Here is a 115,343-nt window from a genome sequence, read left to right as displayed (position 1 = left end):
CAAGTGATTCTGCGTGCGGAGCAACGATTTCGAGGTTTTCCCGATACGCATTCCAAACCTCTTCTATAGATACATCAGCGAATCCGAACTGGAGTTGCGACCAAATCGCAAATCTGTTATTTCCTTCTTCCTCATAGTCAATACTGGAACCTTTGTTCATACCTTTATGATCGATTTTTTGTCCCTGTTTTCCAATGAACGGGAAATGAGGTTGCATGAAATGAACAATAAGTCTTTTATTAGGAAATCGATCATGTGCCTCAATGGCTGCTTCGACCACCGTCTCTGGACGTGCCGTTTTGAGATTTTCGTCCCATCCAGTGTTGTAAATATCAACGATATCATGAAACACCCCCTTACCGACAAGTCTGTCAGTGAATGGATTTGCAGATACATACACTGTATCGTGAAGTGTCCTCCCATGGAAGTTTTCTTCCATGAACTCCACACTCCCGCTACCACGTGATTGTACTCTCCTTGCAGAGACATCAAATGCTTTGGAATCACTAAACAAATCGTATCGGCATGCGTCAAGAATGATGAGATTGTCCCACTCCTGGTCCATTACATCGAGACCTCCACTACTCGCTGTTCGTTGGTAATACCACTGATTCAATCGCATTCCCCAACGGGCAAATTCACCTCGGAGTATGTTTGGAGATCTAAGGACACGAAGAAGATTGTTAATGTTGTATTTCTCGCTCACATTTTCAGTCGATACTGGTCCATTATAAATATTCCCCATATGTTTAATACACTAACAGCAAAATGAGATAATTAGTTAATGTTTCATCTGAACCTACAAAACAAATATCTGTATAAATAGTGTAGATTGGCTAAGCTACAATAAATAAAATAATATATGATATGGGATTTGAATGGTATCGTCTAAACGCCATCTATGAACTTTTTATAGTAGGAAAATAATAATACAACAACGATCCTAAACGGGGGTAAGTGTTGTGAAATTTGGCAATGGATTGGAATATGTGATCGGGAATTGGATTTTGAAAAGGAGAACCGAAGTTGTTCTGTTTTTACTAGTTCTATCACTATTGATACCACAACCCCAGAACGATAATAATATTTTATTACTGTCCACCCATGCTTCCATTGGGTTACTACTAGTCAGTTTCCTACCCGGATATCTCATATTGAAAATTTTGTCACACAAGTGTAGCGGAATGAAGATGGTAACTCTTAGCGTGGGAATGAGTTTAGTGTTTGATATAGGAATCGCTGTACTTGCGAATTACGCTCTACCAGCCATAGATATCGCTCACCCATTGAATCCAAAAAACCTCAAACTAGTGTTTGCAGGGAGTATTATAGCACTATATACCATCAACCGTATTTATAATAAAAACACCAACCAGGGATTCAGAAAGACATCAAATATGAAATTTGGAGAAGTGAGAGCAGGTCTACTATTCCTTCTTCTCCCAATATTCGCTTCTATAGCAGCCTATCTTCGTAATACAGGAGTGAAAGAACCGATGGTGATATTGCTACTTTTACTTTCCATCACCCCACTATTAATATCATCAGAAGCCGTCTCTAAACGAGTCGCACCTATTGCTATATATTGTGTCGCACTCGCCGTTCTCTACCATACAACGTTAATTACCGAACATTTGTGGGGCTGGGACATACACGTCGAATATTATTCCGCATTACTGATCCAAAATACTAGCCAATGGAGTCCAACAATGCAAACAGAAACTATACAACTCTTAATGATAACACTACTATCGACAACACTATCTAACCTATTAGGGATACCAATTGTTTCAATATTCAAGATAGTATACCCATTATTCTTTGCGCTTGTTCCAGTTTCCATATACTACATCTCCAGGCAGCAATTTGATTCCGAATACATTGCAACACTAGCACCATTCCTACTCATCTTTTATTATGGCTTTTTCAAAGTTATGCCGAGCAAACAAGCATTCGGAGAATTGTACCTGGTCTTGTTGTTACTAGTGCTTTTAGATTCTAACACCGACCACATCCATCGAAGAATCCTTGGAGTAATATTTTTGATTGGATTAGTCACCTCCCACTATACAGTGAGCTTGTTATCAATCCTATTCTTGTCAGCGACAATTATAGTATATAATATTTTGAGTTGGCTTAAGATGATTCCCAAAAGAGAACACAACGATCTCACGAACCCGATAATTTTGCTCATCCTTTCGATATTTTGGGTCGGCTGGTTCACTTATACGGCAAAAGGAGTGAACATAGTACGTGTAGTTCTAGCCGCTTATTTCGCCGTCATCCACTTAATTATGGAAAGCTCATCAGCACGAAGCGGAGCTGGTTATGCGTCACGAACAGTCAAATCGGTTTACTGGGCGATATATATGGTCTTATCAATCTGTGCTGTTGGATTCACAGGTATTGGCATACTAAGAACAGTATATGAGTTCTATCAAAAACGATCGCCAACTCAAGCCTATAGTTATGCGATTTTTTCATTGATCGTTTTCGCCTTCCTGTGTACGTCGGTCATCGCTCCTTTTTCTATAGGATTCGATCGTATTCTTAGTATTGCGTTTGTATTAGTGGCACCTTTCGCGGTGTATGGTTTCTATTCATTATACACACTATTGGTGGAAAATATACAACGTATTAGACAGGAAAACCAAAGCGTTATCCCAGAATTTCATTCAATATTTGCTCTATTCTTGTGTTTGTTACTATTGTTTAGCTCTGGAGCGGCCTTTATAATCGGGGGTGCGCAAGTACCACGTTATGGTATTGCACTCAGTGATGATGTTGACTGGCCAACATACCAAAATAACGAAGTAGCAGCAAAAAACTGGTTGGACACAAATCGTAATCCAGAATTACCGCTCGCGGTATATAATTGGAAAAAGCGTATTAATAGTCGAGACGGACTGCTAATAAGCGAGATCGAATACCGGCACGAAATAGAGCCAATTTATCCAAAATTCTCCGTAGTCCATAATAATTCATATTTTTATATGAGTGATCAACCCCTTTGGCATAAGGAAAAGAGTGGATTTGTTCGACCAAAGAAAACAGATTTCTATCATACAGTACGGGGGAATTTGACCAAGCTCTACAGTAGTGGGTCAACAAAGATATATTACGTTCGGAAAGGGAACTACTCGAGACGGAATCCCAGCGGTACGTAGCCTTAATGATATTTTCACAATAAATATAAACAGGTCCTAAGTTACATCAACCATCAATAATCTAAATTTGTATTTAAAGAATGTAAAATTATTGCTGTGAAGCAGGAGAATATTCCAGCTAATGAAAAAAATACAGAAGTGATCGCTAATCCTAATGGAAAAGTTCCGGTCGCTATATAGTTTGAGAATGTCCAGTACCCGAATCCGAGACCAGCAAACGCACTTACAAATCCTGGCAATCCAAGCGAGGTTATCGGTCGGTCGCGCTCAACCGTCTTCAGGATGTTGCTGACGAGAACGAGCCCGTGGGAGAGAGGGTTGTGACTGTTCGCATCCTCGACGTCGTAGCGAATCGTCGTACCGACTTCCTCAATTTCGTAATCGTGTTGGTGCGCGTGATAGAGGATGTCAGTACTCGCGTTCATATGGTCGCCGATGCTCGGATCGGTCGCCAGCGATTCGATTGCTCGTTCGTTATACGCCCGGAAACCACTCTGGGTATCTTGGACACGAGAGCGCTTTCGAACGACACCCATGCTGAGATTCGTAAGGCTGTTAACGACTGCGAGCCCGAACCGACGATAGAGCGGCATTTCTGTTTCCGAACCCTCGGCGAATCGACTGCCAATGACGATATCGACGTCCGACTCCTGTTGTGTCTCAACGAGTTTGGGGATATCCGACGCGTCGTGTTGTCCGTCACCATCGAGGATAACGAGATGGTCAACGCTGAGACGGTGGGCTTCGACAAACGTCGTCTTGAGAGCAGCGCCGTACCCGCTGTTTACCTCGTGTTCGACGACGGTTGCGCCCGCTTCTCTCGCCCGCTCTGCAGTGCGGTCATCGCTCCCGTCGTCAACGACGAGGACTTCATCCGCGTGACCGTTTGCGTCGGCAACGACCTGTGCAATGCTATCCGCTTCGTTGTACGCGGGAACCGCGGCGAGCGTCGAAATCGCGTCTTGGTACGTTTTCGCGTCCTCGGTGACTGCATCGACCAGGTATCCGCTTTCGGCGTGAAGCGAACGGCTTCGAGCGAAATCGATACGGCCACTTCCCGTGTGGACGACGATACCGGGGAACGAGAGCGCCTGAGCAGTGTTGGTAAGCTCTGTTCGTAGGTCGTCGAGATCCGGATTCTCGACGCTGGGAGTGACGACTTGTGCACCGAGCGTATCCGCAAATCGAACCGCCTCGATGTTCGGACTTTGCTGGTACGTCACCAGTACTCGATGACCGTTTTCGGTCGCACGGAGGATGCTCCTAGTGATGTCACCACTGTTGGTTTCGGTCGCGATGAGACCGATTACCGGCTTCGCCTTCGTTTCGTCCAGTGTGGGAGGATAATCGTCGTTTAACAGCTGTGAATCAGACATTGATAAATTACTCCAAATTCTCAGTTTTGGTGACGGAAGATTGTAGAACCGCGTAGCGCCCGGTTCATCCCACAAACATTCGGAACGGATTTGTTATTCACAGTCCGTATTAGTGGTGTGATACAGGAGATGTACTGACCCCGAATATGCCATGCAGTTTTTGAATCACCCATCATAAGAAAGACCATTATCGGCATGCATAAATTATTTTCTGATAACAAAACCGACCATATGAACTATTGAAGAAACAATAAATGTGATAGGTAAAATATAAGATTGTTTTGAATTAGACAGTAGATGGTGAGATATATAAAACGCAAAGTAAAATGATCCCCAAACGGTACATGGCAGTTTTCGAAGCCTCCGGAAAGGAGAAAAGTCCGACTCGAAACAGAATTTCGTGCTGGCTTTCCAAAGGTCCATCGCCATAGAGAATATCACCGACACGAGTCTCGACGTAGGTGATTTTCGAATCCGTCTCGCAGAAACCTGCCCCCACTAACATAATCCCACATCAGTATATTCGAAACAATCACCATTGGAGCTCGAATCAGGAGAATCGAACGGTGGACGACATCTTAAAACGAATCAACACGGATACTGATCGTCGGCAATCGGAATGGTAACGATAAGCGGATCATCCCCACTCACAGTATAGACGAGATTCCGACGCTGCGACACCGAAACGTACGAACGGCGATCTATCGTCTCGGGAGATGCCGGAAACAGCTGTGCGCCGACCGTCGTCCACGAGCGCTGTGCCACGACCGGGCAGTTCGGAACGGACCCGCCGTCGTGGAGCCAAACGTACACGCCGGTTTGGGATGGCGTCGAACGGCCGGGGTAGTATTTCGACGCGATTCGCGTCATGTGGCCGTCGCTCGTCCATTGGTCGGTGTGCGTCGCCGCGAACGTCGCCGTCTCGAACTCCGATTGGGTCACCAGCGGTTGTGCGGACGTTGCTCGCAAGCCGCTAAATGCGAGGGGCGCACTCACGACCGAACAGAGGAGAACGACCACGACGAGGGCGGCGCGAATCGAACGCGAGTCCCACCGTCGGGCCGAGAGAATCACACCAATGCCAGCCAACACGGCAAAGGGGATGTGGATGAAGGTCTGGGCGCGAATCGCGAGGTCCTGATACGGAACGGTCAGCCCACCGGTCAGCGCGAAGCCGATTATCGACAGCGTGCCGAGAAGCAAGGCGAAGACGGCCGAACCATCGAAACCAACATCGACAATCCGCGGAACCCCGCGGAACGCAACGAGACCGACGAGTGCAACGGGAAGCACATACACGAACAGTAGTTTCCCCGTCGTCGCCGTGCCGGGGAATATGGGCGTCACGGCGTTTGCGGTGATGAGACCGGCCCCACCCAGGAGCACCACCGACGGCAAATCCCGCTGGATTCGGGAACTTGCCGTCGAGAGCCACACCGTGAGCAGGACGAGGACGATGACCCACGCGACGAACAGGCCCGGAGCCGAGGAGATTCGGCTCAGTTCGTCGAGTTTGAACGTGGTGTAGTAGACGCTTACGTAGGTCCAGAATCCGACGACCGTCAACAGCATGACTAATCCACGCCTGTCCGCGGACGAGCGAAGCGAGAGCGCCAGCAGCGAAACGACGGCGAACCCACCGATGATGGTGCTGAGATTATGCGTGAGCGGAAGAAGGACGAGCACCAATCCCGTGACCGCCATCCACGAACGACGGTTCGTGCGGAGCGTACGTGCGAACGCGACGACACCCAGAATAACGAAGACGTGTCCCAACCCCTCGCTCGTCACCGCCGTCGACCGGCCGAGGAAGATACCGTTCGTCGCCAGAACGACGCCCGCCACGAATGACGCGATACGAACGTCGAACCGCGACCACCGGAGCCGGGAGCCGATCCGACGAGTGACGACGACGACGAAGAGACACGCCGTCGCGCCGATGCTCGCGGTAAGGAGTTGAGCGACGTACAGCGGTTCGATACCCGTCAACTGACTACAGATGGCGAGCAGCGCGGAAAACGTGTATTCGTCCGGGTTGAAGGACGCAATCGAGGCGGGGATGTGTCCGTTCCGGACCGTCTCGCGGGCGAGTCCGGCGAATTTGAACCCGTCCGTATTGAACGCCAACGGACTCCAGTACAGCGGGATCGTGCGCGTGGCGAGTGCCATGAGAACGACGGCCAGCGCGACGAGTCCCACCGAAGGGCGTCTTCTCATTGGACACCCCTCCCGTCCGACGAGCGTCCGCGCTCGGTCGTTGCAACGGAATCTTTCACCAATTTTGCGGGTTGTCGGCGCGAGAACTGCGCCGCGACGAGACCCGCGCTCAGGAGCATGACGGTGAGGCCACCGAGGACGCTTCCGACGACGACACCCGGAGTCAGCGTGGTCGAGATGCGAACCCCATAGACGACGAGGTAATTCAGGCGGTCGAGAACGAACAGCGTGCCCGTCCCGAACGCCAGCGCACCGCTCACGGCGACGACACCGATGCACAACGCGTCCCCGACGACGAGTCGGAGCACGCGTGTCGGCCACGCGCCCGTCGCTCGGTAGATACCGATAGCCCGTTGGCGGGCGTGGACTGCTTGCGCGAAGACGGCCGTCGTGCTCCCGACGGTCATGAGCCCCGCGAGGGAGACGAGGACGAGGAGGAGCAGTTGCAGGTTTCCGAACGCCGTGGTCAACGCCCGACCGATTCCAGTCCCACCCGCTCCGTTGCCACCACCCGCGTAGGCGGTAACGAGTCGGTCGTCCCCGGTGACGGTGTACGATGTGGAAGCGATGGGTTGCCCGCCAGAGACGAGCGACAGCGAGTGTGAGCCGGGCGTCTGTTGCCCGAGGCGGACCGTCTTAACCACGGTGTCGCTAGGAGCGACCGAAACGGTCCGCCGTACGTCCGCACCGCCGCCAGAGAGACGAAGGTCCCGATCGAGGGTCCGGTTCCACGGGTTGAAGAGTCGAAGGCGAGCGCGCGTCCGCGACAACAGACTCGGCGTGCTCGGCAGAACCTCAACACCGGCGACGAGCGTCCGCGACGCCGACCCTGACACTTGCACCGTGTGCGTAACGGTCCGGTTTCCGGCGATGACGCGGACGGTCGAGTTCCCGACGGTCCCGAACGGGATTCCAACGCTGCCGTTTCCGTCGGTTCGAACTATCGCGTCCAAGCCGTTCCTCGGAGTGGAGACGCGAACGGAGGCGTTCGTTACGGGTTCCCCGGCCATCGTCGAAACCCGGACGTGGGGCGTACTGTTCGGCGGTGCGGCCTCCGGAAGCCCGCGGATTCGAATTGCGTCGGGGGAGACGACGGTTATCGAGCGCGTCTCGTTGCCGACGCGGAGCGTCGCGGTCCCCGGCTCCGGTGTCGGCAAACGAACGGTCACCGCGCGCTGTGAACCCGCATCGAGACGGACGGGGACGGTTTTCGAGGCGTCCCCGAGCGTGGCCGTCACGTTGTGTGTCGCCGGTTCGTCCCCAAAGTTTCGGAGTCGAACCGTCACCGGCAGGCGGTGAGTCGATTCGATCCGCGGCGGTGCGGACACGTCGAGGAGTTCAACGGACGCGTCAGGACGGCCTTCGAGCCGTTTGGGCGTCCGAACGATGTGGACGGAGCCGTTTGGTCTCCCCGCTAGCTGTCGAGCGACGGGAAGCGACACGAGGAGCTGATCGTCGTACAGCCCGGGCGCGGTGTAGGTGCCGACGACATGAACCCGCGTAAGTGCGGTTTGGGTGCTACCACCCAGGGAGACAGTGTCTCCAACATCGATCCCTGCTGTCCGAGCCAAGTCAGCCCCGACGACGGCTTCGTTCGCGGACTGAGGCGGACTTCCACGTTCGAGCGTCGCGTTGGAAACCGATGCGAACGCCGAATAATTCGCGCCGCGGGCGACGACCGGTTGACCGTCATGGACAGTAAAGAGGAGGATTTCCGCGCTCGCAGCGATTCCTTTCGCCCGGAGCGCATCGGCATACCGTTGCGGAACGTTACTCGCCACCGGATGTATCGCACCGGGTTCCGTGAGCGTCGTTCCCTGTGCACTCATGAGCGGCGTCATGACGCCAGCAATTGACCCCATGAGAAGGATGACGGTGACGAACACGGTCAGCGTCGCCATGCTCGGGGCGAGCGCACGCCAGTCGAGCAGTTGCAACGTGAACAGCCGTCGAAACCGGGATTGCGTGGCCTTTCGCGTCTGGTCCCGTTCCAGTTCGCCGGTGACGCGCGCAGGCGGTGGGCTGACAGTCGGCCACACGGCAGCGGCCCCTGCGACGAGTGCGACGAGTAGCGTCCCGACGTACAGGGGAACTAACACCGTGAGAACCAATCGAGTGACGTGTACCGACAGCGACGTCGGGAGGCCGAGCGAGACGGCCGCGTTGACGGAGATATTCGGGAGAATGATGCCGAGGGCGTAGCCCACGCCGATGCCGATGGCGGTGAGCAGTCCGGCCCGCAGTGCGAACAACGAGAGGACGGTGCGCGGCCGACAACCGGTCGAGCGGAGGACGCGAATCGACTGCCGACGGTCGCGGACGGTCATCTTCATCACGCTGTAGATGGTCACGCCGACGAGCACCGTCCCCCCGACCGCGGTCAGCGTCAGGACGGCGAGGAGCTGGCGCGTGCCGGTGACGAAGAACGCCAGCGCGGAGCGGAGCGTGACCCCACGGGATGGGATTCCAGCACCGTCCGCCGCACCACTCCCGGAATTCTCGGGCGTGATGACGTACGCACCGGACGCACCGAGTTTCCTGACCGTGTCTGGCTGGGTGACGTACCAATCGGAGGGTATCAATTGCTGACCGGACGGCCGCGGCGTGACGGCTACGGTGAGGGTCTCTCGGTCACCCACGAGTCGTTGTTTGCCCTTCGTCGTCCTCGTACCGCTCGTTACGCCCGCCGGCGGTGGCGCAGGTATCGAGACGTCGGAATCAGTTTTGAACGCGGACGCCTGTTGGTTCGAGATACCGGCAACGTAGCGCGTTTCGCCGTTCGGCAGTTCCACCGTCGCCATCGGGACGACGAGCGCGCCCGCGCCTGCTTCCTCCTGTGCACGAGCGACGGAATCGTAGTGAACGGCGGTTCCGTCCGTGCCGTACTCTGCGGCAATGCTCGTCGTTTGCGTGCTCACGGCGGCGACGACGATGGTCGTCCCCGTCAAAAAGCCGACCGTCACCGCGATAACGAGGATGGCGAGTTTGTCGCGGCGAGACCACCGCGTCAACAGTGCGCGTCGATACCCCACGGAATCACCTCATGGCGACGGCGCGCCTCGTTTGGCGGGGGCGGTTTCGTTGCCCGCGGTTACGTTGACCCAGAGGTGCACTTCCCGATAGGCGTTGTTCGCGGTCGGGTTCTGGGGGACGCCGTCCTTGTACAGTAGATAGAGCACGCGAAGTCGCTCACCCGTCATCCCTGGCGTGATTTTGTGTGTTGTTTGCCACGTCTTATTCTGTCCGAGCGTGGTCCGGTATCGTTGCAGCGGTTGCTGGTCGTTAACCACGGTCGAGTTGTTCTCCATCGTCACGTTCTGTAACAACACGACGACGGAGTAGCGCTCGCGGTCGTGTTCGTGATTCTCGATACCGACGATGACGGGCTTGCTCTCACCTCGGGTGAAGTTTGCCGGGTAGTTGTCGGCGACCAATTTCCCGTCGTCGTTCTTCGTCAGCAGGTAGAACTCGCTGAACGATTCGCCCTGCTTTGGAACCGCAACGGCGTAGGTGACGCTCGCCGTGGCGAGAAGGATGCTCAGGACCAAGACGACGTTCAACACGGCATCGGCGCGCGTATCGGGTTCGAACAGTTCGCCCCGTGCACGGCCGAACCAACTCCGGTAGGGAACGGAAAACCGCTCTTCTGTGGGCAGTTGGTTGCGTCGAACCGCCCCAATAGCAGTCATGCACAACGTGAAGGCACTAAGGCTCAACAGAACGGGAACGAGTCGAATCCCCCACGGGGTGAAATTGAGTACCAATCCGATGAGCGGGACGATTGCGATGCTCGTCCCGAACGACAGCGCCACTCGTTCGAGACCGTCGATTCCGGTACCCGGGCGTGGCAGTCGGGAGTCTTCGGAATCGGGCGACGATTCATCCGCTATCGATTCTGCCGGTGTATCCTCCGGGAAGAGTGCCGCGATGAACGCGTATCCCGGTGGGAAGAGGACGAATACGAGACCGACTGCGGGACGGAGCGGTGTCGTATTGAGACCGGGTATCAACACGACGACGAGCGTGAGGAAGACAAAGAGACAGAGTGCAGCCAAATCCGCGGGAAGAGAGCGCACTTGCCGAGGGAGAAGAAGCGGGAGGTCGACGTCACGAGCCATTGGTTTCCCATTACTCCCTACCATAATAAAAAATCCCCGATGGGGTAGCGATTTCTCCCTTCTTGGCCTGAAAAACCAATCACCGGAGGAGACAGTGCTCTACTGGTCGAGTGCTCACCATGAATATATAGACATTGGTAGTAAAATTATAGTTTCGACGTATTTGTAAATGTAGATGTTCGTGAAAGTCTCACATCATTTTAAGAATTTTCAATATTATTATCCGTAAATTTTGAATAGTTCCTGTATCTGATAACCAGTAGAGCGCAAACAATCAACCAAATATTACAGGAAAATGAATTCTAAATGAACTATATCCGAGCACTCTTGACACGCTGGTCGCGGCGAGATCGGCTGGCAATACTCATCATCGCAATCACTGTTGCATTTCTCGTCGGCGCAACACTCCTGGTCTCGGCGGCGAGCACTCAATCGGCGGCTATTGCGGGTGGCGCGAGCAACTCGATGGTCGTACACCAGTATCCCTCGTCCGAAATCGCACAGCAGAACGCAACCGAGAACGACCTCGTCTTTCCTCTCACGACTATCCGGTATAACGGAGCGAACCACACGGTAGTGGGGGTGCCAGCAAACGCACCGTCCGAACTGTCTGCCCTCTCCGTATCGTGGCGACGTGCAACCATTCCAGCACCACCGGACACCGGCATTCGTGGAGCAGTCTCGACACCGACCCACCAGCGTGTACGGACCAATTCGGGAACCCGTGTCTCCGTTCAGGTCGTTCCCTACGTGACGGACGATTCCATCTTCCCGCATGCGTGGTTCGTCGCAAACCCATCCACGGTTCGGACGTACGGAGAAACCGGTGCACTCGTCGTACAGACAACTGCATCGAGCGGGCATGGCCAGCACCTCTCGCAAGCGGGAACGATAACACCGTCCCTGTCTGCGTATTTCCTCCGCGGAATGCGTGAAGTGCTTCGAGCACTCACCGCGGCGACGATCGCTGCGAGCGTTCTGATTCTTGTCGTCCTCTACAACGTCACGAAAATGTGCGTCCGAGACCGAATCCAATCCATCGCCGTTATTCGGTCAACCGGCGGGACAGCGCGGCGTCTCGTCGGCATCTTTTCGCTACGGTCCGGTGTATTGGCCTCACTCGGTTGCGGTTTGGGCTTCGGTATCGGCGTGGCCGCGATACAGGCGGTCGTACAAATTGCGATACACCTCGGGATGACCTTCTCGCTCGACCCGAGTATCACACCAGCGGTCCTGCGTATCGTACTGCCGATGTTGTGTTGTCTGGTCGGTACCGCGATGCTCGCAGGCGCGAGCGCTGCGTGGTCGACGGTGACACGACCACCATCACAGCTCAATCACGACAACAGACATCCGTCCGTCACACGAACGGAGCAGGAATCGTGGATGGGGGTGTGCGTCCTCCCTCGATTGCTTTCGTGGCGAGCAGTGATTCCGACGGCGACGACGTTGACCGTCTTCGCCCTCATCGTTCTTCTTTCGGGGTCGCTTGCCGGGGTGCTTGCGCCGCTCGCTACGGCTTCGACGGGAACCGTCACGGAACCAGGCGCACCGTACCCGATGGCGAGCCGCATCGATACCCAGTACGCAACGGCGTTGCGCGACCAGGGCATCGACGCGAGCCCGGAAATCATCGCGGTACAGGTCACCGACGGAAAACCCTACCTAGCGAGGGGGGCGAACTATTCCGCCTTTGCCGCGGTTTCGAACGCGAAGCTCGTCGACGGACATCCGCCACGCTCAGCAAGAGAGGCGGTCATCGGGCGCGACCTTTCTCGGACGGTAAATATCACGATCGGAGATACGGTCCTCGTTGGCGGCAGTACGTCGCCCGCGTTCACACAGGTGAGGGTCGTCGGCGTGTATCGTGCGCCCGGAATACAGGATGACCAACTCATCGTCCCGCTGGAAACCGCACATACCGTCTCGACGAAACCGGGAACGGTTCAATTCATTCGGACAGCGGGCGGCACACCACAGACCGAGAGAGGGCAATCGGGGACGTCCGAGACCGAAAAGATAGTCATCAGTAGCGTGGCTGCCCCACAGGCGGTGGGTGTCGACCAGCCACTCACAGTTACCGTCGGCGTTCAAAACATCGGCACGTCGGAACGGACTCGAACCATCTCGATGTCGCTCGGTGAACAGACACACCACGAATCGGTCACGCTTCAATCGGGTGAACGAACGACGGTTCGGATGAACGCGAGCGTTGCCCACCCGGGCAACTACTCCCTGACCGTCGGGGCACATTCACAGCCGATTACCGTCTATCGAAAACCCCCACTCGTCCTTCCGATTACTCCCAGCGAGGCACCACCGGGAGCGAACCTCGGCGTCAACGTTCGAACGATCACCGAGAAAAACGTCTCGAACGCGAAGGTTACTATCGGGAACATCACCGCAACGACGAACGACCGAGGACGGGCGATAGTAACGCTGCCGACGACGCCAGGGACGTATGAACTGACGGCACGCAAAGGAGCGCGGACGAAAACGACCCGCATTCTCATCTCGCCGGACGTCTCGCGACACTTGGTCGCGGACATCGACATTACACCGAACGAGGGCAACGTCGATACGAAACCCGAAGCCGCCATCCAAGTTGCCAATCCCTGGGGGAGAGACATGAATCGAAACGTCTCGCTCGTCACACCACTCGAGACGCAGAGCCGGATTGGAACGGTTCCCGCATACGGTGTGAAAAACGTCCCAGCGACGCTCAACGAAACCGATTCATCGAAGCAGTATCCGCCGGGTCGGTACATCGCGAAAGTCGTTTCCAACGGAACGGTACTCGCGACCGATACGTACGACGTAACGGGTAATGTGCGGGTACGGTCGGCGCTCGCGCAAAACACCGACTATTCGAGCGGGAGTGGACTCGGGCAAGCCGTGGAAGTCGTCTTCGGGAATTTCAAACTCCTCATCGCGGGGATGATGGTCCTCGCGGGACTCACCACCATCGGGAGCACGACGGCGACCTTCGCACAGGAGGTACACGCTCGTCGACGAGCCATCGGCATTCACCGCGCCACTGGTGCCACCAGATGGCAACTGCTGAAGGTACTGCTGTGGGATGTGGTTCGGGTATCGATACCCGCATCTCTCATCGCGATTCTCTGTGCCGTCGGCATCGTCTCTGCCATGTCCCTCGGAGGGATGCTGACGGTCTTCGGAATCCGATTGACGGTGATGACGGAACCGTTCTTGATTCTCGGAACCATCGTCGGAGCGTTCGTGCTCTCCTGTCTGAGTGTCTCGGTCGCGGTACTCCCGTTCCTCCTGACCGACCCCACCGCACTGCAAGCCGAGCGGCGTACGCGCTCCTTACCGAAGAAACCGACCTCACGCGGTCTATTATCGCGGACCTCGTCGATTTTCGTAGTGGGGATGGTCCTGGCGTCCGCATTCGGAATCGTTCAAGCAGACCGGACAATCGACAAGGGGAAAGACGGCAACGAGTAGGTTCGGAAAGCCGGTTTCGAAATCGAGAGATCGGCGAGTAACGACCGGCGGTTGTATCCGGTCGACGCGCGAAAACGACAGAGCAGCGACTTCGCGTGTCGCAGAAATATCGTGGGTGGTTACGTCCCTACCCACTCGTCCACTGCAGGGTCCGTTTTCCGCCGGAACCGGAGTATTCGAGAGACGCGGTCACGTCACCGCGCGTTGTTCCTTTCGGGACCTCGAAGATGAGGGTTCCCGACTTCGTTGAACCAGCCCCGACCGACCGGGTCGTATAGAGGCTGCGAACGGCACCGTTGGAATCGGTCGGGTCGTATCGTCGTCCTCCGACCGTCACGTAAATCGACATCCCGGACGGAACGCTCTTACGGGAATTCGTGGGATTTGCGACGGAAAAGTCCACGAAGAGGAACGTCTGGTCGGTCGTTTGCGTCGTCCCGCCGCTCTCGTACTCCGATTCGAATCGGAATTTTCGGACCGTCCCTTCGAGGCCGTTTCCGAACGTCGCCGTCTCGCCGAGCGTTAGATTCGCGTCCGTCTGCCCATCGGTCGTGCTCGTCGTAGTCGAATCGGACCGTTCGGTCGTGGTAGCCGTCTCGGTCCGTTCACTCGTGGTCGCTGTATCGGTATGTTCGGTCGTAGTGGCCGTCTCAGCGGCCTCGGTAGTGGTCGTTCCCTCCGTTGTCTGCGTCGTCTGTGACGTGGTGGCCGTTCCGGTACCGGAACTCGTCTCGCCCGGTGAGTTCCCCGACGAAGAACACCCAGCCACGCTGATCCCGATGCCGGTACTGACCGTAGCGATGAAGTCTCTGCGTTTCACACAAGGGGGACCACCTCTTTGTTAATTATTCTATGCTAGAGAAAGTTATAAAATTGAGCGTTCAAAAATAGCGTAATGATGGCGCGTTTCGGTGGAAAGAGGGCGAATAAAAAGTCGAGAATTGCTCAGATGACGGTCGACCGACCAAACTAGTCCGGGGAAAACCATTTTTTACTAACTGGTTGACTGTCGGTTGGGGGAACCAAAATGAAGCAAACCAGACGACAGGTACTCAGAGCCATCGGCGTGAGCAGCGTACCGATTTTCGGGGGGATTTCGAGCGCACAGGACACGACCACCAGCCAAAACGGGAACGCGAGCCGCGTTCGGGTCATCCACGCGATTCCGGACGCTCCGGAAGTGGACGTCTACGTCGACGGAAATCGCGTCCTACAGAACGTCGCGTTCAAGGACGTGAGCGACTATCTCGACCTCGACGCGGGGAAGCACACGATACAGGTCGCACCGGCGGGACAAGGCCGGGGGAGTGCGGTCATCGACGAACAGGTCACACTCGATGCGAACACCGATTACACGATCGCCGCCGGGGGGACGCTCGACAGTCCGCAGGCGTTCGTGTTCGTCGATGAGAACGAGGAACCGTCCGGGGACCAGGCGCGCTTGCGGGCGGTCCACCTCTCGCCCGACGCACCGGCCGTCGATATCGCGGCTGACGGCGACGTCCTCGTCGAAGGACTGGAGTTCGGCAACGCCAGCGATTACGTCGAGGTTCCCGCGGGGTCGTACACCATCGAAATCCGACCCGCGGGCACGAACGAGGCCGCCGCCACGTTCGACGTGACCCTCGAGGGCGGCACGGTGGTTTCGGCGTTCGCCGTCGGACTCCTACAGACGAACGACGAGGCGCAGGCCTTCGACCTCTTGCCGACGATAGACGCCCCGACCGAGATGATGACCACGACGACAACGACGATGTAGCGGTCAGACGACCTGCGAAACGACACCGCATTTGTTTTCTGGTAGTCTTCGATGAGAGTGACCACTTTCGACGCGGCGTCGAGCGGTCCGGCGGTCTCGTCTCAGGAGGGCGATAACGTTACAGCGCCTGCCCGTGTCGATGAAATAAGCCGATGCCCAAGGACCTCGAACGCGACCTCGGTTTAGTATCGACGACGACCATCAGCATCGGCGCGATGGTCGGGAGCGGCATCTTCGTGTTGCCCGGTCTCGCGGCGGCGAAGGCGGGACCGGCGGTCATACTGGCGTACTTCTTGGCCGGGGTCGTCGTCCTCCCCGCGGCGATATCGAAGGCGGAGATGGCCACCGCCATGCCCGAGGCGGGGGGGACCTACCTGTACATCGACCGGGCGATGGGACCGCTTCCCGGAACGATCGCCGGAATCGGGGCGTGGTTTTCGCTCGTATTCAAGAGCGCGTTCGCGCTGGTCGGCCTCGGCGCGTACCTCCTCTTGCTCGTGGAGATTCCGCCCGGCCTCCTCACGGTCGTGGGACTGGGAATCGCTCTCCTGCTCATCGGCGTGAACGTGGTGGGCGTCAAACAGACCGGGAGATTACAGGCGACCATCGTCAGCGTCGTGTTGCTCTCGCTCGTCGGCTTCGTCGCCGACGGGAGCACGTACGTCGATGGAGACCTCTACCACCCGTTTTTCTCCCACGGCGGCGGGGGTCTCCTCGCGGCGACGGGGTTCGTGTTCGTCTCCTACGCGGGCGTCACCAAAATCGCGAGCGTGGCCGAGGAGGTCGAAAACCCGGGCCGCACCATCCCGCGCGCAATCCTCGGCTCGGTCGTCCTGATGATGTTCCTCTACACGCTCACGGTGTTCGTCATCGTCGGCGTCACGCCGCCCGACTCGCTCCACCACAACCTGACGCCGATGGCCGCCGCCGCCGTCCAGTTCGCGGGCGAAACCGCTCGGCTCGCCGTCGCGGGCATCGCCGTCCTCGCGCTCACGAGCATGGCGAACGCGGGCATCCTCTCGTCGTCCCGATACCCGCTCGCCATGAGTCGAGATTCGCTCGCGCCCAAACGCTTCAGCCGAATCAACGGTCGGTTCAAGACGCCGGTCGCCGCCATCGCGTTCACCGGCGTCGTCCTGCTCGTCCTCATCGCGTTCGTCCCGGTCAACGAGTTGGCGAAACTGGCCAGCGCGTTCCAAATCGTCGTCTTCGGCCTCATCAACGTCGCCCTCGTCGCGTTTCGCGAGAGTTCGTTGGACTGGTACGACCCGGAATTCGTCGCACCGGGCTATCCGTGGGTGCAGTTGTTCGGCGTTGTCGGGACCGTCGTGTTGCTCACGCAGTTGGGACTGATTCCGCTGGCGGGTGCCGTCGGCATCTTCGTCGTCGGCGTCGGTTGGTACCGCCTCTACGGGCGGGACAAGACGGATCGCGAGGGGGCCGCCCTCGACGCGCTCCGACGGTCGATGGGCCAGCAGACGCTCGACAGAACCGAGCGGGCGGTCGCCGACAGTCACGAAAACGTCCTCGTCGTCGTCGGCGAGGACGCCGACCCGTCCCGGATGCGGGCGCTCGTTCGGATGGGCGCGTCCGTCGTCGCGAAGAACGACGGGACGCTTCGAGTCGCCAAGATAGAGGCGGTCCCCGAGCAGACGACGCTCTCGTCGATGGTCGAATCGTCGGAAGCCGATATCGGGTTCGAACAACGAGTCACCGAATCGCTGCCGTCGATGGAAACGTCGGTCGTCGTCGACGAACTCGTGACGCACAATCCGAGGCACGCGGTCGTCAACGTCGCCGACGAGATGGACGCGGACGCGGTGTTCGGAGAACTGGAACCCGACTACCTGCACGCGGAGTTGCTCGGCACCGGCATCGACTGGTACATGAACCACGCCCCCTGTGACGTCGGATTCCTCCGAAATCGCGGCCTCGGGGACATCTCGACCGTGACGGTGCTCGTCGAACCCGGCATCTTCAACGCGGCGAAGGTGTCCGTGGCGACGGAAATCGCTACCCACAGCGATGCGACCCTCCACTTCGTCACCGCAGTCGCGAACGACGCGTCACCCGAACTGGTCGAGGCCACGGAGGACTTCTACCGGGGGCTCGAAGACGTATCGAGCGTGCCAACGGAATGGGAGTTGATACGCACCGACGACCGCGTCGGGACGCTCGTCGATACCACATCCGACTCCGACCTCGTCGTCCTCGGGACGATTCCCCACTCGACCCTGTACACGCTGTTGTTCGGCCACTTCTCGACCGACATCAGCGACCGCATCGACGGCAGCGTCCTGTTGTTCCATCCGGACGAGTCGGAGGGACGGCCGTTCCTGCGAAAGGTCCTCGAACGGGTCGCCTTCGGGACGACGGAATCGTCGTCGTGACTGCATCCCCGAGGCCGTGAAATTCGCACCGTCGGCGGGACCGGAGGGGGGCCGCGACGCCCCCCAGTCGAACCCCACTCGAACGTTTTCCCGAACATATTTGCGGCGTTCCACACCGATGGGAACGACGATTGAGTTACATGAGAGGCCCTATCGAAGCCCCACTTGTATGAGGGTACAGCGCTCGACGCTCGGAAAACTGCTCGCAATCGTCTTCGTACTGAATCTCATCGTGATGGGTGCAGGTGCGTGGTATTCCTACGAACACGCCCCACCGATACCACAGAAGGTCGTCGGACCGGACGGGGAGACGGTCGTGACGAAGGCGCAAGTACAGGAAGGAAAACGGGTCTTCCAGTCGGACGGCCTGATGAACCACGGGTCGATTCTCGGCAACGGTGCCTATTTTGGGTCAGATTACACCGCGAACGCGTTGTCGTTGAAGACGAAGTACATGAAGGAGTACTACGCGAAGGAAAAGTACGATAAACCGGTCAGCGCGCTCTCGCCGGAACAACGAGCGGTCGTCAACGCGACGGTGACGACCGAACTCGAAGCGAGTCGGCCGAGCGACAGCGTGCAGTACTCGGCCGCGGAACTGTACGCCCACGAGCACGTTCGGCAACTGTACGTCGAGCGGTATCACGACGGCGACCTCGAACGCGGCGTTCCGAGCGGGATGATCGCCTCGGAGGAGGACGCACGGGACTTCGCCGACTTCGCGATGTGGACGGCGTGGATTTCCCACACCCAACGGCCGGGGAGCGACCACACGTACACGAACGACTGGCCGTACGAACCCGCCGCCGGAAACACGCCCCCGACGGCGTCGATGACGTGGAGCGTCATCGCGATGGTGCTGCTCGTCGCGGCGGCCGGAATCGGCGTCTGGCTCTACACATCCATCGACCTTCCCGAACCCGAGACGAAGGGAATCACGGTACCGTCGCCGAAGGACGTCGTGGTCTTCCCGAGTCAGAAGACGGCGGCGCGGTTCGTCCCCATCGCCGCCCTCCTGTTCGTCGCACAGGTGTTGCTCGGCGGGCTGTTGGCCCACTACTACATCGAGCGGGGCGGGTTCTTCGGCCTCGGAGCGCTGTTCGGGATTAATTTCGTCAAGCTGCTCCCGTTCGCCATCGCGAAGACGTGGCACATCGACCTCGCGATTCTGTGGATAGCGACCCTCTGGCTCGGCGCGGGGCTGTTCTTACCCCCGCTGCTGACCGGACAGGAGCGAGCGAATCAGAGCACGTACGTCAACGTGCTCCTCGGGGCGCTCCTCGTCGTCGCCGTCGGCGGACTGACCGGCATCTGGTTGGGTGCGAACGGCTACATCGACGGCGCGCTCTGGTGGCTCATCGGTAACGAAGGGCTGGAGTACCTCGAAGTGGGTCGCGTCTGGCAGTTCGGCTTGCTCGCCGGATTCGGGCTGTGGGCCGTCCTCGTCGCGCGCGGGTTCAAACCGCTCCTGAAGTCCGAAGAATCGTTCGGCCTCGCGCACATGATTCTGTACGCAGGCGGCTCCATCGCCCTGCTGTTCACGGCGGGGATGTTCTACACGCCGAAGACGAACATCGTCGTGACCGAGTTCTGGCGCTGGTGGGTCGTCCACATGTGGGTCGAAGGAGCGTTCGAGTTCTTCATCGTCGCCATCGTCGGCCTGACGCTCGTGTCGATGAACCTGTTGCGAAAGCGGTCGGCCGAGAAGGCCGTCATGTTCCAGGCGCTGTTCGTGATGGGAACCGGCGTCATCGGCGTCTCCCACCACTACTGGTGGATCGGGCAACCGGACGTGTGGGTGCCCTTCGGCTCCGTCTTCTCGACGCTCGAACTGCTCCCGCTCGTGTTCATCCTGTTCGAAGCCATCGGGGAGTACCGGACGCTCGCGCGGAGCGACGGGTCGTTCCCCTACACGCTCCCGTTCATGTTCATCATCGCCAGCGGCGTCTGGAACTTCGTCGGCGCGGGCGTGCTCGGGTTCTTCATCAACCTCCCGCTCGTCAACTACTACGAGCACGGGACGTACCTCACGGTTGGGCACGCCCACGCCGCCATGTTCGGCGCGTTCGGATTCCTCGCGCTGGGGATGGCGACCTACATGCTCCAGCTTACGACGAAACCCGACGCGTGGACGGAACGGCGACTTCGGTGGGCGTTCTGGCTCTGGAACATCGGCCTCGCGGTGATGGTGTTCGTCTCCGTCCTTCCCGTCGGCTTCCTCCAACTGGAAGCCGCGTTCTCCGGGAGCTACGACGCCGCTCGGAGCCTCGCGTTCTACAACAGCGACACGGTACAGCTCCTGTTCTGGGCGCGGTTGCCGGGCGACTCAATGCTCATCCTCGGCACGCTCGTGTTCGCCTACGACGTGCTCAAAAAGCAGTTCGTGCAGCGCGAGGTGACGACGCCGGTCCCGGAACCGGACGACCAACGCGTGCCGAGTCGGGTGTTCACGGACGACGACGACTGAACCGCCATCGGCGGGTCCCAATCGGACCCGGCATCGACCGTTCGGCGGTTACTCCGCCACCTCGTCGGTCACGTACCGTTTGATAATCGTCCCCTCGGCGCGGTGCAGCGTTTCGCTGGCGGTCGATTTTGCGACGTCGGTCAGCGCCGCGAGTTCGGTGAGCGTGCAGGTTCGCGGCGAGTCGTAGTAGCCACACTCGACGGCGGTTCGCACCAAACGCCGCTGTCGGTCGGTCAACAGACTCTCGGAGGAGGCCATCTCGCGGACGTACTCCACCTCGAACGGGACGCCGAACAGGTCCAGTTGCGTGGCGAGCGCGGAAAGTCGCTCGCGCGCGGCCGTCACCTCGAACGTCGCGTCGCCGTCGGTTATCGTGAGCGGGAGTTCGAGCGGAACCGCCGACTCCTGTACCGAGAGCAAGAGGAGGGGTTCGGTCGTCTCGAACTCGACGAGACACGTATCGTCGGACGCCCGCAACAGGTCCAAGTGGACGATACCGTCGTGGTCGTCCATCTCGCGGAGTATCGGCGGGAGGTCCGCGGCCGTGAGTTCGAGCAATCCGACGCCGACGTCGTCGGCGGGAAGGGCGGCCAGTACCCTGAATTTCGCATCCGGATACGTCGTCGAGACGTCGCCGATCCACGTCCCGGCGGGAAGCGTGAGCGTGAGTTTCGCGGTTGCCATCGATACCGTACGATGTCGTCGGGACCCCCAATAATCCACGACGAACATGTTCGGGGGACGGTTTTCCATCGACGGCATCTAACCTGTACCTATGGCAGACATCTCGCACGACGACGCGGAACCGGTCACGGAGCGGGTTCACGACAACTCGTGGTCGGTGAACCTCGAAAAACCCGAGCACGCCGAGGATACAGGGCTCGTCTGCTCGCAGGCCGTGGATGCCGTCGAGCACACGGCACAGGGGAACCACGTGAACGTGGTCACGCACGCGAATCACGGCCACCCCGAAACGTACCTCTTCGACGCACTGGACGACGAGTTCGGTTCGGATATCGAGTGTGAATACGTCGACCAGTGCGGGTGCGGCGGCCACGTGACCCGAGTGTACGTCGGTTGATTCACGATGGACGCGAACGACACCCGGAACGGGAATCCATCCGTCCCGTCCACCGAACTACTCGACCGAAACGAAGCGGATCCCGAGGCGGTTCGGCGAGCGATTCACCGCCGGGGGGCGGAACTCGAACGGCGGGAGGTCGCGCGAGCGGTCGAACGACTCGGCGGCGAGGACGGTCTCACGGCGGAACAGCGGGCGGTCATCGAGCGGATGGCGACCGCCATCGTGAACGGTATCGTGGCGACGCCCGATTCGGTGTTGCAAGACGCGTCGACGGACGACGACGCGGTGCGAACGGCGATCGAACTCTTCGACCCGGACGGCTAACGGAGTCCATCACCCGAAATCGCTATCGACGAACCGACACGGCAATTCACCGTCACTCGGCGAACGGCTAGCTTTTCCGACGGAGTAGCCTCGGACGAGGAGGTCCGAAACGTTCCATTAGTTGAAATCCCCTCGTTGAAAGCCACAGTCGGTGAGGGTTCACAGCGACGTGCGGGATATACAGCGCAGATGCAGCACGCTCACAACGTCAAACAGGAAAAAGAGTTGCTCAGTGCCGAGAGAACTGCTCTCGGAACGGCTGAGTCGATCTTGCTACAGTTCTCATCGCAAGAACATCAGTATAGTATGTGAATTCACCATCATTTCTTTATCGGAGGGTGTCGTACGAGAGCACGAGCGGGATGGGGACAGTGCCGTGAATACCGCGTGAGGGGAGAGACAAGCACCAACCATGAGCAACGAGACACACGACACGGCGACTGACGCAGAATCGAATTCTAACTCGCTGCAAACGACCCGCCGAACCGCACTTCGCGTGGCAAGCCTCGCCGGGTTGCTAGCGATGGGCAGCGGTAGTGCCAGCGCTCACCAAGACATGCCGAGCCGGACCACCGAACAGACCCAGCAACAGACGACGGACAATGCCAATGCAATCCCGGTGACGTGGTCGAACTACCCACGCGCCAACTGTCATGCTTCATTCCAGGCAACCGTCGACACAGGCGGATTCGGACGGCTCTATAATTTCAGAAATATAACTCCCGTCGGGCAGCAGTTGGACGTCGAAACAAATCGTGACACTATCTACTCACTCGGGGTGTTCGATCTGACCGAGCCAGTCACCATCACGCTCCCAGACACCGGAGATCGATATCAGTCGATGAACGTCCAGAACGAGTGCCAATATGTGAAACTGAGCGTCACCGAACCTGGCACGTACACGATCACACAAGATATGGTAGAGACGCGGTATGCTGGCGTCCTGATCCGCACGTTTGTTGACCCTAACGACCCGGACGATGTAAAGCAAGTTCGGCAACTTCAGGACGAGATCGGCGTCGAACAAGCGTCGGCTGGCTCGTTCGAGATTCCCAACTGGGACCCACAATCATTCAAACGACTCGACGACGCGCTCACGACGGTCTTTATCACGCTCGAGAACTTCTCGGGCGCGTATGGTGACGTCGGTCAGGTCGACCCGGTAAAATTTTTCGTCGCCAGTCCGTCGGGATGGTCCGGCCCCCCGCAGCCATCGGAGGCGCTCTTCCTCCAACGGATTCCCACCCAGAATGACGGTCAGACACCATACGAACTCACCGTCGACGAAAGCGTTCCCGTCGACGCGTTCTGGTCAGTCACCGTCTACAACCGTGACCTCTACCTCGAGGAGAACAAGTACGACGCGTATTCGGTCAACAATGTGACCGCAGAGCGAGCCGATGACGGTAGCGTGACAATTCATTTCGGTGGCGACCCCGACCAGCCGAACTTCATCTACACGCCGGAGGGTTGGCACTATATCGTCCGGCTCTACAAACCACGCGAGCCGATCATCGACGGAAGCTATCAGTTCCCCGAGGCCCAGCCGGTCGAGTGAGATAAACGCGCGGATGTCGGCGGGAACGCATCGACGACCCGTCGGCCACGAACGTCACTCCTGCCGTTTCCGCAACGGTTGAGTCGTCCGACTCGGTATGGACGGTAGTGAGACGCCGCCTGTTCGGAACGCTTTGCGGGCTCGTATTCCTGATGAACTTCGGGCGAACCGTCTTCGCACCGCTGCTCGAACCTCTGACGGTGGCCTTTTCGACCGATCAGGCGACCATCGGCGTGTTGATATCGCTGGTGTGGCTCGGCACCGCACTCCCGCGGATCCCGATGGGGTACGTCCTCACCCGCGTCCCGCGGTATCAGGCCGTTCTCGCGACGGGGTTCGTCCTCGCCGGGTCGTCGGGACTCATCGCGGTCGCGGATTCCATCGCCTCGCTTCGCGTCGGGACGTTTCTACTCGGCGTCGCCAGCGGCGCCTACTTCGTCGCCGCCGTGCCGCTAATCGCCGAACTATATCCGGATGCGGTCGGGCGAACCGTCGGCATCCACGGGGCGGCGTCGCAACTGGCGGCGGTCCTCGCCCCCACCATCGTCGTCGGAATCTTACTCGTCTCCTCGTGGCGGACGGTGTTCGTCCTGCTCGCGGCGGTCGCAGTCGTCTTCAGCATCGTGTTGGCGAGCATCGTTCGAGGGTCCCGAATCGCCGACGAGTCCGCCCCGGATCGCGCGTTTCTGTCCGCCGTGCGCTCCCACTGGCGACTCATCGCGGTCGGCCTCCTGATGGTCGGCGTCGCGGGATTCCTGTGGCAGGGCTTGTTCAACTTCTACGTCGTCTATCTGGACTCGTCGAAGGGGATATCCACGACGACGGCGAACTTTCTTCTCACCGTCGTGTTCGCGGCCGGACTGCCCGCGTTCTGGTTCGGCGGCCGGCTCGCCGACCGCCTCCCCATCGTCCCGTACATCCTCGGGATACTGACCGGGTTCGTGGTGTCGGTGGTCGCGCTCACCGCCGCCGGTGGCATCGTCGCGCTAACCGTCGTCTCGGTCGCCATCGGGTACTCGATACACAGCCTGTTTCCGGCCTTGGACACCTACTTCCTCAACTCGCTGTCGGACGAAAACCGCGGCGTCGTCTACGCGGCGTTCACCGGGATTTCTCTGCTGGTCGAGGCGAACGGCACCGCGACCGTCGGATTGCTCACCGAAGCGGGCTATCGATTCGACGTCGTGTTCATCGGCCTCGCCTCGCTCGTCGGTTGTGTCATCGTCGTCCTCGCAGGGTTGTACACGACGAACCGACTGCCGGGGAATTCGCCACGCGACCATCGCGCGTAGGGTCCTCGAATCGCCGCGCGTCGTTCGATAGTCTGCCAGAACCGCATTCAACGAGGGTTCTGCGGCCGTAATCTAAAGATAGTACGGGTGATACGCCATTGTATGCGAATCGCGCTCATCGCACACGACGAGAAGAAACCCGATTTGGTGGAGTTCGTCCGGAGAAACATCGACCAACTTTCGACCGTCGACTGCATCTCGACCGGAACGACCGGACAGCGAATCAACGAGAACACCAACCTCGAAGTCGAACCGAAAGCGTCCGGACCGCTCGGCGGAGATATGATGATCGGTGCCGCGGTAGCCACCGGAGACTGTCAGGCCGTGATATTCCTCCGCGACCCGTTGACCGCCCAACCGCACGAACCGGACATCAACGCGCTCCTACGGGTGTGTGACGTTCACGACGTGCCGCTGGCGACGAATCTCGCCAGCGCGAACGCCATCATCGACGAGCTAATAAAGCAAGCCTAACCGCCCGACGAAGGGGTCTAGCATCGAGACGTGACGAGCGTCAGAGAACGCCCTCGTCGAACAGTCGCTCGATATCCGCCTCCGTATAGCCGTATTCGGAAAGGATTTCTTCCGTGTGTTCGCCAAGGAGCGGCGGGTGCGCGCGAACCCGCGTCGGCGTCTTCGAGAGGTGCATCGGACTCCCCGCCATCTCGACGTCGCCCGCGGTCGGATGGGAAACCGACCACTGCATGTTTCGCGCCTTCACTTGCGCATCGTCGAAGACGTCTCGCATGTTCTTGACGTCGGTCGCCGGGACGCCGTGGTCGTCCATCGTCTCCAATATTTCTGCCGTCGTGAACTCCTCGAACGTCGGTTCGAGGAGCGCATCGAGTTCGTCGCGGTTCTCGACGCGCGAGGCGTTGTCACGGAATCGCTCGTCGTCGATGAGGTCCTCGCGGTCGATGGCGCGACAGAACTTCGGCCAGAGGTTGGGCGACGGAACCGCGATGACGACGTACCCGTCCGCAGTCGGGAACGCTTGATACGGGGCGAGCGTCGGGTGTTTGCTCCCCATTCGTCCGGGCGGGGTTCCCGTGGCGAAGTAGTTCGAGGCCATGTAACTCATCCACGCAACCTGACCGTCGAGGAGCGAGACATCGACCTTCTGTCCCGTACCGTCCCCGAGTTCGCGCTCGAGCACTGCGGCGAGGATGGCTTGGGTCGCGTACATCCCCGCACCGATGTCGGCGATGGCCACGCCCACGCGAACGGGCGGACCGTCCGCCTCGCCGGTGATGCTCATCAGTCCGCCCTCCGCTTGCATGATGAGGTCGTACGCGGGTCGGTCCCTGTCCGGCCCCCACTCGCCGTATCCAGAGAGGGCACAATAGACGAGGCCGGGGTTGTCCTCTCGGAGGGTCTGGTAACCGAGTCCCCACTTCTCCATCGTGCCGACGCGGAAGTTCGAGACGACGACGTCGGCTTCGCTCGCGAGGTCGCGGAAGACGGTTTGTCCCTCGTCGCTCGCGAGGTCGAGCGTCATCGAGCGCTTGTTGCGGTTCACGCTGAGGTAGTACGCGCTCTCGTTCGACTCTCCGTACGTCGGCGGGTGCCACTCGCGCGTCTGGTCGCCCGTCTCCGGTCGCTCGATTTTGATGACGTCCGCGCCGAGGTCGCCCAACTGCATCGTACAGAACGGACCGACGAGGACGCGGGACGCATCGAGAACGGTGAGTCCGTCGAGGGGACCGGTCTCCGTCTCCGGTTGGCGGGTTTCGCCGACCATCCGTTACGGCGCTCCCGCCCAATTCACTGGCAGTCTCCGCTCGACCCGTCGACCGGTGAGAATCGTTCGACCGTCCCTCCGCCGTTTCGTGGAGGGACGGCACCCGATTGGCGGGACGGAATCTTCGATCGTCATGGGACGCTGTTCGGAAAAATAATGCTAAATTGTTTCGGTGGAGGCGATTCGGAACGGGAGCGAATAGGAAGACGCATCGATCAATCGTCGATTCGTCTGGACTCCGCGTCCGCGGACAACCCGGTGATAGTTCGTATCGGTTGCCGGGCGTCTCGCCCTCGTTCGAGTCCCAGAGTGACGACTCGAACGACGACGTAGGGGCCGACGACCGAGATGGTTGGTATCACGGTGAACGCCGCGACCACCGCGCCGAGAACGGGAGCAACGGCCAGTATGAGCCCGTACATCCCGAGCAGGGTGAGCCCGAACAGAGACACGAGGGTCGTGTCTCTCGGCGCACGTCGGGCGGGCGGCGTCCGGTCGGCCGGACGAGATGGTCGTTCGTGTGGCAATCGTCTTGGTGCTTGTCTCATGGGTATGTACCTCTTGTTCGGTCGATATGCGTGCGATGCGGCGAGTGTCGTTGCGACAGCGATGCCGCTACGGAGCCATCGGAAGCGAACTCGGTAGCGACGCTCTCACGACTTACGCGGTGCGGCGATGGTCCCCCGTGACGTCGAGGGGTGACTGACCGCCCTTCGAAGCGTGTCCACCTTCGTAGCCACTGCTATCGGTCTGAACGTGGCTCGGCGGACGAGCGAAGCGAGAGACGGGAATCGCTACGTCGGTGAAGGAATCATGAACTGACAACCTCGCGTAGTACGTCACTCGTGTCACCGTAGTATAAAATCACAGTGAATGATGGTATCCATCCACACGGATGAAAGCGGCGTTACGGTAGCTGACGACACAGACGGTGATTCGTGTAGTGGGAGTTATCGACTCGATGGCCCCCTTCCAGCTAGCAGCGCGAACTAACGGACCGTCGGAACCGGCGACCGGTCCCACAGGGTCGCGTCAGTCCGACGAATCGTACAGCGGACCGTCGTTCGACGGCGGAGATATCTGGGTCAGATAGTAGATTCCGACGAGGAAACACCCCTGTCCAACGGAGAAGAGGAGCAGTAACTCGACGGGAACGTGATACCGGCCGAGCAGACGAACGACGACCAAAGTGACGAACACACCGCCGATGAGAAACCACGAGAGCATTTTCAAACCCTCTTCTAAGAAGAGGAGGTCAGCGAGACGAGCACCCCTCGTTCGGACGAGCGAGTCCTCCCAGCCTTCCTGATCAGTACCTTGAATGGACATCGACATCTTGCCAAAGGATAGCACACGATATCAATACCGGGGATTGTACAGTTGACAGTAACTCGGTACACCATCCCCAATGCGGATAAGTCGATGCTGACTCCGGTCGAGTGAATGTGTCGTCTGGACGTCTCCGCGCCACCTCATCGTATAGTATCTTTCGACGACGCGGGCAAAATCGTAATCGAATCGGGTACCCAGAACCCCACGTGAGCGTCCCCGACCGCACGTCGAGAAACGAATCGGAAAGAACCGACAGGGGGATTTCCCCACGTACGACGCTCGAAAGCGAGTCGAAACGAGGTACTCGCGGCCTCAATCGAGCGTGCCGAACGTCTCCACCAAGTCACCGTTCACGTATCGACGTTGCGTGAATCCGAGCGCGTTCGTGAGCATGGTATGGGACAGGAACGTAGCCGTGTACTCCAGCATGCCGAAGGGATGGGCAACGCGTTGGTACGCGGGCGGTAACATCCCACCGATGACGTGAATCCCGGACCCATCATCGCGGCGTATCGAGCCTGCAGTCACAAGCCGATCCTGACCGTCGGTGACCCCGGCGACGGTTCCGCCCGCATCCTCGAATGCCGTGGGAGCAACGCCGGTCGCGGGGGCGTTGGCGATGGGATACCCGAGCGGGGGGACGTTGTAGAATTCACGCTGGACGTTCCGCGTACCCATCAACAACGGATGGTCGTCGTTACGTCGGTCGAAATGCGGAATCTCACTCTCGAACGTGGTAACGTCCGCCGCCGTAATCCCCGTGGTCAAGTTGTTTTCGAGGAGTCCGAGGTGGGAGACGCCGGCGTCGGTGAGAACGAGGTTTCCGCCGTTCGAGACGAATCGGTCGAGTTCCCGGACGTAGGCGTCGTCATCGGCACCATCCGCGTGAGAGACGACGAGGTTTTCGACGGCGAGTCGGCTGCTCCGCCCGCGAAACAGCGCCCCGTCTTTGATGTCTTCGACGGTTAGCCCCGTCATCGCGTCAGTGATGTTACCGTTGCCGTGCCGTCCTCGGTTCCCGTTCTGTCCGTGGTGACCGCGCGTCTCTCCGCTTTTTCTCCCCCGTCCGTCGGCCATGTACGCCTCGTAATCGGGGAAGTAGGCGAGCGGGGAGACGCTGTAGCTCCGTTGTTCGTACCCGAAGACCGACTCGGGGTCGGGGGACGTCACTGTGTCCGCGGTACTGCTGACGACCGTCCGATCGACCGTCGCCGTCGCCTCCCGCTCGCCACCGAGCGTTTTCACCTCGACCGTCCACTCGCCGCTGGATGGCTCCGGAATCGACCATTCTGCCGTCCGTCGTGGACGGTCGCTAGCGGAGTCGTGCGAGCGCACGACCCGTCCGCTCGCATCGCGGAGTTTCGTGAGGATGGGACCGGTCGGCGAATCGACGGTTATCGAGAGGTCGTGCGTTCCGTCCGGAACGGAAACGCTCGATGCGGTCCACTGCTTGCCGACTCCGAGCTTTTCCCTGGCCGTCGTCGTATCGATATCCTCGAACGAAAGCGCACTCGACCGTCGCGTGAGCGAATCGGTCTCGACGTATGCGGTGGTCGCTTTGCCGGTTCGGATGTCGGCGGTCACGTCGTTCGCGGCGTGTTCGGTGACGGTTCGAATCACCTCTTGGAACCCGCGCGCTTGCAGGTCTACCAACCACGGTCGGAACACCATCCGGTCGAAGACGCGGTTATCCCACCCCATCTCGTGAGCCATCATCGTGACCCCGAGGCCGCCCTGGTCCTCCGGGTGGCTCATCCAACTGATGAGCGTCCCCGAGGTCGTATACTGAATCGTATCGAAGATGGTGCCGTATTCGTACCCCGATTCCGGAACGGGGGTGTCGTATTGGTCAACGTACTCCGGAGGGACACCGTAGCCGTCGATGAGATATTCCCTATTCAGGGCCTCGAACTGCTCACGGTGGGCGTCGAGGTCGCTCTCGATTTCGTCTCGGACCCGGATATTCGTCCGGCGATTGAGTTCGTAGATGTCGTGGAGTTCACCGTGGTCGTACTGGTCGTTGACGATGAGTCCCTCGATGAAGTTCGACGACCAGAACATCCCGTGGAGGTCCGACCCGTAATTGAGGTTGTCGTACCCTCGAAGCGCCTCGACGATATCGAGTGAGTCGGGCACGATTTCCTCGTACTCCTTCGGCGACGTCGGAACGTCGTCGTCGACGCCCGGCATATCGTCCTGCAAGTCCCTTCCGTTCGGCTCGGCGGGATAGTATGCCGGATTGATCCACCCGACCGTCGGATACCCGCGATTCGGGTCGACACCGGTTCCGGTCACTCGTTTGAAGGAGTTGTTCTCCGGTTCGGGGTCCCCTATCGGGTCGTCGTTGACGAGATACTCCTGTCGACGCGCAGAGAACCCATCGGGATTCGTGTACGCGAACAGGAGGACGACCTCGTCCAACATCGCCTCGACCGTCGGCTCGTCGCCATCGAGCAGTCGCTGGACGAACCGGGAACCGGCCTCCGCACCCGACCGTTCGTCACCGTGAATGCTCAACGAGAAGAACACCTTCTCCTTTTCCTGGAACGCTCCCTCGTCGTCGATATCGTTCGTCACCTCGACGACCCACAGCTCCTGGGGGTCGGACGCCGTCTCTTCGAAGAGGTTCTCGTGTCCCGGACTTTGCCCCCACGAGCGGACGCGAACTCGGTCGCCGTGCTCGGCTTCGAGGTGGTGGATTCCGTCCACCATCTGTTCGTAGTCGATGTGATCGACGCTGTCATCGACAGGTGGGAAGGCACCGTTCGCGTACTCGCCGAGTCGCCAGAACGGATTCGACCCCGGCGAGTATTTGAGGGTTTCGACGACGTCGAGTTCGGCCACGTCTCGCGCTTCCGTCGGCGTCAGTCGAAGCCACGCCGCGGTTGCCGGGTCCGTCGTCGTTCGGAAATAGTCGTCCGAATAGGGTTCGAGCGCGTCGAACGCCGGTCGGCGCAGTCCGACCAACGTCGGAATCTCGTACTCTTCATCGACGCGCCCGAGGACGAAATCGTAGAGTTCCGTCGGCGCCGACGACGTTGAATCGGCGGCGACACCCTTCGAGAGCGACACTGCACCGGCCGTTGCAGCGGACAGTCTGACGAACTGGCGTCGTGAAATCGGGATGTCTTTCGAGCGGTCCAATTCGGTCGAGTGGGTACGTTCGTCGTGCACTTGATAACACGGCACAGGAGTGCCACCCTATCGTACTTGCTTTCAGCACTAATAATTATTCAGTATTAGTATTTTATTTAAATATTTGCTGTCAATTTTGGTGGGGTTGAGCTTGTCTCCGTTACCGTTCGACACGGTACGGCATCGCTATCGTCGAAAGTGCGGCCGGAGGCGGTGGGAAGGCTACTCGGACTCGTCGTACACGGCACCGTTCCGTCGTCCGTCCGCCGCGCCGCGGTACTTCCCGGAATCGAGCACCCGAATCGCCTGCACGTTGCCGAGTTGGGTGGGCTCGTCGTTCAACGCGTGGCCGCGGGCACGGAGCTTCTTTTGCACTCCCTTCGGGAGGCCGTCTTCCCAGTAGACCGACGGGTCGACGTCGGCGTAGATACGCGGGGCGGCGATGGCCGATTGGAGGCTCATTCCGTACTCGACGACGTTCAGGAGTACTTGTGCGACGGTCGTGATAATCGTCTTCCCACCGGGTGAACCGACGGTCATGTACGGCTCGCCGTCACGGAAGACGATGGTCGGACTCGTGCTACTCAACGGGCGCTTGTTAGGCTGGACCTGATTCGGTCCACCGGGGACGGCATCGAAGTCGGTGAGTTCGTTGTTCAGCATGAATCCGTAGCCGGGCACCATCATCTTCGTGCCGAAGAACTGCTCGATGGTGCTGGTCCACGAGACCATGTTTCCGTCGCTGTCCGCGACCGTGAAGTGCGTCGTCTGTCCCTTGTCGGAGCGAAGGTTCGTCGCTCGGCGCTCGCCCGTCCCGGAATCCGCGAGCGGACTGACCCGATAGGGGCTCCCCGGTTGGAACGACCACGGGTCGCCGGGCGACCGTTCCGGTCCGGCCTCGTCGAACGAGATGCGTCGGCGGCGACGCTTCACGTACTCCTCGTCGAAGAGTCCCTGCCACGGTGCGTCGGCGAACAGTTTGTCGCCCATGTACGCACCGCGGTCAGCGTAGGCGAGGTGGAACGCCTCGATGAGCGCGTGGTAGCGCTCGAAGGAGCGCGAATCGTACTGCCCGAGGTCGAAGGGTTCGAGAAGTTTCAGGATATGGCCGATGGTGAGTCCGCCGGAACTCGGCAGGGACATCGTCCGAATCGTCACGTCCCCGAACTCCACGCGTTCGGGGTGGTCCATCGTCACGTTGTAGCCCGCGAGGTCGTTGACGGTCATACTGCCGCCGCTCTGCTGGACCGTCTCGGCGGTCGCTTCCGCGATGTCGCCCTTGTAGAACGCACCGATACCCCCGTCACGGATGAGGCGGAAGGTTTTGGCCAGGTCCGGTTGCACGAGCGGGTCGCCCTCCTGGAGCGGGTCGCCGTTCGGCGCGAACACCGAACGCGCCGCGTCGTTGAACTGCTCGACGTTGTTGGCGATGGATTCGGCCAACGGAGCGTCGACGGTCACGCGGGGACAGGCGTTCGACGCCAGCGCGATTGCAGGGTCGATGAGCTCCTGCATCGACTTCGAGCCGAATCGTTTGAGCGCCACGTCGCAGGCACGGAGCGTCCCCGGGACGCCGACCGCCTGGCCGCTTGTGTGTCGCTTTTCGAACGGAATCGGCTCGCCGTCGTCGTCGAGGAACATCTCGGGCGTCGCGCCGAGCGGTGCGCGCTCGCGGTTATCGACCGCGTACACGACGTCCTCGTCGGCCGAGTACACGAGCATGAACCCACCGCCGCCGATGCCGGAACTGTGCGGTTGAACCACGTTGAGCGCGAACTGCGTCGCAACGGCGGCATCGACCGCATTGCCCCCGTCTTCGAGGACGTCCGCACCGACCCGCGTCGCTTGCGGGTGGACGGTGGCGACCATCTGGTCGCCGGTCGCCGTCGCGACGGTTCCCGACCCTTGTTTCACGCTACTCGCGTCGCCCGAGGCCTGCCCCGCGCTCGCGGACACGACGCCCGCCCCGACGGTCGCCATCGAACCTTTCAGGAACGTTCGTCGCTTGGTCGTTCCGCCCTCTCCGTTCGGTTCCGTCTCGGAGCGTCCTCCCCTCACGTCGTTTTCTCCACTCATCCTTCCGATATATGGAGAGGAGAGGAATAAGTATATTTTATAGATATCGACAATAAGAATTGTAGTTCGTACATCTATTTTAAGTCAAAATGAGACGGCGGACAAAAGCCGAGTCGAAGACGCGTTTCGTGTCCCTTTCGGCACGTTCATTTCGGCCCACCGTTGCTCTTGTCCACTCCCTATCGCTTGCGATGAGATGACTCGCCGTCCACTCCTCGCATCGATGGTTCCCGACAGCAGGTGTTCGGACTCGTCCGAATCGAAATCGAATTGTGCAATATCGATTCGCCAGCTATAAATTTCGTATTATATCCATATAATTAGAATAGATATATGTATAGATACAACATTCATGAATATATGGGTAGAAATCTCACCCGCAGAGGGATACTCGCCGTGACTGCATCGACAGCGTTCCTCAGCCACGCCGGAACGGGGACGATGAGCGGAAATTCGTCGGGTCGGGACCACGAGGACGAGGAGGGAGCGACCCTCCATCGGTTCGCGACGAGCGCCACCGGCGCGGAGGTGACGGGACTCTACGTCACGGAGGAGGGGCAGTTCTTCTTCAACGTCCAGCACCCGAGCCGCGAAAACGACGACCCGTACAACGAGGGAACCATCGGAGCCGTCGTCGGAGTCGACATGAACGACCTTCCGCGGGACTTCCCGAGCGTTCAACCGTCCGAAAACGAGGAACAGGCGGGGAACGTGCGGTTGGCGCGCGGGAGCTACCAAGTCCTCGCACAGGGCGGCGACGAAACCGACAGCGGCGAGTCGCTCGGCATCCCGACCACGCCGGACGGAACGCCGGTCGGCGACCTCGACGGGTCGGAGTACTCGGAGTACGGGTACTGGCCCGATTTCAACGGGTTCGTTCCGGACGACGAGGCGAGCGACGAGGGCTACCTGTTCACCAACTTCGAGACGCAACCGGGGATGATAACCCGACTCCACCTCCGTCAGCGCGGGAAAAACGGTGGCTGGGAGGTCGTCGGTGCCGAAAACGTCGACGAACCGCTCCGCCGCGTCGAGGGGACGAACATCAACTGCTTCGGGAGCGTCACCCCCGAGGGGGTGCCGATGAGCGCGGAAGAGCAATACTCGCACCCGGCCACTCGGTTCTGGAACCGGCCGAAACCGGCCACCATCGACGACAGCCCCGGCATCTCCGAGGACGGAGTGCAGGGGAGCTTCGGACTCAACGGCGTCGAAAAACAGGCGTTGTATCTCGGCGGGACGCGGGACGGTGAGGAAGTCGAAGTACCCGAGAACGGAACGGCGACGCTCATCTCCGACACCTACGCCAACCCGTACCGCTACGGCCACATCGTCGCGATGGGGAATCCGACCGCGGACGACGTGACCGACGTGGAAGCCACGAAACTGACCACGTTCGGCCGCGCGGCGCACGAAGTCGCGGTGGTCATGCCCGACCAGCGAACCGCGTACACGAGTTCCGACGGCACCGGGAAGTGTTTCTACAAGTTCGTCGCCGACGAGGACGTGGCCGGACGGGGAGACGTCACGGAGTACGGGTCGAAGGGAACGCTGTACGTCGCCAAGGCGAACCAACGGGGTAAACTGAACGGCAATCCCGCCGAGGTCGGCTTCGAACTCGACTGGATACCGCTCGGACACGCCGACCTCGACGAAATCGAATCGTGGATAGCCGAGTACGACGGGGTGACACAGGCCGACTACCTCGCGATTCGAGAGGAGGTCGATGCGTTGGACGACGACGCGAGCCTCGCGGACATCGACGCCCACGTCGAGGAGAACGGGAACCCGTTCTACATCACGCCCGAGGAAGTCGACGCGTGGGCGGAACAGTACGAAGACGGCGGAATCGGCTGTATCGACGAGGAGCTTCGCCGCGTCCCGTTCCTCGAAACCCGGCGGGCGGCCGCGGCCGTCGGTGCGACCGACGAGTTCCGCAAGATGGAGGGCCTCAACATCCGCACCGGGGCCGTCCCGGGCGAGGACTTCCTCTACATGGCGATTTCGGAGACGAGTAAGACGATGAACGACGTGGAAGGAGACATCCAACTCGCCGGTGACGAGTGGGGTGCGGTCTACCGTCTGCCGCTGGAGGCCGATTACGACGTTTCGCGGATGGAACCCGCGGTCGTCGGCGGGCCGAACGCCAACATCTGCGGCGGCTGTCCGTACGACGCGCGACCGGATTCGAAGAGCAGCGTCTGTCCCGACTGCGGGTACAATCCGACCGAGGAGGACGAGAACGGGACCAGCGGCGGCGGCATGAAGAAGCTCGGGAAGGCCGCAACCGACCTCGTAACCGGTGACGACTTCGAGGAGGAGAACGTCATCTCCAACCCGGACAACCTCGTGGTCATGCGGGACAAACGAGTCATCATCGGCGAGGACACGAGCAACGAGGGACACGCGAACGACAACATGATCTGGATTTACACCCCCGAAGGCTGTTAGCTCCCCACCCCCGATGTCGGCGAACTCAGCACCCCATCACATCGGTGTGGTCGCGGCCGTTCGTTTCGCTTTCGAACCAGCGGAACGATTCCAAACAGACCACGTAGTTGTCCCCGGTTCTGGAATACCGAATCGCGTACGCGGTGGGATACCAGCCCGCCGTCGGAAACGCCGTCGGCATCGTGATGGGCCGTCGAATCTCGGTGCAGAGGTCGCGGAAGAACGACCGCGTGACCATCGGTTCGAAGAATATCAGTTCGCCGTCGAACGTGCCCCAGAGGAACGTCTGAGTGAACGGCTCGCCGTTGAACTCCGGTGCGGTCAGGTCCATCAAGTGGTTCCCCATCCCCGGTTCCACGGCACCGAGCGACTCGTAGTCGGGTGGTCGTTGACCGGACGGAAGGGGTTCCGTCCCTCGCTGCAGCGTCTCGCACGTGACCGCGGTGGACGCCCGCGGACAATCGCCGTTTTTGATTTCCGTTCGCTTTCCCCGCGGCATCAGATAGAAGTGGAAGTCGAAGTGGGGGACAGCGTAAACGTCCGGCGGCGGGTGGCCGGTCGGATTCCAGTTGAGCATAAACCAGCGGAACGGGATGGAAGCGGTCGTCTCCGGAAACCCGAGCACGGTTTCGTGCCCGCAACACGGCGCTTTGCCGTCCGGGATGTTCCACTTCCCGTCGGTCGGTGCGGTCGGTAATCCGTCCAGCGCGTCGGCGGTGAACCGGACGCCGACGGAGCAGGGTTTCCCGGAACCGGTGCTCGCAACGAACGTCCGAATCGTCCCGTTTCCGACGGCGGCGGGCGGTCCCCACGCGATTCGCTCCGACGGTGGACCCGCGTCCGTCGTCCCTCGCTCGGGGGGCGACGTCGAGGATGGCAACTGCTCGTCCGTGCCGGTCGCTTCCGTGCCGAGGGTGGCGTGCGCTCCGATAGCGCCGACTCCCAGCGCTTTCAAAAGGTTGCGACGATTCGGCTGCATTTGCCGTTCGTGTGACGGTCGGAGCCGACTTATTCTTGCCCCCACCCCGTCACCGAACCGTCCGTCGCTCGACGATATGGAAGACGCTTTGCAACGCGCGTTCCGACCCGTTCGGCCGTCAGACCACGCGAACCGGAACGTCGAGGGCGCCGAGGACGCGCTTCGTCGTCGAACCGATGAGCGGCTTGTCCGGGTCAGAACGCCCCCGTCTTCCCATCACTACCAGCTCGATGTCCTGGTCGCGGACGTACTCGACGATTTCGTCCTCCGGGATTCCGGATTTCACGACGGTAACGCAATCGACGCCGCTTTCGTCGGCTCGGTCTTTCACCGCGTCCACGAATCCCTGTCCCTTCTTTTCCAGTCGCTTTCGGGTTTCCTTGATGTCGCTCGGCGTGGCGACGAAATCCGCGTCTCCCATGTCCATCACGTACAGCGCGTGCACCGTCCCGCCGCTCTCGGTCACGAGTTCGACCGCTTGCTCCGTCGCGCTCTTCGCCGCTTTGCTCCCATCGGTCGGGACCAAAACGTCGTCGTACGATATCGCACCCGTTTCGTCCATGCGTACTCCCTCGACCCGATAGCTAATGAAACGATACCCCCGTTTCGAACGCCGTTGGCGGGGGTGAGAAGGAACCGCCGCTCGACGCGAACGCTACTCAACCTTCAAGAGGGTTGGCTAGTGAATATCCGACTGACAACGATGGACTCAGGAGACGAGGAGTGGTCGCCGTGATACCCGCGCAGTTCGCGGAGTTGTTCGGGGCGAATCCGGTCGTCAACGGACTCGTCGGGGGACTGATCATCGCGTTTTTCAACCTCCTCGGGGCGACGTTAGTGTTCGTCTGGCGGGACCCGTCCGAGCGGGCGATGGACGGCGCGCTCGGATTCGCCGCTGGCGTGATGCTCGCTGCAAGCTTCACGAGCCTCATCCTCCCCGGAATCGAAACGTACTCCAACGGCAATCCTATCCCCGTCTTGGTCGGGATGGCCGTGGGTGCCCTCTTTTTGGACCGGTCCGACGTGCTGGTACCGCACGCACACATCCTCCTCTCCGGCCAACGCCGTCCGGATGCCGCCAATCCGGACGCCGACTTGGGGGTGGACGACGAGCGACTCGCCGGTGTCGTCCTGTTCATCCTCGCCATCACGCTTCACAACATGCCCGAGGGACTCGCGGTCGGCGTCGGGTTCGGGAGCGGCGACCTCGGCACCGCCGTCCCGCTCATGCTCGCCATCGGCATTCAGAACATCCCCGAGGGGTTGGCGGTGTCGGTGGCCGCCATCAACGCGGGACTGGACAAACGCTTCTACGCCGCGTTCGCGGGGATTCGCTCGGGCGCGGTCGAAATCCCCCTCGCGGTCATCGGCGCGTACGCCGTCCAAACCGTCTCGGCCTTGCTTCCTTACGCGATGGGATTCGCCGCCGGAGCCATGCTGTTCGTCATCAGCGACGAAATCGTCCCGGAGACGCACACGAAGGGACACGAGCGTGTCGCGACGTTGGGGACGATATTCGGCGCTATCGTGATGCTGTATCTCGACATCTCGCTCGGATAAACACCGATTCGAATCGATTGTACGCACTCGTGGGGACTACAGGCGACCCAAGAGGACGTCCGTGTCCTCGATTCCCTCGATGACGTACTCCATGAACTGGTTCGCCTTCGCCCCGTCAACGAGGCGGTGGTCGTACGAGAGGTTGAGGTCGATTTGCGGTCGCACCTCGACCTCGCCGTCGATGGCGACCGGTTCCTCCCGAATCCGACCGAGACCCATGATGGCGACTTCGGGGTAGTTGATGATGGGCGTCCCTGACGTTCGGTGTTCGCCGAAGCTCGCGAGATTGGTCACCGTGAAGGTGCCGTCCTGCATATCTTCGAGGTCGATGGTGCGCTCGCGCGCCTGTTCGGCGAGGTCGGTCATCTCCCGCGCGACTTCGACGATGGATTTGCTATCGATGTCCCGTATCACGGGCACCATCAGTCCGTTGTCGGTGTGAGTCGCGAACCCGACGTTGTAGTAGTACTTCTCGACGATTTCGTCGGTGGTGTCGTCGATACTGGCGTTCACCATCGGGAATTCCTTCAGCGCCGGAACGACCGCCTTGAGCAGAATCGGCGTGTAGGTGATGTGCACGTCGTGCTCGGCATCGAGGCGCTCCTTGAGGTCCACGAGTTCGGTGGCGTCGGCTCGGAACCCGGAGGTCAACTGCGGGACGACGGCGACGGAGCGGGACATGTTCTCCGCGATGCGAGCGCGAAGCCCCGAGAGGTCGCGCCGTTCGGCGCGCTCCTCATCCTCGTCGATTTCGACCGGTTCGATTTCCGTGGTCGGGTGTTCGATGGCGTAGGTCCCCTCGCCCCCGGACTCGGCCGTCCCGCCGGTCGCCGCGCCGCCGGACACTCGCGCGTCGATATCGTCGCGGACGACGCGACCGTTCGGCCCCGACCCGTCGATGGACGCGAGATCCACGCCCTGTTCGCGAGCGTACGCTCTGGTTCGCGGTGCCGCGAACACCCGCTCCTCGGTCGTCGCCGGGGACTGCGATTCCTCACCCTCGGCTTCGCTTTCGGCCTCTTCCTCTGCTTGCGCTCCCGCCGTCCCTTCGGTTTCTGCTTCCGCTTCCGCCGTCCCCTCGGACTCCGCTTCCGCCGCTTCTGTTTTCTCCTCCTCGGCTTCCGCCTGTGCTTTCTCGGGGTCTTCTTCCTCGGCTTCCGTCTCCTGTTCGGTGTCGGCCCCTTCCGCCGCCTCCTCGGCCGCTTCGGCTTCCTCGCCGCCGCTCGGCGGCGAGTCCGTCTCGATGACGACTATCACCTCACCGACCTGCACGACGTCGCCCGGTTCGGCCTGCCGCTCCTCGACGGTGCCGGGACAGGGCGATGGAACGTCCGTGACCGCCTTGTCGGTCTCCACCTCGCAGAGGACGTCGTGCTCCTCGATGTCGTCGCCCTCCTCCACGTGCCACTCGACCAGTTCCGCCTCGGTCAATCCTTCGCCGGGGTCGGGAAGTTCGAACTCGTAGTCGGTCACGGCGACCACCTCGGTCTGGGGGTGCCGGGGTCGGCGAGCGGTTTCGAACGTCGCTGTCGGTCTATCGGTCGTTCAGTATTCATAGCTCATCACCGCCTCGATGGCGTATTTCGCGCGCTCCGCGTCCGTGAGATAGTCGTCTTCGATGTCGTTGTTCGGGAAGTGAACGTCGTAGCCCGTCGCCCGTTTGACGGGTGCCTTCAACCGGTCGATGGCGTACTCGTTGACCAGCGCCGAAAGTTCCGCGCCGAGGCCGAGCGTGCGCCGCGCTTCGTGGACGACGACACACCGGCCGGTCTTCTTCACCGACGCCAGAATCGTCTCCACGTCGAGCGGGGAGAGCGACACGAGGTCGATTACTTCGACGTCCGCATCGACTTCATCCGCGGCGCTCTCCGCGTGGCGGACCATCGCCCCCCACGTGAGTACCGTCACGTCCTCGCCCTCTCGGACGGTTCGGGCCTCGTCCAGTGGGAGCGTGTATTCGTCCGTCGGCACCGGTTCGTCGAAACCGCGGTAGATACGTTTCGGTTCCATGAACACCACCGGGTCGTCACACCGGATGCTCGACGCCAACAGTCCCTTCGTCTGGTACGGCGTGCTCGGGCAGAGGACGCGGACGCCCGGCGCGTGAATCTCGAACGTCTCGGTCGATTCCTGATGGTATTCGAGTGCCTTGATGCCGCCGCCGTACGGCATCCGAATCGTCATCGGCAGTTCGATGTCGCCCCCGGTGCGCTCGTACATCTTGGCGACGGCGTACATGAACTGGCCGAACGCAGGGTACGAGAAACCCATGAACTGGATTTCGGGAACCGGCCTGTCGTCCCGCATCGCCATGCCGACCGCGGTTCCGACGATGCCGTTTTCCGACAGCGGCGTGTCTATCACGCGGTCCGGGCCGAACTCGTCGAGAAGTCCCTCCGTGGCTCGAAAGACACCGCCGATGGGGCCGATGTCGTACCCGAGGATTCGCATCGTGTCGTCCCGCGACATCTCCTGACGGAGCGTGTGGTTCACCGCCGTCACGATGTTCCAGTCTTCCGTCTCCACGTCGTCCTCGCCGGGGTCGAGCGGCGCGATGTCGATATCGAGGTCGGGACCGTGCCCCTCCCACTGCTCGGTGTCGAACGCCTCCCCGGTAAAATCAGTGAACGGGTTTTCTCCCTCCTGTTCGCGCTGGAACTCGGTTCGCTGGTGTGCCTCCCGCCACGAGGTGCCGTGGAGGTGGTGATCGAACATCCGCATCGGGTCGGTGTCGGGGACGCTCCGGGCCGTCTCGACGGCATCGTCCACCTCGGCATCGACCTCGTTTCGAATCTCCTCGCGGCGGTCGTCGTCGAGGAGGTTCCGGTTGCCGAGATACGTCGAAAACCGGTCGATGGGGTCGCGTTCCTCCCACTCCTCCTTCAGTTCCGCCTCGTCGCGGTAGAGGTCCGCGTTGTCGGAGGTATTGTGGTTCCCCATTCGGTACGTAACGCATTCGACCAGCGTCGGTCCGCCGCCCTCGCGGGCGCGTTCGACCGCTTCGCTCGCCGCGTCGTAGACGGCGAGCACGTCGTTGCCGTCGACGCGTTCGTGCGGAACGCCGTACGCCTCGGCCTTCTTGGCGAACGTCTCGGCGGCGGTCTGGCGCTGTGACGGTTCCGAAATCGCCCACTGGTTGTTCTGCACGACGACGACGACCGGCGCGTCGAAGACGCCCGCGAAGTTCATGCCGTCGTGGAACGACCCCTCGCTCGTTGACCCGTCACCGATGAAGACCATCGAAACGGTGTCGCGGTCGCGGAACCGGTCGGTCATCGCCGACCCGGCCGCGTTCGTCACGTTCACGGCGACGGGCGTGTAGTCCGGCGAGAAGTTCACCGAAGAGTCCCAGTCGTCGAGTCCCTCGGCAATCGTCTCGGGTTCCTGTCCGGTCGTCCCGAGAATTATCTTCGCCATCGGCACGTCCCAGTGGAGCAGCGCCGCGTTCTGTCGGTAGGTGTAAAACACCCAGTCGTCCTCGTCGAGCGCGGCCGCGGCACCGAGCGGCGTCGCCTCCTCACCGAGTTCGCGGGCGACGAGGCTCGCTTCACCGCTTCGCTGCATGTTCAACATCGTGTCTTCGAGTTGCCGGGTCGCGACCATCGTCCGGTAGAACTCGACGAGTTCGTCGTCTCCGAGACTCGGCACGTCCGCCCCGTCGAGGAGGTGGCCCTCGTCGTCGAGGAGTTGGCGAAAATCGCGCGGGGGGTCCCGCTCGGACCATTTCTCCTCAGACATGGGCGGATACCGATGCTGTGAGACCCGTCGGTGGCTTCGTGTCGGTGCGAGGCGATTCGTTCGTCGGCGGATGGATGGGTTGGTTCATGATTTGGTCGGCGTCTCGAATCAGTCGTTTCGCGTGTGAATGGCGTGGTCGTGAGCGTTGGCCGCGGCTTCCTTCGCGGCCTCCGAGAGCGTCGGATGGGTGTGAATCGTCGCGGCGATGTCCTCCACGGTCGCGCCGAGTTCGAGCGCGAGGCCGAACTCGGCGACGAGTTCCGACGCTTCCGGGGCCACGAGTTGCGCGCCGAGGAGATAGCCTTCGTCGGCGTCGGCGACGACGCGGACGAATCCCTCGTCGGTATCGAGGGTGAGCGCACGACCGCTCGCCCGGAGCGGCATCTCGCCGGTTATCACGTCGTATCCCGCGTCGGCGGCCTCGTCCTCGGTCATTCCGACCGTGGCGATTTCCGGGTCGGTGAACACGACCGCCGGAACGGCCTGATAGTCGAGCGCGGCCGGTTCGCCCGCGATGACTTCGGCGACGACTTCGCCCTCCCGCATCGCCTTGTGGGCGAGCATCGGTTCGCCCGCAACGTCGCCGATGGCGAAGACGTTCTCGCGTTCGGTGCGGCCTCGTCCGTCGGTTTCGATGAAGCCGTCGTCGGTCGGTTCGATGCCGAGTGCGTCGAGGGTCACCGTGTCGATGACGGGTTCGCGGCCGATGGCGACGAGCACCTTCTCGGCGTCGTATTCCGCTTTTTCGCCCCCTTCGTCCTCCGTGACGAGGGTGATACCGCCGTCGCGGTCCCGCCAGTCCGCCGCGCGCTCTCCGAAGTGGAAATCGACGCCGAGGTCCGTCGCGCGCTCGCGAACGAGTTCGCTCGCCGCCGCCCCGTAACCGGGCAGTATCTCGTCCAGCATCTCCACGACGGTCACGTCTGCTCCGGCCTTGGCGTAAGCAGTCGCGAGTTCCATGCCGATGTAACCGGCCCCAACGATGACCAGCGACTCCGGCGCTTCTTCCAGCGCGAGCGCTTGCCGCGAGTCGAGAATCGTGTCCTCATCGAACGGGAAGTCGGGGAGTTCGACGGCGCGACTGCCGGTCGCAACGACGGCGTGGTCGAACGACAGTTCGTGGTCCCCTTCGTCGGTGTGGACCGCGACCGTCGATTCGTCGGCGAACTCGGCGCGCCCCTCAACGAGCGTCGCGCCCGCCCGCTCACAGAGTTGCTCGACGCCGCCAGTGAGTCGGTCCACGACGTCGTCCTTCCAATCGACGGTTTCCGCGAGGTCGATATCCGGGTCGGCGTGGATACCACGATTCCCCCCCGTCGCCGCCTCGTGGGCGGCGTCGGCCGCGGATATTAGCGCCTTCGAGGGGATACACCCGAAGTTGAGGCAGGTACCGCCATACGCCTCCTTCTCTACGAGCGTGACGTCGAGTCCGAGTTGCCCGGCGCGAATCGCCGCGACGTAGCCACCCGGACCCGCGCCGACGATGACGACTTCCGTTTCGTCCGGAACGTGCGTATCAGACATCTCTGGTCGGAATGAGTTGGGTCGGTCTTCGTTCGAAGTTCTGCTTCCCGATTCGTCCGCTTGCGCCGAGTCGAAAAGAGAACGCAACGGCCAGCGCATAATCACTACTGGCTAGTTGCTTACGTATCGACATAGGCACGCGTTCGGGTCTCCGATACGGTCGTCAGTGTATCGGACGGAAAAAGGAGACCGAGAGAGCGGCGTTCAGTCCAGCGACCGCGCCGAGTTGGCGACGACGATGCGGCTAGTTCTCATCGCGGCCGCCCTCTTCCCGTTCAGTCCATTCACGATTATTCCTCGACGGTACACGTGAGCGATTCGAGACCGTACAGGCTGTATAGCGGCCGTAGGTCCGTTAAATCCGCCTCTATCGTTTCGAACCGGTCGAGCAGGACGTCGAACGCGACGTCCGCCTCGATTCGTGCGAGCGGCGCGCCCAGACAGTAGTGGACACCCTTTCCGAATGCGATGTGGCGATTCGGACTTCGTTCGGGACGGAACTCCTCGGGAGCGTCGAAGAGCTCCGGGTCGCGGTTGGCACCACCGAGCCACGCCGTTACGACGTCCCCTTCCCGAATCTGCTTGCCGTTCAGTTCGACGTCCTCCAACGCAACACGGTCCAACGATTGGATCGGAGAGCGGTATCGGAGCACCTCCTCGATAGCCTGTTTCCGGTCGATATCTCCCGTCCGAATCGCATCGGTTATTCCCCGTTCCTCGAAACACCAGAGGGCGTTCGTCAGGAGATTCGTCGTCGTGATGTTCCCCGCAACGAGAAGGAGCATACAGAAGCCGACTTGTTCTCCCCTGCTCAGCTCCTCGGTCGTCGCGGCGAGCGTAATGAGGTCGTCCCCGCTTCCGTCTTGGCGCTCTTCGAGCAACTGGGCAAAGTACTGTCCCATCTGTTGCTGTGCCCACTGCGTCCGCTCTTGGCTCCGTTCGATCGAAGATTCGGATCCGTCCTCGGGACGTGCGACGAGTGCGTCCGACCACTCTTTAAACTCGTCGCGGCGTTCGGCAGGAATTCCCAACAGTTCCGCGATGATGGTTATCGGAAGCCGTATTGCGAACTCATCGACGAAATCGAATCGGTCCTCGCCGTCGATTTGGTCCAATACCTCTTCGGTCAACTCCTCGATTCGAGGCTGGTATTCCCTGAGCGTCCCCGGTTGGAATCGTTCGTTGACGAACCCGCGTAGTCGGTCGTGTCCCGGCGGGTCGACCATGATCATCGTCTGAAACATCGCTCCGTCATCGTCCGTGGCGTTCTCGGAGCCGGATCGATTCGCGGTAAACGACTCGTAATCGGTAAGGACCCGATCGATTTCTTCGTACCGAAAGAGGTCCCAGTGCTGTCGCTCCTCGTCGAAGTGTACGGGGGAGCGTTGACGCATTTCAGCGTACCACTCGAATGGTTCCAACTGTCCGTCTCGACTACGGATCGCTTCCGGCAGTTCGCTCTTTCCCACGACTGCATCTGTGGACTGCATGATTTAATTGACCAATTAATCAATTATAGGCCTTTTTGTTATTCCATCTGATGTGAGAGCGCGGAAACACAGGATATACGGAGCCAGAATCTCTACGAACAGACCTTGTGGGCCGTTATTCCGAATATAGTGTCTTCTCGAATTCGGAGGTCGTTCCGGATGTCGAAACGAGAACTCGACGGTATATCGATGACACACCGCCTACGGGAGAGCGGAGGCTAGTCTTTGCGAGAGATGTCTGCTACGATTCCATCGATCATCGTTAGAACTCGTTCGGCGGCGTCATCGCGGTTCGTCGTCGACCGTGTGTGTAGTCCCTGCTGGATGAGAAAACAGATGTGGTCCGCCGTCAGTTCCGCATCGACCGACCGGAACTGGCCGTCTTCTATTCCCGCCCGGAGTATTCGAGCGATCGCCGTCCGTAGACTGTCTTCCGCTTGTGTCGTTTCCTTTCGGAAGTTATCGTCCCACGTCGCGTGCGCCCACAGTTCGACGTACACCCGTGAAACCGCCGTCTCGATATCCGACGGCGGGGAAAACATGACTCGTTCGACTTGTTCCGATGTCGGATGTAGTATCTGTTCCACGAATCGTCTCAGTTCATCCTCCGCATCGGTGATCGGGTGATCGTCCTGCTGTCCGACGAATATGTCGACGAAGACGTCGAGCATCGAGAGGAGGAGGTCGTCCTTACTATCGTAGTAGTGGTAGATTATAGAGGGGTTTTGACCCAGTTCGTCACCGATATCTTTGATCGAGAGGTCCGCGTATCCGTGTTCGGCGAGCGCGCGAAACGCGGCCTCTCTGATTCGCTGTTCGGTTTCCGGATAGCTGCTCATCGTAATATCGTTATGTTGGGTGTAGGACTAGAAGGTGACTTCAATATTGCCCATGACGGGAGCAATCGAGGGACCCGCTCAGTCCAGCGACCGCGCCGAGTTGGCGACGACGATGAGGCTACTCGTTCCCATCGCGACCGCCGCGAACAACGGGTTCAACAACCCGAACGCCGCGAGCGGGACCGCGACCGCGTTGTAGAGGAACGCCCACCCGAGGTTGCGTCGGAGTCGCCGGTTCGTGCCGCGAGCGACCGCGAACACCTCGGGGACGGCATCGAGGTCGTTGCGCACGAGCACCGCGTCCGCGGCGTCACCCGCGAGGTCGGTGCCGCTTCCGAGCGCGATGCCGATATCGGCCGCCGCGAGCGCCAGCGCGTCGTTGCTCCCGTCGCCGACCATCGCCACCGTCCCCCGAGATTTGAGGCGTTCGATGGTCTCCCGCTTGGCCTGCGGGGGAACGCCCGCGAACACCTCGGTGACGTTCGGGTCGGCGCGGAATCGGGAGACGGCACGCTCGTCGTCGCCCGTGAGTATCACCACGTCGCGGTCGCCGCCGATAGCCGCGACGGCCGTCTCCCACTCGGGTCGCGGAGTGTCTCCGACGACGATGACGCCGCGGACGCGGCCACCCCACGCGACGACGACGGGAACGCGACCCGCGTCGCGGGCGGCGGCCATCGCCGATTCGTTCGACGATGTGAGGGCAACGCCACGAGACTCCACGAGGGTCGGGTGGCCGACGACGACCTGCTCGCCGTCTACGACGCCGGTCACGCCTCTGTCGTGCGTCTCGACGTCTTCGGCGTCGGGCATTTCCTCGGCCGCGTCCGCGACGGCCGCCGCGATGGGATGCGCGGAAAAGCGTTCGAGCGCGCCAGCACGAGCGAGCACCGCGTCGGTGTCGTCAACGCCATCGGCGTCATCGACGTCGGTGTCAGCGTCACCGTTGACCAGGACGTCCCGGACGGTCATCGCGCCGTCGGTGAGCGTGCCGGTCTTGTCGAAGACCACGACGTCGGCGTCGGGGACGGACTCGAACACGGCGTCGGAAGCGACCACGATTCCCCGGTCGGCCGCCTCCCGAATTCCCGACGCGACCGCCAGCGGCGTCGCCAACCCCAGCGCACAGGGACACGAGACGATGAGCACGGTGAGTCCGGTGAGGAGGGCGGCGGCGACCGTCGAACCCGTGACGAGGTGGTAGCCCGTCGTGACCACCGCGAGGGCGAGCACCGTCGGGACGAAGAGGGTCGCCAGTTTGTCCGCGAGTCGCTGGATGCCCGACCGCGAACTCTGAATCTGCCACAACCGTTCGACGAGTCGGTCGAGCGTGCTGGTCGCGTCGGTACCGACCTCGACGACGATGGGGTTGTCGGACGCGATGGTGCCGCCGAGCACGGGGTCGCCGGAACGTCGCGTCTTGGGAATCGACTCGCCCGTGATGAGCGACTCGTCGATGGCGGCGCTGCCGTCGACAACGGTCCCGTCCACGGGAACGCGTTCGCCCGGTCGGACGAGAACGCGGTCTCCGGGCACGAGGTCCTCAACGGGGACGGTCTCGTGGTCGTCGTCCCCGGTGATGCGGGTGGCGTCGTCCACGTGTGCGCTGGTCAACTCGGAGAGGCCGCTCGTGGCGCGCTGCTTGATGCGGTCCTCGTAGTAGTTCCCGACGGTGACCACGATGACGATGGTGACCGTCACGTCGAAGTAGACGTGGGTCCCCCCAACGAGCACCGCGACGGCGCTGTAACAGTAGGAGCTCACCGCCGCCAGCGATACGAGCAGGTCCATGTTCGGCTGGCCCGCGCGGAGGCTGACCACCGCACCGCGGAGTATCGGATACCCGGTGTAAAAGAGGACGATGGAGGACATGAGCCAGACGTTGCCGAACAGGTAGAGGCCGTCGAAGCCGCCGAGGTCCACGAGCGGTTCGAAGCCCAGATAGCTCGGGTACAAAAAGAGGACGTACCACATCATCACCATCATCCCGAAGACGCCGCCGCCGATGAGGAAACGGACGAGTTGCGTGTCGGTGCGCTCCTCGTCGGTGTCGTCGGGGTCGCCGACGCCGTAGCCGTAGCGGTCGAGGACGCGACGGACGTCCTCCAAGTCGGTGTCCGCATCGTGGGCGACCCGAAGCATGTCCGTCGCGTAGCTCGCGTCCGCCCCGTACACGCCGTCCGCGTCGGCGGCGGTCGATTCGATGAACGTCTCGCAGGTCGCACAGTGCATTCCGTCGACCGCGAGGTAGGTGTGGTCCGCGTCCTCGGGCGCATTTTCCGTCCCCGTTTTCCGCTCGCTTCGCACCTCGTCGGCGTCGGCCGCCTCCACGTCGTCCAGCGTTCGCGCGATTTCGAGACAGCCACGACAGCAGTAGCCCCCATCGACGTCACCGTCGGTGACGGGCGCGTCGCCGGTCGGTAATCCACAGAGCGTACACTCGTCGGTCGAACGTCGTTCGTCCGGTGCGCGTCGGTCGTCCGCCGCGGCGGTCGATTCGCTCACCGTTTCACCCCACCAGTCGATAGTTCGGCGACGGAAGCGGGAGCGCCACCCGCGGCACGTCGATACCGAACAGCATCAGTCCGTGTGCGAGCATCAGGTAGCCCAGGACGACGAACGCGACACCCAAGATACGGTGCAGGTGCTTGCTCGCCGACAGCGACCCGAAGACGGTGCCGTAGACCAGCAGCGTCGGGAGCGTTCCGAGACCGACGAGCGCGAGCAGGAACCCGCCGCGGAGCGGGTCGCCGAGCGCGAACGCGTAGACGTACGCGGGGTACGTTATCGGGCACGGAAGGAGCGCGTGAACGACCCCGAGCCCCGCGATGCGGGCATCGCCGACGAAATCGTCCACCCGGCGCGTCAACAGGCCGCTCAGTCGCCCGAACAGGTCGTTCAGCGGTCCGATGGACGGATGCTTGACCGACCCGCCGACGTACGAAAATCCCATGACGGCGATGAATCCACCCGAGAGCAGTGCGGTCGTGGCCTGAATCCCGGTGCCGACCGACAGCACCGCGCTCATCGACCCGACCGTGACGGCACCGAGCGCGGCGAGAAGGGCTCCGACGGTCGCGTACCCGGCGGTCCGGCCGAGGTTGAACACGACGTGCTGGCGCACCTGCAGGAGCGTCAGCGTCCCGGCCTCGGTACCCTCTATCTCCCGCAATCGGTCGGCGTAGACGCTCACCAACGGGCCGCACATCCCGAGACAGTGGCCGCCGCCGAGGAAGCCGATGACGAGAAACACCACGGCGTCCACGTTCCCGGTCGGGAGCGCCACGCCGTGACCGTGGAGCGGAACGAACATCGTCGTCAAGCCGTGGATTCGGCGACGTCGGTCCCGTGGTCACCCTCCGTCGGCGAGACGAGCAGGTAGATGCTCGTGAAGATGAGACTCACGTTGATAGACGTGACGACGCCCGCGTACAGACTCTTCTCGAAGGCGAACGCGACCACCGGAACGAGTGCAAGGAGAGCGATAATACTCACACTTCGAGGCGAATGCTTCGACAGCTCGGCTTTGAGCCGAGAATCACGTTTCGACGGGTCCATACCCGTACTTGGAACTACTGTACTTATGGTACTTCGCCGATTTCCAGCCGATGAGAATTACGGACACATAATTTAAAAAATCTCTTCGTAGCCTGAGCTATGTCGACAGAACTGGAGCAACGTTCGGTTCAAGAGAGCGACTCGGCGGAGCGTCCACGCGGATACCTCGTCGGGTCGGCCTCGAACGGCATCGAACGGGAGCTGGAACACGACGATTTCGACCCCATCGGAACGCTGACGCTGATTTTCGTGTACTTCATGATTTTGGTCTCGATGTGGGTGTTCATGTACTTCGTCGAGTTCCTCGGCCGCGGTATCACGGTGGTGGGATAACATGGAGATTCACGAGTACGAGAAGGTCTGGCTCGCCGCGTCGCTGTTGTTGATAATTGGCATCATCGCGACCGTCACGTACGGTGCGGTCGGCGTGGGCGTCTCGATGATCGACGACGAGGGCGGAACCATCGACCCGAAGGCGGTCGACCAACACCCCAAGTTCGGTAACCCCGGCGTCTACAAAACCGGGGCGAACGAGTACGACGTGTACGTCGTCGCCAAGCAATTCCTGTATCAACCCGGCACGAACGAGCCCATCGTCGTGCCCGCCAACAGCACGCTCACGTTCCACGTGACGTCCGCGGACGTGATACACGGATTCGAGGTGGTCGGCACGAACGCCAACACGATGGTGATTCCGGGACAGATAGCGACGTTCACCGTCGAAGTCTCGGGTCCGCGGGAGTACGGTATCCTCTGTAACGAATACTGTGGCGCGGGCCACCACGGCATGGAAGGGACGCTGAAGGTCGTCCCCGAGAACGAGTTCAACGCGACGGCGGGAGGTGCCTGAGATGTCGCTGTACGTAGACGAGTACCCCGAGGAAGCCAAAGTCATCAAGGCGACGTTCCTCGTCTCGTTCGTCGCATTGGGCATCGGCGCGTTCTTCGGACTGATACAGGGACTCCACCGGACGGGGTTCGTTCGGGTCCTTCCCTCGACCGACTACTACACCATCCTCACGGGACACGGCGTCCTGCTCGCGCTGGTGTTCACCATTTTTTACCTCCTCGGGCTCTTCACGTGGGCCGTCACGCGGAGTTTGGAATCGCCGCTCCCGAACATCAAGTTGACGTGGGCGTGGTTCGGGCTGACGACGACCGGCGCGACGTTCGCGGCGATCGCCATCGTCGCCGGTCTGTTCCCGAGCCTCGATATGAGCGCGGACGTGCTGTACACCTTCTATGCACCCTTACAAGCCCATCCGCTGTTCTACGTCGGATTGGCGATGTTCATCATCGGGACGTGGATGGCGGGCGCGGACTGGTTCCTCGCCTTCCGTAAGTGGCGAAGCGAGCACCCCGACGAGCGCATTCCGCTCCAGACGTTCATGGTGCTGACGACGATGGTGATGTGGTACCTCTCGACCCTCGGCGTCGCCATCTCGGTCGTGTTCTTCTTCATCCCGTGGTCGCTCGGCTTCATCGACACCATCAACCCCCTCCTCACCCGGACGCTGTTCTGGTACTTCGGCCACCCGGTCGTCTACTTCTGGCTGATGCCGGCCTACCTGCTGTGGTACACCGTGCTGCCGAAACTCTCGGGCGGTCGCCTGTTCAGCGACCCGCTCGCGCGCGTTGTGTTCGTGCTCTTCCTGTTGCTCTCGACGCCGGTCGGCATCCACCACCAGTATCTGGACCCCGGCATCGCGGAGGGCTTCAAGTTCATCGCCATGACGAACACGATGTTCCTCCTGCTCCCGAGCCTGCTGACCGCGTTCACGGTCGTCGCCAGTATGGAACACGGCGCGCGCCAGCGCGGCGGGAAGGGCTATCTCAAGTGGCTCGGCGTCCTCCCGTGGCGCGACCCGGCGTTCACCGGGATGGCGCTCGCGGGACTCATGTTCGCGGCGGGCGGGTTCTCCGGCATGATCAACGCCGGGATGAACATCAACTATCTCATCCACAACACGCTGTGGGTCCCCGGCCACTTCCACCTGACAGTCGGGACCGCGGTGGCGTTGACGATGATGGCGGGTGCCTACTGGCTCGTCCCGCAACTGACCGGACGGCGGCTCTACAGCCGTCCCATCGGCCTGTTTCAGGTCGTCACGTGGTTCGTCGGGATGGTGTTCATGTCGAACGCGATGCACCGTGCCGGGCTCCTCGGCATTCCCCGGCGGACCGCCGAACCCCAGTACCAGAGCTTCGACTTCACGGCGACCATCGGGTCGGTGGCCGAACTCCGCGCGCAGCTCGCTATCGGTGCCGTCCTGCTGTTCCTGTCGGTCGTGTTGTTCCTGTTCAACATCCTCCTCTCGTCCATCGAGGACCCCATCGAGATGCCGGTCGACGACAGGATTCCCGCACCGCTTTCGGGAGCGAGCGGAAGTCCGGTCGTCCTCGACAACCTGAAACTGTGGACGGCCATCGCGGCCATCCTCGTGATTCTCGCCTACGTCATCCCGCTGGCGAGCATCATCAGGGACGCCGGGCTGTTCGGCAGGACCGTCGCCGTCCCGGTGCTGATAGACGGATTCAACATGCTAATGGGGGTGATAGCATGAAACTCACAGCAGCCGGTGCTCTCATCCTCGTGGCGGTCAGCATCCCGATAGCCATCGAACTCCGGACGTTCTTCGGGTTCTTCAGTATCGAAGTTCCCATCGTGGTCGTCGCCATCGTGGAGGCGCTGTTCGTGCTCGCCGTCCTCGCCGTGTACGACGGGAGCAAGCGGGCGTCCAGAGCGAGCCACTGAGCCACCCAGCGGTGGCTCAGCGTCGGTCTGACGGAACATCGAACATCAGAACCATCGGAACTACCGAAATCGTCGTTCGAACGCTCGCGTCCTCTTTCTGTCGTTGTCGTCGAAAAAAGAGGGACGACCGCGAGCAGTCGTCCGTTCTCGAAACCGAGTCGCGTCGTGTTCAGTGACCCCGACCGGCCATCCGGCGCTCGAACACCTTCGAGGCGAGCAGGACGAACACGACGAGCGACGTGCCCGACAGGAGCGCGACCGCGGTGTTGGCCGAGACCAACACCGAACCGCCGCCCGCGGACAGGAGCGCGTATCCCGCGACTCCCGTCAGGGCGAGTCCGAGGACGGTGAAGACACCGAGCGCGATTTTGATGGGGTCGATCCGAGTGCGGAGTGTCGAAGACATGGTACGGTTATGCCTACTTCTCGACAGCTAATCAAATCGGATTCCGATTCTCACGGCGTGAAAACGGGGGGATAGCGCGAGGAACGGCGGGAAACGGATTCGACGAACGCATCGAATTCGAGACCGAAGACGCGACCGATACGAACCCGGATCGAGTCGCTCGATGGTGCTTCGGAAACGGAACCACGGCGACAGTCGGGGGGGCAGATTATCGCTACGACGGAGCGCACGAATACGCATAGTATTGCGTAGTTTGTACAATTCGGGTGACGGCTACCGACAGGGTGACAATTTCGGTCGGCCGAGCACACGGGTCCGGTTCTATTCGTCCGTCACCGTTCGGAGTGTTCACACTCGAACGGCCTCACGGGACTGTTTCCGGTGTTCTGAACCTGTTGTCGCTATAAAATACGAGATACAACCGGTAATCGAGAAATAGTGAAAAGCAGTAATCTATGTCAAAGATTTCCGCACCTATCTAATCCACGCTTATTAGCGTCGTTTATTACGTCTCCAAAACCGCTCGTCCCGGACATAATATTGTAGTTTATACACAATTCTATTCGGCTCGAATCGGTGCTCGAATGAGACGTTCAGAAGTTCGACAGACGCGACACTCTCTCGAAATATAAATCGTATTCCACGATATGAACTGAGCGGTACAGGGGACGGCGAGAAGGACAAGTATCTTACCGTATCGTCCCACAGTGCTACGTAACGAACGCAACACGAGAAAGCATGAGCGAAAATCAAACCACGCGACGGACGAGTAAAGTGCAGCGAGTCATCGACGAATACGGGTTGGATACCATGGGCGACACGCTCGAAGCGTACTGGCTCGGCGACGGCACCGAGCAGTACAGTCTTCGTGAGCTCGCGGACCTGTTCAATCACGAGGTGCTCCGGGCCGCGCTGACCGACGCCGAGGTATCGACCCTCGACGGCGAAGTAGAGAACACCTACCGACTGCTGACGAGCGACGAGATTAGTAGCGGCGTTCGGACGGAAACGGAGAACTCCCTCGAACGTGACGGACTCGACGTCACAAAGCTAAAACGCGATTTCGTCTCCCATCAGGCCATCCATACCTACCTCACCAAATACCGAAGCGTGGATTATCCCGCCGAGGACGACGGGAGGACGCGACTCGAAAAGGATACGGAGACGATTCAACGACTGCGCAGTCGAACGAACGCGGTGACCGAAACCACGCTCGAAAATCTCGCGAAATCCGGCGAACTCACGCTCGGCGATTTCGAGCTGTTCGTCGATCTACGCGTCGTCTGTAACACGTGCGGTCGCTCGTATTCTGTGGACGAACTGCTCCAAGGCGGCGGTTGCGACTGTCCGCCGGACAATTGATAAACTCGCCCCATCGGAGCCGTTTCGTCCTCGATGTCTCACGAAGCGTTACGGAAATAGTTCTGTAACGTTCCGATACGGAAAATGTACCATTTATATTGGGGGACCGACAACGAACGCGTATGCAACTATCGGACCGAACGTTGAGTCACGTACATCTACACGCTCGAAACATCGGCGGTATCGACGAAACGGAGATCAGCTTTTCTCCGGGAGTGACCGCCCTTACCGGTCGCAACGCGACCAACCGAACGTCCCTGCTCCAAGCCATCATGGCGACGCTCGGAAGCGACCAATCGTCGCTCAAAGGGGACGCCGACGAGGGGCGAGCCGAACTCACGATCGGCGACGAGACGTATACCAGAACGCTGACGCGGCAGAACGGAACGGTTTCCATGAGCGGAGATCCGTACCTCGACGACCCCGAACTCGCCGATCTCTTCGCGTTCCTGCTCGAATCGAACGAGGCCCGTCGAGCGGTCGCACGCGGAGACGGCTTGCGCGACCTCATCATGCGACCCGTCGATACCGACGCGATTCAGGCCGAGATCGAGGAGCTAAAGCGTGAGAGACAGCAACTCGACGACGAGCTCTCCGACCTCGAATCGCTCAAACAGCAACTCCCCGACCTCGAGGAGGAGCGAACGCAACTGCAGGACGAGATTGCCGAGAAACGGACCGCGCTCGCGGAGAAGGAAGCCGAACTGGAGGCCGCCGACGCGGACCTCGGCGAATCGAAATCCGAGAAGGCAGCGCTCGACGAGAAGCTCGAAGAACTGAGTCAAACCCGTTCGCGCCTCGAAGACGTTCGATACGACATCACGACCGAAGAGGAGAGCATCGAAGCGGTCGAAAACGAAGTGGACGACCTCGAAGACGAGGGCGCTGACGGTGCTGAAGTCTCGGAGGCGGACCTGTCGGCGGTGACGGATCGAATTCAGCAACGACGGGAGGAGAAACAGCGGTTGGAGTCGACCATGGCCGAACTGCAGACGATCATCCAGTTCAACGAGGAGATGTTGGACGGAACGAGCCCGGAGCTACTTTCCGCACTGCGGGGCGGCGAGCACGACGCTCATTCGAACGATTCCATCACCGACCAACTCGTCGACGACACAAAGACGGTCGTCTGTTGGACGTGCGGCACGGAGGTCGAGGAGCGAACTATCGAGGGGACCATCGAACGACTCCGCGACCTCCGAAAGGAGAAGCTCGCGGACCGTAACTCGCTCGAAAGCGAGATTTCCGAACTTCGAGACGAGAAACAGGAACTCGAAGAGACGCGCCGCCAGCGCGAGCGAACGGAACAACGGCGTCAGCGACTCGAATCTGAAATCGAGGACCGAAAGGCCCGTCTCGACGACCTTCGGGAGACGCGGGCGAACCTCATGGAGGAAGTCGAAACCCTCGAAGAAGCGGTCGAAGAACTCGAACAGGAGGAGTACAGTGACGTTTTGGACCTTCACAAGGAAGCGAATCAGATAGAGTTCGAACTCGACCGACTCGAATCCGACCTCGAAGACGTGGAGGACGAAATCGGGGCTATCGAGTCGCGGGTCGAAGAAGAGGAGCAACTGGAGGACAGACGAGAAGCGATCAGCGACGAGTTGGCGAACCTGCGCACTCGCATCGAGCAGATAGAGACCCGAGCAGTCGAGCAGTTCAACGGACACATGGAGACCGTCCTCGACCTGCTCGACTACGACAACCTCGAACGAATTTGGATCGACCGAACGAAACGAGAGGTTCGAGAAGGGCGCAGGAAGTCCACGAAAAGCGTGTTCGACCTCCACGTGATTCGGAGCACCGAGTCGGGAACGACCTACGAAGACACCATCGACCACCTCAGCGAGAGCGAACGGGAAGTGACCGGCCTCGTGTTCGCCCTCGCGGGCTATCTCGTCCACGAGGTCTACGATATCGTTCCGTTCATCCTCCTCGACTCGCTCGAAGCCATCGACTCGGACCGCATCGCCGTACTGATCGACTACTTCAGCGAGTCGGCGGGCTATCTCGTCGCCGCGCTGCTCCCCGAGGACGCCGCCGCCGTCGATGAGAAACACGAGCGCGTGACCGAAATCTGAGCCGCGTAGCCGTCGGAACGACGGGTATCATCCGGGGTCACGCAATCTGACCCCGATGGGCGGCCGACGCCGCGAAGAAAGACACGGGATTGGAGTTCCTTCAAGGTTTGAAATAATAACCCGGAGAAGAGTAACGATACCGCCAAAGGAGTAGTGACGACACCGTACCGACCGAGAGACATCCACTATCCCGAATTTCCTTCAAAAACGTACCGTTAGTTTTATATTTCATTGAAATAGTTCGGTTTTTGAAACACACTACCGATGCGGCCGCTCCGGCTACGCGTCGCTTCGGCAACCGTCGGTGGGTCGTCGGGAGCGACCCGAGAGCATCGAAATAGCCCTTTCGTTCCACATATTTCATATTCTTATGAAAAGTGCCATGCAACATACTTTAAATGTCGTCGGTATCTATTCAGTCCGTAGCGGCTAGGAAACAGGTCAGCTGCGATACTAGCCAGAGGTATCTCGAAATGAGCGAACACGAACCCACGACGTCCGAGACAGATAGCCGAACGGTTACGCCGACACGGCGGCGATTTCTCCAGTTGACGAGCGCAGCGGCGCTCCTACCGACCGTATCGAACAGTACGAACGCCGTAGCAACTAAAAAGTCGACCGTGAACGCACCGTCGACGGCGACCGGCGGCCCGGGGCGAATCGACAACCTCACGGAATACATCGAAGACCCGAGTACGTTTTCACAGCACCGCGAACCGACGCACACTACTCCGACGATACCCTACGGGTCGGTCGGAGGCGCCCGACGGTCGGACGAGAGGTTCGCGGCCTTGGAGGACCGATTCGCGGGGTCAGAGTACTTCGAACTGCTGAACGGCGAGTGGCAGTTCGCGTTCTACGAGTCCCCCGACAAACGCCCGACGGACCACGACGGGACGAACTGGAACAGCATCACGGTCCCGCGTCCGTGGCAAACCGAAGGATACGGGCAGTACACCTACGCGAACTGGCAGGAGACGTGGGTACACTACGACCCGCCGCTCGACGGCGATCTGGTGCCGGACGACGACGGGACCGTCGATATCCCCGAAACCAACCCGACCGCGACGTATCGCAGGACGTTCCGCGTTCCGGAGGGCTGGAATGGCCGGGAGACGTTCCTCCACTTCGCGGGCGTCAAACAGGCCTACTTCGTCTGGATAGATGGTCAGTACGTGGGCTTCCAACAAGGGTCGATGACGCCGGGTGAGTTCGACATCACCGACCACGTGACGCCGGGCGAGGAACACGAGGTCACGGTGCAGGTGTACCGGTTCTCGGACGGCGAGGCGATGGAAACTATCGACATGTTCCGCTACTCCGGCATCTACCGGAGCGTCTACCTGTTCTCGACGCCCGAAGTACACGTTCGGGACTTCGACGTCACGGCAAGTCTCGACGACGAGTACGAGGACGGTCACCTGCGAATCGACGCCGAGCTAGCGAACTACGAAGGTCACTGTGGAACCTACACCGTCCGCGCCGCCCTCCACGAACCCGAGGGGACGAACCAACGGGCCGGGGCAAACGGCTGTGATACCGGTCGTGAACCGAAACGGGTCGAGATTACGAGGGAAACGGCCGTCGATTCTGACGGCGGGGTCGTGACGTTGGAAACAGAGGTAGACGACCCGGAGAAGTGGTCCGCCGAACATCCAAACCTCTACACGCTCGTCCTCGAACTGACCGACGGGCGGGGTCGGACGACGGAGGTTCTCCTCGATAAAGTCGGGTTCCGAACCTTCGAGACGACCCGTGGCGGGCCGGGTGCGCAGGTGTTGGTCAACGGCGAACCGGTCAACCTCGGCGGGACGAACCGCCACGAAACCGATCCGGAGACGGGGCGAACGCTTCCGGTCGAGACGATGCGAGCCGACTTCGAGCGGATGAAGCAGTTCAACGTGAACGCCGTCCGAACGTCCCACTATCCCAACGACCCGACGTACCTCCGTCTCGCGGACGAGTACGGTATCTACGTGATGGACGAGGTGTGCTGTGAGACCCACTGGTGGGAGGGCATCCTCGCGCAGACGACCGCCTACCACGAACAGGCGGTCGAACGCTTCCGGCGGATGCTCCTCCGGGACCGGAACCACACGTCGGTCTTCGCGTGGTCGACGGGGAACGAGGCGGGAACGGCCGCCGAACACATCGAGATGGCCGCGCTCGCGCTCGGCACCGACGACCCCCGCGTTCCCGATAGCACCGCCGACGCGACCCGGCTCGCCCCCGAACCGGTTGAATCGTTCGACGGCGGGGACATCGAGGCACTCGCGCCGGACAGGCTCCTGTACCACCAGCCCAACCACGGCGGCTGGGACGTCGAGTTCGCCGACATGCTCGGGCCACGGTACATCGGCCTCGAAACGCTCCTCGGTCTCGCGGCGGGCGACGACGTCAGCGACAGTCCGAGATTCGGGGACAGGTCGGCGGGTGACGGGTCTCCGGGCGACGGCAAGCGACCGGTCGTGATGGGCGAGTACGACCACGCCATGGGCAACAGTCTCGGCTTGGTCCATCGGATGTGGTCGGAGTACATCCAACCGGCGGTCAGAACGGCGCGCGACGAGAGCGGCAACGGCAACGACGGCGTGCTGGTCGGGTCACCGACCGTCGGCGTCGGGCGGTCGAAGGGCAGCGTCACGCTCCGAGACGACGACCACATCGACGTCGATGTGTCGAAACTGGACCTCGATTCGTCGGCGTTCACGTTCGGAATCACGTTCCGAGGCGTCGAACCGGGAACGGGCGTCGGCCTCGTCTCGATAGGTGACCGGCACGCGCTGTCGATGGATGGTGACGGACGGGTCGAACTCGGCGTCGGGTCCGCGTCCGTCGGCGGCAAACCGTCGGCGACTCCCAGCGATGACGAATGGCACACGCTCGTCCTCGTCCGCGACGACGACGGTGTTCGACTGTACCTCGACGGCGAGCGCGTAGCGAAAACCGGCCGGTCGTTCTCGGCCGCCCTCGAGACGGAGCACGTTCAGGTCGGTCCCACGGGTGACGACCACGATTTCGGATTAACCGTAGATTCCGTCCACGCATTCGACCGCGCCCTCGCCCCGGACGAAATCATCGATATCGACGAGTTGGCCCCCGACGAGGGAGTGCTTAGCTACTCGTTCGCTTCGCTGCTCCGCGATACGAGCTTACAGGGCGGATTCATCTGGGATTGGGTCAATCAAGACGTCGCGCGAACGACAACAGTGGACGGGAAGGAGGTGGAGTACGCCTTCTACGACGGAAACCCGTTCTGTATCAACGGGATGGTTTGGTCCGACCGCGAGCCCCAACCCGAACTCTGGCAGCTCAAACACAGCCAACAACCCGTGAAGGCCGCGCCTGCGGACATTCGAAACGGCGAACTGTACGTCACGAATCACTACAACTTCACGAACGTCTCCGAGGTGGACTGCCGATGGGAACTCGTCGCCGACGACGTTCCCGTCCAATCGGGTGACCTCGGCCTCGACATCACCCCCGGCGAAACCCGTCGTGTTCGAGTTCCGTTCGAGGAACCGAGCGAGCCAACCCCCGGGACCGAATACCGACTGAACGTTTCGTTCACGAAGCCCGAGGCGTCGGCGTACGCCGACGCCGGACACGAAGTGGCTCGGGAACAGTTCGAGTTGCCGTTCGAAGTCGAGGAGCCGACGCTCGAATCGCTTGCGGACCTCCCGTCGCTCGATGTTTCCGAAACGGACGACGGAGCGGTCGTTTCGGGTGCCGCGTTCGAATACCGATTCGACGAAACCGTCGGAACAATCACGTCGATGCGGTACGAGGGGACCGAAGTGCTCGAACGAGGTCCCCTGTTCAACGCGTGGCGCGCGCCCATCATGAACGAGGTGCAGGCATGGGGTAGCGAGCAGGCGTCCAGTTGGAAGGCGGCCGGACTTGATTCGCTCGATACCGTCGTCGATTCCGCGTCCGTCTCACAGCCGAACGACTCGCTGGTCAGAATCGACGTGAAAAGCTTCTCGAAGGGGAAGAAAGCGGAATCGGGGTCGGCCCACGCCGGATTCGAGACGACCTATCGCTTCCGAATCTTCGGGGACGGAAGCGTCACGGTCGGCGTCGATGCCGCCCCGAACGAGGAGCTGAAGGGCATCGTCACGGACTATCTTCCGAAGGTGGGCCTGCAGGTGGATGCGCCGAGCGGCTTCGACCGGGTGGAGTGGTACGGTCGCGGACCACAGGAGACGTATCCCGACCGAAAGACGGGGGTCGATATCGGCCGGTACTCCGGAACGGTCGCAGACCAGTACGTCCCCTACGTCCCGCCGACGGAGAACGGGAACAAGGCGGACACGCGGTGGGCGAGCATCGCGGGCGACGACGGGGTCGGACTGCTCGCCGCCACGACGGACGAGCCGATGAACGTGAGCTACAACCGGTTCTCGAACCTTGCCGAGGCCGAACACGAGTACGAACTCGAAGACCACGGCTCCGTGGCGTTCAATCTCGACCATCGAGTGTCCGGCGTCGGCGGGACACCAATCGAACCGTACGACGAATTTCTGGTTCGACCGGTCGAAACGTCGTTCGAATTCCTCCTGCGTCCGTTCGCGGTCGGAGAGGACGACCCGATGGCCCTCGCTCGCACTCGGTTCGACGAGGACGCCTGAAAAAAGCGAACGTCCAAACGAGAACCGTCGATTCGGGGCCTACTCCCCGTCACTTGGTCGAACAGGAATCGATACCGCTTTCGTCGCGACGGAATCCGTCCCGCCGCGTTCGAGCATGCGACGCGCCGGGTCGATGACGACGCGAAGGGTTCGAGTTCCTTCGGGGACGCAGGCGGTATCCCAGTTCAGTGTCCCCTCGAACGTTCCGTGCGAGGCTATCGAATCGACCGCGGCCTCGCCGATTTTTGTGGCTCTACCGTCGGTGATATCGAAGACGCGGACGGTCGTCGGCGGCGTTTCACTTCGACTGGCATTTCGGACGACGACGGACACGGTGTGGACCGTCGAACGCGCGCGTTCGACCTCGACATCGGTTGGATGGACGGACACGCCCCGTTCGACGACCGGGGTCACGTTGTTCGTCCGGTCTCGGTCGGTGACTGCCGCATTCGGGTCGACGACGGCCCATACTTGCCCGAGGTGGGGCAGGGATTGCGTCGGTTCCTCGAACGTCACGTCGAACGTTTCGCCCGGACGAATCGTCGGAATATCTCGTTCCGCACCTATCGTCGGTCGGTCGGGGTCGCTGACGTCCACGAACCGCAACGTCGTCGCCGACGAGGCGGCAGTTCCCGCGTTCCGAACCGGAACGTCGATGCGCACCGTGTCGTCGGTTTCCTCGACGGAGAACGCCCCGGGATTCAGGGCCACGTCGGGAAGTTCGACCGGGTCGGCATGGAAGACGAGTTCCTCCCCGGGTTCGGTGTCAACCTCGACAAGTTGTGGCCCCAATCGGTCGATTCGCTCGTCGTGGTTCGCGCTCGGTTTGCGTTCCAACCGGACACCGAACGTCCGAAGCCGACAGGGGCTTCCCTCTAGCGAACGGACGACGACACGCTGGAGCAGTCCGTCCTCCCATTCCACGTCGACTTCGAACGCGCCCGCGGCCTTCAGCCCCGACACGCTTCCGGACTCCCACGCGTCGGGGAGCGCGGGAAGCAATCGGAGTTCCCCTTCGTGGTCTCCCAAAAGCATCTCCGCGATGCCCGCGGTGCCGCCGAAGTTGCCGTCGATTTGGAACGGCGGGTGCATGTCGAAAAGGTTCGAAATCGTCGACTGCTCGAACAGCTTCCGGAGATGTTCGTGAGCCAACTCGCCCTCCTCGAACCGCGCCCACTGGTTTATCGTCCACGCCCTGCTCCACCCCGTCCACCCGCCGCCGTAGGTGAGACGACGTTCGAGCGCGTTTCGGGCTGCGTTCGCCAAAACCGGTGTATCGCGCATCGTGATATCGCTTCCCGGGTGGTTCGCGTACAGGTGCGAGATATGGCGGTGTCCCGGATTCGACTCCTCGTACTCCTCCAACCACTCCTGCAAGGTTCCGTTCGCGCCGATTTGGAGCGGCGGCAGTCGGGCCACGGCGTCTGCGAGTTCGTCCCGAAACGGCGCATCCACATCGAGGATATCGGCGGCTTCGATACAGTTTTTAAACAGATTCCGGACGAGTTCGACGTCCATCGTCGGAGCGACGGCGTAGAGCGCCTCGTAGCCGTCCGAATCCACGAACCAGTTCTCCGGCGAGTTTGAGGGGACGGTTACGAGACGACCCTCTCCGTCCTCGACGAGGTAGTCGAGCAGGAACGTCGCGGCGTCCTTCATTACGGGGTACGCGAGCGATTCGAGGTACGCTTCGTCGCGGTTCACGTCGTAGTGTTCCCAGAGACCGCGACACATCCACGCCGCCCCCGTCGGCCAGACGCCGCCGAACCACGTCGGTTCGGTGCTCCCCCAGGGGTCAGAGGAAATGTGGTTCACGAAGCCATCGGCGTCGTAGTGGACGGCCGCGGTTTCCGAACCGGGGTCGCGGAGGAAATCTACGTACTCGATCATCGGAACAGCGCACTCAGAGAGGTTGCAACGCTCCGCGGGCCAGTAGTTCATCTGGAGGTTGATGTCCTTGTGGTAGTCCGCCTGCCACGGCGGCGTCATGGAGTCGTTCCAGATTCCCTGCAGGTTGGCTGGAAGCCTGCTCTCCGGGCGGGAACTCCCCATCAGCAAGTAGCGACCGTACTGGAAGTACAGTTCGGTGAGGTGCGGGTCGTCCGCACCGTTCTGCACCGCGTCCAGCCGCTCGTCGGTCGGTATCGGTGCGCCGCTTTTCCCTCCCAGTTCGAATTCGACGCGACGAAACAGCTCCCGATGCGCTTCGACGTGACGCCGCCGGAGCCGCCCGTACGGTCCTCCGATGGCATTCAGTCCCTCGGAGACGGCGGCCGCCGGGTCCTCGTCGGCGTCGTAGTCCGTCGCGGCGTCGAACACGAACGTGAGGGCGTCGGCGTCGCTCACGCGAAGCGTCCCTTCCCCCGCCGAGACGACCCCCGAATCACCCTCCGGAATCGCCCGGACTCTCCCCTCGAAGGTGACGCCCGGTGCCGGGTTTCGAACGGCTCCACGAAGGACGAGCTCGTCCCCATCGGTCTCGGTTCGGGCATCCTGCTTCCGCGTCATCGTTATCGACGCCGATATCTGGTCGTCCGATTCGATTCGGACGACGAGCGCGTCGTCAGCCCCCGACACGAACGCCTCGCGGGAGTACCGAGTTCCGTCCGCGAAGTACCCCACGCGGACGATTCCCTCGTCCAGATCGAGTTCCCGACGGTAGTCAGTCACGTCGTCAGCGTGGTCGAACGTCAATTCGAGTTCGCCGAACGACTGATACGGCCTGATGAGCGTGCCGTACTCCGGCGGGTCGCCGAGCATCTCCGGGTCGATGAGCGCCTCCGCCGCCTCGTGGTTTCCCGCGAGGAGGAGTTCCCGAACCCGAGGCAGAACGTCGGCCGCGTCCGGGTTGTTCTTCGGCTCCTCGTCGAACCCGCCCGCCCAGAGGCACTCCTCGTTCAGTTGGATTCGCTCCCGTTTCGGAGTTCCGTACACCATCGCCCCAAGGCGACCGTTTCCGAGCGGTAACGCCTCCAACCACTCGTTTGCGGGCGATTCGTACCATAGTGATAGCGGACCCCTCTCCGCATCCGCTTCGGACGGCCGGTCCTCGCCAATTGCAGTTCCCGTCGTCCCCGCGACGGCCGACCCGATGCCGGTCGCTCCCGCCATGCGAATGACGTTCCGCCGGGTGTATCCCGACGGTACAGAGGCGTCGTCCGCCGTCGAATTCGGTGTCGTGTTCGATTCCGATGCCGCATCCGTCCCGTGCGTCTCGTTACAGTCTTCTCGTTCGTTCATTCGTGTTATCAAAATCGATAGTCGATCGTTACGTTCAGTCTCGGGCACGACCCGATTACCGAATCGTGCCGTCGGCGATACCGGATGGTTCCCGTACGGGTTGCGACGATTTCACTCGAACTGGACGGTGTGAACGCGGAACTCGCCGCCGCGTGCGACGAGATACACCGTCCGATGGCTTCCGCTCGCTCTCCCGAGCCGCGTCGTGACCTGCTCGTACTCGTAGACATCGCCCGTAGACGGAACGGTAGTCGAACCCAACAGCCGCCCGTCAGGGGAGTCGAGTCGAAGCTCGACGGTCGCCGCTCCGTCGTCCGAGCGTGCTACGGAAACAGTCGCCTCGTCCGGTTGATCGCGTAAGTTTACGTCCTCGAACGCGACCCACGAGCCGTCGGTGAGGCCGACGACGGTTCCTTCGGCCGTCGATCTGTCCAGCAGGTCGATCTCAGACCACGACCAGTCGTCGGCATCGACGGCGCGGGTTTCCTCGCCAAGGTCGCGCTGGGGAATCCGGTCGCCGTCGACGCGGAGCGCACCGCGGGGACCGAGGTCGTCGGACGCCGACCCGACGGCCACGTCGTGAGTCGCACGCTCCACGACCCGTCGATTTCGTGTGACGTCCCAGAACGAGAACTCGTCGTAGTCGAGTTCGAACTCGACGCACGTTCGCTCGCCCGGTTCGAGATGGACGCGCTCGAATCCGCGCAACACTTGCTCCGGTTGCTGGGTGCGCGACCGGCGCTGGCGGGTGTATAACTGCACGACCTCCTCGGCCGCCATCGACCCCGTGTTGGTAACCGCGACCGTCGCCGTCGCTGTCTCGCCGGGCGACAGCTGAGAACGCGGCGAAATGCGGAAGTCCCCGTACTCGAACGAGGCGTACGAAAGCCCGTGGCCGAACGCGTAGAGCGGGTCAGGCTGCCCGTAGCGGTACGTCATCCCGGTTCGGGCGATGTTGTACTCCTTGATGTCCGGGAGTTGGTCGGCCGACCGTGGCCACGTCTGCGGAAGCCGACCGGACGGCGAGACGTCACCGAACAGCACGTCCGCGAGCGCCCGTCCCGTCTCCTGCCCGGCGTGCGAGGTCCAGAGGATGGACGGCGTGTGTCGGTCGGCCCAGCGTATCGCCATCGGATAGCTGCTCTGGAGCACCAGCACGGTCCGCGGATTGGCCTTCGTCACGGCTGTGACCAGTTTTTGCTGCGACTCGGGAAGGTCGAGCCGTTCGCGGTCGTGGGTTTCCCGCGCGCCGATGAGGGGATGGGTACCGACGACGAGGACGGCGACATCGGCGTCACGAGCCGTCCGAATCGCGTCCTCGACGCCCTTCCGGCGACGTTCGACGGCGAAGTGGGCGGCGTCGGACCGCTTCTCCCCGTTCACCCGTAGCCCGCCGTCGGACGCCGTGACGAACCGGTCGATCCCTCGATGTCGGAGCGCCACGGTATCGTCGTCCAGGTCCACGAACTCGAACGCCTCCTCGACCTCCTCCCAGCCGTACGGCTTCTCGACCGAATTAATCAGCTGACCGTCGTCGACGGTGACGTAGCGGTTGTTGCCCGTCGCCCGGAGCGTCCACGCGTCCGGACTCCACTGCGCGGCGTCGAACATCTGAACGCCGGGTGCGTTTTGGTCGGACAGATAGAGTCCACCGCCGCCAGCACTCACGCCCGCGGTGACGTAGCTCCCGGAGGACTCCTCCCGAAGGGCGATTCGGTCGGTACCCTGTGCGGTCGTCACGTTGTCGGCACCGATACAGTCGCGGATGCCCTCCTCGGCCGTGATTCGATACGGCGGCGTGCCGCTGTACCAGTCGGTGAACACGCTGTCGGCGAGCGGGCCGATGACGGCGACCGACCGCTCATCCGACAGCGGCAGGTTCGCCCCGTCGTTTTTGAGCAACACCTGTTGCTCCCGCGCCGCTTTCCGAGCAAGTTCCCGATGCTCGGGAGCGCCGACGACCTCGTTCGTGAGGTCGTCGTACGGTGTTTCGGGCGCGAACTCGCCGAGACGGAACCGAACCGAGAGAACGTGGCCGACCGCGGCGTCGATTTCGTCCTCGCGCAGGACGCCCTCGTCGACGGCCTCGGAGAGCGCTTCGACGGTGGTGGTAGCATCGGGACCGTGCTCGGTGAAGACGTCCAGCCCCGCGACCACCGCGGCGGCGCGCGCTTTCGCCTTGGTGTCGAAGTACTCCTGTGCGCCGGTCAGATTCTCCGGTGCCCACGCGTCGCTCACGTTCATCACGGACGACGCGTCGGGTGCCCAGTCGCGCACGGCGTCATCGAGCAACGGCGAGACGGTCATTGGGCGGCCGTTGACGAGGTTGTACGAGGCCATCACTCCGACCGCGTTCCCGGATTCGACCGGCGGGCGGAAGAATTCGAGGTAGTAGTCGTGGAGCAGTCGGGGCGGCAGTTCGGCGTTGGTGGTGGTGCGGTCCGTTTCGTTGTCGTACGCGAGGAAGTGTTTCAGGGACGGCGCCGTCTTCAGGAAGTCCGGGTCGTCACCGGCGAGACCGTCCGTGTACGCGACGGCTATCTCGCCGCTCAGGAACGGGTCTTCCGCGTATCCCTCTTCGTTTCGGCCCGCTCGCGGGTCTCGAAGGGGGTCCACGGTTGGCGCCCAAACGTTCAATCCCGCGGCGCTGGGGGTGACGTTGTGTTTCCCCCGAACTTCGTCGCCGACCGCGCTTCCGACGCGCTCTATCAGTTCGGGGTCCCACGTGCTGCCGAGGCCGACCGGTTGCGGAAAGACGGTCGCTTCCCCCAACCACGACACACCGTGTAACGCCTCCGTTCCCGTCCTGAACGCGTCCACGTCCAGACGCGGAATCGGCGGTTGATACTGATGTAACAGCGACAGCTTCTCGTCGAAGGTGAGTCGAGAGACCAACTCCGCGACGCGTTCGTCGACGCGCTCTGCGGTATCCGTCTCCCGGTCGTCCGGGGTACCACCGTCCGTTTCCACGCTCGCCGCTACATCGTCGAGTGACAGTGCCGAACCCGCACTGATACCTGCCAGTACCGTTCGGCGGCTCATATCGACCATTATTGATGCCTCTTCAACCACCATGCAGTACGCTTTAAAAAACATTTCGAAAAATGGGATTTTTGATATTTTGGATTTTTGTTCTGAAACAGGGAACGAAGATACAACGGAGGTCGAAAGCGAATCGACGGGGCGGTGCTGAAACACGCTCGAATTGCGGTGTTTTCACGCGATAACGCGCGCCCTATCCCGAACGACGGTCCGTATCGCGGTCGTTCGGGGACCGGTTCTTCGTTCTCTATTCCGCTACGTTCCGCGTCCAGCAACGGGGCGACCCGAGCGGGACGTGTTGAGTCGGGACGATCCGTCGATCAGTGTTTCCATTACAAAACTATTGATGTTCGCCGAGCGGTATCGGCGGACCGCGCGCAAACAGTCGGAGATGACCGCTGACACAGGAGAGTCGCCTCGGTCACGCGCTTTCGGTATCGAGCGCTCGTCAACGTGAGTCGCACTATCCGTTCCGTATTTCAGAACGAGTTCGTATCGCTCGCTTCGTTAGATTGTTCGTGCGAACCTCGATATCCTCGCCCTCGGGAAAATTGGGTGTTACGGAAGATATATATGAGACAGCGGAAAACAACTGCGTCACATGGGATCGCTTCGCTTGAGCAACGTGACCAAACGGTACGACGACGTCGTCGCTGTCAACGACATGAACCTCGACATCGAGGACAGCGAGTTCATCTCGCTCGTCGGACCGTCAGGCTGTGGCAAATCGACGACGTTGAAAATGATCGGTGGGTTGGAACATCCGTCCGAAGGAACCGTCCGTATCGACGGCGAGGACGTGACGGACGACCCGCCGAAGGACCGAGGGTTGGCAATGGTGTTTCAGAATATCGCCCTCTTTCCGCACATGAACGTCTACGACAACATGAGTTACGGGCTTCGGATACGCGGTAGCGCGAGCGACGAAATCGACCACCGCGTGGACGAGGCCGCCGAAACGCTCAAACTAGAGGGGATGCTCGACAGGATGCCGAGCGAACTGTCCGGCGGTCAGCGCCAACGCGTCGCCATCGGTCGCGCCATCGTCAGGGAACCCGAGGTGTTCCTCATGGACGAACCGTTGGCGAACCTCGACGCGAAACTCCGCGTCCACATGCGCACCGAGCTCCAGCGCATCCAACGCAAATTCAACGTCACCACCATCTACGTCACGCACGACCAAGAGGAGGCGATGACGATGTCCGACCGGGTCGCCATCATCAACGACGGCGAACTCCAACAAATCGCACCACCTCTCGAATGCTACCACGAACCGGAAAATCGGTTCGTCGCCGGATTTATCGGGTCCCCCTCGATGAACTTCGTCGAGGGAACGGTCCGTGACGGTCGGTTCGAATCCGAGAAGTTCGACCTCGACGTGCGTGACTTCGACCTCGGCGGCGCGGAACACCTCACGGTCGGAATCAGACCCGAGGACGTCTACTTCGCCGAGTCCAAGGAGACGAATTCCAGCGAGCCGATTCGCGCCACCGTCGACGTCACCGAACCCATCGGGGAGAAAGTGTTCGTCTACCTGTACACCCAGTCAGAGAACGAACTATCGAACCGAGACCTGACCGACATCGATGCGGAGGGCCGTTCGCAGTTCCTCATGAGCGCCCCACCGGACAGGGAAGTCTCCGAGGGGGACACCATCGATGTCGTCCTCGACCGACGTTCCATTCACCTGTTCGATACGGAAACGGGCGAGGCCGTCGCCCACGGTGTCGAACCGAAATCGACGCCGACCCCGTGACCATCCGGCGAACGGACGCTAGCGACCGACACTCAACCGCGTTAGTCGAACCTATCGCTCAAAAATAACCATCGTTGATGAAAATGTATATATGGCACTAGTTAAGAAGGATGAGTATGCCTAGCAAGCACCGGCCAGACAGACATACTGATAGTTCTATCGGGAGAGCAGTGGATCGGCGAACATTCGTCAAAGCCGTCAGCGCAGGCGGCGTCGCCACCGGGCTAGCGGGATGTTCCGGGCTCGGCAACAGCGATTCGGGGTCGAGCGGCGGAAACACTACCCTCCGAATCACCGCGCATACCGAGTGGCGAAACAACAAGGAGAAAATCACCAAAGCACTGCACGACGCCGGACTCCCGGACGACATCAACGTCGAGATGATAAGCGCCGGGCAGACCACCGACGAGATGCAGACCAAATATCGTCAGTGGCTCTCCGCCGGTCGGCCGGACCCGGACCTAATGGTATTCGACTGCGGATGGACGACGCCGTTCATCGTTCGCGGCCAGCTGAAGAAGCTCGACGACGTGCTTCCGAAGAAGGTGTTGAACACCGTCAACAACGACTACTTCCAGCAGAGCGTCAACTCGGCGAAGTCGAACGATGGGAGTCTCTACGGCGTTCCCCTGTACACCGACCTTCCGACGATTCAGTACCGGAAGGATTTGGTCGAGAACGCGGGATACGACTGGTCGCAGTACAAGACGAAGGCGATGTCGTGGAAACAGTTCTCCGAGGAACTGGCCGACGTCCACAATCAGTCCGACGCGAAGTACGGGTTCAACTGGCAGGCGGCGTCCGAAATCCAACTCGCCTGCTGCGTGTTCAACGAGTTCCTGAGTTCGTGGGGCGGCGCGTACTTCGGCAACCCCGAGGAGAACCTCTACAAGGTCGGCGACCGACCGATAACGGTCGAAGAGAAACCCGTCATCGACTCGCTGAAGATGGCGCGGACGTTCATCCACGGTTCGGACGCACCGGACACGTTGGACAGCATTACCGGGAAAATCACGTCCACCGAAGCGTCCCAGTGGGGCCTGTCGCCGTCCATGCGGCCGTTCACGCAGGGTAACGCGGTCGCGCTCCGCAACTGGCCGTACTCCATCAACATCAACGGCGCGGACGACGCCCTCGGGGAGAAGATGGGCGTGATGCCGATACCGTACGGCGTGAAACCGGGCGAGGCGAAGTATCCCGGAACCGGCGGTTCCGTCGCCGCGCTCGGCGGTTGGAACTTCTCGATGAACCCGAACACGGAGAACGAGGACGCGTGCGTCGAGTTCTTCAAGGCGATGTCTACCAAGTCGTTCCAACTGGACAACTTCAAAATCGCGGGTCACATCCCGCCGGTCCCGAAAACCTTGCAGAATGCGACGGACGTTCCGGTCATGGGCCGCTACGTCGATACGCTCGCGTTTGCCGGGCAACACACGCTCGCCCGACCGGCGACCGTCATCTGGCCCGAACAATCACAGGCGGTCGCCCAGAAGGCGAACGCCGTCATTATGGGCGACGTCAGTGCCGAGAAGGGGATGAGCCAACTGGCGTCACAGCTGAATAAACTCGAACAGAAGGTGTAGGAGCACATGGCTACAGACGAAACAAGCGCGACGTCGAACCGTCGCTGGCGCTTCGGCCCAGGAATCGCTATCCTGAATCGAATCGAACGTCTAAGCGAGACGCAGTTCGTATACCTGATGCTCACGCCAGTGCTGTTGCTCCTCGGGACGATGGCCATCTGGCCGCTCCTGTACACGGCGAACATCTCGCTCCACGCCGACAGCATCACGACCGCGAATCCCGTCGGGGAGTTCGTAGGTCTGCAAAACTACATGGACCTCCTCACTGGGCAGGCGGACGTCATCCTACAACGGCCGTTCTTGGACCTGAACCAGCCGTTCAAAAGCGCCGTCCCCGTAACGATGCTGTTCACCGTCGGTGCGATAGTCATCGAGACGGTTCTCGGATTCGCGATGGCGCTCGTGCTGGACCAGCGGTTCCGCGGCCGTAAATTGGTTCGTGTCGGTCTTATCATCCCGTGGGCGGTTCCCATCGTCATTCAGGGGATGATCTTCTACCTGATGTTCCAGCCGTCCATCGGGTTCGCGGTCGAACCGCTCCATCAGATGGGTCTCATCTCGGCCTCGCCGCTGGCGACGAGCCACGACGCGCTGTTGATAACCATCGTTGCCGACATCTGGAAGCAGTCGGCCTTCATGGCCCTGCTCATCCTCGCGGGACTCCAAAGTATCGACCGGTCGCTCTATCAGGTGGCTAAGATATCCGGCGCATCGAAGTGGCAACAGTTCCGAACCATCACGTTCCCGCTGGTGCTTCCCACGCTGCTCGTCGCCCTCCTCTTCCGGACCATCGCGGCGGTCAAAGTGTACGGGACGATAGAGACCATCTCAAGCTGTAACACGGTGCCGTCGCTCAGCTGTCTGGTCGTTTCGATGTGGAACGCCAGCCGATACGGCTCCGCGGCGGCGATTGCGTTCATCATCGCCGCCACGATAGGTGTGTTGTTGATAGTGTACCTGATCCAATTCCGCAAGCAAGAGAGCATGGGTGTCTAACATGTCTAGCATAAACTCGGACGACGAAACGGCCAACGCACTCGAACGATTCGCGCAGTACTCCATCCAGCAACCGGACGCGGTGTACAAGGTCGTCATGGCGGTCGCCATCGGCTTCTTCATGCTGATGTCGCTGTTCCCGTTCTACTGGCTGCTCGTCATCGCGCTCACGCCGAACCGCGCGATAGCGGACATGGGGCTGTTACCGAAGGGATTCAATCCCGGCGTCTTCATCGACATCTTCCGGGTGGCTCCGTTCCACCTGTACATGTTGAACAGCCTCATCATCGCCACGCTCACGACGATAATCGTGTTATTGATCGGCAGTTTGGCGGGATACGTCTTCGGTCGGCACGACTTCCCGGGCCGCGCGCCGTTGATGTTGGTCGTGCTCGTCATCTCGTACTTCCCGCCGGTGACGTTCCTCATCCCGCTGTTCCGGCTGTTCAACGGGAACGTGAGCATCCTCGGACTCCCGTATCCCGAGCTGTACAACACGCCGTGGTCGGTCGTGATGCCGCTGAGCGCGCTCACCCTGCCGCTCATCATCTTCCTCCTCTCGACGTTCTACAGCCAAATCCCGGACGGGTTGGAGGACGCCGCGCGAATCGAAGGATCAACGCGACTGGGCGCGCTGTTCCGCGTCATCGTTCCGCTGTCGGCTCCCGGCGTCGCCACCGCGGGCATCCTGACGTTCATTATCGTCTACAACGAGTTCTTCTTCTCGTATCTGATGGTGAACGGTGCCGTCGAAAACTGGGCACCCGTTCTGCACGGCATCCTCCAGTTCCAAGGCACCCAACAGGTCGCGTACAACATGATGGCCGCCGCGAGCATCGTCGGCGTCATTCCGATGGCCATCATCGTCCTGATAGCCCAAGACCGCATCGTGAGCGGACTCACGCAGGGCGCGCTCAAGGGATAATCCGGTCTTCCGTTTTCGATAAATCCAACCGCGAGCATCGGATGGACAAGAGTTATTAGATACCGGCGTCCTGTCTCAGTCGATTGGTAACTATGACCTATCGAGTCATCCAAGTCGGTACCGGCGGACAGGGCAAACACTGGTGTTCGACGTTTCTCCGCGAGAACGTGGACGAGGGGCGCATCGAAGTGGTCGGCGCGGTCGATATCGACCCGGAGCAACACGAGAACGCGATGGAGCACCTCGGATTGGACGAATCACAGTGTTACACGGACGTCGAGGAGGCCTTCGAGGAGGTCGACGCGGACTTCTGTACGGTCGTCATCCCACCGTGGCTTCACGAGGATGTCGTGGACGCGGCCATCGAACACGACCTCGACATCCTGAGCGAGAAACCAATCGCCGACTCCCTCGAAGCGTCCGTTCGGATTGCCGAGAAGGTCCGGCGAGCGGGAGTGCAGATGGGGATCACGATGAGCCATCGGTTCGATCAGGACAAGACGTCGCTCCGTCGTCGCATTCAGGCGGACGAAACCGGTCCCCTCGACTACATCGTCGGGCGATTCACCTGCAACGCGCGGTCGTACGGGACGTGGGGCGCATTCCGTCACGAGATGGAGGACGTGTTGATGATCGAGGGAGCGGTACACCAACTCGACTTTATCGCCGACATGGCCGGGAGCGACTGCGAGACGATTTACGCGGATACGTGGTGTCCCGAGTGGGCCGAGTACGAAGGCGACGTGCAGGCGCTCGTCCAACTCCGGTTCGAAAACGGCACGCGGGCGACGTGGGAGGGTGCGAAGGCGAACGCGGTCGGGTTGAACGGGTGGAAGAGCGACTACGTTCGCGCCGAGTGTCGGGACGAGACGCTCGTCCTCGACGACCGGGAGCTGGTTCGGTATCCGTACGACCCCGACGGCGAGCAAGTCGTCGGCGGACGGACCGCAGACGGCGAATCCGTCGCCCTCGACGAACAGGACAAGTGGAGTAACACGTGGCTCGTCGAGCAGTTCGTCGAGTGGCTCGACGGCGGCGAGCCGATGGCGACGAACGTGCGAGATAACCTGCAATCCATGGCGCTGATAGAAGCCGCGATGCAGAGCAGTCGAACCGGCGAACCCGTCGACGTCCAGTCGTTGCTCGCGGACACGAGAGCGTCCGTCGAGGCAGAACTCCCGACGGAGTGAATCGCGTCGTGGACGCCGGTCGGACCGACGGGAGAGGCGGTATTCACGGTGCCGACACCGCAAATTATTTGAATCAACCGTGGTATTCGTAACCATGGATGTCGGAGTCCTAACGGTCGCATTAGCCGAAGAATCGATAGAAGACACGTTCTCGTATCTCGCCGACCTCGGAGTCGGTGCGGTCGAACTCGCCTGTGGAGGGTTCGTTGGCGACCCACACCTTCCTCGGGAGGAGTACTTGGATGACGAGGAAGCTCAAGCCGAATTGCAGTCGTTGCTCGACGAAAACGACCTGTACGTCTCGGCACTGGCGACACACAACAATCCCCTGCATCCCGTGGAGAATAAGGCGGCCGAAGCCGACAAGGAGCTTCGCGAGGCCATTCGTCTCGCGAGTCAACTCGACGTAGACGCCGTCACGACGTTCTCGGGACTGCCCGCCGGCGGCCCGGACGACTCCGTCCCGAACTGGATCACCGCGCCGTGGCCCGACGAGCATCACGAGGCCCACGAGTATCAGTGGCAGGAGGTCGCCATCCCGTACTGGCAGGAACTCGAAGCGTACGCGGACGACTACGGCGTGGACATCGCCATCGAGATGCACCCCAACATGCTCGTCTACGAACCGCGCGGGATGCTCGAACTCCGCGAGGCGACGGGCGACCGTATGGGCGCCAACTTCGACCCGTCCCACCTGTTCTGGCAGGACATCGATATCACCGACGCGATTCGTCTCCTCGGCGAGGAGGACGCCATTCACCACTTCCACGCCAAGGACACCAAGGTGTACGACGCGAACGCCCGCGAGAAGGGCGTGCTCGACACGACGCCGTACACCGAGGAGGCGAACCGCTCGTGGCTGTTCCGTTCCATCGGGTACGGCCACGGCGAGGCGTTCTGGAAGGACGTCGTCTCGACCCTGCGGATGGTGGGGTACGACGGCGCGCTCTCCATCGAACACGAAGATTCGCTCACGTCGGCGACGGAAGGCTTGGAGAAGGCCATCGACGTGCTCGACCGAGCGGTGTTCGAATCGAACCCCGGCGACGCCTACTGGGCCTGAGGTGGACGAATGAACGAACCACTCTCCGTCGGCGTCCTCGGCTATCGTTTCATGGGTAAGGCCCACGCGAACGCGCTCGCCCGCCTGCCGATGTTCTTTCCGGACGCGCCGGACGTCGAACGACGCGTTCTCGTCGGGCGGGACGAGGGCGCACTTGCGGACGCCGTCGAGGAACTCGGGTTCGAGGAGTACAGTACAGATTGGGAAGATGTCGTCGGCGACGTCGACGTGTTCTACAATCTCGGCCCGAACGCGATTCACGCCGACCCCTCCGTCGCCGCGCTCGAAGCCGGAACCGCGGTGTTCTGCGAGAAGCCGTTGGCACACACCATGGCCGACGCCGAGCGAATGCGGGACGCCGCTCGCAACTCCACCGCGCCCGCCGGTATCGCGTTCAACTATCGGTTCATCCCCGCGGTTCGCTACGCGAAACGACTCATCGATTCAGGGGAGCTAGGCGAGATTCACCACGTCAGGGGGAGCTACCTACAGGATTTCCTCGCCGACCCGGAAACACCGTGGTCGTGGCGACTCGACGCCGACGTGGCCGGAAGCGGCGCGCTCGGCGACCTCGGCGCGCACACGCTCGACCTGACGCGCTTTCTGGTCGGGGACCGAACGGGATCCATCGAAAGCGTTCGCGGGCAACTGCGAACGTTCGTGGACGAGCGTCCAGTCTCCGGGGGGGACGAAACGCGTCCGGTGACCGTGGACGACGCGTACACGGCGCAAGCGACGTTCGAGAACGGCGCAGTCGGGACGTTCGAGGCGTCGCGATTCGCGACCGGACACAAGAACGACCACTCGGTCGAGGTGAACGGGTCGAAGGGAAGCCTCCGGTTCTCCATCGAGCGACCGAACGAGTTGGAGTTCCTCGGTCCGGGCGACAGCGGCTTCCAGACGATTATGGTCACGGCGGACGAGGACCCGTACCTCGAACAGTGGTGGCCGGACGGGCACGTTCTCGGGTGGGAACACACCTTCGTCCACGAGAACTACGAGTTCCTCTCCGACGTTGCACATGGGACGAGCGCCGAATCCAGCGACCGACCGTCGGGCGACGTTCCCTCCTTCGAGGACGGTTACCGCGTCCAACAGCTACTCGCCGCCATCGAGACGTCCGACGAGACGGGCGAGCGAATCGACGTTTCCTGACCGGCGAAACGGCCTCGAGAGAACCGAGCGGTCCACCGGACGATGGACGCCTCCCGGGTCCGAAATCGTCTTTTCCGGCACTACGAAGCGGTCCGTCCGTCGACGATCAGATTGACCGTCGCGCCGCTTAGCTCATCGTCTCGGCGAGCCACTGCTTGATGAACCCACCGTGCTGTTCGGGGCCGTCCTTCAGGGTCCACGGCTCGTTCGCACCCGAACCCGGAGAACTGAACATCGTCGGCGCCCACGAGTCGTCGAAGCACCACGCGAGCCATCCCATGTTCTCGTACGACGCCACCCAGTCACGGAACGGCTGGCCCCAGCCGGAGTTAGTTCCCTGATCCAACCCGCCGCTGTCGGGGTCCCACCCGAACTCAGTGATGACTATCGGCACGTCCTCGGCCGGTGCGCCGTAGGTCGCGTCGAAGTCGCTAGGCTGGCCATTGTCCGGGTAGATGTGACCCGAATAGACGAGGTTATCGCCGTCAAAGGGGTACTGTGGAGCCATGTTGGGCACGGACGTCCATCGAGGCGACCCGATTATCACCGGCGTCTCGGGGGCGTGTCCCTGCACGAGGTCCACCCACGGCTGGGCGGTGTCCCGCCACGTCAGCCACGCCGTCTCGTCGTCGCCCCAGTACGCGGGCGTGGTCGGCTCGTTGAACAGTTCGAAGAGGACGTGCTCGTCGCTCGCAAACGCGGGAGCGACGGTCCCCCAGAAGTTCCGGAGGAGTTCGTCGGGGTAGGCGTCGTACGACGTGTCCGCGTTATCGGTCGCCTCCTCGGTGTACGGTCTGACGAGGTGGTAATCGACGAGTGCGTACACGCCGCGCTGCCCTAGCAGGTCAACAGCCGGTCGAAGCACGTCGGTGACGAACCCCCGCGGCCCACCGAACGCCTCGACCGAATCCTGCGTGCAAGGAAGTCGAACGATGTTGGGGTACCAACCGCGACTCTCGTCGGTCGCCCACTTCAGCACCTCCGCCGCGCTCTTCGGATGGTATTGCACGTAAAATCCGGGGTCCGCACCCGCGAGACCGCGCAGCTTGACTGCATCGCCGTCGGGGTTCCGTATCCACTTTCCGTCGGTGTGGAGTCGCGGAGTCGGCCCCGCTGCGGCCGCGGTTTCGACAGTCGCTCCCATAGTCAACGCTCCGATGCTCGCACCCGCGGCGCGGACCGCACTCCGCCGAGTCAATCGAGTGCGACTTTCGGCTGGCTGTTCCTCTCTGTGTTGCTGGTTGTCGCGCACCATGCACTCATTAATCCAGTACCACCCATATTAAAATTTTTTCTGAGAATTATAGTTATTGTTCCATATCTGCTGTCACCGTCAGCAATAGATGACGGACGAAGCACGGCGGTGGTAACGCACGACCGTTCCGCGCGGTGGTGGCACCGACCTCACACGGTTCCAAAAGTCGTTTCGAGCGAGGCGAGTCGCTCAGTAGTTAATGTTGAGTTCGACGACGTTGGCCGCGTTGAGTACCCGCTTCGACAGTTCATCGTGGAGGTCGTCGTCGCTCACCCTGTTCGCGGGAGCGGAGACGCTGATGGCACCCAACACCTCGTTCGAGGAGGTGCGAACCGGTGCTGCGATACAGCGGAGGCCCTCCAATCGTTCCCCGTCGTCGATGGCGTATCCTCGCTCGCGGACCTGTTCCAGCGTCTCGAACAGCTCCTCTCGCGTACCGATGCTCTGCGGCGTGACGCGTTCGAGTCCGTGCCGTTCGACGATTTCGTCGACGCGCTCCTCGGGTAGGTGCGCGAGAATCGCCTTTCCGAGTCCCGTCGTGTGGAGGTACGTTCGGAGACCGGCGTGCGTATCCAAATCGACCGCTTTCGCGCCTTTGGCTCGCATCAGGTAGACGCCCTTTCCCTGTTCTTCCACGAGGAGATTCGCGAGCTCGCCGGTTTCGTCAGCGAGCGCTTTGATTTCCGGTTCCGCAACCTCGTAGAGTTCCATCGATTTCCGTGTGTGGCCGCCGACTTCGAGGAACTTCAGCCCGAGTTGGTACTCGCCCCCGACCTTCACGACGTATCCGTACTTCCGGAGGGTCGTCAGATGGTTGTGAACCATGCTCTTTCCCATACCCGACCCCTCGGCGAGTTCGGTCACGCCACACGAACCCCGTTCCATCAACTCCTCGACCAAGGCGAGCGTTTTTTCGGTGGTTTGCACCGGGTGTTTTGCGTCCATGTCAATGGAAGGCACACATTCATCACTCATAAACATTCTGGAGACCAGAACGGAAAGAAAACGACGAAACCCGTTCGAATCGCGCACCCGAAACCGAACAGCGCTCTTCGCTCGCCCGAGAACGCACCGCGCTTCTCGCACCGTCCCATCGAACGACGTTTTCGACCACTCGGCGGTTCGGTCCGAGGCGGGATTCAGTCGGCGTCTTCGACTCGCGTCTCCGTGAAATGGGTTCGGCCGGTCGTCTGGATGTCCATCGTCGCGGTGACCGCGAACTTCCCGAAGAAGGCGGACGAGAAACCGTCGCACCGTCGATGGATTTCCGTCCTTCGTCTTGATTTCGACGGTGGGAGGACCGAACCGTTCTCTGATGCAAAACGGAGAAGGCGAATCGACGTATCCATTGACCGTTCGGCAGAATTGTGGCGACTACCGTCGCCACGTAGGGAAAAGAAACGAACGCGGAGCGGAGAGCACGTCGGTGAACGTTATTCGCCCCGTGACGTGAAATTTGTCTGTCGTTTCGATACCGTTCTCCGCGTTCCGCGGTTTAGAACGCCGCGGTCACCGGTTGACGGTCGAGTAGATTGCCGCAATCGACCGAATCATATGCCCCCGCTTCCGTAAGTGGAAGTCATGGCCGACAAAACCAGCGCGCTTCTCATCGGGGAGAACACGTTTCCCTTCCACGAATTCGACGAAATGGCACCACGTATCGAGAACGCTCTCGGGGACGACATCGCCGTGACTCGAACGACGGACCGTGATTCCCTGCGCAGCCTCGACGACTACGACGTCCTCGCCGACTATCTCACCGACAGCTCCCTTTCCGGCGCTCAGCGAGACGGTCTCTCGTCGTTCGTCGCGGATGGTGGCGGTTATCTCGGGATACACTGTGCCGCGGACATCACCAGTACCCACGACGGATCCGGTGGCATCGACCACCGGGACGAACCGTTCCCGGAACTCCGGGAGTTGCTTGGCGGGCACTTCATCGGGCATCCGGAGCAATCGACGTTTCGCGTCGATATCGCCGATACCGATCACCCGGTTACCGCCGGGGTCGAGGATTTCGAGGTGTTCGACGAACCGTACACGGTCGATTACGATGAGGACGCGATACGCGTCCTTGCTCGGATGGACCACCCCGATCTCGACAACTATCCGGTCGCCTGGGTACGGACGGTCGGCGACGGAAACGTCTGCTACGTCTCGCTCGGGCACACAGCTGAGGCATTCGAAAACCCGCAGTACCGACGCCTCCTTCGAAACGCCGTTCGATGGGTGAGCGCCTGATCGGCGTCTTACCTTTCCACCGCTACGTCCGTAGGAGTCCCCTCGATCACGAGCAGGTCGTAGCCGGGAACGGTTTCCTCGCCCAACCGAACGTCTGCATCGCCGACGTCGACGTCTATCGGTTCGCTGCTGTAATTGAACACCCACGTCAGATCGCCGCGGTGAGCGACCCGGACGCGGTCCGGGAGCGGGTCGGCCGCGTGTGTGACGTTGGCCCGCGTGAGCACGTCGGAGACGAGGGCGTCCGCGAGTTCGGCGTCCGGCCAGATCCCGACGTAAGCGACCGACCCGGGTTCGGCTTCACGCACGGTGATGGCCGTACGTCCTTCGCCGATCCCGGTCGCGTACTGCCCCACGACCCTCGCGTCGTCGGCGTCGATCCACTCCGCCCACGTTCGATATCCGTACCGTTCGTCCCGATACGAGAGGTGGGCGTCGGGCGAATCCGCTGGGACGCTCTCGTGTTGATCGACGCGAACACCCGCGAGGTCGGCGAGCGGTCCCGGCGGTCGCGTGGCGTGTAGCTTGTTGTGCGGGTCCTTCTCCCCCGAACGAATCGTGAACAACAGGTGACCGCCGCTCTCGACGTATCGTCGGAAGGCCGACTCGACATCGTCGCCGACGAGGTGCAGCGACGGGGCGAGGACCGCATCGTAGTCTTCGAAGTCGGTGTCGGCCGGAAGTACGTCTACTTGTACGCCGCGACCGCGAAGCGCGTGGTAGTACGTGTGGAGGTGGTTCCAATAGTCGAAATCGGGCGACATCGCCTGTTCGTCGAGCGCCCAGAGGCTTTCGTAGTCGAGGACGAGCGCGACGGGAGCGGTGACCGAACCTCGGTCGAGATCGGCGAGTTCCGCCGCCGCCGCCGTCGCATCGTGATATCCGCGGTCGACGGTCCCGTCCCGCTTTCGAAGCCCGGCGTGATACTGCTCCTGTCCCTCCAGACACCGTCGCCACCTGAAGTAGGAGACGACGTCGGCACCGTGAGCGACCGCGTGGTGTGCCCAGAGACGCATCGCACCCTCTGCCGGTTGGGTGGTCTCGGGCGGCCAGTTGATCGCCCCCGGTTGCTGCTCCATCACCCAGAAGTTCCCGGGTGCGGCGCAGCGATAGCGGTCGTGATTGAATCCGATCTGGTCAGGGTTTCCGACCCGAAGTTCGTCCGCATCGGCCGGATCGTCGTCGGCGACTTGGGGGAATCCGGTCGGATACGAATCCCACGCGGCGAAGTCGAGATCGTCGCCGACGTCGTACGGGTCCAGCTGGCCGAAATCGAACATGAAGTTGTGGGTGACGAACCAGTCGTCGTTCGCCTCCCGCAGTCGATCCGCTTGGGATCGGTTGTAGGATACGACGCTCGCGCTCGCGAAGCGGTGGTAGTCGAGTAACCGTCCCGGATGGTGATCGGTGACCGTGTGACGCGGCGGATCGATCTCCTCGAAATCGGAGTGGTGCTGGCTCCAGAACGTCGTCCCCCACGACTCGTTCAGCGTGTCGATACCGCCGTACTTCTCACGCAGCCAGATCCGAAAGGCCGTCGCGCAGTCGTCGCAGTAGCACCGGATGGTGTCGTGACAGCCGTACTCGTTGTCGGTCTGCCAGCCGACGACCGCCGGATGGTCGGCGAAGTGTTCGGCGAGGGCGGTGACGATGCGGTTGGTCTGCTCCCGGTAGGTCTCCGAGTTGAAGCAGTAGTGTCGCCGACTGCCGAAGTGACGGGCGCCCCCGTCCGGTTCCTCCTGAAGGATGTCCGGATGCTGGTCGACCAACCATTTGGGTGGCGTCGCCGTGGGGGTACATAGTACCGCCTTCATCCCGTGCTCGTGCACGAGATCGACCGCGGTTTCGAGCCACTCGAAGTCGAGTTCGCCGGGTCGCGGTTCGAGTCTCGACCAGGAGAACTCGCCCATGCGGACGTATTCGATTCCCGCCTCGGCCATCTGCTCAACGTCGGTGGCCCACCGTTCGCGGGGCCAGTGTTCCGGAAAATAACACACGCCTATCGACATACCTTCGTGTGGCGTGGAAACTATTATCAAGTTATCGGTGGCATCGAACGGTCCTCGATTCCGGCTTCTCGTCGATCACGTCATCGAGGTGAATACGACGAAGGCGACGGTCGTCGGAAGCAGCGCCAGCGTGCTTCGAATCCGACCGAGACCGTAGCGCCGTGCGAGCACCAGCCGAAAAAGTAGCGCGCAGAGGAGCCATCCGCTGATCCGGAGCAGCCGTACGATTTGCATCTGCTGTGTGCTCCGGATGTTCATCCGTACTTCCATGATCTTCGGTGCCATCTGTGAGACGTTGCCGCCGGAAACGGCGGCGATGCCGACGTCCGAGCCGGAAATCGTGAGCGCGAGAACTGAGGCGACCACGAAAATCGGGACGAACACCACGGAGAGGTACCCGCCGACTTTGAACGTGGTACCGTCGAGACTTCGATTGGAGGCGATCAACCCGGCGATCGCACCGATCGTTCCGAAGAAAAAGAACAGCAGCAACAGGGTCTGGAAACTCGTGTAGATGAAGTTGAGGACGAACGCCGACAGCAGCGACGGGAACGGTTCCCCGCCTCTCATCACTCCCGGTTCGATGAGGTACGTAAACCCGCTCCGAAAGATGACGTGGGCGAACACGCCGATCGCGGGCGCCGTCCAGCCGTAATATTCGATGGATTCGGCCGCCTCGCCGAAGTCATCCGCGTCGAGGAAGGCCCGCCACGCGTCGGTGGTCGAATCGACCCTAGCGCGCCAGGCCCCGTATGCAGTTTCGAACGCCATGCAACGTTCAATTTCACTAGACTGTCAAGGGTGTTTCGACTAGACACCGAGCATCGGGACGTTCGGTACCAAAATGTTATTACCATCCCGGAGAATTTAGTGAGACGAAGTAGCATGGTGAAATACTATCAGTTACGGAATCAGTTTCTCAACCGAGTTTCGCTACCACAAAAGTATCGCCACCTCCTGTCGAAGGAGAGCGTCTGGGGTTGGTTGTTTCTCGTTCCGACCCTGGTCTCGCTCGGTCTGGTAAGCGTCTATCCCGTCTTCCGTGCGGCGTACCTGAGCATGAACGAGTACAACGGAATCACCCCGCCGACGTGGGTCGGCCCGGCACACTACGTGAAGATACTGTCGGGGTGGCCTGAGTTCTGGCAGGTGTTGCTCAACACCGTCTCGTGGGCGTTCGGCTCGATCATCATCATGCTCCTGGTCGGGATGGGGTTCGCCGTCCTTCTCAACCGCGAATTTCGAGGGCGAAACGTCGTTCAGGGGTTGCTCCTGCTGCCGTGGGCGATGCCGTACATCGCCGTGGCGCTGAACTTCCAGTGGATGTACAACTACAATCTCGGGGTGTTCAACGGCCTCTTGCGGCTGGTCGGTCTCGGCGCGATTCCGTGGATCGGGAGTTCGAAGTTCGCGCTGTTTTCGGCCATGCTCGGTTGGGTGTGGCGAAACTTCCCGTTCTTCATGATCAGCTTCCTCGCCGCGATGAAGGCGATCCCGGATTCGCTGTACGAGGCGGCGCTCGTCGACGGCTCCTCCCGATGGGAGCTGTTCCGCCACATTACGCTTCCGTACCTACAGCCGGTTATCATCGTGACGACGCTGCTGATGAGTCTGTGGACGTTCAACAATTTCACCATGATATTCGTGCTGACGAGCGGCGGTCCGGGGATGTCGTCGATGGTGCTCCCGGTGTACGTGTACAACAACGCGTTCCTGTCGAACTCCGTCGGGTTGGCAAGCGCTATCGGAATGGTCATGATGGTCATCATGCTCGGATACGGACTGGTGTACCTCCAGCTCTACCGGCAGGACATCGGTCAGGTGTGAGGTGAACACGATATGGCAACTAAATCACCGCAATCGAACTCGTCGTTCCTGAACGACCCGATGCTCAAGACGATCGGATTCCACGCGTTCGTGTGGAGTCTCACGCTCATCGTCCTGTTCCCCATCATCTGGATGGTCGTCACGTCGGTGAACGTAACGACCGTCGAGGAGCTAACGCGAATCGGTATCACAGGGTGGCTAAGCGGGGTGAGCCTGAACAACTACATGACGATGCTGAACCAGACGACGTTTCTCACGTGGTTCATCAACAGCGCCATCGTCTCGCTGGCGTCCACGCTCATCAGCATCGTCGTCTGTATCTTCGGGGCGTACAGCATCGGACGATTGCGATTCCGCGGTCGAAAGGTGGTCGCGACGTTCCTCCTCATCACGCAGATGTTCCCGTACGTGGTCATCGTCATCCCACTGTTCCTCGTCTTCCGTGACCTCGGGCTGTTCAACACGCTCACCGGCCTCGTCATCGCGTACATCGCCTTCACGTTACCGTTTACCACGTGGATGTTGCGGGGATTCTACGAGAACCTCCCCGCCCAGCTAGAAGAGGCAGCGATGGTCGACGGCAGTACCCGCATCGGGGCGGTCATCAGTGTCATTCTCCCGCTATCCGCACCCGCCATTGCGACGACGTTCATCTTCGGGTGGATTCTGGCGTGGAACGAGTTTCTCTTCGCGCTCGTGCTCATCAACGACCCGACCAAGAAGACGCTGCCGCCGGGAATCGGCTCGTGGATCGGACAGAACACGGTTAACTGGGGACTCATCATGGCCGGTTCGACGGCCGTCAGTTTGCCGCTCCTCCTGCTGTTCGTCTTCCTGCAACGCTACCTCGTCGAGGGACTGGCGGAAGGTGCCGTCAAGTCGTAACGGACGTCCGCGGGTAGAACAACACGAATTTTCACAAAAGTAAAGTCCGGTGGGGTCCGTTCTGTTTTCTATGGAGCAACCACCTACTTCCCCATCCGGTCAGATCTCCGGATACACTCGTTTCGACCGGTCCGAAACGAGCGAAATCATCGAAACCGCGGCCGAGGAGATGGGAAGCCTCGTCCGGAGCACGCTCGGACCGTCCGGCCTCGACAAACTCGTCGTTCGCCGACAGCAAGACGACGAGATTCGCGGACTCGCGAGCAACGATGGGATTTCCATCATCGAGGAGTTCGAGGGGGAGACGAACCATCCGGTCGCACAACACCTCATCGAAACGGCGGAGGCACAGGAGGACGACTTCGGTGACGGGACGACGACGACGGTACTGCTGACGAGCGAACTGCTCACCGCCGGACTCGACCTCGTCGCCGAGGGTGTCCCCCCGGCGACCGTCATCGAGGGGTTCTCCATCGCCGCCCAGCGGACGCTCGAAGTCTGGGATGACTCCAGCGTCTCGCTGGCGTCGTCAGACGGTGCATCGCTCGACCGCGATCTCCTTCGGAACGTGGCGATAACCGGGATGACGAACGGGAGTACGAAATCCTGGTCGCTGCACGGTCTCGCCGACCACGTCGTGGAGGCCGTCCTCCGCGTGTCGAACCCGCAAACCGGTTCGGTGGACCTCTCGTTCGTCCGAACGGAGGCGATGCCGGGCGGGGGCGTCGCCGATTCGTCCCTCGTGCCCGGTGCGTTCCTTCCCAAGGAGCCGTACTGGGGAACCGGCGAACTGCCGGTCGAGGGACCGGCGCTGCTGGTCGGCGGCGACGTGGCACCCCGTGACCCGGCGTTTCAGGGCAACGTGACGGCGGACACGGACGGATTCGACGGTGTGCGGACCGTGGACACACGACGCTTCGACGACATCGCGGCCGCGATTCGCGCGACGGGCGCGGTTACCGTCCTCGCGAGCGGGGATATTCACCGCGATATCGCCCAAGAGCTGGGTAGCCGTGGCGTGCTCACGGTGCAGAACGTGAAAGATTCGCGCATCGAGTTCCTCGCCCGTGCGACTGGAGCATCGGTATCGACGCCGCTCGTTTCGGCCGACGTGGTGGACGCCGAAGCGACGGCACCCGTGCGCATCGACCAACGGTTCGACCAGCAGGACGAGAGCTGGTTGGCAGTGATGGCGACGGGCCCGGATGTCCCCGAGGCGGTGTCGTTCGTCGTCCGCGGCGGCAGCGACTCCGTCGCCCGCGAAGCCGAGCGGCGGGTCAAGGACGGGCTGAACGCCGTTCGAGCGGCGGTGATGCGCCCGGAAGCGCTTCCCGGCGGCGGGGCGGCGGAAATCGCCGCGGCGGTGGCGCTCCGCGACTTCGCACCGGGCGTCCCCGGACGGGCACAGCTCGCGGTCGAAGCGTTCGCGGACGCGATAGAGACGATTCCGCTCACGCTGGCTCGGAACGCCGGTCGCGATGCGCTCGGTACCGTGCTCGACCTCCGGAGCCGTCACGCGGGCGGGAATGGACGGGCGGGGATCACCGCGAACAGAGTCGTCGTCGACGACGTGTTCGACCACGGCGCGTTCGACCCGCAACTCGTTCGGACCAGCGGATTCGTTCGCGGCGTCGAGTTCACGAACAGCTACCTCCGCATCGACGGCATCCTCTACAACGCGACCCCCGGCAGTCCGCTCGACGGAGCATCGCCGTGACTCAAAAAAGGTCGGTGGTGGCGAGAGCGAAGCTGAGTGCGGATACGGGTGTAGCCGTCCAGTGGTAGGTCCCGTCTGGTCGGCAGTGAGCCGTCCGTTTTCCTCAAACGGCTATCGAACCGGTGGGTCTTCCCGCTGCGTCCGCCCCTCGACGAGGAGGTTGTCGCCCGTCTCCTCGTCGAACAGGTGAATGTCGTCATCGTCGAAGGTGATGTACACCTCGTCGCCGACGTCGGGATTCACGTCCGGCGGGACGAACATCACGTATTCTCGCTCTTCGTCCACGTCCGCCCCCGTCGCCGCCGGCTCAAAGTACAGGAGGTTGTCCCGGCCGAGCGGTTCGACCAGTTCGACGGTGACCGCGCTCGCGTTCCGGTGGGACGATTCGCACAGTTCGAGGTCCTCCGGTCGGATGCCGAGGGCGAATCGATCCGAGGCGGTACGTTCGGCCTTCTCGGCGATATCGTCCGAGAAGACGTGGTCGATCTGTCCCGTGAATCGGGAGACTCCTTGTCGGTCCTCGACGATTCCGTCGAAGATGTTCATGCTCGGACTTCCGATGAACTGGGCCACGAACAGGTTCGTGGGGTCGTTGTACACCTCCCGTGGGCTGCCCACCTGTTGGAGTTCGCCGTGGTTCAGGATGGCGATTCGGTCCGACATCGTCATCGCCTCCTCCTGGTCGTGCGTGACGTAGATGGTGGTCGTGCCGAGTTCCTGCTGGATGCGGTTGAGCTCCGTCCGCATGTGTTTGCGGAGCTTGGCGTCGAGGTTCGACAGCGGTTCGTCGAAGAGGAACACCTCCGGTTCGCGGACGATAGCGCGTCCCGTCGCCACGCGCTGTTTCTGTCCGCCGGACAGCTGACGGGGTTTGTTGTCGAGGAGTTCCGGGATGCCAAGCAGATCGGCCGTCTCCTCGACGCGTCGGTTGATCTTCCCCTTGTCGAGCGTCGTCGAACGCTTGAGCCCGAACGCGAGGTTTTCACGCACGCTGAGGTGCGGATACAGTGCGTAGTTCTGGAACACCATCGCGATATCCCGGTCGCGGGGCGGGAGAAAATTCACGACTTCGTCGTCGATGGATATCTCCCCTGCCGTTATCTCTTCGAGCCCGGCGAGCATCCGGAGCGTCGTCGATTTGCCCGAGCCGCTCGGCCCGACCAGCGTCAGGAATTCTCCGTCGGCGACCTCGAGTTCGAAATTATCGACGGCAACCGTTTTGCTGCCGTAGACCTTTTGAACGGAATCGAAAACTATTCGTCCCATATACCATGTTGATAGGGAACAGTTGTCTATAAAAATATTCCGTCGTCGTCGACGGGAATTTCCCATCAGATACGGCTCTTCGACCCGAGAAATCGTTGTTTCAGTGGATCGGGTGGCGGAGGTTATCGACTCGGATCTGACGGGACTCACGTATGTGGTGTCAGGAACGGGGGGCGTACCCACCTCGGCGTCATTCGTAGGGATTCCAGATCTTCGGCGTGTTGTTCGAACCGGTGATCCAATCCTGCACCTCCTTCGGGGCGTCGTCGAGGCTCGGTTTCTCGGACTTGTTCTTGAGCGTGTAGTCGAGCTTTTTGTTCGCCTCGTTCCGAACGTTGTTGGCCATGCCGACCAACGCTTCCTTCGGATCCTTGTTCGAGCCCAGGATGGCCGAAATAGCTTGGCTGTATCCGGTCGTCGAACCTTCGACCGATCCGAGGAACGGCGTGTCCTGTCCGCCGCCGAAGACGCCGTAGCGCCGAGTCTTCTGTGCTTGGGTGACGAATGCATCGAGCCAGTCGTCGGGTAGCTTCGTCGGGTTCTTCGTGAAGAGGTCCATCTGCTCCTGACTCTTCCGTACCGGCATGAAGACGGGTGCGGACGCCGCGAAGTAGTCGGACTGGTTGTCCGGTTGCATCATGTACTTCACGAACGCGTTCGAGAGGTCGCCGACATCGTGTTTGGAAACGTCGTCGGTGAACGGGCTGAGACAGGAACCGCCGCGGAACGACCACCGTTTGCCCAGCGGTCCCTCGGGCATCGGCTGGATACCCACGTTGTCCCGGAGTCCGGCGTGTTCCTTCGTCCGGGCGAGACGCGCGTCCTCCGCGCCGAGGTGCGCCATCCCGGCGTCGCGCTCCCGGAAGAACTTGTCCGTCGCGCTCGAATCCTGGCTCGTCCAACCGTCTGCCGGCAGGTTCCACGCTTTCTTCAGGCTGGCGTAGAACAGGTGGCCGAACAGGGATCCGGCCGAATCGAGTTCTACCTGCCACTTCCCGTCCTTCTTGCTGTAGAACTTCCCGCCCGCGTTCGCGGTGTAGGCGAACGTGTGTTGACCGGTCGTGAAGTCGCGAGCGCCGGGTTCGATGTACCCCGGATTTCCGGTCTCTTTGACCACGTCTTTTCCGATTTTAACGAGCTCCTTCCAGTCCTTCGGCGGCTTGCTGTGACCCGCCTTTTCGAGGAGGTCCTTCCGATAGTACATCGGTCGCGTCTCGACGAACCACGGGACGCCCCACTTCTTGTCGTCCCAACTGGCCCACGATTCCATCGGCCCGTACCAGTCGTCGTACGAATCGTAAATGTCCGTGACGGGTGCCGTCGCACCGAGACTTCCGAAGTTCACGGCGTGTTCGTTGGCCATCTCCGAGACGTTCGGCGTCGTCCGTCCCTGAATGGACGCGTTCCACTTCGGGAACACCTGGTTCCACACGATGACGTTCGTCGAGACGTTGACCGGCGAATCCGAGTGTTTTTCGAAGCCCTTGGCGGCCTGTTTGATGTTCTTCGTCACTTCCGGGATGTATCCGCGCATCGTCCAGAAGATGAAGTCCTTTTCACCCTTCGTTTTGCTATCACCGCCGCTACCGCCGAACTGTTCGGTACATCCGGACAATCCGGCTGCGGCACCGGCCGCGCCCATGGATGCAGCGGCCTCCATGAAACCGCGCCGGGAGTAGTCTCCCTCGTCGGGGGTACCGGTTACCGTCTCGTCAGTAGCGTCGCCGACCGATGAATCAGTTGCCTTCGGCATAGTGACACGGATTATCATTACTATAGGGGACAATAATCTTTTCCCTTAGGATGATTCGCTCCTCGTCGAACAGCCCTTCGAAGGAAAACGAGAACCGCTACCCGTTTAGGATAGCACGACAGTCGCTCACGGCTGCGGCGTCGTCACCTTCGGGGGAGAATTCGCACCCGATGTATCCGTCGTACCCCGCAGCGGCGAGCGCGGGGAGGATGTTCTCATAGTCGAGTTCCCCCGTTCCGGGTTCGTGTCGACCGGGAACGTCCGCGATGTGGACGTACCCGATATGGTCGAGGTGACTCGTCATGTTGGCGATGACGTTTCCTTCCGTGATCTGTTGATGATACACGTCGAAGAGGAGTTTGACGTTCGAATCGCCGACCGCATCGACGATGTCGTATCCTTCCGCCGACGATTCGAGGAAGTAACCGGGGTGATCCACGGTCGTGTTCAACGGTTCGACGGCGAGCGTAACGCCCGCGTCGGCGGCGTCGGGGGCGACGCTCTCGAGAGCGGCCACGATAGCACCTCGTTGGGCTGAGTGGTCGATATCCGCCTGTTCCTGTCCCACGGTGATAATGAGGGTCGAACAACCGAGGCGTGCGGCCGTTTCGATGGATTCGCGCATGGACTGGCGGGCTTCGGAGGTTCGGGTCGGGTCCGTCAGCGGGACGTCGCTGCCGAGCATGGCTGCGACGTTCAGGTCGTGTTCGTCACACGCGTTGGCGACCGCATCGAGGTCCTTGTCGCGCCATCCCCAGAACTCCACCGCGTCCGCGCCGGCCGCCGCGGCGAGACCGATCCGCTCCGTAAACGGTGCTCCTTCGAAGACCATCTCGACGCAAACCGACAGTTCTGGCATCGGTCAATCCTCGGCGGGTTCCGGAGTGAGCGTTCCGTCTTCGATGAGCGCATCGAGGGGGTTGTCCTCGATGTCGAGCGGCAACTCGACGCGGCCGTGTCGTCGTGACGATTCCCACGCGCCGAAGATTATCTCCGTCGCCTTGAGCGCGTTCTCCGCGTTCAGTTCGGAGGTGGAATCGTTCTCGACCGCTTCGACGACGTCGGCTATCGCACGGTCGATGAAGACCCGACCGAACTCCCGAGAATCGAGGCCGTGAAGGCCCTCGCCGTCGCAATCGACGTGTTCCCACTCGTCGTCCCCGTCGCGCTTGATGCGGAGGATTCGGTCGTCGGTTTCGTTGTTCGGGAAGCCGTGTCCGATTTCGACGGTGCCCTCACTGCCCACGAGGCGGTTGTGACAGTTGACCAGATCCGCCCCGATTCCGGTCGTCGCGAGTCCGTAGACGCCGTTCTCGTATCTCCAAGCGGTGAGCGTCTGGTTCTCGTTGTGGGCGCCGAACCACAGGTCCTCGTCTCGGTAGTCGAGTTGGGAGATGACCCACTCGGCCCTTCCCTCGTCGTTGAAGTAGTTACAGAGGTCTACCGAGTGGGACCCGTAGTCGTAGATGTTGGGAGCCGCGCACTCGACCCGCTGGAGATCACCGATCTCCCCGGCATCGAGCAATTCCTTGGCCCGTCGATATCCTCGGCCGAAGCGGCGTTGGTGATTGAACGTCAATTTGACGCCCTCCTCGTCACACACCTCCACCATCCGTTCGACGTTCGACCACGTCCTGTCCATGGGTTTCTCGCAGTGTATCGCCTGCACCGCATCGCTCCGCGCGATGTCGGTCACGATGTCCGCGTGCGTCGGCGGGGGCGTACAGACGCTGACGATGTCGGGTTCGACCGCGGTGACCATGTCGAGGTACTCCTCGAACACACCGTCCGCTTCGATACCCCAGTAGTCGGCGAACGCTTTCGCGTTGGGTTCGACGATATCGGCACAGGCGACCAACTCCGCCCCCGCGTGGTCGTACGCCGCGGCGTGACGATACGCCATCGCGAATCCTTGGTTGTTCTGTGTCTCGGGGTCCGGTCCGGTTCCGACGAAGGCGCTAGTAACTGCTTTCATTGCCTCTGAATCACGTACGGAGGTTATTCGAATCCCGCAATAAAGTTTGTGATTTGGTAACTTGTACCTCTCAGATGACGTTCGGGAGTGCTGACATCGCACCGTATCCGAATCGAGCGCGAGGGTCACAATCACGGATGCGAACTGAAGCACCTCGGTCCGGCCGAGCGAGGGGAAACGGTGAAACTGGACCGACGAACCGGACGACCACCGGCCTCCCGAAACGGCATGCGCATTCTGAATACCAGAACGAAACTTCGAACACCGTTTCGAAACGGTATACCGTGCTACTCCACGGGTTCGACTCGCGTCGTCGTGAAGTACGTTCGGCCGGCCGCCGGTACTTCTTTCGTCGTCGGAACGTCGAACGCCGCCGTGGAGACGATATCGCTCGCCGAGCGACCGACGCGGAGTTCGTACGGACCTCGCTCGACGGCGAGATTCATGTCCCGGTCGTGGAACGCGAGTTGCGAGGCGTCGATTTCGAAGATGATGCGTTTCGACTCGCCAGCGGCGAGGAATATCCGTTCGAACCCGACCAGTTCTTGAACCGGTCGTGCTTGACTCGGGGACTTCGCGCTCGCGTACAACTGGACGACTTCGTGTCCGTCGCGGTCGCCCGTATTGCTGACCGTGACTTCGGCGCTCACCCGCCCGGACGGAGCGAGCGAGTCGGTCGATAGCGAGAGGTCGCCGTATTCGAAGTCGGTGTAGCTCAGACCGTGGCCGAACGGGTACAGGGGTGTGTTCTCCGTGTAGACGTGCTCTTCGTTCGCGGTGTTGGGTTTTCGGTTGTAGTAAACCGGCAGTTGGCCGACCGACCGCGGGATGGAGACTGGGAGGCGGCCGCCGGGGTTGTGTTCGCCGAACAGCACTTCAGCAATTCCTTCACCCCCGCGTTCACCCGGAAGCCACGCGTAGAGGAGCGCGGGCGCTACCTCAGCGATCCACTCGACGGAGTGAGGTTTCCCGCTCACGACGACGACGACCAACGGCGTTCCGGTCTCGTGGACGCGTTCCACGAGTTCCTGCTGGACGCCGGGGAGATTCAAGTCGACCACGTCACAACCTTCGCCGCTGGTGGGAACGCTCGGGAGGTCGGCTTGCTTCTCGTCGATGTCGGAGAAATCGACGGCGGAGCGCGCGCCGACGAACGTGACGGCGACGTCGGCGGGTTCGGCCGCCTCGGCCGCCGAATCGAAGTCTTCGGTCGAGGATCCGGTCGTCGTACACCCCTGCTCGTATCGAACATCGAATCCGGCGTGCTCGCCGCGTGCTTCGATAGCGTCGAGCGGGGTCGTGGCATCGAGGTCGACTTCCTCCGTGGGATAGTGTGCCGGATACGCGTAATCGCCCATGAGTTCCTGTGCGTTGTCGGCTTTCGGACCGACGACGGCCACGGTCTCCAGTTCCTCCCCGTCGAAGGGAAGAAAATCGTCCTCGTTCTTCAGGAGGGTCATCGATTCGCGGGCGGCGCGGGTGGTGAGGTCTCTCGCGTTCTCGGTGTTGAACGGGGCGGCGGCGGCGGCGACGTCGACGGTCGGATCGTCGAGGAGTCCCTTCTCGGCCTTCGCACGGAGGACCCGACGAACCGCCGTATCCACCGTCGCTTCGGCCACGTCCCCGTCTTCGACGGCGTTCACGAGATGGTCGCCGTAGCAGTCCGTGTAGGGGAGTTCGACGTCGAGACCGGCCTCGACGGCCATCACCCCCGCCGCTTGCTTCGATGCCGCGACGCCGTGCTCGCTTTGCAGGAACTCGACGCTGTAGTAGTCCGAAACCACCGTCCCGTCGAATCCCCACTCGCCACGGAGAACGTCCGTCAGCAACCACTCGTCGCTCGCGCACGGGATGCCGTCGATGTCGTGGTAGGCGTTCATTACGGACTCGGCGTCGGCCGTTTTGATGACGGCCTCGAACGGGAACAGGTGGGTCTCCCGAAGTTCCCGGCGTCCGACGTTGACCGAACTGCGGTTTTTCCCGCCCTCCCCGGCGCCGTGACCGGCAAAGTGCTTGAGCGTTGCGGAGATGCCGTCGCCATCACCCTGCAAGCCGTTCACGTATCCACGGGCCATCGCCGCGACGAGATACGGGTCCTCGCCGAACGTTTCCTCGACGCGTCCCCACCGAAGGTCCCGAGCGATGTCGAGCACCGGCGAGAGCGCGTGCGTCGTCCCAATCGCCTCCAACTGACCGCGGATGGTGTCCGTTATCTCCCCGACGAGGTCCGGCGACCACGTACTCGCGACGCCGATCATCTGCGGGAACGTCGTTCCGTTCGGTCCCATATAGCCGCTCAGACACTCCTCGTGGGGAATCGCGGGGATGCCGAGTCGAGTCTCGTTCCCGAGAAAGTCCTGGAGTTCGTTCGTCCGGTTCGCGGCTTCCCGTGGCGGAAGGCTTCCTTCCCCGCCGAGTCTCGTCAGGTGACCGATTCCGTTTTCGAGGAGTTCCTCCGTTGCCTTCCGGTCGAGGCTTCCATCGTCCTCGAGCAGTTTGTTCGCGTTCACCGACCCCAGTTGTGCGACCTTTTCCGCTATCGTCATCTCTTCGAGGACCCCTTCTACTCGCCCTTCGTCGGCGATACGACGGTCTCCACGATCCGATTCAGTTTGCATCAGTTGGTTTCTCGCAATCACATCTCTTAATGGTTTGGACGGGAGGTGTCGCGGTATTTCCACGCTTGGTTACTCGCCTCCCTCAGCAACGATGGAGTTGTCCGTGACGATATCTATCGCCAATTCCTCGATTCGGTCGTCGAAACGTCATGAGCCGATAAATCCGACGCGAGGTGCGAACACGTCACCGACTTCGTCGGGTACCTCGACGAGACCGACCCCAAGGACGGACAGATTCCAACGACCGGAACCGAATCGAGGGAACGAACGTCACGTCAAAAAAGGACGAACCGAACGACGGTACCGAGTGGTTCCTCAGTAGCTGTCGTACACCGTCTTCTCGATGGTGTAGAACTCCAGTCCCTCGTCGCCCTGTTCGCGCCACGTCTCGCTGGACGAGCGCTTGAACCCGCCGAAGGGAACGTGAAGTTCGAGTCCCGTCGTCTTGTCGTTGACCTTCACGACGCCCGCCTCCACCTCATCGATGAAGCGGTTGGCTTCCGTGTGGTCGTCGGTGACGATGCTCGCCGAGAGGCCGTAGTGAACGTCGTTCGCGACGTGGAGACCCTCGTCGAAATCGCTCACCTTGATGACGGCGACGACCGGCCCGAAGACCTCCTCCTGTGCGATTCGCATCTCGGAGTCCACGTCGGTGAACACGGTCGGTTCCACGAAGTACCCGGTCTCGACCGCTTCACCGTCGGGAGTGTTGCCCCCCGCCGCGAGCGCCGCACCCTCGTTTTCGGCGATTTCGATGTAGTCGAGCGTCGATTCGAGTTCGCTTTCGCTCACCTGTGGTCCCATCTCGTGGTCGGCACCCGGACCGACGTCGATGGATTCGGCGCGGTCCACGAGTTCGGCCACGAACTCGTCGTACACGTCCTCGTGGACGATGGCGCGGGAACACGCGGTACACGACTGGCCGGTCGTCCCGAACCCGCCGCCCGCGACGATATCGGCGGCCTCCGCCGGGTCGGCCGAGGCCGCGACGACCGTCGGGTTCTTGCCGCCGAGTTCCGTCTGGACGCGTTTGCCCGCGTCGGTCGCCCGGTCGTACACCATCTCGCCGACTTCGCTGCTACCGGTGAACGAGACGGCATCCACCGCATCGTGTTCGACGAATTCGGTGCCGACGGTGCTCCCCGAACCGGTGACGACGTTCAGCACGCCGTCGGGGAGTCCGGCCTCGTCCAACGCCCGCGCGAGTTCGATTGCGACGCCGGGTGCGGCCGACGCCGGTTTGAGCACGACCGCGTTCCCGGCCGCCAAGGCCGGTGCGAGCTTCCATGCCGGGATGGCGATGGGGTAGTTCCACGGCGTGATGAGCGCGGCGACGCCGACCGGTTCCGTTCTCGTGTACAGGTTCTGGTTCGGTGCGCTCGGACTCTTCATCGTTCCGCCGAGGTCGGCCGCCTTCCCGGCGAAGTAGTGGAAGATGTCGATAGCCCGCTGGACCTCCCCACCGGCTTCGGCGTGGGCCTTCCCTTCCTCGGCGACGAGCACGTCCGTCAGCTCGTCCTTGCGCTCTTCGAGCAGGGTCCCGGCCGCGCGGAGGATTTTCCCGCGCTCCGGTCCCGGCGTCGATGCCCAGTCGTCGGCCGCTGCAGCGGCGGCTTCGACCGCGGCCGTCGCGTCGGTCGCGCTGGACGACTGATAGCGTCCCACTGTCTCGTTCGGGTTTGCGGGGTTCTCGACTTCGATGGTGTCACCCGACTCCGATTCGATCCACTCGCCGTTAACGTAGTTGTACGTCGTCTCCGACATCACGCCGTTATTCTCACTTCTGCCATACGACTGTTACGGTTCGACGAACGTTTGACGGGAATTTTACTACGGCCATCACTAGTTTTTTGCCGACTGGGTTGAATCGTCCGGGTATGACCGTCGACGACTACCTGAGCGGTATCAGACAACGGGATTGGGAAGAACTGGAATCGGGCACGCTCCGCGTCGCCCTCGTGGGTCTCGGTTGGTGGACGCGCGAGCAGGCCGTCCCGGCGATTCGAGAATCGAAGTTCTGCGAGACGACCGTCGCCGTCAGCAGTTCCCACGAAAAGGCTGAGACCGTCGCCGACGATAGTCCGACCGTCAGTGCCGCCCTCACGTACGACGAGTTCGTGAACGGCGACGCGACCGACGAGTACGACGCGGCGTACGTCTGTACGCCGAACGCGTCTCACCTGCAGTACGTGTCCGCCGCGGCGGACCACGGGAAGGCGGTGCTCTGCGAAAAGCCGATGGAGGCGACGCTCGACCGCGCCGAGGAACTCGTCGCGGCCGCCGAAGACGTTCCGTTGATGGTCGCCTACCGAATGCAGACCGACCCGCAGGTTCGTCGGATGCGTGAACTCGTCCGCGACGGTGCCATCGGCGACCCGGTGGCCGTCCACGGCCACATGGAACAGCAGATGCTTGACGTCGTTTCGGGCAACCCGGACCAGTGGCGACTCGACCCCGACCTCGCCGGATACGGTTCGACGGTGATGGACCTCGGTATCTATCCGCTGAACACCGCTCGGTTCGTCCTCGACGCCGACCCCGTGAGCGTGACCGCACAGATGCACTCCGAACACGAGGCGTTCGACGACGTTCCGGACGAACACGCCACCTTCTCGCTCCGGTTCGACGACGGCACGTACGCCGCCTGCACCGTCAGCCAGAACGCGCACCTATCGGGCGGGGTCCGAGTTATCGGCACCGAGGGCGAACTGCGTCTCGACCCGGCGTTTTTGGGTGCCACTCCACAGACGCTCACGCTCCGACTGGCGGACGGCCGCGAGATGGAGATCGACGACGGCCGCCGCGACCTGTTCGGCGACGAGATGACCGAGGAGTTCGACTACTTCGCGGACCGAGTCGTTCGAGGGGTCAAGCCGACGCCCGACGGCGAACACGCCCTCGTCGATATGCGGACGCTCGCCGCCATCTACGAGGCCGCCGAAACCGAGAGATGGGTGTCGGTCGAGTGAGCGACTCGGACGATATCTCCCGAGTCGCAACCTTTACTACTGACCTCTGGGAATCCATCGCATGCAATGGTTGACCATGCGAAGCTCTGCGACCCGAACGCGGAGTATACGATGCGTGACCTCTCCGCCGAGACGATGGGCCTCACCAACCGACGCGGCGGGGTCCGCGACGCGGAGATAACCGACGTACAGACGACGATGGTGGACGGCAACTACCCGTGGATTCTCGTTCGCGTCTACACCGACGCTGGCGTCGTTGGAACCGGCGAATCCTATTGGGGCGGCGGCGACACGGCCATCATCGAGCGGATGAAGCCGTTTCTCGTCGGCGAGAATCCGCTCGATATCGACCGACTCTACGAACATCTCGTCCAGAAGATGTCCGGCGAAGGCTCCATCTCCGGGAAAACCATCTCAGCCATCTCCGGTATCGAAATCGCCCTGCACGACCTCGCAGGGAAACTCGTCGAACTCCCGGCCTACCAACTCGTCGGCGGGAAGTACCGCGACGAGGTTCGGATATACTGCGACTGCCATGCGGGAGACGAGTCGGAACCCGAATCGAACGCGGCGGAGGCGGAACGCGTCGTCTCCGAACTCGGCTACGACGCAATCAAGTTCGACCTCGACGTTCCTTCGGGGTACGAGAAGGACCGCGCGAACCGCCACCTTCGCGGTCCCGAGATAGACCACAAGGTCGAAATCGTCGAGCGAGTCTGTGAAACGGTCGGCGACCGCGCGGACGTGGCGTTCGACTGCCACTGGTCGTTCACGAGCGGTAGCGCGAAGCGCCTCGCCCGCGAACTCGAAGCGTACGACGTGTGGTGGCTCGAAGACCCGATTCCGCCGGAGAATCACGACGTACAGCAGAAGGTCACGGAATCGACGACGACGCCCATCGCCGTGGGCGAGAACGTCTATCGAAAGTTCGGTCAGCGGACGCTCCTTCAACCGCAGGCGGTGGACATCATCGCGCCGGACCTGCCCCGCGTGGGCGGGATGCGCGAGACGAGAAAGGTCGCCGATCTCGCGGACATGTACTACATCCCCGTCGCCATGCACAACGTTTCTTCGCCCATCGGAACCATGGCGTCCGCACAGGTCGCGGCGGCGATACCCAACAGCCTCGCCGTCGAATACCATTCCTATCAACTCGGTTGGTGGGAGGACCTCGTGGAGGAGGACGACCTCATTCGGGAAGGGAGGATGGAGATTCCCGAAGAACCGGGCCTCGGCGTGACGCTCGACATGAACGCCGTCGAGGAGCACATGGTCGAAGGTGAGGAGTTGTTTGACGAAGCGTGAGCTTCGTCGAGCCAGCAAAGCTCTGCTTTGCGTCGTTTGATGAGGCGTGATCCTCACCAAGCCAGCGGGGTTCTACTCCGCGCTGTTTGACGAAGCATGAGCCTCGTTGAGCCAGTGAGCCGCTGGCTCGCGCGGGTCGTCTAAGCGTCGAAGGAACCCGTTTCGTCACCGGCAAAACGGGTTTCTCCACGGCGATACTCTTTTAACACCTTCCGCTCATCACTGTGTATGCGCTATTACCGACTCCCCGGGGGAGAGCCTCGCTCATCCGCGGATACGTTGGTCGTGATCGACGACGACGGAACCGCATACGACCTCACGTCCGTCTCAGCTGACCTCAGTTCGTTCAGGGCGCTCGCTCGCGCGGCGAACGCGAACGACACGTCCATCGATACCGTCGCTCGAAACCGCCTCGACGACGCCGACCGCATCGAGTTCGACGACGCCGACCGGAACATCCGCCAACCCATCGTCGCCGACGAGGTGTGGGCGGCGGGCGTCACGTACCGAATCAGCGAGGAGGCGCGCAAAGCCGAGAGCGGCAAACCGGAGGTGTACATCGACGTGTACGACAGCGGGCGACCGGAGCTGTTCATGAAGGCAACGCCGTCGCGGACGGTCGGTCCGTGGGAGAATATCGGCGTGCGTGGCGATTCGGAGTGGGACGTTCCGGAGCCCGAGCTCGGCATCGTCCTGCACCGCGGCGAAGTCGTCGGCTACACGGTCGGAAACGACGTCTCCAGTCGGGATATCGAGGGAGAAAACCCGCTGTTCCTTCCGCAGGCGAAAGTGTACGACCGGTGTTGTGCCATCGGTCCCTGCATCGCTTCGTCGGAAACGGTCGGCGACCCGCACGACCTCTCGATGTCCCTCTCGATACGACGCGACGGGGAGACGGTGTACGAGGGATCAACCACGACGAGGGAGATGGTGACCACCTGCGAGGAACTCGTCTCGTACCTTCGACGGCACAACAGCCTCCCCGAGACGTTGGTTCTGCTCACGGGAACCGCGCTCGTACCCCCGGAGTCGTTCACCCTCACCGAAGGCGACGAAGTTATCATCGATATCGACCGAATCGGGCGGCTCGTGAACGGGACGGTTACGGTCTGACCAGACGACAACCGGCGACGCGACCGGATAGAGACGTCTCTCTCCGAGAATCGACCCCGACGTGATACCGTCACGCGACTCGTGAGGGATCCGTTCCCAATACCAGAACGAGCCAGGTGCCAGCGTCGATGTCCGTCAGGTTTCGAAACGGCCGATAGCCGAAAGATAGACGCCGGTATTCGCCGGAGACGGGGAAATCCGACACCGAAATCCGTCGGGTCGGACCGCGAATTCGTTCTGATATAGAGAACAAAGTTCGGTCGAAGCGGTCGAGGAAACGGTGACGCCGCTTTTCCTCGCGCAAGAGATTACAATACTATTGTTGTAATGTTAGGGGTCTTCGGAAGTCCCGTTCGACCGCGGTGGGTCGAAGACGTCGAGATGCGGTGCGTTTTCGATGCCAGAACCGGGTTTTCCGTTTCACCCGTCGGACACGGTACGTTCCACTCCTCGTACGTTTTCGCCCGTCGAGTGCGAGCGACGGGCGTTCGGTACGGACGGCGGTCGGCGCTACGCGGTCACCTGTTCGGCCAGGTTGTCGATGTCCTGCAGGTCGTTCGGCACCAAGACCAACCGAAGTCGCGGGCGGCCGACGTCGATGGGGACCTTTTCCGTCTCTATCAGGCCACGGTCTTCGAGCCGCGTTTTCGTCCGCGAAAACGTGGCTTTACTCGCGACGCCGGTATCCTCTCCCCATTTGCTGATGTCGTAGAGCAGTTCCTCGTTGTTCGCTCCGACCAGCAATGCGATGGCGACCTCATCGAGTTCGTCGTCCTCCCCCGGAATCGTGTCAACCGACTCGACGACCATCATGAAATCGTCCTTGACGTCTTCTCCGAAGTCTTCGTCGAGCGTTTCTTTCACGCGGGAGAACGGCGGGGTTCGCAAACTGAACGTATCGCCCGTCTCCCACTCGTCCATGAACGTCGTCCGAACGTTTTCGACCAACTCCTCGTCAGACGACTGCAGCCCCGTCAGTTTCCCGTCCAAGGTTATCACCGTCACGACGAGGTCGTCGCTGACGAGCAGGGAATTCCGTGCGATATCCGAGGTCGTCCGGAGTGTCAGTACCTCCTGTTCGACTAAATCCGCGACGCGACTCGCGAGGATGAAGTCCTCGACGGCCGATTTCAGCACGTCCGAACTGGCGAGCACCTTGAGGTCGGGGAGGTCGATGTCGGATTCGACCGCCGTCAGTATGAGTGCTCGGAACACGGGCGGTGCGGGATTCACTATCAGGACGGAATCCGCATCTTCGAACAGCGAGCGAACGGTTTCTTCGAATTGTTGATCGACGACGGTTGTTTCGGATAGCATACATCCACCATGGAGCGGAGGTATCTTTGTTTCGACCACATTACTAATCGAAAGAGGCGGCTAAAAATAGCGGATGGAACGGATTAACTTGGGGTGTGGAGAAATGCGAAAAGTCTCAGAACACGACGGGTCGATTTGTTACCGATGTGAGACCACTTACTGAATTCGGTCTCGTGAGTGCATCCTGCTAGGCCTCCCAAAACGTATAAAAAATCGGTGAAGAGAGAAGATGAACGACACGGTTAGTTCCTTTTTGAGATATAGAACTCGGTATAGACGGACTGTATCGGGTGATAATCCGAATATCTGTTTCACGCATTTCAGAAACGACCTCGAACCAACCACCTCCCGAACTGTCAATTTGGGAGTTCGTTCTCGGTCTCGGGTCCCGGGTACCGGTATCGATATCACGAGGGCGTCCGCAAGTTCGCTCGGACTACCCGCGGTAGCGTGCGCAATCCTCGGTTATAGTCGGCGATTACCACCGTGTTCACTGCCGGATACGGCCCGAGAACGCTTCGATAGCGACGGTCGCCGAAAATCGGGGTCGAGGGTGACCGCTACCGTCCCGACGCCTCGATGATCTCGACCGGGTGGCGAACGTCGGTGGACAGGAGGTCCACGAGTTGCTCCGTACAGGAGGTCCCGGAGGCGACGATGGTCCGGTCGGTCTCGCCCTCGAACTGGTCGCGGAGCGTCTCCCCGACGTCCATGCTCAACTCGTAGTACTCCGATTTGTACCCGAAACTTCCGGCCATGCCGCAACACTCCACGTCCGACGTAACGACGTCGTAGCCGAGGCGCTCGAAGACCGCCTCGGTGTAGGCGTCCACCCCGAGCGTTCGCTGCTGACAGTGGCTGTGATAGGCGAGTTTCGTGCCCGGACTCGCAAGCGCGTCGACGTCAGCGCCGTTTTCCAGCAGTCCGAACACGTATTCGAGCACCTCGTAGCTGTTCCCGGAGAGGGTTTCGAAGGCGCGCGCGGGGAGCAACTTTTCGTACTCCCGTCGGAACATGGCGAGGTCGCTCGGTTCGATGACGACGACGTCGCGGCCGCGGTCGATGTGCCGACGGAGGTGGTCGAACACGCGACGGGCCTTCGATTCAGCGGTGTCGACCATCCCCTGCGAGAGCGGTGCGCGTCCGCTTCCGGGAACGTCGGGGACGACGACCTCGACGCCGAGGGATTCGAGGAGGGACACCGCCGCCTTCCCGCGGTCAACGAGGACGTAGTTCGTGTACACGTCGGGATACAGGACGGTGGTTCGGTCGGCGTCGCGGACGCGGCTCCCGCCACGCGCCGCGAACCACTCGACGAGCGATTCGCCCCGGAAGGTCGGCAGGTCGCGGCGGCGGTCGATACCCGCGAGTCGGCTCATCGCGGCACGGACGGGAGACGAACCGAGCAGTCGATTCGAGACGGGGGCGGTTTTGCTCGCCACCGTCGCCAGCGTCTCGAAGTTGCCGAACGCCCGCTTCTGGAGGTCGAGACCCGCGGGTTCCTCGTCCGGCGTCAGCCCTTCGACGAGGAAGTCGAACTCGGAGGGGTCGTGTTCGCGGTTGAGTCGGTCCCGGACGACCGTGTTTATCCACGGGATGTCTATTTTCACCGGGCAGGCGTTGACGCAGCGCGAGCACCCCGTACAGAGGTCGTTGAACTCGCCCGCGCTCTCGATGCCGTGGACGCCGGTTTCCCAGCCGGTGGCGATGCCGCCGGTGTACGTCTCGCCGCCGAAGGCGTGGCCGCCGACGTGCTGGAAGTTCGCACAGGAGTTCGCACAGGCACCACAGCGGATGCAGTACAGCGTCTCGCGCAACTGGTCGTCCTCGCGCATCGCCATGCGGCCGTTGTCGATGAGGACGAGGTGGAACTCCCGGTCGCGCTGGGGTCCGAATCCCGGCTCGTCGGGGTGCTCGAAATCCAACGTGGGCGAGTCGGTCGGCGGGCTGAACAGCGAGACGTACTGGGCGATGTCCTGGCCCGTGGCCGACCGGGCGATGAGTTCGACGAACGGCCCGAGCTCCGACAGCGACGGGATGACTTTCTCGACGCCGGTGACCGCGATGTGGGTATCGGGCGTCACCGCACACTTTCGCGCGTTCCCCTCGTTGGTGACGAGCGTTATCGTTCCCGAGTCGGCGAGGACGAAGTTCGCGCCGGTCATGCCGACGTCGGCGTCGCGGATTCGCTCGCCGAGGTAGTCCCGGGCGAAGTCGGTGAGCTGTTCGGCCGTCTCGAACGGTTCGTCCGGGTCGAAGTACTCGTTGAAGAGGTCGGCAACGTCGTCGGTCGTTCGGTGGAACGCAGGTCCGATGAGGTGCGACGGCGCTTCGTCCGCGACTTGGATGACGAACTCGCCGAGGTCCGTTTCCCAGACGTCGACGTCGTCGGTTTCGAGCGCCTCGTTGACGTCGAGTTCCTCGGTCGTCATCGACTTGCTCTTGACGACGGATTCCGCGTCGGCATCGTCGGCGACGGTTCGGATGTACGCGTTCGCGTCCGCGGCGTCGTCGGCGACGTACAGGTGGCCGCCGTTGTCCTCGACCGACTCGCGGAGGGTTTCGATCAGTTCGGGAAGTCGGTCGATGGCGTCCTCCTTGATGGCGCGCGCTTCCTCGCGGACCGCTTCGTACCCGTCGAACTCCTCGACCGCGTCGTAGCGTCCCTCGTTGAAGTGCGTCGTGTTCTCCTGAACGCTCTCTCCCTCCGTTTCCAGCAGGTGGCGAATTTTCGCCGCCGTCCGGCGTCGGCTCTCGCCGCTCATCAGCGTCCCTCCACGACGATGACGCGGACGTCGCCCGGCCCGTGAACGCCTTCCACGAGCGCGCCCATGTCGCCCGTGGCGCTGACGCCGGTGGCGAAGACGGCGGACCGCCGACCGGCGTCGAACTCGCCGTCGAGCCGTTCGAGCGCGTCTCGAACATCGGGAACGATGTCGCTCTCCCGAACCACGGCGACGTGACGAGGGGGATAGAGACTGACGGGTTCGGTCCCCTCGGCGGACGATTGCAGAAGGAGACTTCCGTGTGCCGCGACGCCGAGCGCGGCGGGCGTGACGCCCGTCTTCGCGTCCGCGAGTTGTCCCGTGGACGGCGAACGCGTCACGTCCGCGTCGCCCAAATCTAGTCCGTCGATGTCCAGTGGGACGCCCACCGCGGGCGCCTCGATTGCCGCGTCCAGCGCGTCGGGGAAGTCATCGACGGTCGTCACTGTGCACGGCACGTCGAGCGTCCGTAACGACGATTCGAACGTCGCGGTCGATTCCGTCGGCATGTTTGGGTCGTTGTGGTGGCGGCCTAATAACCATTCCCGTGGCGGCGATGTTCCACGCGTTTCCTCGGAATCGCCGTCTTCCTGCCGCGATATCGATGCTTCCCTTCGACCCGTGTGTGGATTTCCGTTCGCGCACGTCGAAGAACCAGCGTGGCCGGTGGGACGGTCACCGACCGTCCACATCCGTCCAAACGGTCCGCCAAATATTCATTACAGAACTAGTGGTGTAATTCTCTATCGAGTCGGTAAACGCGAATCGTTCGAACGTTCCGAGCGCCACAGATGGTTTGATAAATTCAAACAGAAGACGGACCGGGACTACCCGTAGAAAAACGCGCGACTGCACGACGAACCGTAGCTGAACGAGGTCGTTTCCGTCCGAACCACCAGTTGTTCACGAATAAATAGAACGTTCGTTGTTCCGGAAAGCTCGTCAGCCCGTGTGAGCGTCCCGACGGTACACCGATTTTTGTTTTAGGATATCAAACGGAGAGGGAAGTCAAATCAAGGAATTTGACGATTTCAAACGAGAAGCGGTAGTTCACACTCACTCCCACGCCACCGGAATCGGTGCGAGACGCGCGATATTTGCCGTTTAGGTGCGCGCTTTGTCCTTTCACGGAGCGGTTCCGTCCCTCGTCACGACGGCGTATTCGGAATCAGTATTCACATTATTTGATAAAGTCAAACACCTCCGCCGCTCACTTCGACGGCGAACCATTATCTCATCGGTGTCGAAGTCGCAAATATTCGTCCGGAAACGCGAGAATCATCGGTCGCGTATCCGTGGTAACCAGACGGACTATCCGACGAACTACCGGAGCGGCCGCGGAAAGCGTGAGCGTTGCGGGTGTCGCCGCGGGAAGTCCGGCAACCCGTGCACGGACCGCCGAGTGGGGAAGAACGAAAACGAAGTGAGCGGTTCGGTCAGTACGTCTCGGCGAGGTGGCGAACGGAAATCGTCCCTTTCAACTCCTCGTCGGATACGTCACGCTCTGATTCGTACGCGAGCGTCCGCTCCTCTCCCGGCGCGAGGTGGAAATAGTTGTCCTCGAACCGCCCGCGCCCGTCGCTTCGCAACTCGACGAAGAGCGCGGCTTCGGGGGCGCGAACGATTGCGTTTCCGTCGCGCACCGTCAGTTCGATGTCGGAGTCCGGCAGCGAGAGCCGTTTGTACGGGACGAGCGTATGATACGCGGTCGAATCGATGTCGAGAGTCGCCGAGGTCGCCCGGAACAGCACCTCCGAGCGCGCGGCGTCGCCGAGCGCGGTTTCGACGTCGACGGTGCCGATTCGGTCGCTCCCGTCTCCGTGTACCTCGGCGGCGAATTCGGTTTCGAACAGGTGCTCGCCGTCCATCGTGACGGCTTCCACGCGGACCGTCCCGGAAATCGGCTCGCGGCCGTCGTTCGTCACCCACAGTTCGAGGTCCTCCTCCTCCTCGACCATCGAAACCAACGTCGGTTCGTAGAACCGCCGCGCGATGTGGTGGAGCGCCTTCCACTCGCCGCCGTATTCGACGGACGACCACGACGCGCACTGCCAGAGGTCGTTCAGCTGCCAGTAGAGCGTCCCCATGCAGTGTGGTTTCCGCCGTCGCCAGTGTTCGACCGCGGTACGGATGGCCAAGCCCTGCTGAATCTGGCTCAAGTAGACGAAATCGTCGAAGTCCGACGGCATGCGGAAGTGGTCGGCCATCCGTTGGAGGATGCGCTTGTTGCCGACCTCGTTACGCTGGTGGTGTTCCATCAGCGGCGCGGTCGGATTGTGCTGGTCGGTCGGAACCACGTCGGCCAGCGTTTCGACCGAGGGGAAGGACTGATAGCCGAACTCCGAGACGAACCGCGGTTCCGTCTCCAGAAACGCCGAGAACGGTTTCCCCTCGTGCCAGACGCCCCAGTAGTGGATGTCTCCGCATCCTTCGTCCTCCGGGTCGAGCCTGTCGGGACCGCTGGACGGGGAGGCAGACCAGTACGGACAGGACGGGTTCTCCTCGTCCACGACCGCTCCGAGGGTTTCCCTGAACAGGCCGTCGTAGTCGTCTTCGAGTCGGTCGATGTGGTCGCTGTCCGCGAACCAGCTCTCCACGCCGACTTCGAGTTCGTTGTTGCCGCACCACAGCGCGACCGAGGGATGGGTCGAGAGACGACGGACTTGATAGCGCGCCTCCGCCTCGACCGAGTTCACGAACGCGTCGTCGCCCGGATACAGCGCACAGGAGAACATGAAGTCCTGCCAGACGAGCAGTCCCTTCTCATCACAGAGGCGATAGAAGTCGTCTCGTTCGTAGTAGCCGCCGCCCCAAACGCGAACCGCGTTCATATTGGCGTCGACGGCGCTGGAGAGCAAGTCGTCGTACGTTTTCGTGGTCACGTTTCGATACATGGCGTCGGCGGGAATCCAGTTCGCGCCGCGGGCGAAAATCGGCTCGCCGTTCACGCGGAGGTGGAAGCCCTCGCCGTCACCGCCCCCGTCTGGCGGTCGAACGAGTTCGACGTCACGAAACCCGATCCGTTCGGTCACCGAGTGAGCGGTGTCGCCTTCGACGGTCACGCCGAGGTCGTACAGCGGTTGGTCGCCGCGACCCGCGGGCCACCACAGTTCCGGCTTTTCGACGGTCATCGACAGCGCGATTTCCCCGTCACCGTCGAGCGTCACCCGCCGACTCGCCGACGCGTCGGTTCCATCGACCGCCGCGGAAACCTCGTACTCGCCGGGGGTCGGCACCGAGAGTCCGACTCGAACGTCGAGTTCGACGTCCCCTTGGTCGTGGCGCTGTACGGGCGTTACGTGGTCGATTCGCGGCGACGAGTGAGCGACCAGTCGGAGGTCGCGCCAGATGCCGACCGTGGGAAGACACGGCCCCCAGTCCCAGCCGAAATGACACTGGGCCTTTCGGATGAAGTTTCGAGCGGGCTGGTCGACGGGATAGCGAAGCGTGGGCACGTCGTACGGGTGGTCCGCTGCCCGCTCGGCCGCGTACTCGACTGGCGAGCGAAACCGGATTCGAACCTCGTTTTCCCCCGCGGTCAGGGCGTCGGCGACGTCGAACACGTGTCGTCGGAACATGTTTTCGGCCCCGCCGACGATTTCACCGTTGACGTAGACGGTCGCAACGGTGTCCAGACCGTCGCACTGAAGCACGACCCGCTCGTGGTCGAGGAACGATTCGTCGACCGTCACGACCCGGCGGTACTCCCAGTCCGATTCACCGACCCACTGCAGGTCGAGTTCGTTGTCGTTTTCGTACGGGTCGTCGATCTCGCCCGCGCTCAGTAGGTCTCCGTATATCCCACCGGGAACGGTCGCCCCGCGCCAGCGTTCGTCGCCGGAACGTCGAAACTCCCAGCTCCCACTAAGGGTGGCTGTCTGCATACTGCTACCAAATTTCGACGGGGAGATATAATACTTCCCCTCTCGACGATGCGACGGAAACCGCCACCCCAGAAGAACGGATCGACAGCGGGGTCGTCGAAACGGGATACGACGACCGGGCCGCTTCGCTCCGACCGCTTATCGCACGGTTCTGGTCGAGGATATTTTTATGCTCCGTCGCCGAAACATGGGGCCATGCTCGAACGGACGAGGGACACGACCACGCTCCGCTACGACATCGACGAGGCGCAACTGACAGTTCATGACGCTAACGGCGTCGTCTTCGCCGGTTCTCCCGGTGTCGTTCTCGACGGCGAGCTCGTCACGCCCGACGGGTCCGAAGCCCGCTCCGCCGACGCCACGCTCGACGATTCGACGCTCGCCGTCGTCCACCGTTGCCGACGCGACGGCGGGGAACCCGTCGAACTCCGTATCGAACTCGACGCTCACCCGGGCGGCGTCGTCGTGACGATGGGACTGGAAAACGCGTCCGAAACGACCGTGACGGTCGATTCCTTCCGGATAGCGGGTGGCGACGTCGAGTTCGGTTCGGACGCCCGCGTGTACCGACACGGCTACCAATCGTGGACGCCGACCGGGGCGCTTCCGGTCGGGGAATGCTTCCCGCCGGAGAGCGAGGACGCCGCACCGATGATGTACGACTTGGCGGCCGACGAGGAAACGCGGACGAGCAACTACGTCACGGCCGTCGCTGACGGGTCGCGGTCGCTCACCCTCGGGTTTCTGGACCACGACCGCTACGTTACACGGTTCGACATCGCGGACGATTCGAGCGGTGTCTCCGGCGTGACGGCCGTCTGTCCGGCCGACGGCTACCGTCTCGCGCCCGGCGAAACGCTGACCGGGTCCCCGCTTCTGGCGGACGCGTCGCACACCGTATCCGACGCCCTCGCCGCGTGGGCGTCCGCGGTCGGTGAGCGAATGGACGCCCGCATCCCCGAGTCCGTCCCGACGGGGTGGTGTTCGTGGTATCACTACTTCACGGACGTCTCCGAGAGCGACGTTCGGGAGAACGCGGAGTGGTTGGACGAGTGGGGGATTCCCGTCGATATCGTGCAAATCGACGACGGCTACACGACAGCCATCGGCGACTGGCGGTCCGTCAACGACGACTTCTCGGACATGGGCGCACTCGCCGAGGACATCGAGTCGGCGGGCTACACCCCCGGCATCTGGCTCGCACCGTTCCACGTCGCCGCGGATTCGACCGTCGCCACGGAGCATCCGGAGTGGCTCATCGCCGACGAAGACGGCCCCGTGGGAGCCGGATTTCGGTCGGGGGAGTACCTGTACGGCCTCGATGCGACCCATCCGGAGGTCCAGAGGTGGCTCCGCGAGACGTTCCACACCGTCGTCCACGAGTGGGGCTACGACTATCTCAAACTGGACTTCCTCTTCGCCGCCGCGCTGCCGGGCGACTACCACGACGAAACGGCGACGCGGGCGGACGCCTACCGGACCGGGCTGTCCATCATCCGCGACGTCGCGGGCGACGAGACGTTCATCCTCGGATGCGGTGCACCCGTCGGCCCCAGCGTCGGCATCGTGGACGCGATGCGAATCGGCCCGGACGTGGACCCGGTGTGGGAGACGCCCGGAGAGCCGGACAGCCAACCCGCCCTGAAGAACGCCGTCCGGAACGCGCTCAACCGCCAGTTCACCCATCGTCGCCTGTGGCTCAACGACCCGGACTGTCAACTCGTGCGGGCGACGACGGACCTGACCGACGCCGAGCGGCGGGCGTTCGCGGCCGTCGTCGCGCTCACCGGCGGCCTCAACGTCTTCAGCGACGCCATCGAGGAGATCGACGACGCGGGACGCGACCTCCTCGAACGAACGCTTCCGCCCGCCCGAACCGGCGATGTCGTCGGCGTCGGGAGCGAGGAGTTCCCGGACCGCCTCGTCTGCGACCACCCGTTCGGCGACGGCGCGACGGTCGCGGCGTTCAACTGGACGAACGAACCGGCGACCGTCTCCCTCTCTCCCGAGGAGTTCGGCATCGGTTCGCCCGTCGCGTGGGACGCGTTCGAGGAGCGCGTCGTGTCGCTCGCCGGGACGAGTATCGAGCGCACGCTCGCCCCGCACGACGTTCTCCTCGTCCACCTGTCCGAATCCATGGACCGACCAGAGGTCGTCGGGACGCGCGACGCGCTCACCGGCGGGTCCGGCGCGATTCGTTCGACGTCGTGGGACGACGGGACGCTGACAATGGAACGCGCGGACGCTCCGCCGGTCGAAGCGCTCGTCTCGGTTCCCGAGGGGTGGTCGTTCGACGGCGAGGAACCCGCACAGGGCGAGGACGGAACCCGGATTTTCGCGGTCGAACTGGAGGCCGCCGTGACGGAACTGGCGTTCTCCCCCACGTCGGACCTCGACTGAGACGGAAACCCGCGAACGGTAGCGGCGGGACTTATCGTCCGTCCTCGACGGCGGTGCGGACGTTCTCACCGGCTTCCCGGAGCGCGGGGAGCGCCCGGTCGTCCGGGAGTTCGTACTCGACGACGAGCGGCGCGTCCACGGTCGCGTGGTCGTCGAACAGGTCGAGGACGGTCGGGAGGTCGAGCGTTCCGGAACCGGGGAGGTCCTCTATCTCGTCGTCGCTGGTGTCCTTCAGGTGGACGGCGACGATTCGGTCGCCGACCGTCGAAATCGCGTCCGCCGGTGACTCGTCCATCACGAGGAAGTGACCGGTGTCGATGCAGACGCCGAGTCGGGGGTGGTCGTATCGGTCCACCACGGACCGAACGTCGTCGATGTCGGAGAACACCGTCGAGAGGTCGTCGTGGTGGACGGTCGAGTAGTTGTGAATTCCGACATCGAGGTCGAACGCCTCGGCGAGATAGACGAGTTCCTCGGTAATGTCGTCCCGCGCTGGCGGGTAGTTCACGGTGACGTACTCCGCGCCGAGGTCCGCGGCGAACGCGAAGCGGTCCCGCGCTTCCTCCGCGTCTTCGATATCGATAACACCGTATCCATCGACCGCCACCGACGACTCCTCGATGCGGCGTCGTCCCGCCGCGATGGTCGCCTCGTCGTCCTCGGGGGACAGGTGCTCTCCCCAGAGTTCCAGTCGGTCGATGTCGGTCGATTCGAGCGCGTCGAGGAAGTCGCCGAGCGACCGGGAGTGGAACACGACGCTCTGTACACTGACGCTGTAGTCGGAGGGATTCGACATGGTAGCACCCACGACGAGGCGCGCGAAAAGCGCACCGACACGTCCGAATTTCTCGCACACTTATTATCGGCACCTTCGTACGTTGAACAACGTCATGCACTCCGATACGTATCCATCCGTGTCGCTCCACAACGTCGCGGAGACGATTCCCGCCGACTGGGCGAGCGACGGCGAGCAACTGTGTCGCGTTCCGTCGTCCGTCGGGAACGACCTGAACATCAAGGCGCGCGAACGCGTGCGCCACCCGACCGGGTGCGAGGTTCGCTTCGTCCCGAGACGCGACGACGCGACCGTCCGTGTGACGCTCTCGGCGGCCGAATCAGCGATTGTCCGGGCGTTCTGGGGCGAGTTCCAGCCGTCGGAACCCGTCACCGTCGGGCCGACGCCGACGACGTTCGAGTTCGCCGTTCCGGAACGGCTTCGAAAACTCGACGCCGCGGCGGAGCGGGCGGGCGCATTCTCCCCCCGAATCTGTCGGCTCCGGTTCGAAGCCGGTGCGCCAGTCGCCCTACACGGCGTTTCGGGAGACTGCCGCCCGCCGACATCGGACGAACTCCCGAGCGGACGGTATCTCGCGTACGGCACCTCGATCACGGAAGGAACCGCGGCTTCGGCGGTCCACCTCTCCTACGTCGCCCGGGTCGCCCGCTACCTCGGTTTGGACGCGCTGAACCTCGGATGCTCGGGGTCCGCGTTCTGTGAACCCGCCATGGCCGATTACCTCGCTGGTCGTGACGATTGGGACGTCGCGACCCTCTCGCTCTCGGTGAACATGGCGAATCGAGGGTTCACGCTCGCGCAGTTCCGCGACCGCGCGGAGGCGCTGGCGAACGAGGTCGCCGGTGCGCATCCGACCCGTCCGGTCGCGTGCGTGACGCTGTTCCCGTACCACGCCGACGTGGTTCGGGACGACGACGCTCGGCGCGCCGCGGACTTTCGAGCGGCGTTACGGGATGTCGTCGCCGAGTCACCGCATGACAACCTCCACGTCATCGACGGCGACGAGGCGATGGACGCGACCGGACTGACCGCGGACGCGCTGCATCCCGGGGACGCCGGAATGGAGGCCATCGGACGCACCGTGGCCGGACGACTCGCCGAACTGCTCGATTGAATCGATGACCGCCGGTTCGTCGACGGATGTCGCGGGACGACTCCGCCGACCGTCACGTATTTCTATCGGGCGTCGCTGTCTTCGGTCGAATGACGGGTGACAACGACGAAATCACGGCACTCGACCCGGAAACGGTTTCACCGGGCGACGTGGACACCGAACGCCTCCGCGCGGCGCTCGAACGCGAGGACAACCTCGTCCGAACCCACGCGGCGCGACTCGTCTCGGCGGTGGCCGAACGGGACCTCGATAGCGTCGAACCGCTCGTACCCACGCTCGTCGGGGCGCTCGACGACGACCGAATCGTCGTCCTCCGGGAGTCGCTGGTCGTCCTCGCCGCCATCGCCGATGACTCGCCGGAAGCCGTTCGTGAAGCGATTCCACCGCTGTGTTCCCTACTCGAACACGAGACGCCGCTGATTCCGGCCCTCGCCTCCGAAGTCGTTCGGGTGCTGGCGGTCGAACGCGCCGAGTGGTTCGTCCCGCACGTCGGCGAACTCGTCACGGCCATGGAAACCGAACCCACGGACCCGACCGCGGGCGGCGCGGACGCGTTTTCGCACGATGCGGAACCGCGGGCACACGTGACCGACGTTTCTCGGGCGGAGCTGCAACGGCAAATCACCGCGCGAACCGTCGTCGCGAACGTCGTCTACGAGGTCGCAACCATCGACCCCGAGGCTGTTCGCCCGCACGCATCGCGGTTCGTCGCCCTCATCGAGGACGAGTCCGGTGCGGTACTGGCAGCGAGCGTCTGCGCGGTCAACATGATTTCCGAGGCGCATCCGGAGGCCGTGACGGATGCGGTCGAGCCGCTGTGTGAGCGCCTCCCGGTCCGGGACAGGACCGTACAGGTTCACGCCGTCGGTGCGTTAGGTAACGTCGGCGACCCGTCCGCGGTCGAACCGCTCCGCGAGTTCGCCGACGGCGACGCGCCGCTCGACGACGAGATTCGGTCGTTGGCGCGGGCGACCGCGGACAGGACGGGCGACGATTCTCGAACCGCGTGATTGTGGTCGGGCCGGGGGATTACCGTCTCGCGTATCGACGGACGCTGTACCAATACACTCCGGCGACGACGGCTCCGAGACCGACGATGAGAGCGAAATCGACCAGAAGCATCGCGGCCGACGCGGGGTTCGACTGTCCGAAGACGAGTGCGGCCCCCGAAAGCACGAGAAGGAACAGCAGGAAGAACAACAGCAACTGGAGGTACCGTCGAGCGCCGTAGACGAGCTCCCAGAACCGGTCGTATTCGTTCATACCGGCGTATCGTCCGATTCCGTCAAGAAAGTTCGCAAACCGGTTCGTTCGGGACGAATATCGTCGTTCCACCCCGGTACGTCGCTTTTCGTCCCGAACGGAGCGTACTGGTTGATGGTGTGCAAACATTTATCTATGACTAATGTTCTGGTTCTATTGGACCATGAGAGACGATTCCACGAGTTGTAGTGACGTATATAGCCGTCGGCATCTCCTCGCGATGGCCGGGACCGCTGGCGCTGCCGCGCTGGCCGGATGTAACGGCGGCGGGGACGACAACAACGGCGGAGATGGAACCGGCGACGGGTCGCAGATATACGACAAAAAACACAGAAGCCGTGTGAATCAGGTTCCGACGAACATCCAGTGGAACCCCTCGAACCCGTCGAGTTACGCACAGGCGTCACAGAACCTGTTGTTCGACCGCTTCGCCCAGTACAACCTCGCGAAAAACGAGTTCGTCCCGTACGCGATAACGGACTGGTCGTTCGGTGACAAATCGTTCACCATGAAATTGCGAGACGGCCTGACGTGGGCGAACGGGGACGCGGTTACCGCGGACGACATCGGTACCCAGTTGAAACTCGGCATGCACACGGGCACGGGGTACGCCGACTACACGAAATCCATCGAGGCGAAGGGCGATTCGACCGTCGTCATGCACTTCTCACAACCGGTCAACGAGACCATCGTCAAGTTCCAAGTGCTCGTCAACAACTACGTTCAGCAGAAAAAGAGCGTATTCGGAAAGTACCTGAACAAGATAGAGAAGGACGAGAAGTCGGGACTCCACGAGCTACAGAACTTCGCGTGGAAGGAACCGATAGCGAGCGGCCCGTTCGCGTTCGAGAGCACCAGCCAACAACAGGTGGTCACGAAGCGCCGGGACGACCACCCCGATTCGGACAAGATCAACTTCGAGACGTACTCCTACCTGTACATGGAGGGGAATCAGTCGGTGTACAACGCGATGACCTCCAATCAGATCGATTCGGTTGCCACCGCGTTCACGCCACCCCACATCCTCGACCAGTTGCCGAAGAGTTGGCAGGAGATCAAGTTTCCGTCGGGCGTCGGCTACGGCTTGGTGCCGCAGTTCGACCACAAGCACGCGGGCGACCGCGCGGTTCGACAGGCCATCGCCTACGTTCTCGACCGGAAGGCCATCGTCAAGAACGCCGGACCCGCCTCGAAGAAGCCCGCCGAACTCTCCGTCGGAATCGCGTCCAGCGCCGTCGACAAGTGGCTGGGTGACGCCCGGAGCGACTTCACGGACTACGGTAAATCCGAATCGAAGACCGCGAAGGCCACAAAGGTCCTCGAGGACGCCGGATACAAAAAGCAGGGCGGAACGTGGCACGACAGCGACGGCAACGTCGTGAAGCTCCCCGTGCAGGTCCCGTCCGGGTGGTCGGACTGGGTGACCGCGACCCAGACCGTCGTCGACCAGCTCAACAGCTTCGGGTTCAAATCGAGCGTGGACGGTCGTACCTTCGGCAACCTGCAGGGACAGGTGTGGCCGAACGGCAACTTCGTCCTCGCCACCGGGAGTTGGCTCCCGGGCGGCGGACAAGCGACGTTCCCGTACTTCTCGCTGCGCCAGATGATGTTGGAGAACTACCGCGGGTTCACGTACAACTACCCGGCGGCGAACGAAAACCGCGGCGGGAACCACGGCACGGTGACGGTCCCGAAACGCGGCGGGTCGGGCGAGATGACGGTCAATCCGTCGGAGCGGTTGAAAGCCATGTCGCACGCGACGGACGAGGCGAAAGTCACGGATATCGCCGTCGAGCAGGCGTGGGTCACGAATCAAGACCTACCGATGCTGCCCGTGGCCGAGAAACAGACGCAATCGTTCCTGACGGACGACGTGTGGGACATCCCGGAGGAGGGAGCCGACGTGTCCAAGGTCCGGTGGCCGGAGACGTGGTTGCCGCGTCTCGGAAAGATGAACTATGCGAGCAACTGAGAGACGGATAACGAAATAACGCATCCACACTATATACCACTGCGAAGAATATATCGAAACCATGGCCAACTACTACGTTAAACGGACGGCACGGGCGCTTCTGACGCTCTGGCTCGTCGTCACGCTCACGTTCGGCATGATTCGGCTGTTACCGGGAGGGCCGTTGACCCAGCTCCGAGGAAAGTTAATCCGACAGGGATACCCACCACAGCAGATCAACTCCATCATCGAGACGTACCAGAACCTCCAACCGGACGCACCGCTCTACGCCCAGTACTTCGATTACATCACGGCGCTGCTACACGGCGACATGGGGAAGTCGTTCACGTACCCGCGAACGGTCGCGAGCATCATCGGCGAAGCGCTACCGTGGACGATATTCGTCATGGTGACGGCGACGATAATCATCTTCGCCATCGCCATCGTCTGGGGCGCATTGATGGCGTATAAGGAAGGCACCAGATTCGACGTGGTGTCGAGCAGCCTGTCGATTCTTCTCTCCTCGATACCGTTCTACGTCCTCGCTATCGGGCTGGTAGTCCTGCTCGGATACAAATATCAGGTGCTGCCGGTTCGGTATCGGCTCAGCCCCGGCGTCGAACCCGGATTCACGCTTCAATTCGTCATCGACGCGCTCTATCACGCGTTCCTGCCCATCGTCTCCCTCGTCATTTCCGGAGCCGGATTGCAGGCACTCGCGATGCGGGGGAACAGCATTCAGGTGCTCGGCGAGGACTACGTTCGGGTCGCGCGACTTCGCGGCCTCTCGGACCGCCGCATCTCGGTGTGGTACGTGGGGCGGAACGCCATCCTCCCGATGTACACGGGGTTTCTGACACTCATCGGATTCAACCTCGGCGGGTCCGTCATCCTCGAACAGATATTCACCTATCCGGGCGTCGGCTACTACCTGTTTCAGGGGTTACAGAACCGCGATTATCCGCTGATGATGGGTATCTTCCTCGTCATCACGACGGCGCTCGTGCTCTCGGTGTACATCGCCGACCTGAGTTACGGAATGGTCGACCCGCGGGTTCAATCGGGTGATTCCAGTGAAGCGTACTGAGG

The 115,343-nt window shown here is 61.6% G+C and carries 80 protein-coding genes (2 of these 80 only partly in view); 39 read left to right on the top strand and 41 right to left on the bottom strand.

Translation table 11 applies throughout. The annotated features are described in order from the left end of the window. Positions 1–565, bottom strand: the 5' portion of a protein-coding gene (locus V5735_RS22710) for a hypothetical protein (protein ID WP_423746930.1). Its footprint begins 251 nt before the window's first position; the window shows 565 of its 816 coding nt (coding positions 1–565); the start codon lies at positions 563–565; the stop codon falls past the left edge of the window. 625 nt (positions 566–1,190) lie between these two features. On the opposite strand from V5735_RS22710, the gene V5735_RS22705 reads away from it, so the two are divergent. Further along, positions 1,191–3,167 (top strand): DUF2206 domain-containing protein, encoded by a 1,977-nt coding sequence (locus tag V5735_RS22705; RefSeq protein WP_423746929.1) that lies wholly within the window; start codon positions 1,191–1,193, stop codon positions 3,165–3,167. 53 nt (positions 3,168–3,220) lie between these two features. Here the strand turns inward: V5735_RS22705 and V5735_RS22700 are convergent, their stop codons facing one another. The 4 genes from V5735_RS22700 to V5735_RS22685 all read right to left on the bottom strand — a co-directional run bounded on the left by V5735_RS22700 (position 3,221) and on the right by V5735_RS22685 (position 10,878). After that, positions 3,221–4,543 (bottom strand): glycosyltransferase family 2 protein, encoded by a 1,323-nt coding sequence (locus V5735_RS22700; protein WP_423746928.1) that lies wholly within the window; start codon positions 4,541–4,543, stop codon positions 3,221–3,223. Positions 4,544–5,131: 588 nt separating this feature from the next. Next, entirely contained in the window at positions 5,132–6,760 is a 1,629-nt protein-coding gene (locus tag V5735_RS22695) for a sodium/phosphate symporter (RefSeq protein ID WP_423746927.1), read from the bottom strand. Then, on the bottom strand, positions 6,757–9,792 hold the full coding sequence (locus V5735_RS22690; RefSeq protein ID WP_423746926.1) for an FtsX-like permease family protein: 3,036 nt from the start codon (positions 9,790–9,792) through the stop codon (positions 6,757–6,759). The genes V5735_RS22695 and V5735_RS22690 overlap by 4 nt, the downstream gene beginning before the upstream one ends. A gap of 9 nt (positions 9,793–9,801) precedes the next feature. Beyond that, entirely contained in the window at positions 9,802–10,878 is a 1,077-nt protein-coding gene (locus V5735_RS22685) for a DUF1616 domain-containing protein (protein ID WP_423746925.1), read from the bottom strand. Positions 10,879–11,628: 750 nt separating this feature from the next. Between V5735_RS22685 and V5735_RS22680 the strand changes: the two genes are divergently transcribed. Further along, complete coding sequence (locus V5735_RS22680) at positions 11,629–14,346, top strand: FtsX-like permease family protein (RefSeq protein ID WP_423746924.1); 2,718 nt, start codon at positions 11,629–11,631, stop codon at positions 14,344–14,346. 127 nt (positions 14,347–14,473) lie between these two features. Here the strand turns inward: V5735_RS22680 and V5735_RS22675 are convergent, their stop codons facing one another. Then, a complete protein-coding gene (locus V5735_RS22675; RefSeq protein WP_423746923.1) occupies positions 14,474–15,166 on the bottom strand; it encodes a DUF4352 domain-containing protein in 693 nt (230 codons plus the stop codon). A 207-nt stretch (positions 15,167–15,373) separates the two neighbouring features. Between V5735_RS22675 and V5735_RS22670 the strand changes: the two genes are divergently transcribed. The 3 genes from V5735_RS22670 to V5735_RS22660 all read left to right on the top strand — a co-directional run bounded on the left by V5735_RS22670 (position 15,374) and on the right by V5735_RS22660 (position 20,962). Continuing rightward, a complete protein-coding gene (locus V5735_RS22670) occupies positions 15,374–16,105 on the top strand; it encodes a DUF4397 domain-containing protein (protein WP_423746922.1) in 732 nt (243 codons plus the stop codon). A 152-nt stretch (positions 16,106–16,257) separates the two neighbouring features. Then, positions 16,258–18,495, top strand: coding sequence for an amino acid permease (locus V5735_RS22665; protein ID WP_423746921.1), 2,238 nt, complete (start codon positions 16,258–16,260; stop codon positions 18,493–18,495). A gap of 169 nt (positions 18,496–18,664) precedes the next feature. Beyond that, positions 18,665–20,962: a nitric-oxide reductase large subunit gene (locus V5735_RS22660; protein ID WP_423746920.1), complete on the top strand. Its 2,298-nt coding sequence runs from the start codon at positions 18,665–18,667 to the stop codon at positions 20,960–20,962. Positions 20,963–21,010: 48 nt separating this feature from the next. Here the strand turns inward: V5735_RS22660 and V5735_RS22655 are convergent, their stop codons facing one another. After that, a complete protein-coding gene (locus tag V5735_RS22655) occupies positions 21,011–21,646 on the bottom strand; it encodes a helix-turn-helix domain-containing protein (RefSeq protein WP_423746919.1) in 636 nt (211 codons plus the stop codon). Positions 21,647–21,737: 91 nt separating this feature from the next. On the opposite strand from V5735_RS22655, the gene V5735_RS22650 reads away from it, so the two are divergent. From V5735_RS22650 to V5735_RS22630, 5 genes are all read left to right on the top strand, one after another. Next, a complete protein-coding gene (locus V5735_RS22650; RefSeq protein ID WP_423746918.1) occupies positions 21,738–22,043 on the top strand; it encodes a CGCGG family rSAM-modified RiPP protein in 306 nt (101 codons plus the stop codon). A 6-nt stretch (positions 22,044–22,049) separates the two neighbouring features. Continuing rightward, positions 22,050–22,370, top strand: coding sequence for a hypothetical protein (locus V5735_RS22645; protein ID WP_423746917.1), 321 nt, complete (start codon positions 22,050–22,052; stop codon positions 22,368–22,370). A 412-nt stretch (positions 22,371–22,782) separates the two neighbouring features. Continuing rightward, positions 22,783–23,928 carry a DUF1214 domain-containing protein gene (locus tag V5735_RS22640; protein WP_423746916.1) on the top strand — a complete coding sequence of 382 codons (1,146 nt, stop codon included), beginning with the start codon at positions 22,783–22,785 and terminating at the stop codon, positions 23,926–23,928. Positions 23,929–24,080: 152 nt separating this feature from the next. Beyond that, complete coding sequence (locus V5735_RS22635) at positions 24,081–25,220, top strand: MFS transporter (RefSeq protein ID WP_423747230.1); 1,140 nt, start codon at positions 24,081–24,083, stop codon at positions 25,218–25,220. A gap of 102 nt (positions 25,221–25,322) precedes the next feature. Beyond that, on the top strand, positions 25,323–25,694 hold the full coding sequence (locus V5735_RS22630) for a methylglyoxal synthase (protein ID WP_423746915.1): 372 nt from the start codon (positions 25,323–25,325) through the stop codon (positions 25,692–25,694). Between the two features lie 40 nt (positions 25,695–25,734). On the opposite strand, the gene V5735_RS22625 is transcribed toward V5735_RS22630, so the two are convergent. From V5735_RS22625 to ggt, 5 genes are all read right to left on the bottom strand, one after another. Further along, positions 25,735–26,961, bottom strand: coding sequence for a CaiB/BaiF CoA transferase family protein (locus tag V5735_RS22625; protein ID WP_423746914.1), 1,227 nt, complete (start codon positions 26,959–26,961; stop codon positions 25,735–25,737). A 215-nt stretch (positions 26,962–27,176) separates the two neighbouring features. Then, positions 27,177–27,509 (bottom strand): hypothetical protein, encoded by a 333-nt coding sequence (locus V5735_RS22620; protein WP_423746913.1) that lies wholly within the window; start codon positions 27,507–27,509, stop codon positions 27,177–27,179. A 484-nt stretch (positions 27,510–27,993) separates the two neighbouring features. Further along, the gene (locus tag V5735_RS22615; RefSeq protein ID WP_423746912.1) at positions 27,994–28,290 is read right to left on the bottom strand and encodes a hypothetical protein; all 297 of its coding nucleotides are present in this window, start codon (positions 28,288–28,290) and stop codon (positions 27,994–27,996) included. Between the two features lie 315 nt (positions 28,291–28,605). Next, positions 28,606–31,467, bottom strand: a complete 2,862-nt coding sequence (locus V5735_RS22610) for a M14 family zinc carboxypeptidase (protein ID WP_423746911.1) — start codon at positions 31,465–31,467, stop codon at positions 28,606–28,608. Between the two features lie 183 nt (positions 31,468–31,650). Beyond that, the gene (gene ggt / locus V5735_RS22605) at positions 31,651–33,504 is read right to left on the bottom strand and encodes a gamma-glutamyltransferase (RefSeq protein ID WP_423746910.1); all 1,854 of its coding nucleotides are present in this window, start codon (positions 33,502–33,504) and stop codon (positions 31,651–31,653) included. A 360-nt stretch (positions 33,505–33,864) separates the two neighbouring features. Between ggt and V5735_RS22600 the strand changes: the two genes are divergently transcribed. After that, positions 33,865–35,955, top strand: coding sequence for an alkaline phosphatase PhoX (locus V5735_RS22600; protein ID WP_423746909.1), 2,091 nt, complete (start codon positions 33,865–33,867; stop codon positions 35,953–35,955). A 25-nt stretch (positions 35,956–35,980) separates the two neighbouring features. Here the strand turns inward: V5735_RS22600 and V5735_RS22595 are convergent, their stop codons facing one another. Both V5735_RS22595 and V5735_RS22590 read right to left on the bottom strand, forming a co-directional pair. Continuing rightward, on the bottom strand, positions 35,981–36,934 hold the full coding sequence (locus V5735_RS22595; RefSeq protein ID WP_423746908.1) for a hypothetical protein: 954 nt from the start codon (positions 36,932–36,934) through the stop codon (positions 35,981–35,983). Positions 36,935–37,052: 118 nt separating this feature from the next. Next, a complete protein-coding gene (locus V5735_RS22590) occupies positions 37,053–37,496 on the bottom strand; it encodes a universal stress protein (protein ID WP_423746907.1) in 444 nt (147 codons plus the stop codon). A 161-nt stretch (positions 37,497–37,657) separates the two neighbouring features. Here V5735_RS22590 and V5735_RS22585 point away from each other — a divergent pair, with 161 nt between their 5' ends. Next, entirely contained in the window at positions 37,658–38,494 is an 837-nt protein-coding gene (locus tag V5735_RS22585) for a ZIP family metal transporter (protein WP_423746906.1), read from the top strand. A gap of 36 nt (positions 38,495–38,530) precedes the next feature. Here V5735_RS22585 and V5735_RS22580 read toward each other — a convergent pair whose 3' ends face one another. The 8 genes from V5735_RS22580 to V5735_RS22545 all read right to left on the bottom strand — a co-directional run bounded on the left by V5735_RS22580 (position 38,531) and on the right by V5735_RS22545 (position 49,643). Beyond that, entirely contained in the window at positions 38,531–39,967 is a 1,437-nt protein-coding gene (locus tag V5735_RS22580; RefSeq protein WP_423746905.1) for a dihydrolipoamide acetyltransferase family protein, read from the bottom strand. A gap of 72 nt (positions 39,968–40,039) precedes the next feature. Continuing rightward, entirely contained in the window at positions 40,040–42,232 is a 2,193-nt protein-coding gene (locus tag V5735_RS22575; protein WP_423746904.1) for a thiamine pyrophosphate-dependent enzyme, read from the bottom strand. Between the two features lie 108 nt (positions 42,233–42,340). Further along, on the bottom strand, positions 42,341–43,756 hold the full coding sequence (gene lpdA, locus V5735_RS22570) for a dihydrolipoyl dehydrogenase (RefSeq protein WP_423746903.1): 1,416 nt from the start codon (positions 43,754–43,756) through the stop codon (positions 42,341–42,343). Between the two features lie 290 nt (positions 43,757–44,046). Further along, positions 44,047–45,246 (bottom strand): cytochrome P450, encoded by a 1,200-nt coding sequence (locus V5735_RS22565; RefSeq protein WP_423746902.1) that lies wholly within the window; start codon positions 45,244–45,246, stop codon positions 44,047–44,049. Between the two features lie 218 nt (positions 45,247–45,464). After that, positions 45,465–46,085 (bottom strand): TetR/AcrR family transcriptional regulator, encoded by a 621-nt coding sequence (locus V5735_RS22560; RefSeq protein WP_423746901.1) that lies wholly within the window; start codon positions 46,083–46,085, stop codon positions 45,465–45,467. 78 nt (positions 46,086–46,163) lie between these two features. Then, complete coding sequence (locus V5735_RS22555) at positions 46,164–48,590, bottom strand: heavy metal translocating P-type ATPase (RefSeq protein WP_423746900.1); 2,427 nt, start codon at positions 48,588–48,590, stop codon at positions 46,164–46,166. Between the two features lie 4 nt (positions 48,591–48,594). Then, positions 48,595–49,398, bottom strand: coding sequence for a sulfite exporter TauE/SafE family protein (locus V5735_RS22550; protein ID WP_423746899.1), 804 nt, complete (start codon positions 49,396–49,398; stop codon positions 48,595–48,597). Between the two features lie 5 nt (positions 49,399–49,403). Then, a complete protein-coding gene (locus V5735_RS22545; RefSeq protein WP_423746898.1) occupies positions 49,404–49,643 on the bottom strand; it encodes a hypothetical protein in 240 nt (79 codons plus the stop codon). Between the two features lie 99 nt (positions 49,644–49,742). Here V5735_RS22545 and V5735_RS22540 point away from each other — a divergent pair, with 99 nt between their 5' ends. The 4 genes from V5735_RS22540 to V5735_RS22525 are packed head-to-tail and all read left to right on the top strand — an operon-like array spanning position 49,743 to position 52,398. Next, a complete protein-coding gene (locus V5735_RS22540) occupies positions 49,743–49,976 on the top strand; it encodes a hypothetical protein (protein ID WP_423746897.1) in 234 nt (77 codons plus the stop codon). 1 nt (position 49,977) lies between these two features. Further along, complete coding sequence (locus V5735_RS22535; RefSeq protein WP_423746896.1) at positions 49,978–50,493, top strand: cytochrome c oxidase subunit II; 516 nt, start codon at positions 49,978–49,980, stop codon at positions 50,491–50,493. Position 50,494: 1 nt separating this feature from the next. Then, positions 50,495–52,207, top strand: a complete 1,713-nt coding sequence (locus V5735_RS22530; protein ID WP_423746895.1) for a b(o/a)3-type cytochrome-c oxidase subunit 1 — start codon at positions 50,495–50,497, stop codon at positions 52,205–52,207. Next, positions 52,204–52,398 carry a CbaC protein gene (locus tag V5735_RS22525; protein ID WP_423746894.1) on the top strand — a complete coding sequence of 65 codons (195 nt, stop codon included), beginning with the start codon at positions 52,204–52,206 and terminating at the stop codon, positions 52,396–52,398. Before V5735_RS22530 ends, V5735_RS22525 begins: the two co-directional genes overlap by 4 nt. 169 nt (positions 52,399–52,567) lie before the next feature. Here V5735_RS22525 and V5735_RS22520 read toward each other — a convergent pair whose 3' ends face one another. Beyond that, positions 52,568–52,804: a hypothetical protein gene (locus V5735_RS22520; protein WP_423746893.1), complete on the bottom strand. Its 237-nt coding sequence runs from the start codon at positions 52,802–52,804 to the stop codon at positions 52,568–52,570. 738 nt (positions 52,805–53,542) lie between these two features. Here V5735_RS22520 and rdfA point away from each other — a divergent pair. From rdfA to V5735_RS22505, 3 genes are all read left to right on the top strand, one after another. Then, positions 53,543–54,166, top strand: a complete 624-nt coding sequence (gene rdfA, locus V5735_RS22515) for a rod-determining factor RdfA (protein ID WP_423746892.1) — start codon at positions 53,543–53,545, stop codon at positions 54,164–54,166. 122 nt (positions 54,167–54,288) lie between these two features. Then, the gene (locus tag V5735_RS22510; protein WP_423746891.1) at positions 54,289–56,250 is read left to right on the top strand and encodes an archaea-specific SMC-related protein; all 1,962 of its coding nucleotides are present in this window, start codon (positions 54,289–54,291) and stop codon (positions 56,248–56,250) included. 548 nt (positions 56,251–56,798) lie between these two features. Continuing rightward, entirely contained in the window at positions 56,799–60,881 is a 4,083-nt protein-coding gene (locus V5735_RS22505; RefSeq protein WP_423746890.1) for a glycoside hydrolase family 2 TIM barrel-domain containing protein, read from the top strand. A gap of 39 nt (positions 60,882–60,920) precedes the next feature. Here the strand turns inward: V5735_RS22505 and V5735_RS22500 are convergent, their stop codons facing one another. Then, on the bottom strand, positions 60,921–64,121 hold the full coding sequence (locus V5735_RS22500) for a glycosyl hydrolase family 95 catalytic domain-containing protein (RefSeq protein WP_423746889.1): 3,201 nt from the start codon (positions 64,119–64,121) through the stop codon (positions 60,921–60,923). Positions 64,122–64,232: 111 nt separating this feature from the next. Continuing rightward, positions 64,233–67,163 carry a glycoside hydrolase family 3 C-terminal domain-containing protein gene (locus V5735_RS22495; protein WP_423746888.1) on the bottom strand — a complete coding sequence of 977 codons (2,931 nt, stop codon included), beginning with the start codon at positions 67,161–67,163 and terminating at the stop codon, positions 64,233–64,235. Between the two features lie 601 nt (positions 67,164–67,764). Here V5735_RS22495 and V5735_RS22490 point away from each other — a divergent pair. The 7 genes from V5735_RS22490 to V5735_RS22460 all read left to right on the top strand — a co-directional run bounded on the left by V5735_RS22490 (position 67,765) and on the right by V5735_RS22460 (position 75,831). Then, positions 67,765–68,919 (top strand): ABC transporter ATP-binding protein, encoded by a 1,155-nt coding sequence (locus V5735_RS22490; RefSeq protein ID WP_423746887.1) that lies wholly within the window; start codon positions 67,765–67,767, stop codon positions 68,917–68,919. A 170-nt stretch (positions 68,920–69,089) separates the two neighbouring features. Beyond that, positions 69,090–70,502 carry a substrate-binding domain-containing protein gene (locus tag V5735_RS22485; protein WP_423746886.1) on the top strand — a complete coding sequence of 471 codons (1,413 nt, stop codon included), beginning with the start codon at positions 69,090–69,092 and terminating at the stop codon, positions 70,500–70,502. A 6-nt stretch (positions 70,503–70,508) separates the two neighbouring features. Beyond that, entirely contained in the window at positions 70,509–71,498 is a 990-nt protein-coding gene (locus V5735_RS22480; protein ID WP_423746885.1) for a carbohydrate ABC transporter permease, read from the top strand. Between the two features lies 1 nt (position 71,499). Next, entirely contained in the window at positions 71,500–72,423 is a 924-nt protein-coding gene (locus V5735_RS22475) for a carbohydrate ABC transporter permease (protein ID WP_423746884.1), read from the top strand. 92 nt (positions 72,424–72,515) lie between these two features. Then, on the top strand, positions 72,516–73,613 hold the full coding sequence (locus tag V5735_RS22470) for a Gfo/Idh/MocA family protein (protein WP_423746883.1): 1,098 nt from the start codon (positions 72,516–72,518) through the stop codon (positions 73,611–73,613). 94 nt (positions 73,614–73,707) lie between these two features. Further along, on the top strand, positions 73,708–74,676 hold the full coding sequence (locus V5735_RS22465) for a sugar phosphate isomerase/epimerase family protein (RefSeq protein ID WP_423746882.1): 969 nt from the start codon (positions 73,708–73,710) through the stop codon (positions 74,674–74,676). 9 nt (positions 74,677–74,685) lie between these two features. Further along, positions 74,686–75,831 (top strand): Gfo/Idh/MocA family protein, encoded by a 1,146-nt coding sequence (locus tag V5735_RS22460; protein WP_423746881.1) that lies wholly within the window; start codon positions 74,686–74,688, stop codon positions 75,829–75,831. 127 nt (positions 75,832–75,958) lie between these two features. Here the strand turns inward: V5735_RS22460 and V5735_RS22455 are convergent, their stop codons facing one another. Both V5735_RS22455 and V5735_RS22450 read right to left on the bottom strand, forming a co-directional pair. Then, complete coding sequence (locus V5735_RS22455) at positions 75,959–77,086, bottom strand: glycoside hydrolase family 5 protein (RefSeq protein ID WP_423746880.1); 1,128 nt, start codon at positions 77,084–77,086, stop codon at positions 75,959–75,961. A gap of 189 nt (positions 77,087–77,275) precedes the next feature. Continuing rightward, on the bottom strand, positions 77,276–78,031 hold the full coding sequence (locus V5735_RS22450; RefSeq protein WP_423746879.1) for an IclR family transcriptional regulator: 756 nt from the start codon (positions 78,029–78,031) through the stop codon (positions 77,276–77,278). A 636-nt stretch (positions 78,032–78,667) separates the two neighbouring features. Between V5735_RS22450 and V5735_RS22445 the strand changes: the two genes are divergently transcribed. Then, the gene (locus tag V5735_RS22445; RefSeq protein WP_423746878.1) at positions 78,668–79,327 is read left to right on the top strand and encodes a ThuA domain-containing protein; all 660 of its coding nucleotides are present in this window, start codon (positions 78,668–78,670) and stop codon (positions 79,325–79,327) included. A gap of 8 nt (positions 79,328–79,335) precedes the next feature. Here V5735_RS22445 and V5735_RS22440 read toward each other — a convergent pair whose 3' ends face one another. Together V5735_RS22440 and V5735_RS22435 are read right to left on the bottom strand one after the other, a co-directional pair. Beyond that, entirely contained in the window at positions 79,336–81,336 is a 2,001-nt protein-coding gene (locus V5735_RS22440; RefSeq protein ID WP_423746877.1) for a beta-galactosidase, read from the bottom strand. Positions 81,337–81,411: 75 nt separating this feature from the next. Next, the gene (locus V5735_RS22435; protein ID WP_423746876.1) at positions 81,412–82,107 is read right to left on the bottom strand and encodes a hypothetical protein; all 696 of its coding nucleotides are present in this window, start codon (positions 82,105–82,107) and stop codon (positions 81,412–81,414) included. 99 nt (positions 82,108–82,206) lie between these two features. Between V5735_RS22435 and V5735_RS22430 the strand changes: the two genes are divergently transcribed. The 3 genes from V5735_RS22430 (at position 82,207) to V5735_RS22420 (ending at position 85,765) form a co-directional block, all read left to right on the top strand. Continuing rightward, positions 82,207–83,163: a carbohydrate ABC transporter permease gene (locus tag V5735_RS22430; protein WP_423746875.1), complete on the top strand. Its 957-nt coding sequence runs from the start codon at positions 82,207–82,209 to the stop codon at positions 83,161–83,163. A 12-nt stretch (positions 83,164–83,175) separates the two neighbouring features. Beyond that, positions 83,176–84,048 (top strand): carbohydrate ABC transporter permease, encoded by an 873-nt coding sequence (locus tag V5735_RS22425; RefSeq protein ID WP_423746874.1) that lies wholly within the window; start codon positions 83,176–83,178, stop codon positions 84,046–84,048. 70 nt (positions 84,049–84,118) lie between these two features. Beyond that, the gene (locus V5735_RS22420; RefSeq protein ID WP_423746873.1) at positions 84,119–85,765 is read left to right on the top strand and encodes a TCP-1/cpn60 chaperonin family protein; all 1,647 of its coding nucleotides are present in this window, start codon (positions 84,119–84,121) and stop codon (positions 85,763–85,765) included. Between the two features lie 111 nt (positions 85,766–85,876). Here V5735_RS22420 and V5735_RS22415 read toward each other — a convergent pair whose 3' ends face one another. From V5735_RS22415 to V5735_RS22390, 6 genes are all read right to left on the bottom strand, one after another. Beyond that, positions 85,877–87,031 carry an ABC transporter ATP-binding protein gene (locus V5735_RS22415; RefSeq protein ID WP_423746872.1) on the bottom strand — a complete coding sequence of 385 codons (1,155 nt, stop codon included), beginning with the start codon at positions 87,029–87,031 and terminating at the stop codon, positions 85,877–85,879. Between the two features lie 190 nt (positions 87,032–87,221). Further along, positions 87,222–88,784, bottom strand: coding sequence for an extracellular solute-binding protein (locus V5735_RS22410; protein ID WP_423746871.1), 1,563 nt, complete (start codon positions 88,782–88,784; stop codon positions 87,222–87,224). A gap of 97 nt (positions 88,785–88,881) precedes the next feature. Beyond that, positions 88,882–89,643: a hydroxypyruvate isomerase family protein gene (locus tag V5735_RS22405; RefSeq protein WP_423746870.1), complete on the bottom strand. Its 762-nt coding sequence runs from the start codon at positions 89,641–89,643 to the stop codon at positions 88,882–88,884. 3 nt (positions 89,644–89,646) lie between these two features. After that, entirely contained in the window at positions 89,647–90,759 is a 1,113-nt protein-coding gene (locus tag V5735_RS22400) for a Gfo/Idh/MocA family protein (RefSeq protein WP_423746869.1), read from the bottom strand. Positions 90,760–91,046: 287 nt separating this feature from the next. Beyond that, positions 91,047–93,377 (bottom strand): glycoside hydrolase family 3 N-terminal domain-containing protein, encoded by a 2,331-nt coding sequence (locus tag V5735_RS22395; RefSeq protein WP_423746868.1) that lies wholly within the window; start codon positions 93,375–93,377, stop codon positions 91,047–91,049. Positions 93,378–93,692: 315 nt separating this feature from the next. After that, positions 93,693–95,141: an aldehyde dehydrogenase family protein gene (locus tag V5735_RS22390; protein WP_423746867.1), complete on the bottom strand. Its 1,449-nt coding sequence runs from the start codon at positions 95,139–95,141 to the stop codon at positions 93,693–93,695. Between the two features lie 113 nt (positions 95,142–95,254). Here V5735_RS22390 and gfo6 point away from each other — a divergent pair, with 113 nt between their 5' ends. From gfo6 to V5735_RS22375, 3 genes are all read left to right on the top strand, one after another. Next, positions 95,255–96,346 (top strand): D-xylose 1-dehydrogenase Gfo6, encoded by a 1,092-nt coding sequence (gene gfo6, locus V5735_RS22385; RefSeq protein ID WP_423746866.1) that lies wholly within the window; start codon positions 95,255–95,257, stop codon positions 96,344–96,346. Positions 96,347–96,412: 66 nt separating this feature from the next. After that, complete coding sequence (locus V5735_RS22380) at positions 96,413–97,651, top strand: mandelate racemase/muconate lactonizing enzyme family protein (protein ID WP_423746865.1); 1,239 nt, start codon at positions 96,413–96,415, stop codon at positions 97,649–97,651. A 228-nt stretch (positions 97,652–97,879) separates the two neighbouring features. Further along, a complete protein-coding gene (locus V5735_RS22375; protein WP_423746864.1) occupies positions 97,880–98,764 on the top strand; it encodes a fumarylacetoacetate hydrolase family protein in 885 nt (294 codons plus the stop codon). Positions 98,765–99,274: 510 nt separating this feature from the next. Here the strand turns inward: V5735_RS22375 and tbsP are convergent. The 4 genes from tbsP to V5735_RS22355 form a co-directional block, all read right to left on the bottom strand. Next, positions 99,275–100,081: a transcriptional regulator TbsP gene (tbsP, locus tag V5735_RS22370; protein ID WP_423746863.1), complete on the bottom strand. Its 807-nt coding sequence runs from the start codon at positions 100,079–100,081 to the stop codon at positions 99,275–99,277. 560 nt (positions 100,082–100,641) lie between these two features. Continuing rightward, positions 100,642–102,846 (bottom strand): LUD domain-containing protein, encoded by a 2,205-nt coding sequence (locus tag V5735_RS22365; protein WP_423746862.1) that lies wholly within the window; start codon positions 102,844–102,846, stop codon positions 100,642–100,644. Beyond that, complete coding sequence (locus V5735_RS22360; protein ID WP_423746861.1) at positions 102,846–103,355, bottom strand: LUD domain-containing protein; 510 nt, start codon at positions 103,353–103,355, stop codon at positions 102,846–102,848. The genes V5735_RS22365 and V5735_RS22360 overlap by 1 nt, the downstream gene beginning before the upstream one ends. A 927-nt stretch (positions 103,356–104,282) precedes the next feature. Next, positions 104,283–106,730, bottom strand: coding sequence for a beta-mannosidase (locus V5735_RS22355; RefSeq protein WP_423746860.1), 2,448 nt, complete (start codon positions 106,728–106,730; stop codon positions 104,283–104,285). A gap of 195 nt (positions 106,731–106,925) precedes the next feature. On the opposite strand from V5735_RS22355, the gene V5735_RS22350 reads away from it, so the two are divergent. Further along, positions 106,926–109,130 (top strand): glycoside hydrolase family 36 protein, encoded by a 2,205-nt coding sequence (locus V5735_RS22350; protein WP_423746859.1) that lies wholly within the window; start codon positions 106,926–106,928, stop codon positions 109,128–109,130. A 31-nt stretch (positions 109,131–109,161) separates the two neighbouring features. Here the strand turns inward: V5735_RS22350 and V5735_RS22345 are convergent, their stop codons facing one another. Further along, positions 109,162–109,926, bottom strand: coding sequence for a sugar phosphate isomerase/epimerase family protein (locus V5735_RS22345; protein WP_423746858.1), 765 nt, complete (start codon positions 109,924–109,926; stop codon positions 109,162–109,164). Positions 109,927–110,020: 94 nt separating this feature from the next. On the opposite strand from V5735_RS22345, the gene V5735_RS22340 reads away from it, so the two are divergent. Both V5735_RS22340 and V5735_RS22335 read left to right on the top strand, forming a co-directional pair. Next, the gene (locus V5735_RS22340) at positions 110,021–111,040 is read left to right on the top strand and encodes a GDSL-type esterase/lipase family protein (protein ID WP_423746857.1); all 1,020 of its coding nucleotides are present in this window, start codon (positions 110,021–110,023) and stop codon (positions 111,038–111,040) included. Positions 111,041–111,129: 89 nt separating this feature from the next. Beyond that, positions 111,130–112,050 (top strand): HEAT repeat domain-containing protein, encoded by a 921-nt coding sequence (locus tag V5735_RS22335; RefSeq protein ID WP_423746856.1) that lies wholly within the window; start codon positions 111,130–111,132, stop codon positions 112,048–112,050. A 19-nt stretch (positions 112,051–112,069) separates the two neighbouring features. On the opposite strand, the gene V5735_RS22330 is transcribed toward V5735_RS22335, so the two are convergent. Further along, positions 112,070–112,303 (bottom strand): hypothetical protein, encoded by a 234-nt coding sequence (locus V5735_RS22330; RefSeq protein WP_007983100.1) that lies wholly within the window; start codon positions 112,301–112,303, stop codon positions 112,070–112,072. A gap of 163 nt (positions 112,304–112,466) precedes the next feature. Between V5735_RS22330 and V5735_RS22325 the strand changes: the two genes are divergently transcribed. The 3 genes from V5735_RS22325 to V5735_RS22315 all read left to right on the top strand — a co-directional run. After that, positions 112,467–114,275, top strand: a complete 1,809-nt coding sequence (locus V5735_RS22325; protein ID WP_423746855.1) for an ABC transporter substrate-binding protein — start codon at positions 112,467–112,469, stop codon at positions 114,273–114,275. 61 nt (positions 114,276–114,336) lie between these two features. Continuing rightward, positions 114,337–115,341, top strand: coding sequence for an ABC transporter permease (locus V5735_RS22320; protein WP_423746854.1), 1,005 nt, complete (start codon positions 114,337–114,339; stop codon positions 115,339–115,341). Next, positions 115,328–115,343, top strand: the 5' end (the start) of a protein-coding gene (locus V5735_RS22315) for an ABC transporter permease (protein WP_423746853.1). The gene runs 1,025 nt beyond the window's last position; the window shows 16 of its 1,041 coding nt (coding positions 1–16); the start codon lies at positions 115,328–115,330; its stop codon lies beyond the right edge, outside the window. The genes V5735_RS22320 and V5735_RS22315 overlap by 14 nt, the downstream gene beginning before the upstream one ends.

The sequence above is a fragment of the Haladaptatus sp. SPP-AMP-3 genome, from assembly GCF_049568665.1.
GTDB lineage: Archaea > Halobacteriota > Halobacteria > Halobacteriales > Haladaptataceae > Haladaptatus > Haladaptatus paucihalophilus.
This window is presented reverse-complemented; position numbering and strand designations above follow the sequence as displayed.

What these genes read in the sequence shown, in the direction of transcription:
- V5735_RS22670 (WP_423746922.1), top strand. Translation starts at nt 15,374, where the DNA reads ATGAAGCAAACCAGACGACAGGTACTCAGAGCCATCGGCGTGAGCAGC.
- V5735_RS22330 (WP_007983100.1), bottom strand. Translation starts at nt 112,303, where the DNA reads ATGAACGAATACGACCGGTTCTGGGAGCTCGTCTACGGCGCTCGACGG.
- V5735_RS22460 (WP_423746881.1), top strand. Translation starts at nt 74,686, where the DNA reads ATGAACGAACCACTCTCCGTCGGCGTCCTCGGCTATCGTTTCATGGGT.
- V5735_RS22705 (WP_423746929.1), top strand. Translation starts at nt 1,191, where the DNA reads ATGGTAACTCTTAGCGTGGGAATGAGTTTAGTGTTTGATATAGGAATC.
- V5735_RS22340 (WP_423746857.1), top strand. Translation starts at nt 110,021, where the DNA reads ATGCACTCCGATACGTATCCATCCGTGTCGCTCCACAACGTCGCGGAG.
- V5735_RS22575 (WP_423746904.1), bottom strand. Translation starts at nt 42,232, where the DNA reads ATGTCTGAGGAGAAATGGTCCGAGCGGGACCCCCCGCGCGATTTTCGC.
- V5735_RS22395 (WP_423746868.1), bottom strand. Translation starts at nt 93,377, where the DNA reads ATGCAAACTGAATCGGATCGTGGAGACCGTCGTATCGCCGACGAAGGG.
- lpdA (WP_423746903.1), bottom strand. Translation starts at nt 43,756, where the DNA reads ATGTCTGATACGCACGTTCCGGACGAAACGGAAGTCGTCATCGTCGGC.
- V5735_RS22530 (WP_423746895.1), top strand. Translation starts at nt 50,495, where the DNA reads ATGTCGCTGTACGTAGACGAGTACCCCGAGGAAGCCAAAGTCATCAAG.
- V5735_RS22400 (WP_423746869.1), bottom strand. Translation starts at nt 90,759, where the DNA reads ATGAAAGCAGTTACTAGCGCCTTCGTCGGAACCGGACCGGACCCCGAG.
- V5735_RS22420 (WP_423746873.1), top strand. Translation starts at nt 84,119, where the DNA reads ATGGAGCAACCACCTACTTCCCCATCCGGTCAGATCTCCGGATACACT.
- V5735_RS22390 (WP_423746867.1), bottom strand. Translation starts at nt 95,141, where the DNA reads ATGTCGGAGACGACGTACAACTACGTTAACGGCGAGTGGATCGAATCG.
- V5735_RS22590 (WP_423746907.1), bottom strand. Translation starts at nt 37,496, where the DNA reads ATGGACGAAACGGGTGCGATATCGTACGACGACGTTTTGGTCCCGACC.
- V5735_RS22380 (WP_423746865.1), top strand. Translation starts at nt 96,413, where the DNA reads ATGGTTGACCATGCGAAGCTCTGCGACCCGAACGCGGAGTATACGATG.
- V5735_RS22650 (WP_423746918.1), top strand. Translation starts at nt 21,738, where the DNA reads ATGGCAGACATCTCGCACGACGACGCGGAACCGGTCACGGAGCGGGTT.
- V5735_RS22440 (WP_423746877.1), bottom strand. Translation starts at nt 81,336, where the DNA reads ATGTCGATAGGCGTGTGTTATTTTCCGGAACACTGGCCCCGCGAACGG.
- ggt (WP_423746910.1), bottom strand. Translation starts at nt 33,504, where the DNA reads ATGAGTGGAGAAAACGACGTGAGGGGAGGACGCTCCGAGACGGAACCG.
- V5735_RS22560 (WP_423746901.1), bottom strand. Translation starts at nt 46,085, where the DNA reads ATGAGCAGCTATCCGGAAACCGAACAGCGAATCAGAGAGGCCGCGTTT.
- V5735_RS22630 (WP_423746915.1), top strand. Translation starts at nt 25,323, where the DNA reads ATGCGAATCGCGCTCATCGCACACGACGAGAAGAAACCCGATTTGGTG.
- V5735_RS22540 (WP_423746897.1), top strand. Translation starts at nt 49,743, where the DNA reads ATGTCGACAGAACTGGAGCAACGTTCGGTTCAAGAGAGCGACTCGGCG.
- V5735_RS22545 (WP_423746898.1), bottom strand. Translation starts at nt 49,643, where the DNA reads ATGGACCCGTCGAAACGTGATTCTCGGCTCAAAGCCGAGCTGTCGAAG.
- V5735_RS22595 (WP_423746908.1), bottom strand. Translation starts at nt 36,934, where the DNA reads ATGCAGCCGAATCGTCGCAACCTTTTGAAAGCGCTGGGAGTCGGCGCT.
- V5735_RS22375 (WP_423746864.1), top strand. Translation starts at nt 97,880, where the DNA reads ATGCGCTATTACCGACTCCCCGGGGGAGAGCCTCGCTCATCCGCGGAT.
- V5735_RS22620 (WP_423746913.1), bottom strand. Translation starts at nt 27,509, where the DNA reads ATGAGACAAGCACCAAGACGATTGCCACACGAACGACCATCTCGTCCG.
- V5735_RS22660 (WP_423746920.1), top strand. Translation starts at nt 18,665, where the DNA reads ATGAGGGTACAGCGCTCGACGCTCGGAAAACTGCTCGCAATCGTCTTC.
- V5735_RS22410 (WP_423746871.1), bottom strand. Translation starts at nt 88,784, where the DNA reads ATGCCGAAGGCAACTGATTCATCGGTCGGCGACGCTACTGACGAGACG.
- rdfA (WP_423746892.1), top strand. Translation starts at nt 53,543, where the DNA reads ATGAGCGAAAATCAAACCACGCGACGGACGAGTAAAGTGCAGCGAGTC.
- V5735_RS22345 (WP_423746858.1), bottom strand. Translation starts at nt 109,926, where the DNA reads ATGTCGAATCCCTCCGACTACAGCGTCAGTGTACAGAGCGTCGTGTTC.
- V5735_RS22655 (WP_423746919.1), bottom strand. Translation starts at nt 21,646, where the DNA reads ATGGCAACCGCGAAACTCACGCTCACGCTTCCCGCCGGGACGTGGATC.
- V5735_RS22445 (WP_423746878.1), top strand. Translation starts at nt 78,668, where the DNA reads ATGGCCGACAAAACCAGCGCGCTTCTCATCGGGGAGAACACGTTTCCC.
- V5735_RS22335 (WP_423746856.1), top strand. Translation starts at nt 111,130, where the DNA reads ATGACGGGTGACAACGACGAAATCACGGCACTCGACCCGGAAACGGTT.
- V5735_RS22615 (WP_423746912.1), bottom strand. Translation starts at nt 28,290, where the DNA reads ATGTCCATTCAAGGTACTGATCAGGAAGGCTGGGAGGACTCGCTCGTC.
- V5735_RS22665 (WP_423746921.1), top strand. Translation starts at nt 16,258, where the DNA reads ATGCCCAAGGACCTCGAACGCGACCTCGGTTTAGTATCGACGACGACC.
- V5735_RS22435 (WP_423746876.1), bottom strand. Translation starts at nt 82,107, where the DNA reads ATGGCGTTCGAAACTGCATACGGGGCCTGGCGCGCTAGGGTCGATTCG.
- V5735_RS22475 (WP_423746884.1), top strand. Translation starts at nt 71,500, where the DNA reads ATGTCTAGCATAAACTCGGACGACGAAACGGCCAACGCACTCGAACGA.
- V5735_RS22640 (WP_423746916.1), top strand. Translation starts at nt 22,783, where the DNA reads ATGAGCAACGAGACACACGACACGGCGACTGACGCAGAATCGAATTCT.
- V5735_RS22425 (WP_423746874.1), top strand. Translation starts at nt 83,176, where the DNA reads ATGGCAACTAAATCACCGCAATCGAACTCGTCGTTCCTGAACGACCCG.
- V5735_RS22490 (WP_423746887.1), top strand. Translation starts at nt 67,765, where the DNA reads ATGGGATCGCTTCGCTTGAGCAACGTGACCAAACGGTACGACGACGTC.
- V5735_RS22625 (WP_423746914.1), bottom strand. Translation starts at nt 26,961, where the DNA reads ATGGTCGGCGAAACCCGCCAACCGGAGACGGAGACCGGTCCCCTCGAC.
- V5735_RS22360 (WP_423746861.1), bottom strand. Translation starts at nt 103,355, where the DNA reads ATGCCGACGGAATCGACCGCGACGTTCGAATCGTCGTTACGGACGCTC.
- V5735_RS22480 (WP_423746885.1), top strand. Translation starts at nt 70,509, where the DNA reads ATGGCTACAGACGAAACAAGCGCGACGTCGAACCGTCGCTGGCGCTTC.
- V5735_RS22495 (WP_423746888.1), bottom strand. Translation starts at nt 67,163, where the DNA reads ATGAGCCGCCGAACGGTACTGGCAGGTATCAGTGCGGGTTCGGCACTG.
- V5735_RS22500 (WP_423746889.1), bottom strand. Translation starts at nt 64,121, where the DNA reads ATGAACGAACGAGAAGACTGTAACGAGACGCACGGGACGGATGCGGCA.
- V5735_RS22355 (WP_423746860.1), bottom strand. Translation starts at nt 106,730, where the DNA reads ATGCAGACAGCCACCCTTAGTGGGAGCTGGGAGTTTCGACGTTCCGGC.
- V5735_RS22350 (WP_423746859.1), top strand. Translation starts at nt 106,926, where the DNA reads ATGCTCGAACGGACGAGGGACACGACCACGCTCCGCTACGACATCGAC.
- V5735_RS22535 (WP_423746896.1), top strand. Translation starts at nt 49,978, where the DNA reads ATGGAGATTCACGAGTACGAGAAGGTCTGGCTCGCCGCGTCGCTGTTG.
- V5735_RS22320 (WP_423746854.1), top strand. Translation starts at nt 114,337, where the DNA reads ATGGCCAACTACTACGTTAAACGGACGGCACGGGCGCTTCTGACGCTC.
- V5735_RS22635 (WP_423747230.1), top strand. Translation starts at nt 24,081, where the DNA reads ATGAACTTCGGGCGAACCGTCTTCGCACCGCTGCTCGAACCTCTGACG.
- V5735_RS22525 (WP_423746894.1), top strand. Translation starts at nt 52,204, where the DNA reads ATGAAACTCACAGCAGCCGGTGCTCTCATCCTCGTGGCGGTCAGCATC.
- V5735_RS22455 (WP_423746880.1), bottom strand. Translation starts at nt 77,086, where the DNA reads ATGGTGCGCGACAACCAGCAACACAGAGAGGAACAGCCAGCCGAAAGT.
- V5735_RS22470 (WP_423746883.1), top strand. Translation starts at nt 72,516, where the DNA reads ATGACCTATCGAGTCATCCAAGTCGGTACCGGCGGACAGGGCAAACAC.
- V5735_RS22510 (WP_423746891.1), top strand. Translation starts at nt 54,289, where the DNA reads ATGCAACTATCGGACCGAACGTTGAGTCACGTACATCTACACGCTCGA.
- V5735_RS22405 (WP_423746870.1), bottom strand. Translation starts at nt 89,643, where the DNA reads ATGCCAGAACTGTCGGTTTGCGTCGAGATGGTCTTCGAAGGAGCACCG.
- V5735_RS22365 (WP_423746862.1), bottom strand. Translation starts at nt 102,846, where the DNA reads ATGAGCGGCGAGAGCCGACGCCGGACGGCGGCGAAAATTCGCCACCTG.
- V5735_RS22600 (WP_423746909.1), top strand. Translation starts at nt 33,865, where the DNA reads ATGGGTAGAAATCTCACCCGCAGAGGGATACTCGCCGTGACTGCATCG.
- V5735_RS22450 (WP_423746879.1), bottom strand. Translation starts at nt 78,031, where the DNA reads ATGGACGCAAAACACCCGGTGCAAACCACCGAAAAAACGCTCGCCTTG.
- V5735_RS22645 (WP_423746917.1), top strand. Translation starts at nt 22,050, where the DNA reads ATGGACGCGAACGACACCCGGAACGGGAATCCATCCGTCCCGTCCACC.
- V5735_RS22465 (WP_423746882.1), top strand. Translation starts at nt 73,708, where the DNA reads ATGGATGTCGGAGTCCTAACGGTCGCATTAGCCGAAGAATCGATAGAA.
- V5735_RS22685 (WP_423746925.1), bottom strand. Translation starts at nt 10,878, where the DNA reads ATGGCTCGTGACGTCGACCTCCCGCTTCTTCTCCCTCGGCAAGTGCGC.
- tbsP (WP_423746863.1), bottom strand. Translation starts at nt 100,081, where the DNA reads ATGCTATCCGAAACAACCGTCGTCGATCAACAATTCGAAGAAACCGTT.
- gfo6 (WP_423746866.1), top strand. Translation starts at nt 95,255, where the DNA reads ATGACCGTCGACGACTACCTGAGCGGTATCAGACAACGGGATTGGGAA.
- V5735_RS22325 (WP_423746855.1), top strand. Translation starts at nt 112,467, where the DNA reads ATGAGAGACGATTCCACGAGTTGTAGTGACGTATATAGCCGTCGGCAT.
- V5735_RS22415 (WP_423746872.1), bottom strand. Translation starts at nt 87,031, where the DNA reads ATGGGACGAATAGTTTTCGATTCCGTTCAAAAGGTCTACGGCAGCAAA.
- V5735_RS22550 (WP_423746899.1), bottom strand. Translation starts at nt 49,398, where the DNA reads ATGTTCGTTCCGCTCCACGGTCACGGCGTGGCGCTCCCGACCGGGAAC.
- V5735_RS22520 (WP_423746893.1), bottom strand. Translation starts at nt 52,804, where the DNA reads ATGTCTTCGACACTCCGCACTCGGATCGACCCCATCAAAATCGCGCTC.
- V5735_RS22700 (WP_423746928.1), bottom strand. Translation starts at nt 4,543, where the DNA reads ATGTCTGATTCACAGCTGTTAAACGACGATTATCCTCCCACACTGGAC.
- V5735_RS22695 (WP_423746927.1), bottom strand. Translation starts at nt 6,760, where the DNA reads ATGAGAAGACGCCCTTCGGTGGGACTCGTCGCGCTGGCCGTCGTTCTC.
- V5735_RS22565 (WP_423746902.1), bottom strand. Translation starts at nt 45,246, where the DNA reads ATGCAGTCCACAGATGCAGTCGTGGGAAAGAGCGAACTGCCGGAAGCG.